Annotated in this window: 99 protein-coding genes, 1 other RNA gene and 3 pseudogenes (2 of these 103 cut by a window edge); 58 read left to right on the forward strand and 45 right to left on the reverse strand. The window is 64.6% G+C overall.

Annotated elements, in window-relative coordinates; all coding sequences use genetic code 11:
- Together NLM33_RS39015 and NLM33_RS39020 are read left to right on the forward strand one after the other, a co-directional pair.
- Positions 1-1,187: the 3' portion of an ABC transporter permease gene (locus NLM33_RS39015; RefSeq protein WP_254103693.1), read on the forward strand. The gene continues 55 nt to the left of window position 1, outside the view; the window shows 1,187 of its 1,242 coding nt (coding positions 56-1,242); its start codon lies off the left edge, out of view; its stop codon occupies positions 1,185-1,187.
- A 65-nt stretch (positions 1,188-1,252) separates the two neighbouring features.
- Positions 1,253-1,559, forward strand: a pseudogene (locus NLM33_RS39020) (HU family DNA-binding protein).
- Positions 1,560-1,736: 177 nt separating this feature from the next.
- On the opposite strand, the gene NLM33_RS39025 reads toward NLM33_RS39020, so the two are convergent.
- Positions 1,737-2,387, reverse strand: a complete 651-nt coding sequence (locus tag NLM33_RS39025) for a cupin domain-containing protein (protein WP_254103695.1) — start codon at positions 2,385-2,387, stop codon at positions 1,737-1,739.
- A gap of 200 nt (positions 2,388-2,587) precedes the next feature.
- On the opposite strand from NLM33_RS39025, the gene NLM33_RS39030 reads away from it, so the two are divergent.
- Genes NLM33_RS39030 through NLM33_RS39045 form a run of 4 tightly spaced genes read left to right on the forward strand, consistent with a single transcriptional unit; the run spans position 2,588 to position 6,034 of the window.
- A complete protein-coding gene (locus NLM33_RS39030) occupies positions 2,588-3,340 on the forward strand; it encodes an ABC transporter substrate-binding protein (protein WP_254103696.1) in 753 nt (250 codons plus the stop codon).
- Between the two features lie 6 nt (positions 3,341-3,346).
- The gene (locus NLM33_RS39035) at positions 3,347-4,000 is read left to right on the forward strand and encodes an amino acid ABC transporter permease (protein ID WP_254103697.1); all 654 of its coding nucleotides are present in this window, start codon (positions 3,347-3,349) and stop codon (positions 3,998-4,000) included.
- On the forward strand, positions 3,997-4,728 hold the full coding sequence (locus tag NLM33_RS39040; RefSeq protein WP_254103698.1) for an amino acid ABC transporter ATP-binding protein: 732 nt from the start codon (positions 3,997-3,999) through the stop codon (positions 4,726-4,728). The genes NLM33_RS39035 and NLM33_RS39040 overlap by 4 nt, the downstream gene beginning before the upstream one ends.
- Before the next feature lie 13 nt (positions 4,729-4,741).
- The gene (locus tag NLM33_RS39045; protein WP_254103699.1) at positions 4,742-6,034 is read left to right on the forward strand and encodes an FAD-binding oxidoreductase; all 1,293 of its coding nucleotides are present in this window, start codon (positions 4,742-4,744) and stop codon (positions 6,032-6,034) included.
- 176 nt (positions 6,035-6,210) lie between these two features.
- On the opposite strand, the gene NLM33_RS39050 is transcribed toward NLM33_RS39045, so the two are convergent.
- The 4 genes from NLM33_RS39050 to NLM33_RS39065 all read right to left on the reverse strand — a co-directional run bounded on the left by NLM33_RS39050 (position 6,211) and on the right by NLM33_RS39065 (position 11,791).
- Positions 6,211-6,426: a hypothetical protein gene (locus NLM33_RS39050; RefSeq protein WP_254103700.1), complete on the reverse strand. Its 216-nt coding sequence runs from the start codon at positions 6,424-6,426 to the stop codon at positions 6,211-6,213.
- 95 nt (positions 6,427-6,521) lie between these two features.
- Positions 6,522-8,111, reverse strand: coding sequence for a gamma-glutamyltransferase family protein (locus tag NLM33_RS39055; protein ID WP_254103701.1), 1,590 nt, complete (start codon positions 8,109-8,111; stop codon positions 6,522-6,524).
- Positions 8,112-8,416: 305 nt separating this feature from the next.
- Complete coding sequence (locus NLM33_RS39060) at positions 8,417-9,694, reverse strand: multidrug effflux MFS transporter (protein WP_254103702.1); 1,278 nt, start codon at positions 9,692-9,694, stop codon at positions 8,417-8,419.
- A gap of 270 nt (positions 9,695-9,964) precedes the next feature.
- The gene (locus NLM33_RS39065) at positions 9,965-11,791 is read right to left on the reverse strand and encodes an aminopeptidase P family protein (protein WP_254103703.1); all 1,827 of its coding nucleotides are present in this window, start codon (positions 11,789-11,791) and stop codon (positions 9,965-9,967) included.
- Positions 11,792-11,977: 186 nt separating this feature from the next.
- Between NLM33_RS39065 and NLM33_RS39070 the strand changes: the two genes are divergently transcribed.
- Complete coding sequence (locus NLM33_RS39070) at positions 11,978-12,160, forward strand: hypothetical protein (protein ID WP_254103704.1); 183 nt, start codon at positions 11,978-11,980, stop codon at positions 12,158-12,160.
- 155 nt (positions 12,161-12,315) lie between these two features.
- Here the strand turns inward: NLM33_RS39070 and NLM33_RS39075 are convergent, their stop codons facing one another.
- Positions 12,316-13,203 (reverse strand): 50S ribosomal protein L11 methyltransferase, encoded by an 888-nt coding sequence (locus tag NLM33_RS39075; RefSeq protein ID WP_254103705.1) that lies wholly within the window; start codon positions 13,201-13,203, stop codon positions 12,316-12,318.
- A 171-nt stretch (positions 13,204-13,374) separates the two neighbouring features.
- Here NLM33_RS39075 and NLM33_RS39080 point away from each other — a divergent pair, with 171 nt between their 5' ends.
- On the forward strand, positions 13,375-13,530 hold the full coding sequence (locus NLM33_RS39080; protein ID WP_371930164.1) for a Flp family type IVb pilin: 156 nt from the start codon (positions 13,375-13,377) through the stop codon (positions 13,528-13,530).
- A gap of 294 nt (positions 13,531-13,824) precedes the next feature.
- Here NLM33_RS39080 and NLM33_RS39085 read toward each other — a convergent pair whose 3' ends face one another.
- Positions 13,825-15,435 (reverse strand): NAD(P)/FAD-dependent oxidoreductase, encoded by a 1,611-nt coding sequence (locus NLM33_RS39085; protein WP_254103707.1) that lies wholly within the window; start codon positions 15,433-15,435, stop codon positions 13,825-13,827.
- 202 nt (positions 15,436-15,637) lie between these two features.
- Between NLM33_RS39085 and NLM33_RS39090 the strand changes: the two genes are divergently transcribed.
- The gene (locus NLM33_RS39090; RefSeq protein WP_254103708.1) at positions 15,638-17,929 is read left to right on the forward strand and encodes a spermidine synthase; all 2,292 of its coding nucleotides are present in this window, start codon (positions 15,638-15,640) and stop codon (positions 17,927-17,929) included.
- Positions 17,930-18,110: 181 nt separating this feature from the next.
- Here the strand turns inward: NLM33_RS39090 and NLM33_RS39095 are convergent, their stop codons facing one another.
- Positions 18,111-19,046 carry a glycerophosphodiester phosphodiesterase gene (locus tag NLM33_RS39095; RefSeq protein WP_254103709.1) on the reverse strand — a complete coding sequence of 312 codons (936 nt, stop codon included), beginning with the start codon at positions 19,044-19,046 and terminating at the stop codon, positions 18,111-18,113.
- A gap of 276 nt (positions 19,047-19,322) precedes the next feature.
- On the opposite strand from NLM33_RS39095, the gene NLM33_RS39100 reads away from it, so the two are divergent.
- On the forward strand, positions 19,323-22,529 hold the full coding sequence (locus tag NLM33_RS39100; RefSeq protein ID WP_254103710.1) for a tetratricopeptide repeat protein: 3,207 nt from the start codon (positions 19,323-19,325) through the stop codon (positions 22,527-22,529).
- 29 nt (positions 22,530-22,558) lie between these two features.
- On the opposite strand, the gene NLM33_RS39105 is transcribed toward NLM33_RS39100, so the two are convergent.
- From NLM33_RS39105 to NLM33_RS39115, 3 genes are all read right to left on the reverse strand, one after another.
- The gene (locus NLM33_RS39105) at positions 22,559-23,371 is read right to left on the reverse strand and encodes a L,D-transpeptidase (protein ID WP_254103711.1); all 813 of its coding nucleotides are present in this window, start codon (positions 23,369-23,371) and stop codon (positions 22,559-22,561) included.
- A gap of 283 nt (positions 23,372-23,654) precedes the next feature.
- On the reverse strand, positions 23,655-24,416 hold the full coding sequence (locus NLM33_RS39110; RefSeq protein WP_254103712.1) for an ABC transporter permease: 762 nt from the start codon (positions 24,414-24,416) through the stop codon (positions 23,655-23,657).
- The gene (locus NLM33_RS39115) at positions 24,413-25,336 is read right to left on the reverse strand and encodes an ABC transporter ATP-binding protein (protein WP_254103713.1); all 924 of its coding nucleotides are present in this window, start codon (positions 25,334-25,336) and stop codon (positions 24,413-24,415) included. Before NLM33_RS39115 ends, NLM33_RS39110 begins: the two co-directional genes overlap by 4 nt.
- 277 nt (positions 25,337-25,613) lie before the next feature.
- Between NLM33_RS39115 and NLM33_RS39120 the strand changes: the two genes are divergently transcribed.
- On the forward strand, positions 25,614-26,333 hold the full coding sequence (locus NLM33_RS39120) for a hypothetical protein (protein ID WP_254103714.1): 720 nt from the start codon (positions 25,614-25,616) through the stop codon (positions 26,331-26,333).
- 38 nt (positions 26,334-26,371) lie between these two features.
- Here the strand turns inward: NLM33_RS39120 and NLM33_RS39125 are convergent, their stop codons facing one another.
- Entirely contained in the window at positions 26,372-27,499 is a 1,128-nt protein-coding gene (locus tag NLM33_RS39125) for a threonine synthase (RefSeq protein ID WP_254103715.1), read from the reverse strand.
- A gap of 176 nt (positions 27,500-27,675) precedes the next feature.
- Between NLM33_RS39125 and NLM33_RS39130 the strand changes: the two genes are divergently transcribed.
- From NLM33_RS39130 to NLM33_RS39140, 3 genes are all read left to right on the forward strand, one after another.
- The gene (locus NLM33_RS39130; RefSeq protein WP_254103716.1) at positions 27,676-27,951 is read left to right on the forward strand and encodes a hypothetical protein; all 276 of its coding nucleotides are present in this window, start codon (positions 27,676-27,678) and stop codon (positions 27,949-27,951) included.
- Complete coding sequence (locus NLM33_RS39135; protein ID WP_254106107.1) at positions 27,903-28,151, forward strand: DUF3016 domain-containing protein; 249 nt, start codon at positions 27,903-27,905, stop codon at positions 28,149-28,151. The genes NLM33_RS39130 and NLM33_RS39135 overlap by 49 nt, the downstream gene beginning before the upstream one ends.
- A 134-nt stretch (positions 28,152-28,285) precedes the next feature.
- Complete coding sequence (locus NLM33_RS39140; RefSeq protein ID WP_254103717.1) at positions 28,286-29,239, forward strand: LysM peptidoglycan-binding domain-containing protein; 954 nt, start codon at positions 28,286-28,288, stop codon at positions 29,237-29,239.
- Positions 29,240-29,292: 53 nt separating this feature from the next.
- On the opposite strand, the gene NLM33_RS39145 is transcribed toward NLM33_RS39140, so the two are convergent.
- From NLM33_RS39145 to NLM33_RS39170, 6 genes are all read right to left on the reverse strand, one after another.
- On the reverse strand, positions 29,293-29,919 hold the full coding sequence (locus tag NLM33_RS39145; protein ID WP_254103718.1) for an isoprenylcysteine carboxylmethyltransferase family protein: 627 nt from the start codon (positions 29,917-29,919) through the stop codon (positions 29,293-29,295).
- A 30-nt stretch (positions 29,920-29,949) separates the two neighbouring features.
- Positions 29,950-30,990, reverse strand: coding sequence for an NAD-dependent epimerase/dehydratase family protein (locus tag NLM33_RS39150; RefSeq protein WP_254103719.1), 1,041 nt, complete (start codon positions 30,988-30,990; stop codon positions 29,950-29,952).
- Positions 30,991-31,022: 32 nt separating this feature from the next.
- The gene (locus tag NLM33_RS39155) at positions 31,023-31,541 is read right to left on the reverse strand and encodes a DUF962 domain-containing protein (RefSeq protein ID WP_371930165.1); all 519 of its coding nucleotides are present in this window, start codon (positions 31,539-31,541) and stop codon (positions 31,023-31,025) included.
- A 170-nt stretch (positions 31,542-31,711) separates the two neighbouring features.
- A complete protein-coding gene (locus tag NLM33_RS39160) occupies positions 31,712-32,386 on the reverse strand; it encodes an OmpA family protein (RefSeq protein WP_254103721.1) in 675 nt (224 codons plus the stop codon).
- Positions 32,386-32,802, reverse strand: a complete 417-nt coding sequence (locus NLM33_RS39165; RefSeq protein WP_254103722.1) for a hypothetical protein — start codon at positions 32,800-32,802, stop codon at positions 32,386-32,388. Before NLM33_RS39165 ends, NLM33_RS39160 begins: the two co-directional genes overlap by 1 nt.
- Positions 32,803-32,892: 90 nt before the next feature.
- Positions 32,893-35,466: an ATP-dependent helicase gene (locus tag NLM33_RS39170; protein ID WP_254103723.1), complete on the reverse strand. Its 2,574-nt coding sequence runs from the start codon at positions 35,464-35,466 to the stop codon at positions 32,893-32,895.
- Between the two features lie 253 nt (positions 35,467-35,719).
- On the opposite strand from NLM33_RS39170, the gene NLM33_RS39175 reads away from it, so the two are divergent.
- A complete protein-coding gene (locus NLM33_RS39175; protein ID WP_254103724.1) occupies positions 35,720-35,893 on the forward strand; it encodes a DUF1328 domain-containing protein in 174 nt (57 codons plus the stop codon).
- 75 nt (positions 35,894-35,968) lie between these two features.
- Here the strand turns inward: NLM33_RS39175 and NLM33_RS39180 are convergent, their stop codons facing one another.
- On the reverse strand, positions 35,969-36,487 hold the full coding sequence (locus NLM33_RS39180) for a thioesterase family protein (RefSeq protein ID WP_254103725.1): 519 nt from the start codon (positions 36,485-36,487) through the stop codon (positions 35,969-35,971).
- A 198-nt stretch (positions 36,488-36,685) separates the two neighbouring features.
- Here NLM33_RS39180 and NLM33_RS39185 point away from each other — a divergent pair, with 198 nt between their 5' ends.
- The 3 genes from NLM33_RS39185 (at position 36,686) to NLM33_RS39195 (ending at position 40,056) form a co-directional block, all read left to right on the forward strand.
- Complete coding sequence (locus NLM33_RS39185; protein ID WP_254103726.1) at positions 36,686-38,104, forward strand: FAD-binding oxidoreductase; 1,419 nt, start codon at positions 36,686-36,688, stop codon at positions 38,102-38,104.
- 90 nt (positions 38,105-38,194) lie between these two features.
- Positions 38,195-39,538 carry a Spy/CpxP family protein refolding chaperone gene (locus NLM33_RS39190; RefSeq protein ID WP_254103727.1) on the forward strand — a complete coding sequence of 448 codons (1,344 nt, stop codon included), beginning with the start codon at positions 38,195-38,197 and terminating at the stop codon, positions 39,536-39,538.
- 122 nt (positions 39,539-39,660) lie between these two features.
- On the forward strand, positions 39,661-40,056 hold the full coding sequence (locus NLM33_RS39195; protein WP_254103728.1) for a hypothetical protein: 396 nt from the start codon (positions 39,661-39,663) through the stop codon (positions 40,054-40,056).
- A 6-nt stretch (positions 40,057-40,062) separates the two neighbouring features.
- On the opposite strand, the gene NLM33_RS39200 is transcribed toward NLM33_RS39195, so the two are convergent.
- The 3 genes from NLM33_RS39200 to NLM33_RS39210 all read right to left on the reverse strand — a co-directional run bounded on the left by NLM33_RS39200 (position 40,063) and on the right by NLM33_RS39210 (position 44,413).
- Positions 40,063-41,739 carry a SulP family inorganic anion transporter gene (locus NLM33_RS39200; protein ID WP_254103729.1) on the reverse strand — a complete coding sequence of 559 codons (1,677 nt, stop codon included), beginning with the start codon at positions 41,737-41,739 and terminating at the stop codon, positions 40,063-40,065.
- Positions 41,740-41,866: 127 nt separating this feature from the next.
- Complete coding sequence (locus NLM33_RS39205; RefSeq protein WP_254103730.1) at positions 41,867-43,348, reverse strand: caspase family protein; 1,482 nt, start codon at positions 43,346-43,348, stop codon at positions 41,867-41,869.
- A gap of 144 nt (positions 43,349-43,492) precedes the next feature.
- Positions 43,493-44,413 carry a LysR family transcriptional regulator gene (locus NLM33_RS39210; protein ID WP_254103731.1) on the reverse strand — a complete coding sequence of 307 codons (921 nt, stop codon included), beginning with the start codon at positions 44,411-44,413 and terminating at the stop codon, positions 43,493-43,495.
- Between the two features lie 96 nt (positions 44,414-44,509).
- On the opposite strand from NLM33_RS39210, the gene NLM33_RS39215 reads away from it, so the two are divergent.
- The 5 genes from NLM33_RS39215 to NLM33_RS39235 all read left to right on the forward strand — a co-directional run bounded on the left by NLM33_RS39215 (position 44,510) and on the right by NLM33_RS39235 (position 50,501).
- Entirely contained in the window at positions 44,510-44,950 is a 441-nt protein-coding gene (locus tag NLM33_RS39215; RefSeq protein WP_254103732.1) for a DoxX family protein, read from the forward strand.
- Positions 44,951-45,323: 373 nt separating this feature from the next.
- Positions 45,324-46,355: a TRAP transporter substrate-binding protein gene (locus NLM33_RS39220; RefSeq protein WP_254103733.1), complete on the forward strand. Its 1,032-nt coding sequence runs from the start codon at positions 45,324-45,326 to the stop codon at positions 46,353-46,355.
- Positions 46,356-46,362: 7 nt separating this feature from the next.
- A complete protein-coding gene (locus NLM33_RS39225) occupies positions 46,363-48,216 on the forward strand; it encodes a TRAP transporter large permease subunit (protein WP_254103734.1) in 1,854 nt (617 codons plus the stop codon).
- Between the two features lie 14 nt (positions 48,217-48,230).
- Complete coding sequence (locus NLM33_RS39230) at positions 48,231-49,208, forward strand: hydroxyacid dehydrogenase (RefSeq protein WP_254103735.1); 978 nt, start codon at positions 48,231-48,233, stop codon at positions 49,206-49,208.
- Positions 49,209-49,412: 204 nt separating this feature from the next.
- Positions 49,413-50,501, forward strand: a complete 1,089-nt coding sequence (locus tag NLM33_RS39235) for a C45 family peptidase (RefSeq protein ID WP_254103736.1) — start codon at positions 49,413-49,415, stop codon at positions 50,499-50,501.
- 31 nt (positions 50,502-50,532) lie between these two features.
- On the opposite strand, the gene NLM33_RS39240 is transcribed toward NLM33_RS39235, so the two are convergent.
- A complete protein-coding gene (locus NLM33_RS39240) occupies positions 50,533-51,693 on the reverse strand; it encodes an ABC transporter substrate-binding protein (protein ID WP_254103737.1) in 1,161 nt (386 codons plus the stop codon).
- 287 nt (positions 51,694-51,980) lie between these two features.
- Between NLM33_RS39240 and NLM33_RS39245 the strand changes: the two are divergent.
- Positions 51,981-52,241 (forward strand): annotated as a pseudogene (locus tag NLM33_RS39245) (histidine kinase); the annotation flags it as partial.
- A 146-nt stretch (positions 52,242-52,387) separates the two neighbouring features.
- On the opposite strand, the gene NLM33_RS39250 reads toward NLM33_RS39245, so the two are convergent.
- Positions 52,388-53,517 (reverse strand): IS3 family transposase gene (locus tag NLM33_RS39250; protein ID WP_254095161.1). Its coding sequence is split into 2 segments (ribosomal slippage): positions 52,388-53,265 and positions 53,265-53,517, totalling 1,131 coding nucleotides; the frame shifts between segments, so codons are not numbered across the junction.
- Positions 53,518-53,606: 89 nt separating this feature from the next.
- Between NLM33_RS39250 and NLM33_RS39255 the strand changes: the two are divergent.
- From NLM33_RS39255 to NLM33_RS39275, 5 genes and pseudogenes are all read left to right on the forward strand, one after another.
- Positions 53,607-55,778, forward strand: a pseudogene (locus tag NLM33_RS39255) (EAL domain-containing protein); the annotation flags it as partial.
- 118 nt (positions 55,779-55,896) lie between these two features.
- Positions 55,897-57,198, forward strand: a complete 1,302-nt coding sequence (locus tag NLM33_RS39260) for an MFS transporter (RefSeq protein WP_254103739.1) — start codon at positions 55,897-55,899, stop codon at positions 57,196-57,198.
- Positions 57,199-57,358: 160 nt separating this feature from the next.
- A complete protein-coding gene (locus NLM33_RS39265) occupies positions 57,359-59,935 on the forward strand; it encodes an EAL domain-containing protein (protein ID WP_254103740.1) in 2,577 nt (858 codons plus the stop codon).
- A gap of 271 nt (positions 59,936-60,206) precedes the next feature.
- Complete coding sequence (locus NLM33_RS39270; protein ID WP_254103741.1) at positions 60,207-61,895, forward strand: arylsulfatase; 1,689 nt, start codon at positions 60,207-60,209, stop codon at positions 61,893-61,895.
- A 253-nt stretch (positions 61,896-62,148) separates the two neighbouring features.
- Positions 62,149-63,438, forward strand: coding sequence for an ABC transporter substrate-binding protein (locus NLM33_RS39275; protein WP_254103742.1), 1,290 nt, complete (start codon positions 62,149-62,151; stop codon positions 63,436-63,438).
- A 49-nt stretch (positions 63,439-63,487) separates the two neighbouring features.
- Here NLM33_RS39275 and NLM33_RS39280 read toward each other — a convergent pair whose 3' ends face one another.
- The gene (locus NLM33_RS39280) at positions 63,488-65,386 is read right to left on the reverse strand and encodes an adenylate/guanylate cyclase domain-containing protein (RefSeq protein ID WP_254103743.1); all 1,899 of its coding nucleotides are present in this window, start codon (positions 65,384-65,386) and stop codon (positions 63,488-63,490) included.
- Between the two features lie 373 nt (positions 65,387-65,759).
- Positions 65,760-66,368 carry a TetR/AcrR family transcriptional regulator gene (locus NLM33_RS39285; protein WP_254103744.1) on the reverse strand — a complete coding sequence of 203 codons (609 nt, stop codon included), beginning with the start codon at positions 66,366-66,368 and terminating at the stop codon, positions 65,760-65,762.
- Between the two features lie 122 nt (positions 66,369-66,490).
- Between NLM33_RS39285 and NLM33_RS39290 the strand changes: the two genes are divergently transcribed.
- The 4 genes from NLM33_RS39290 to NLM33_RS39305 all read left to right on the forward strand — a co-directional run bounded on the left by NLM33_RS39290 (position 66,491) and on the right by NLM33_RS39305 (position 73,339).
- A complete protein-coding gene (locus tag NLM33_RS39290; RefSeq protein ID WP_254103745.1) occupies positions 66,491-67,729 on the forward strand; it encodes a cytochrome P450 in 1,239 nt (412 codons plus the stop codon).
- A gap of 137 nt (positions 67,730-67,866) precedes the next feature.
- Positions 67,867-71,562: an AsmA-like C-terminal region-containing protein gene (locus tag NLM33_RS39295; RefSeq protein ID WP_254103746.1), complete on the forward strand. Its 3,696-nt coding sequence runs from the start codon at positions 67,867-67,869 to the stop codon at positions 71,560-71,562.
- A 391-nt stretch (positions 71,563-71,953) separates the two neighbouring features.
- Positions 71,954-73,078 (forward strand): DUF2336 domain-containing protein, encoded by a 1,125-nt coding sequence (locus tag NLM33_RS39300; protein WP_254103747.1) that lies wholly within the window; start codon positions 71,954-71,956, stop codon positions 73,076-73,078.
- A gap of 21 nt (positions 73,079-73,099) precedes the next feature.
- The gene (locus tag NLM33_RS39305; protein ID WP_254103748.1) at positions 73,100-73,339 is read left to right on the forward strand and encodes a hypothetical protein; all 240 of its coding nucleotides are present in this window, start codon (positions 73,100-73,102) and stop codon (positions 73,337-73,339) included.
- Between the two features lie 127 nt (positions 73,340-73,466).
- On the opposite strand, the gene NLM33_RS39310 is transcribed toward NLM33_RS39305, so the two are convergent.
- On the reverse strand, positions 73,467-74,834 hold the full coding sequence (locus NLM33_RS39310) for a TAXI family TRAP transporter solute-binding subunit (RefSeq protein ID WP_254103749.1): 1,368 nt from the start codon (positions 74,832-74,834) through the stop codon (positions 73,467-73,469).
- 322 nt (positions 74,835-75,156) lie between these two features.
- On the opposite strand from NLM33_RS39310, the gene NLM33_RS39315 reads away from it, so the two are divergent.
- The gene (locus NLM33_RS39315) at positions 75,157-75,834 is read left to right on the forward strand and encodes a hypothetical protein (protein ID WP_254103750.1); all 678 of its coding nucleotides are present in this window, start codon (positions 75,157-75,159) and stop codon (positions 75,832-75,834) included.
- A gap of 17 nt (positions 75,835-75,851) precedes the next feature.
- Here the strand turns inward: NLM33_RS39315 and NLM33_RS39320 are convergent, their stop codons facing one another.
- The 4 genes from NLM33_RS39320 to NLM33_RS39335 form a co-directional block, all read right to left on the reverse strand.
- Positions 75,852-76,319, reverse strand: a complete 468-nt coding sequence (locus tag NLM33_RS39320) for a hypothetical protein (protein ID WP_254103751.1) — start codon at positions 76,317-76,319, stop codon at positions 75,852-75,854.
- A 269-nt stretch (positions 76,320-76,588) separates the two neighbouring features.
- On the reverse strand, positions 76,589-77,086 hold the full coding sequence (locus NLM33_RS39325) for a GNAT family N-acetyltransferase (protein WP_254106109.1): 498 nt from the start codon (positions 77,084-77,086) through the stop codon (positions 76,589-76,591).
- Positions 77,087-77,113: 27 nt separating this feature from the next.
- Complete coding sequence (locus tag NLM33_RS39330) at positions 77,114-77,491, reverse strand: nuclear transport factor 2 family protein (RefSeq protein WP_254103752.1); 378 nt, start codon at positions 77,489-77,491, stop codon at positions 77,114-77,116.
- 51 nt (positions 77,492-77,542) lie between these two features.
- Positions 77,543-78,754, reverse strand: a complete 1,212-nt coding sequence (locus NLM33_RS39335; RefSeq protein ID WP_254103753.1) for a sulfatase-like hydrolase/transferase — start codon at positions 78,752-78,754, stop codon at positions 77,543-77,545.
- On the opposite strand from NLM33_RS39335, the gene NLM33_RS39340 reads away from it, so the two are divergent.
- Positions 78,734-79,225, forward strand: a complete 492-nt coding sequence (locus tag NLM33_RS39340) for a hypothetical protein (protein ID WP_254103754.1) — start codon at positions 78,734-78,736, stop codon at positions 79,223-79,225. The genes NLM33_RS39335 and NLM33_RS39340 overlap by 21 nt on opposite strands.
- 132 nt (positions 79,226-79,357) lie before the next feature.
- On the opposite strand, the gene cax is transcribed toward NLM33_RS39340, so the two are convergent.
- The 8 genes from cax to ssrA form a co-directional block, all read right to left on the reverse strand.
- Complete coding sequence (cax, locus tag NLM33_RS39345) at positions 79,358-80,461, reverse strand: calcium/proton exchanger (RefSeq protein ID WP_254103755.1); 1,104 nt, start codon at positions 80,459-80,461, stop codon at positions 79,358-79,360.
- A gap of 378 nt (positions 80,462-80,839) precedes the next feature.
- Positions 80,840-82,711 carry a ferrous iron transporter B gene (locus NLM33_RS39350; protein ID WP_254103756.1) on the reverse strand — a complete coding sequence of 624 codons (1,872 nt, stop codon included), beginning with the start codon at positions 82,709-82,711 and terminating at the stop codon, positions 80,840-80,842.
- Positions 82,712-82,746: 35 nt separating this feature from the next.
- Positions 82,747-83,058 carry a FeoA family protein gene (locus tag NLM33_RS39355; protein ID WP_254103757.1) on the reverse strand — a complete coding sequence of 104 codons (312 nt, stop codon included), beginning with the start codon at positions 83,056-83,058 and terminating at the stop codon, positions 82,747-82,749.
- A 114-nt stretch (positions 83,059-83,172) separates the two neighbouring features.
- Entirely contained in the window at positions 83,173-83,427 is a 255-nt protein-coding gene (locus NLM33_RS39360) for a ribbon-helix-helix domain-containing protein (protein WP_254103758.1), read from the reverse strand.
- Complete coding sequence (locus tag NLM33_RS39365; protein WP_254103759.1) at positions 83,424-83,612, reverse strand: DUF4169 family protein; 189 nt, start codon at positions 83,610-83,612, stop codon at positions 83,424-83,426. Before NLM33_RS39365 ends, NLM33_RS39360 begins: the two co-directional genes overlap by 4 nt.
- Positions 83,613-83,888: 276 nt before the next feature.
- Entirely contained in the window at positions 83,889-85,319 is a 1,431-nt protein-coding gene (fumC, locus tag NLM33_RS39370) for a class II fumarate hydratase (protein WP_254103760.1), read from the reverse strand.
- An 86-nt stretch (positions 85,320-85,405) separates the two neighbouring features.
- Complete coding sequence (locus tag NLM33_RS39375; protein WP_254103761.1) at positions 85,406-85,924, reverse strand: SspB family protein; 519 nt, start codon at positions 85,922-85,924, stop codon at positions 85,406-85,408.
- A gap of 136 nt (positions 85,925-86,060) precedes the next feature.
- Positions 86,061-86,427, reverse strand: a transfer-messenger RNA (tmRNA) gene (gene ssrA, locus NLM33_RS39380).
- Positions 86,428-86,512: 85 nt separating this feature from the next.
- Here ssrA and NLM33_RS39385 point away from each other — a divergent pair.
- From NLM33_RS39385 to NLM33_RS39430, 10 genes are all read left to right on the forward strand, one after another.
- The gene (locus tag NLM33_RS39385; RefSeq protein WP_254103762.1) at positions 86,513-87,115 is read left to right on the forward strand and encodes a chromate transporter; all 603 of its coding nucleotides are present in this window, start codon (positions 86,513-86,515) and stop codon (positions 87,113-87,115) included.
- Positions 87,112-87,642: a chromate transporter gene (locus NLM33_RS39390; RefSeq protein ID WP_254103763.1), complete on the forward strand. Its 531-nt coding sequence runs from the start codon at positions 87,112-87,114 to the stop codon at positions 87,640-87,642. The genes NLM33_RS39385 and NLM33_RS39390 overlap by 4 nt, the downstream gene beginning before the upstream one ends.
- Positions 87,643-87,738: 96 nt before the next feature.
- Positions 87,739-88,503, forward strand: coding sequence for a tripartite tricarboxylate transporter TctB family protein (locus tag NLM33_RS39395; protein ID WP_254103764.1), 765 nt, complete (start codon positions 87,739-87,741; stop codon positions 88,501-88,503).
- 7 nt (positions 88,504-88,510) lie between these two features.
- Positions 88,511-90,076, forward strand: a complete 1,566-nt coding sequence (locus NLM33_RS39400; RefSeq protein ID WP_254103765.1) for a tripartite tricarboxylate transporter permease — start codon at positions 88,511-88,513, stop codon at positions 90,074-90,076.
- 199 nt (positions 90,077-90,275) lie between these two features.
- The gene (locus NLM33_RS39405; RefSeq protein WP_254103766.1) at positions 90,276-91,070 is read left to right on the forward strand and encodes a thymidylate synthase; all 795 of its coding nucleotides are present in this window, start codon (positions 90,276-90,278) and stop codon (positions 91,068-91,070) included.
- Positions 91,071-91,353: 283 nt separating this feature from the next.
- On the forward strand, positions 91,354-92,550 hold the full coding sequence (locus NLM33_RS39410) for a hypothetical protein (protein ID WP_254103767.1): 1,197 nt from the start codon (positions 91,354-91,356) through the stop codon (positions 92,548-92,550).
- Entirely contained in the window at positions 92,543-94,105 is a 1,563-nt protein-coding gene (locus NLM33_RS39415; protein WP_254103768.1) for a hypothetical protein, read from the forward strand. The genes NLM33_RS39410 and NLM33_RS39415 overlap by 8 nt, the downstream gene beginning before the upstream one ends.
- Positions 94,102-96,039, forward strand: coding sequence for a hypothetical protein (locus tag NLM33_RS39420; RefSeq protein WP_254103769.1), 1,938 nt, complete (start codon positions 94,102-94,104; stop codon positions 96,037-96,039). The genes NLM33_RS39415 and NLM33_RS39420 overlap by 4 nt, the downstream gene beginning before the upstream one ends.
- Positions 96,040-96,075: 36 nt before the next feature.
- Positions 96,076-96,537 (forward strand): hypothetical protein, encoded by a 462-nt coding sequence (locus NLM33_RS39425; protein ID WP_254103770.1) that lies wholly within the window; start codon positions 96,076-96,078, stop codon positions 96,535-96,537.
- Between the two features lie 8 nt (positions 96,538-96,545).
- Entirely contained in the window at positions 96,546-98,780 is a 2,235-nt protein-coding gene (locus NLM33_RS39430) for an AAA family ATPase (protein WP_254103771.1), read from the forward strand.
- 197 nt (positions 98,781-98,977) lie between these two features.
- Here NLM33_RS39430 and NLM33_RS39435 read toward each other — a convergent pair whose 3' ends face one another.
- From NLM33_RS39435 to NLM33_RS39460, 6 genes are all read right to left on the reverse strand, one after another.
- A complete protein-coding gene (locus tag NLM33_RS39435) occupies positions 98,978-99,427 on the reverse strand; it encodes a hypothetical protein (RefSeq protein WP_254103773.1) in 450 nt (149 codons plus the stop codon).
- A gap of 240 nt (positions 99,428-99,667) precedes the next feature.
- On the reverse strand, positions 99,668-99,934 hold the full coding sequence (locus tag NLM33_RS39440; protein WP_254103774.1) for a hypothetical protein: 267 nt from the start codon (positions 99,932-99,934) through the stop codon (positions 99,668-99,670).
- On the reverse strand, positions 99,922-100,704 hold the full coding sequence (locus tag NLM33_RS39445) for a hypothetical protein (protein ID WP_254103775.1): 783 nt from the start codon (positions 100,702-100,704) through the stop codon (positions 99,922-99,924). The genes NLM33_RS39440 and NLM33_RS39445 overlap by 13 nt, the downstream gene beginning before the upstream one ends.
- Entirely contained in the window at positions 100,701-101,291 is a 591-nt protein-coding gene (locus NLM33_RS39450) for a hypothetical protein (protein WP_254103776.1), read from the reverse strand. The genes NLM33_RS39445 and NLM33_RS39450 overlap by 4 nt, the downstream gene beginning before the upstream one ends.
- Before the next feature lie 80 nt (positions 101,292-101,371).
- Positions 101,372-102,178: a metallophosphoesterase gene (locus NLM33_RS39455; RefSeq protein ID WP_254103777.1), complete on the reverse strand. Its 807-nt coding sequence runs from the start codon at positions 102,176-102,178 to the stop codon at positions 101,372-101,374.
- A 19-nt stretch (positions 102,179-102,197) separates the two neighbouring features.
- Positions 102,198-102,740, reverse strand: a complete 543-nt coding sequence (locus NLM33_RS39460; RefSeq protein WP_254103778.1) for a hypothetical protein — start codon at positions 102,738-102,740, stop codon at positions 102,198-102,200.
- Between the two features lie 193 nt (positions 102,741-102,933).
- On the opposite strand from NLM33_RS39460, the gene NLM33_RS39465 reads away from it, so the two are divergent.
- The 13 genes from NLM33_RS39465 to NLM33_RS39525 form a co-directional block, all read left to right on the forward strand.
- Entirely contained in the window at positions 102,934-103,149 is a 216-nt protein-coding gene (locus tag NLM33_RS39465; RefSeq protein WP_254103779.1) for a hypothetical protein, read from the forward strand.
- A gap of 179 nt (positions 103,150-103,328) precedes the next feature.
- Positions 103,329-104,651, forward strand: coding sequence for a metallophosphoesterase (locus NLM33_RS39470; protein WP_254103780.1), 1,323 nt, complete (start codon positions 103,329-103,331; stop codon positions 104,649-104,651).
- A complete protein-coding gene (locus NLM33_RS39475; protein WP_254103781.1) occupies positions 104,651-105,730 on the forward strand; it encodes a GTPase-associated system all-helical protein GASH in 1,080 nt (359 codons plus the stop codon). Before NLM33_RS39470 ends, NLM33_RS39475 begins: the two co-directional genes overlap by 1 nt.
- Positions 105,730-106,737, forward strand: a complete 1,008-nt coding sequence (locus NLM33_RS39480) for a hypothetical protein (RefSeq protein WP_254103782.1) — start codon at positions 105,730-105,732, stop codon at positions 106,735-106,737. The genes NLM33_RS39475 and NLM33_RS39480 overlap by 1 nt, the downstream gene beginning before the upstream one ends.
- 17 nt (positions 106,738-106,754) lie before the next feature.
- The gene (locus NLM33_RS39485) at positions 106,755-107,606 is read left to right on the forward strand and encodes a hypothetical protein (protein WP_254103783.1); all 852 of its coding nucleotides are present in this window, start codon (positions 106,755-106,757) and stop codon (positions 107,604-107,606) included.
- Entirely contained in the window at positions 107,603-109,534 is a 1,932-nt protein-coding gene (locus tag NLM33_RS39490) for a hypothetical protein (RefSeq protein WP_254103784.1), read from the forward strand. The genes NLM33_RS39485 and NLM33_RS39490 overlap by 4 nt, the downstream gene beginning before the upstream one ends.
- A 116-nt stretch (positions 109,535-109,650) precedes the next feature.
- Positions 109,651-111,120 carry an HNH endonuclease gene (locus NLM33_RS39495; protein ID WP_254103785.1) on the forward strand — a complete coding sequence of 490 codons (1,470 nt, stop codon included), beginning with the start codon at positions 109,651-109,653 and terminating at the stop codon, positions 111,118-111,120.
- Between the two features lie 155 nt (positions 111,121-111,275).
- Positions 111,276-111,761 (forward strand): GNAT family N-acetyltransferase, encoded by a 486-nt coding sequence (locus NLM33_RS39500; RefSeq protein WP_254103786.1) that lies wholly within the window; start codon positions 111,276-111,278, stop codon positions 111,759-111,761.
- Positions 111,761-112,270 (forward strand): dihydrofolate reductase, encoded by a 510-nt coding sequence (locus NLM33_RS39505; RefSeq protein WP_254103787.1) that lies wholly within the window; start codon positions 111,761-111,763, stop codon positions 112,268-112,270. Before NLM33_RS39500 ends, NLM33_RS39505 begins: the two co-directional genes overlap by 1 nt.
- Positions 112,271-112,425: 155 nt before the next feature.
- The gene (hflK, locus tag NLM33_RS39510; protein ID WP_254103788.1) at positions 112,426-113,565 is read left to right on the forward strand and encodes an FtsH protease activity modulator HflK; all 1,140 of its coding nucleotides are present in this window, start codon (positions 112,426-112,428) and stop codon (positions 113,563-113,565) included.
- On the forward strand, positions 113,562-114,467 hold the full coding sequence (gene hflC, locus NLM33_RS39515) for a protease modulator HflC (RefSeq protein ID WP_254103789.1): 906 nt from the start codon (positions 113,562-113,564) through the stop codon (positions 114,465-114,467). The genes hflK and hflC overlap by 4 nt, the downstream gene beginning before the upstream one ends.
- 72 nt (positions 114,468-114,539) lie before the next feature.
- Positions 114,540-114,743 (forward strand): DUF2065 domain-containing protein, encoded by a 204-nt coding sequence (locus NLM33_RS39520; protein WP_254103790.1) that lies wholly within the window; start codon positions 114,540-114,542, stop codon positions 114,741-114,743.
- A gap of 158 nt (positions 114,744-114,901) precedes the next feature.
- A protein-coding gene (locus NLM33_RS39525; RefSeq protein ID WP_254103791.1) for a Do family serine endopeptidase crosses the window boundary here: on the forward strand, positions 114,902-115,343 show its 5' portion. It continues 1,073 nt past the right edge of the window; only the first 442 of its 1,515 coding nucleotides appear in the window; it begins with the start codon at positions 114,902-114,904; its stop codon lies beyond the right edge, outside the window.

The raw sequence follows: 115,343 nt of genomic DNA on the forward strand, positions 1-115,343 counted from the left end.
TGCGCAGCCTGCTCACGATGGGAGGACTCGCGGTCGGAGTGGCGTCGCTGATCGGGCTTGCCGGAATCGGCGACGGATTCACCTCCGCGGTATCGGACGAAATGGCCGCGCTCGGAACCCATTTGCTGGTGGTCGAACCCCGCTCGCCGGCTCAGGACCGCCGCGCCGACCGCAAACTTCCCGGCACCTTGATTGCCGACGATGCCCGCGTGATCGCGGCGATTCCGGGCGTCGCCAATGCCGCGCCCATTGTGCTTGGCGCGCTGGTCGCGCTGGGGCCGTCAGGCAACGGCAGCCTGTCGCTGATCGGCAGCGAGTCGTCCTTTGCGCAGGCGCTGCATTTGAAAGCGGCCAGCGGTCGCCTGCTTCTCGCCGCCGATGAAAGGGAAGCCGCCAAGAACGTCGTGCTCGGCGCGCGGATCGCGCGCGTCCTGCTTGGTGCCGAGGCCGTCGAGTTGGTCGCCCGGGACCGCGCCGAGATCACAATTGGCAAGGCGCTGTTTCACGTCATCGCCGTGCTTGAGCCTGTGGGCAGCGTTGCGGGCTGGAATATCGATGAAAGCGGGCTGATGCCATTCGCGACCGCGCGGTTGCGGCTGCTCGGCGCCGATCATCAGACCCCGCTCAGGGTGGATGCGCTGTTAATCGATCTGGTCGATCCCGCAGCGAAAACCGCGATCACCGCGGATGCACGCGCAGCGCTTCGCGAACGGCATCGCATCGTGGCGCGGGACTCCAGCGATTTTGCGGTAGTCGATCTCGCCGCCAGCGCCCGGGCCGAGGATGCAATTCTGCGCACCGTCCGTTTGTTCTTGTTGGTGACGGCGGTTGCAACGATTCTGGTCGGCGGCGTCGGCATCGCCAACATCATGCTGGTGGCAGTGGCGGAGCGACGGGGCGAAATCGGCCTGCTGCAGGCCTTGGGAGCGCGCCGTCAGGATATTCTCCTCCAGTTCCTGCTTGAGGCAACCATCCTGGCGGTCTGTGGCGGCCTGTGCGGCGCCGGCCTTGGCGTTGGCGGCGGTCAACTCGCGGCTGTAATGATGGGGCTACGTTTTCACGTCGCCGTCGGGTTTGTTGCCGCGGCCGTCGCCGGCGCCGGAATGGTTGGCGTTGCATCCGGATTGTTTCCCGCCCGGCAGGCGAGTCGGCTCAGTCCGCTGACGGCGCTGCGCGGGCCAGGCTGACGGCAACGACATCCGCTGGCAGCGGGTCTGGTATGTGAAATCGCTTCCAAGATGGAGCCCGTTCGATGACAACTGCCAATGAGATCGCCAAGAAGATTTGCAGCCGAGAACGACCTGACAAAGGCACAGGCGAAAGCCATCGTCGATGGCGTGTTCAAGGCGATCACCGATGCGGCCGTGAGCGGAGCCGAAACGAGGCTCCCTGGGTTCGGTAAGTTCAAGGTCAAGGATAGCCCGGCCCGGGAAGGCCGCAATCCGTCGACCGGCGCAACGATTGCGATCACAGCTTCCAGGAAGCTGACTTTTGCGGCTGCCAAAGCCATCAAGCATGTTCTCAACGGAGGAGCGGACCGTAACGACGGTGCATCGTAAGACGCAAGAGGAGGGGGCTTATGAACCTCCCCAACCCTCCCCCGCAAGCGACCGCCTGCGGGGGGAGAGGCCGACACGCGGAGCGTTGCGGGTGAGGGGGAGCTTCCGCGAGTCTCACTCGTACCGTTCTTGTGGAGAGAGCCCCTCTCGCCGTTAGAACGGGGAGAGGGAGAAGAGTCAGCTCGCCCCCGTCACGCAGTTCACCCACAACACCACGGCTTTGGCATCGTCGGCCGGATTGGAGAACCGGTGCGGCCGGCGGCTGGCAAAGCGAAAACTGTCGCCCGTCTTCAGTGACCACGTCTCGGTGTCGACCGTCAGCATCATCTCGCCTTCGAGCACGAGGCCGGCTTCCTCGCCGTCATGGGTGTAGAGCTCGTCGCCGGTCGAGCCGCCGGGCTCGAGATGCACCAGGAACAGGTTGAGCCGGTTCTCGGCGCCCGCGGCGCTGAGGAGCTGTTTCGAAATGCCGGTGCGCCAGAGCTTCAGTTCGGGGCGTTGCATCCCGCGCGTCACCACGGAATCGGACGCGCCATCCGTGCCTGGGCTCGCGCCGAACAGCGCGGCGATGCCGACGCCGAGCACGTCGGCCAGGGTCGCGAGCACACGCAGCGAGGGCGAGGACAGGCCGCGCTCGATCTGGCTGAGGAACCCGATCGACAGCGACGTGCGCTCAGCGACCGTCTCCAGCGAGAGTTGCCGTGTCTGCCTGAGATCGCGGATGCGGCGTCCGACCGCGACGTCCATCGCCGGCTCGGCCGGCTTGGTCACCGGTTTGGCGACGGCCTTTGCCTTCTTCACCGCCTTCGCGGCGGCCGGTTTGCGCATTCTTTTGCCACCGCTCACGTCAAACCGCTTCCTTCATGTGCATGAAAACCGCTTGCCAAGCCTGCCAAAGTGTGACCAGATTTTCATATTGGTGAAAGTAAGCCGAAACGGCCCGACCCGCAACATCTGCCGTCACAAGCTGCGCGGGGGCCGTCATCGGTCGAACCCAAGAGTCGGTCGAACCCAAGAGGGGGATTGCGATGAAGCGTTTCGTTCAGGCCGCGGTCGCGGCGCTCGCCCTTGCAGCCAGCGTGCCGGCATCCGCGCAGCAGGTGCTGAAGGTCGGCTCGACCCCGACCGGTATCCCTTTCACGTTCCTCGACACCAAGACCAATACCATCCAGGGCGTCATGGTCGATCTCATCACCGAGGTCGGCAAGGACGCCGGCCTCAACGTGCAGATCGAGCCGATGCAGTTCTCGGCGCTGATCCCCTCGCTGACCTCGAGCAAGATCGACATCATCGCGGCCGCAATGTTCATCACCGCGCCGCGCAAGGAGGTGATCGACTTCTCCGATCCGATCTACACCTATGGCGAAGGCCTTGTGGTGCCGAAGGGCGATACCAAGGCCTATGCCTCGCAGGAGGATCTGAAGGGTGAAGTTGTCGGTGCGCAGGTCGGCACCGCCTTCGTCGACGCGCTGAAGAAGTCGGGCCTCTTCAGCGACGTGAAGGCCTACGACACCATTCCCGACATCATGCGCGACGTGAACGCCGCGCGCCTCAAGGCCGGCTTCGCCGACTATCCGATCCTCGCCTACAACCTCAAGCAGGGCGGCTTCCCCGAGGTGCGCCTCGTTGCGAGCTACAAGCCCGCGACCGTCGGCTCGGTCGGCATCGGCGTGCGCAAGAGCGACACCGAGCTGCTCGGAAAGATCAACGCCTCGCTCGGCCGACTGAAGGCGAACGGCACCGTGGACAAGATCCTGGACAAATGGGGCCTTAAGGGCTGATCGCCGATGCAGGGCTTTTGGCGCGACACCGTCGAGTTCTTCCCGATCCTCCTGAACGGCGTCGCGCTCACGATCGTCGTCACCATCGGCTCGCTGATCCTCTCGACGCTGCTCGGGCTCGTCTGGGCCTTGATGCGGGTCTCCGGCGTCGGCTTCCTCGCAGGCCTGAGCGCCAGCGTGATCAACGTGATCCGCGGCATCCCGATCATCGTGCTGTTGTTCTATCTCTACTTCGTGATGCCCGATCTCGGTGTCACGCTCACCGCATTGCAGGCCGCGATCCTCGGGCTCGGCATCGCCTATTCGGCCTATCAGGCGGAAAACTTCCGCGCCGGCATCGAGGCGATCGACAAGGGACAGATCGAGGCGGCGCAGACCATCGGCATGGGCTGGTGGCTCACGATGCGCCGTGTGGTGCTGCCTCAGGCGGTGCGCATCGTGCTGCCGCCCTATGGCAACGTCATGATCATGATGCTGAAGGATTCGTCGCAGGCCTCGACCATCACGGTGGCCGAGCTTGCGCTCCAGGGCAAGTTGATCGCGTCCTCCACCTTCAAGAACACCAGCGTGTTCACGCTGGTGGCGCTGATGTATCTCACCATGAGCATCCCGCTGATCCTGCTGGTCCGTCACTTCGAGAAGCGGGCCGGCAAGCGATGATCGAGCTCGACGACATCCACAAGAGCTTTGGCAAGGTCGAGGTGCTCAAGGGCATCACCGCGTCCGTCGAGAAGGGCGAGGTGGTCTGCATCATCGGTCCGTCCGGCTCCGGCAAGTCGACCATCCTGCGCTGTATCAACGGGCTCGAAAGCTACGACCGCGGCGACATCAGCGTCGAGGGCACGCGCGTCGATCGCAGTGCGCCGTCGATCGTCTCGATCCGCACGCAGGTCTCGATGGTGTTCCAGCGCTTCAACCTGTTCCCGCATCGCACGGCGCTGGAGAACGTTGTCGAAGGGCCGCTCTACGTGAAGAAGCAGCCGCGCGCCGCGGCACTGGAGCGCGGCCGCGCGCTGCTCGCGCAGGTGGGGCTCGCCGAAAAGGCCGACATGCATCCGCCGCAGCTTTCCGGCGGTCAGCAGCAGCGCGTCGCGATCGCGCGTGCGCTCGCCATGCAGCCCAAGGCGATCCTGTTCGACGAACCGACCTCGGCGCTCGATCCCGAGCTCGTCGGCGAGGTGCTTTCCGTGATGCGCAAGCTCGCCGACGACGGCATGACCATGGTCGTCGTCACCCACGAGATGGGCTTTGCCCGCGACGTCGCGGATCGGGTTCTGTTCATCGACGGCGGCGTCATCGTCGAGCAGGGGCCCGCGAAAGCGGTGCTCAACCAACCGCAGCATGCGCGGACGCAGGACTTCTTGCGCCGCGTGCTGCATCCGCTCTGATCCGGTGTCCGACATGACCGCGCCTGCGCGCCTGCCTTTGCCGCCCTCGCTCTACGCCGACACCGCCGTTGCGGCGGTGGCCACGCCGCCGCTCGATGCGGACAAGACCGTCTCGGTCGCGATCGTCGGCGGTGGTTACACCGGCCTGTCCACTGCGCTGCATCTGGCCGAACAGGGTGTCGACGCGCTGGTGCTGGAGGCGCAGGAGCCGGGCTGGGGCGCGTCCGGCAACAATGGCGGGCATACCAACCCGGGATTGAAGCACGATCCCGATCAGATCGAGGCCGATTTCGGCGCTGATCTCGGTCGCCGCATGATCGAATTCTCCTACGGCACGACCAATTTTACCCACGACCTGATCCGCCGTTACCAGATTCCTTGCGAGGCGCGACAAAGCGGCACGCTGCGCGCGGCCTATAATGAGGCGAGCGCTGCGGCGATCGAAAGCACCGCAAGGCAATGCATTCGCCGCGGCATGCCGGTGACGCTGCTGGGTCCCGAGCAATTGCGCGAGATGACCGGCACCGACCGCTATCTCTGCGCCATGCTGGATGCGCGCGGCGGCGATCTGCATCCCCTCAGCTACGCCCGTGGCCTCGCACGCGCCGCGATCTCGGCCGGTGCGAGCGTGCACGGCGAAACCCCGGCGCTCTCCTTGCGCCGCGAGGGCACGCATTGGCGCATCGAGACGCCGCGCGCGGTCGTGCGCGCCGACAAGGTGCTGCTCGCCACCAACGGCTTTACGGATGATCTCTGGCCCCCGCTCCGCCGCACCATCGTTCCGGTGTTTTCGTCGATCGCCGCGACCGCGCCGCTCTCCGACGAGGTCGCCCGCTCGATCATGCCGACGCGTTCGGTGCTCTACGAAAGCGGCCACATCACGGTCTATTACCGCATCGATCAACAGAACCGCCTGCTGATGGGCGGCCGCGGCCCGATGCGCTGGATCAACGCGCCGTCCGATGTCGCCTATCTCATGCGCTATGCCGAGCGGCTGTGGCCGCAGCTCAAGGGCGTCGCCTGGACCCATGGCTGGAACAGCCGCCTTGCCATCACCAAGGATCATTATCCGCATGTGCACGAGCCGGCAGAAAATATCCTGATCTCGCTGGGCTGCAATGGCCGTGGCGTCGCGCTCTCCACCGCGATGGGCGCGCAGCTCGCGCGACGCCTGATCGGCGGCGCCAAGGCCGAGATCGACATGCCCGTCACCGGCATCAAGCCGATCCCGCTGCACGCGTTCTGGCCGGTCGGGGTGACGAGCGCGGTGATTGCCGGTCGCGTCCGGGACAGGCTGGGGATCTAGGGCATGATCCGGAAAAGTGTGAAGCGGTTTTCCCTCGCGACAAACGCGGAACGCGTTTGCGCGGAGATCATGCTCAAACAATAACTTAAAGCGCGATGACGATTCATCCCAATCTCATCGCGCTTTAGAAAAGCGCCGCCCGATTTCGAGCGGCGCCTGGCAGGTTGTCTCCGATTTCAGCAGCGGCCCTGCTTCCACAGGCCGGGCGGGCAGCCCCTGCCGCGCCAGCCGACTTTGCGCCCGTGATACCAGCCGGGCGGCGTGCCATGGTGATGTCCATGGAATCCGCCGTGGCCGTGTCCATGGCCATGACCGCCTTTGGCGGATGCCGCGTTTGGCATGGTGAGGCCAGCCGCGATGATCAATGTCGCGGCGAGCGCAAGCTTCTTCATCAAAATGATCTCCTCTTGGACGTACGCTTCTGTCCCGTTCGATGAACAGGCATCGGACGGTTAGCTCACCCACAAATGTGGAGGAGTCGTGACGCTCAGATCTCTGCCACCGCGTCGGCCCAGGGCTGGAAGATTTCGACCGCGCCGGAGTTGATGTCGCCCTCGCGCATCACGACGCTCGGGCAGGCGAATTTCATCGGCACGGACTGCACCTGCGTCTCCTCATAGTCGAAGCGCGCCGCGAGCGCCTTGCGCGCGTCCTCGGGCAACCGGCGGTCGCCGGTCACGACGGCGCCTTCGCTGGCGTCGATGCGCGGCTGGTGGATTGCGGCGTCCAGGTCCATGCCATAGTCCATCGCGAAGGAGAGGAGCTGCGTCACCGCGGGGAGGATGCGGCGGCCGCCGGAGGCGCCGACCGCGAGGCGCTTGCCGTCTTTGGTTTCGGCGATAACCGGCGTGATGTTGGTGAGGCAGCGTTTGCCGGGTGCGAGCGAGTTCGTCGTGCCGGGTGTCGGATCAAACCACATGATGCCGTTGTTCATGGGAATACCGGAGTGCGGCGTCACGTATTTCGAGCCGAAGCTCGACAGCAGCGTCTGCGTCACCGCGGCCATGTTGCCGTGACGGTCGACCACGGAGAAATGCGTGGTGCAGCCGGGCGCGAGATATTCCGCACCGAGCGAACGCTTGCCGTTGGCATCGCCCATGTCCTTGAGCCGCTCGCGATAGGCCGCTTGCAGGGCGGCGGCGTATTCGCTGTACGCGGCTGCATCGGGTGCGCCGTCCGGCGTCAGGTTCTGCTGCAACAGGCGCAGTGCATGCGCAAGCGTCGGGCCGGCGGTGAGCTCGGGCGTCGCAAACACATTGCCGCCGCGATAGGGAATGGCGAGCGGCTCGCGCAGATGCGCGCGGAAGGAGGCCAGATCCTCGACCGAGAGGGCGCCGCCGTCGGCCCTGATGTCCGATGCGATGCTCCTCGCGAGATCGCCCTGATAGAAGTCGCGCGGGCCGGCGGCGGCGAGGTGCGCCAGCGTCGCCTGCAGTTTCCGTTGCGGCAGCCGCGTCTCGGCCTTGATGCTCCAGGGCGCGTTCGGCGGCAGGCCGTCGGTGAGAAACGCTTCGGCGCTCGCGGGATAGCGCCGCAGGTCGGCCGCCGAGCTTGCGATCATCAGCGTCGTCCACCAGTCGACCAGCAGGCCTTCGCCGGCGAGCTTTGCGCTCGGCGCCACCAGATCCTGCCACGGCAGCTTGGCGTGGCGGCGATGGGCTTCCTCCATGCCGGCGACGACGCCGGGCACGGCGATCGCACCGGGGCCGTGGATGTTGCGGTCGTCCTTGACGCGCGCCCAGGGGAAGAGATCGGAGGCGGTGCCCTGGCCTGTGATTGGATAATCCTCGATGCGCAGGCTTTGCGGCGCGCGCATGTTGTAGTCGATCACTTCGTAGCGGTTGTCGGCCGCGCGGTAGAGCACCATGATGCCGCCGCCGCCGATGCCGCTCATCCAGGGCTCCAGCACGTTCAACGCGAAGGTCGTGGCGATCAGCGCATCGACGCAGTCGCCGCCCGCGGTCAGCACCTCCGCCCCAATCTCAGCCGCCCGGCGCGACTGCGCCGCGACGATGCCGCCCTTGGCGCGGCAGGCGGGTTTGCGGGGCTGCTGGGCATAGCTGAACAGGTGGGACATGGAGCCGATCTTGTTGCGTGGGATGGAATTTGCGCGGAAGCGGCGCAGGAGCGAACAATGGCACATCGCGGCCGACGATCCAGACCGAAGCGCAACATGGCAGCTGTGAAACAGGCGCGGGATGATGCTTCTTCCTTCTCCCCTTGTGGGAGAAGGTGGCGCGAAGCGCCGGATGAGGGGTCTTTCTCCCTGAATGTCAGCGTGAGAGATGCGCTCGTGGAGAGAGACCCCTCACCCGTCTCGCCGCTTCGCGGCGAGCCACCCTCTCCCACAAGGGGAGGGGGGACGGCGTCATCGTGCGCCTCTCACATCATCCCGCTTTCTTCTTCCTCCGCCTGCTCGATCAGCGCTTCGCTTACCACCACCTCGCGCCTTGGCACGACGAAGATCATCGTGGAGGCGCACAGCAGTGAGATGGCCAGGATCGCCGAGGTCAGCGGCAGTGTCGTGGTCGAATGTCCGCCGAGATAGGCGCCGAATTGCGACACCAGCGAGCCGATGCCCTGCTGCAGGAAGCCCATCGCGCCTGACGCGGTGCCGGCCGCCTCCGGGCGGACGCTGATCGCGCCGGCCGCCGAATTCGCCATCACGAAGGCATTGCCGATCATCACGACCATCTGCGTGCCGAACAGCCAGGCGGGAGCTTCGTTCCAACCCGCAAAACTCCAGGCCAGGTTCAGCAAGCTGCCGCTGAGTTGGAGCGCGAGCCCGAACCAGATCAGTTTCTCCAGCGAGTGCCGCGGCGAAAAGCGCACGCAGAGGAGATTGCCGACCAGATAGGCAAACGCCGTGGTCGCGAACCATGCGCCATATTCGGCGCTGCTGCGGCCCATCTGCGTCACCACGATATAGGGACCGCCGCCGGCGAAGGTGAAGATGATCTGCGAGGCCAGCACCTGGCACAGCACATAGCCGACGAAGGCGCGATTGCGGATGAGGCTGCCGACGTCGCCGCGAAAGCCGCTGCCGGCGGCGCGGGCGCGGTGCGTCTCGGGCAGCGCCAGCACGATGCCGACGGCGATCATGAGCGCGCCTGCCGTGATGGCGTAGAAGATCGCGCGCCAGCCGAACGCGGTCTCGATCAGGCCGCCGGTCAGGGGCGACAGCATTTGCGCGATCATCATGACGGCGATGACGAGGCTGATCATCGCGCCGACGCGCTCACGCTCGTAGAGATCGCGGATGATGGCGCGGCTCACCACCATGCCGGTGGCGCCGCCCAGCGCCTGGAAGAAGCGTGCGGCGATCAGTTGCGGCAGGTTATCCGCGAAGATGCAGGCGATGCTCGCCGCGACCATCAGCGCGAGCCCTGCGAGCAGCACCGGTCGCCGGCCGAACCGGTCCGACAGCGGTCCCATGATGATCTGCGAGCAGGCGATGCCGACCATGTAGAGCGACACCGTCATCTGCGCGACGGAGATGTCGCGACCGAACGTCGTCGCCAGGACGGGGAGCGCCGGAACCAGCATGTAGAGCGAGATCGGCGCGACGCCGGTCATGGCGACGAGCAACATCAGCATCACGCGCGAGGTCGCGAGATTCTGTTGCGCCGACAGCGTCGGTTTGCCCATCATGCCATGCATGAATCGACACTAGCCGCATCGCGAACGCCACGAATACGGATGTTTCGGCATGCGGCTATGCGCGAGGTTGCCACCGCAAATTTACTGTAACGACACGGCGCGGCCGCCACAAAGCAGGTGTCATCGCCCGGCTCGACCGGGCGATCCAGTACGCCGCGGCTTCTCCGCATTGCGACTGCTGTCTCTGGAATACTGGATTCCCCGCCTTCGCGGGGAATGACAGCGGAGGGTGGGGCGAGAGCGTTGCGCGAAATGCGACGGAGCTATGCGCTATTTCAGCTCCGCCGTCGCCTCATCGAGCCACGCCTTGGTCGCGTCATCGATCGCCGGGCACACCTCGGCCCTGACGCGCGCGTGGTAGGCGTTCAGCCAGTCGAGCTCATCCCTGCTGAGCATCGCCACCTCGATCAGCCGGCGGTCGATCGGCGCGAGCGTCAGCGTCTCGAACGCGTTCATCGGCTTCTCGGCGCCGGCGATATCGCTGGCAACCACCAGCTCGAGGTTCTCGATCCGGATGCCGAAACCGTCGGTCTTGTAGTAGCCGGGCTCGTTGGAAAGGATCATGCCGCGCTTCAGCGGCGTGGTGCCGAGCTTGGAAATGCGCGCCGGCCCTTCATGCACGGAGAGATAGCTGCCGACGCCGTGACCGGTGCCGTGCTCGAAATCGACACCGGCGGCCCAGAGATATTGCCGCGCCAGCGTGTCGAGCTGCGCGCCGGTGGTCCCGTCAGGGAATACGGCCCGCGCAATCGCAATGTGCCCGCGCAGTACGCGGGTGAAGCGGTCGCGCATCTCCGCGGTGGGCTCGCCGACGGTCATGGTGCGCGTGACGTCGGTGGTGCCGTCCTCATACTGCGCGCCGGAATCGATCAGCAGCAGATCGCCGCGCGCGATCCGGCGGTTGCTCTTGCGGGTGACACGGTAATGCACGATGGCGCCGTTCGGGCCCGTTCCGGAAATGGTCGGGAACGACACATCCTTCAGCGCGCCGGTGTCGCGCCGGAAGGTTTCCAGCGCTTCCACCGCGTCGATCTCGGTCAGCTTGCCCGAGGGCGCCTCGCGATCGATGAAGGCGAGGAAGCGCGCCAGCGCGACCGCGTCGCGGCGGTGCGCGGTCTTCGTCCCGGCGATCTCGGTGCCGTTCTTCACCGCCTTCAGCAGCGTCACCGGATCGGCGCCGCGCAGCGGCTTGCCGCCGCTGCTCGTGATCAGCCGGCTGAGCGCGTCGGCTGCGGTCGCATTGTCCAGCGCAATCGCGGCGCCGCTCTTGGCCAGCGCCATCAGCGTCGGCGTCAGCGCATCCGGCTCGCGCACGTCGGCGGACTGTTCGAGATGGTCGCGCGTCAGGTTGGAGAGTTTTCGGTGGTCGATGAACACGGTCGGCCGGCCGTCCTTTGGCACCAAGGCGTAGGACAGCGGCAAGGGCGTATGCGCAACGTCGCCGCCGCGGATGTTGAAGCTCCAGGCCACCGCATGGCTGTCGGACAGCACCAGCGCATCGGCGCCGAGCTTGCCGATCTCGCTACGGATATGCGCGAGCTTCTCCGCCACCGCGATCCCCGCATATTGCGTGGCGTGAATCACGACCGGCGCGATTGGCGCGGGTGGCCGGTCTTGCCAGACGGCGTCGACCGGGTTCGAGTCGACTGCCACCAATTCGGCACCGGCCTTGGCACAGGCCGCGGACAGGCGCTCGGCTGCCGCAAAAGTGTGCAGCCACGGGTCAAATCCTAGGCGATCGCCCGCCTTGAGATGCGCGGAGAGCCAGCTTTCCGGCGGCGGTTCGATCAGCGACTCGACGGCCCAGGCCTTTGCGTCGACCTGCTTGGCCGCTTGCAGCGTATAGCGGCCGTCGACGAACACCGCCGCCTCCTGCAGCAACACGACCGCCAGTCCCGCCGAACCGGTGAAGCCGGTGAGCCAGGCCAGCCGCTCCTCTGACGGTGCCACATATTCATTCTGCTGCTGGTCGGCGCGCGGAATGACGAAGCCCGTGAGCTTGCGACGGGCGAGTTCTTCGCGAAGTGCCGCAAGCCGCGCGCTCAATGCGACGCCGGCTTCAGGCTCCTCGAATGTCTGGAAGTGAGCTTCGAACATGCTGGGACTATCTTAGGGTGATGGGGATTGCTCCGCAATGTGGACGCAATCGTTAGGCATTGGCATAGCCTGTGCTTGCGAAGTTCCATTCGCGTCGAGTGGAGTAAAGGATGCGGCTTCCGCGCTTCGTCCGGATGACAGGGCAAAAAGAGCAAGTGGTTCATCTCAACGGCGAGGGGACACACGATGCCTGCGTTCACGTTTGAAAAGATCTCGCCTCCGGTCCGCCGCGGACCGTCCTCCCCCGAGCCAGAGAAGCCGCGCGGCGTCCTCTACCAGATGATCGACCGCTTCGCCGAGCGCCGCGCCAGGCGGATCTTGCGCGAGAAGCGCGTTCCGATCAGCCGCGACGACAAACAGGCGGAATAGCGCGGCGTTGATGAGTCTGTAGGGTGGGCAAAGCGACTTGTCCGCCGTAGCTCGAAGAGCGAAGGCGGAAGCGTGCCCACCACTTCTATCGCCAGGTGTGGATCGATGGTGGGCCCGGCGCGCGAAGAGCGCGCCTTTGCCCACCCTACAGCACCTCAACCCATCTTCCGCAGCAACAGGCTGCTCCAGCCCTCGATCCGCAAGTGCCGTACGGGCACGAGGCCGCGCGCGCGGTAGGCCGCAATCACGGCGGACGCCTGGGGCGTCAGGAGGCCCGATAGGATAACGTGCGCCCTCGGGGCAAGGTGTCGCGTCATGGGGCCCGCCAATTGCCGCAGAGGATTGGCGAGGATGTTGGCCAGCACCAGGTCGAACGGGGCCCACTTGGCAAAATCGGGCGCGGCAAAGCCGGTGGCGCGGATCGCATGCACGTGGTGACCGGCCTCGTTCAGCACTGCGTTCTCGCGGGCCACGCGCACCGAGGGCGGGTCGATGTCGCTCGCCAGCACTGCGCGATGCAGCGCCTTGGCCGCCGCGATTGCCAGCACGCCGGTCCCGGTGCCGAGGTCGAGGACGCGCTTGGGCCGGGAACGTTTCAAGACATGGTCAAGCAGAAGTAAACAGCCACGCGTCGTGCCGTGATGGCCGGTGCCGAAAGCCAGCGCCGCCTCGATCTCGATGGCCAGCTTGTTCGGCGGCACGCGGTCGCGGTCGTGGCTGCCGTGGACGATGAAGCGTCCGGCTGGAACGGGCACGAGGTCTTCGAGGCTCGCCTTGACCCAATCCTTGGCCTCGATGCTGTCGAACACCAGTGTGTCCGCGATCTGGCTACCTGCCGTTTCAGCGATGATTCCACTCAGGAAATCCTGATCCGGCGCAACCGCAAAGTGCAGCGTGACGTCCCAGCGCCCGTCGGGTTGCTCGAATGCGGCGACCGCCGCGTCGCCATCGAAAAAGATCTCGGTCAGGACGTCGACAACGCGCTTGGCGGCGGCCTCGTCGCCGATCGCAAAGCTCGCGCGGTGGGTGGGGGAGGGGGGCATATTATTCAGCTATACTCGCTCAGTTCGGTCCAATTTAATGAGTTATCGCCTCGCATCATTCTTAAAACTTGTGATTCCCGTGTTTATTCAACTTTAGGTTCCGCTCCGTAGATTTCCGGATGTTGGGTGCAGCCAACGCAACTGGAAATTGGAGGCAAAATCTTGAAGCGCATGGTTCAAAAGTTCTGGTCCGATGAATCCGGTGCCACCGCGATCGAATACGGTTTGATCGCAGCCGGCATCGCCCTGGCGATCATTACCGTGGTCAACAGCCTGGGCACCAGCCTGAATGACAAGTTCGGTTCAGTTAGCAGCTCCTTGAAGTAATTTCCGCCTCCCTTTTCTGCGCGGGGGCTATTTCATTGAAGACAACGATCAACGCCCGCGGGGGGAAAGCCCCTTGCGGGCGAAGTCGTTTTTGGCGGCGGCAGTGTCTTAGACACTGCCGGCGGCCCACAGGATTCCCCCGTCCTACGCCTGGGTTTATCCACTGGCTGGTCCACAGCGATATCCCGAATTTGTCCCCAGGGTATCCCCGGTCTGGTCCCCAGGTTTCCCCGCGATCCTCGCGCGACCTCTCCCCAAGTGCCGGATACGCCTGGGCACAGGCTATCCACACGTCTATCCACGGCCTGCGAACAGGGAGCGGTGATCCCTCAGGATCGCGCGCGCCGCATTGTGGCCGGGGGCGCCGGTGACGCCGCCGCCGGGATGGGCGCCTGAGCCGCAGTGATAAAGGCCCTTCAGCGGCCCGCGATAGTCGGCATGTCCCAGCATCGGGCGGGCCGAGAACAGCTGGTTCAGCGTCAGTGCGCCATGGAAGATGTCGCCGCCGAGCAGGCCGAATTGCCGTTCGAGATCGAGCGGGGAGAGGATCTGGCGGCCGAGCACGCTCGCGGCAAAGCCCGGCGCGTATTTGTCCACCGTCGCGATCATGAGGTCGGCGACCTCCTCGCGATGGTCGTCCCACGACTTGCCCTCAGGCAACTCCGGCGCGACGTGCTGGCAGAACAGGCTGGCGACGTGTTTTCCTTCGGGCGCGAGCGAGTCGTCGAGCGTCGAGGGGATCAGCATCTCCACGATGGGCGAGCTGCTCCAGCCCTGCGCGCGCGCATCCAGATAGGCGCGATCCATATAGCCAAGGCTCGGCGCGATGATGATGCCGGAGGTCAGATGATCGCCTTCCCCGGGGAGTGCCGTGAAGGACGGCAGGCGATCCAGCGCGACGTTCATGCGGAAGGTGCCCGAGCCGTTCTTCCAGTGCCGGATGCGGGCGAGGAAGTCGGCAGGGATGGCGTCCGCCGCGACGAGGCGCGTGTAGAGCAGCTTTGGATTGACGTTCGACGCGACGTATTTCGCGCGGATGCTCTCGCCGCTTTCGAGCACGACGCCGACAGCGCGATCACGCTCGACGATCACCTCGCGCACGCCGGCATCCGTTTGAATCGCAACGCCCTGGTCGCGCGCGGCGCGCGCCATCGCCTGCGTGATCGCGCCCATGCCGCCGATGGCGTGGCCCCAGACGCCCTTCTTTCCGTTCACCTCGCCGAAGGCGTGGTGCAGCATCACGTAGGCCGAGCCGGCCGCATAGGGGCTTGCGTAGTTGCCGACGATGGCATCGAAGCCGAACAGCGCCTTGACGAGATCGTGCTCGAAACGCTCGTCCAGCATCTCGCCGGCTGATCGCGTGAAGAGGTCGAGCAGGCTGCGGCTCTGCTCCAGGCTCAGGCGGCGCAGGATGTTGGCGCTTTGCAGCGCGTTGATGGTCTCGCGCATCGCGCCCGGACCGAAGCCGTCGAGCAGGTTCGGCGGTGCGCGCAGCACGAACTGGCGCAGCACGTCGGCGATGGCCTCGAGCTCGCGCGAAAAGCCGTCGAGCGCCTCGGCATCATGCGCGCTGAGCCGGGCCACGTGCTCTTTCGTTCGTCCCTCGCCGGTGAGGAGATAGCTGCCGTCGGGCGCGGGCAGAAAATTCTGCACACGGCGTTCGACGATGCGCAGGCCCTGCTCGGCGAGCTTGAGGTCGCTGATCACCTGCGGATTAAGCAGGCTCACCGTATAGGCCGCGACCGAATTCCTGAAACCGGGGTGGAACTCCTCGGTCACCGCGGCGCCGCCCACCACCTTGCGCCGCTCGACCACCGTCACTCGCAGCCCTGCCATCGCGAGATAGGCCGCGCAGGTGAGGCCGTTATGGCCAGCGCCGATGATGACGACGTCGGTTTCGGTCATGAAAGGTTCAACATTCTTTCCGCAGTCATTCCGGGGCTGGTCCTCGAGGGCCGGGCTTCGCGCGGTCCTGACGGACCATCCCGGAATGACGTTCTATATCAGGCATTCCGTGTCGCGACAGTCCCACCATTTATTGCTCGTTCATGCGCCGTGTGCTCCATTGCGCGCGTCCGGCGGCCGCCGGGGTTTTGCCGGAGCTTTCATGGATTCGATCGTGCCTCCCGCCGTCACCGAGCAGCCGTCCGCCTCGCGCAACCGGCTGGTGCTGACGGTCTACATCGCCGCGATCTTCGTCAGCGCGCTGCTGCTGTTCTCGGTGCAGCCGCTGTTCACGAAAATGGTGCTGCCGCGGCTCGGCGGCTCGCCCGCGGTGTGGTCGGTGGCGATGGTGTTCTTCCAGTCGCTGCTGCTGGCGGGCTACGCCTATGCGCATTTCCTGATGCAGATCAGGAACCGCGCGATTCCGGTCGCCATCCATCTCGTGCTGCTGGTGGTCGCGTTGCTGACACTGCCGCTCGGGATCGCGCATTCGTTCGGCGAGCCGCCGACCTCGGGCTATGCGTTCTGGCTGCTCGGCCTGTTCGCGGTGTCGATCGGGCTCCCGTTCTTCGCGCTCGCCGCCAACAATCCGCTGTTGCAGGCCTGGTTCGTCCGCACCGGCCACCCTGATGGACCCGATCCCTATTTCCTCTACTCCGCCTCCAACATCGGCAGTTTCCTCGCGCTGTTGTCCTATCCGGTGCTGCTGGAGCCGGTGTTCACGCTGCGCACCCAGAATTGGCTCTGGACCGGCGGTTACGGTCTTTTGATCCTGCTGATCGCGGCCTGCGGCGTGCTGCTGCTGCGCTCGCCGGCGCTGGCGGTGGCCGATGCGCGCACCGAAGACACGAGCTCGCCGGCGCCGAGCTGGCTCGTTCGCGCACGCTGGATCTTCCTTGCCGCGGTGCCCTCCGGCCTTCTGATCGCGGTGACCGCGCATATCTCGACCGACGTCGCCGCCGCGCCGCTTCTCTGGGTGGTGCCGCTGTCGCTCTACCTCTTGACGTGGGTGCTGGTGTTCCAGTCACGTCCATTGCTGCCGCACAAATGGATGCTGGTGCTCCAGCCGCTCGCGATCGCGGGCATCATCATTCTGCTTGCCTTTGGCGGCGAGCAGAACCTGCTGCTGACGCTGGGCGGCCACCAGCTCTGCTTCTTCGTCATCGCCATGGCCTGCCATGGCGAATTGGCGCGCACCCGGCCGGCCGCGAAATATCTCACCGGCTTTTATGTCGCGCTGTCGTTCGGCGGCATGGTCGGCGGCCTGTTCGCAGGCCTCGTCGCGCCTTTCACTTTCTCCTGGATCGCGGAATATCCGATCCTGATCGCGCTCGCCGCGCTATGCCGGCCATCGGCAGGCGAGCGGCTTGCCCCCGTCATGAAGTGGTACTGGCTCGTGCTCGCCGCGCTCGCGATCGCGCTGGTGGCGCCGTCCTATTCAACCGGCCAAATCCCAGAGCAGGTCACGACCTGGTTCGAGGATCACCGCGTCTGGATCGCCGGCGCCGTCGGCCTGCTCGCAGCGCTTCTGGCGCTCGCGCTCAATGCCAACCGCTGGAAGGTCTTTGCAACGATCGTGCTCGCGCTGGCGCTGACCCGCGTCTATCCGGCTGATGAAGGCCGCGTCGAGACGGTGCGCAGCTTCTTCGGCGTGCACAAGATCGTGGTGACGCCCGGCGGCTATTTCCACGTGCTGATGCACGGCACCACGATCCATGGGGCCGAGCGTTTCCTCAACAATGACGGCACGCCGGTCAACGGGCGACCCGAGCCGATCACCTACTACCACAAGGACGGCGGCATCGGTCAGGCCATCACCGCCTTGCGCGAGCGCAAGGGTGCGCCGCTCAAGGTCGCCGCGATCGGGGTCGGCTCCGGCACGCTCGCCTGCGCCGCCGCGCCGGGCGAAAGCTGGAAGTTCTTCGAGATCGACCAGACCATGGTCGATACCGCGAGCGATCCCAAATATTTCCGCTACATCTCGAGCTGCGCCCCGGGTCTGAAGCCGGTGATCGGGGATGCGCGGCTGACCTTTGCCAAGGAGCCCGACGGCATCTACGATCTCATCATCGTCGACGCCTACTCCTCGGACGCGATCCCGATTCATCTTGCGACCGAAGAAGCGATGAAGATCTACAAGGACAAGCTCGCCCCGCACGGCGCGGTCGTGATGCACATCTCCAACCGCCATCTCGACCTCGAGCCGGTCGTGGTCGGGATTGCCGATGCCAACGATCTCAAGAGCTGGGTCTACAACGAGGATACCGGGCGCGACGCCGACTACATCTTCTCGACCGACGTCGTCGTCTCCGCGCGCGAAGAAGCCGATGTCGGCAAGCTCGCCTCTTCCAAGCAGTGGGAGGAGACCGAGGCCGACGACAGGGTGCGGGTCTGGACCGACGACTACTCCAACATCATCGGCGCGCTGTATCGGCGTCTGCGGGACGGGGAGTAGCGCGGCCACCACTCGGACAGCCTCGTGCCCCGGACGCGGCGCAGCGCCACAAGCGCGTTCACGCGCGTCTTCGACGCGCTAGGCGATGCGCTGCAGAGCCGGGGCCCATATTTCCTGGGTCCCGGCTCTGCGTCGCGTCATTTCATGCCGCGCCGCGTCCGGGACACGAGATCATTGGAGACTATGGACTGACCGGCGTGCCCGGGGGCAGCGCGATGCCTTTGTCGCCGGCGACCTGCCGCAACAGGTCGGGGCGATCGGAGATGATGCCGTCGACGCCGAACTCGATCATCCGCGCCATGTCGTCCGCCTTGTTGACGGTCCAGACCACGACGCGCAGGCCGAGCTCGTGTGCTTCCGTGACCAGCGCGCCGTTCACGTCGCCGAAATAGGGTGACCAGACCGCGCCGCCGGCCGCCTTGATCGTGCGCGGCAGCGAGCCGCCGTGATCGGCCGGATTGAAGCCCGCCGTCCAGTCGGTGGCCCTGTCGAGTGCATTGGTCGGCGCCGAGCCGCGCTGCAGCGTCAGATAGACGGTCGGAATTTTCGGCGCCTGCTTTTGGACCAAAAGCAGCGTCCGCCAGTCGAAGGACTGGATCATGACGCGGCCTGAAAATCCCGCGGCGTCGATGACGCCGAGGAGCCGCGCGACGAAGGCCTGCGGATCGAGCGACTCGTCCGGGTGGTTCGGATCGATCTTGGTCTCGATGTTGAAGCGCACGCGCGTGTTGCCGGATTTTTCGACCAGCGCGAACACCTGCTTCAGCGTCGGAATCCGCGTCCCCTGCACCGCGCGCTGCTCGGAAAACTGCTTGGCGTAGGCGCTGTCGGGGCGGATCTGGCCGACGTCATACGCCCTGACCTCGTCGAGCCGCAGTTTGACGAACGGCGTGCCGGGCGCGGCGACATAGCTGCCTGCAGCGTCGCGCGCGAGATCCGGATTGAGGCCGCGCTCATGCGACACGACGACCTCGCCGTCCGCGGTGACGCCGACGTCGAGCTCCAGCGTGTCGACGCCCATCGACAGCGCGTTGGCGAAGGCGGGCAAGGTGTTTTCCGGCATCAGCGCGCGCCCGCCGCGATGCGCTTCGAGATCGAAGGTCGAATCGAGTGCCATGGCCGGTCCAGCGATGAGAACACAAAAGGCCGTCAGGATTGTCACAGCAGGGGATGGCATCGGCGTACACAGGGCAAGAGGGAAACGGAACGTTTGAACCGCTTTTCGGCGGCCGGGGCAAGTCCATGGTATTCGCCCTGTTGGCCCACCGGGGCGCTCGGGGTTGGGGAGCGCGGCTTGCGGGCGTCCGGCCGGCTCGCATGCTGTCGACAGCAGCGGCTGGGGCCTCTACTCTCGCGTCCATTGCCATTTGAAGCGTGTGACGGGGGCCTCGATATGCGCCGCGCTCGCATCTTCGCCGCCCTCCTGCTGGCGGCCTCGTTGTTCGCAGAGCCTGCTTTTGCCCAGCGCGGCGGCGATTTTGATTCGCTCCAGGCGCAAATGGGCGCGAGCATTCAGGCGGGCCGCATAGCAGAGGCTTTGGCGGCCGCCGAGAAGCTCGAGGTGCTGGTTCGGCGGCGGCAGGGCACCGACAACATGAACTATGCCGGGGTGCTGCACAACGAAGGCCTGTGCCTGCACAATCTCGGACGCTACGGCGAGGCCGTCGACAAGCTCAATGCCGCGCTTGCGATCAAGCTGCGCAACACCGATGTCGCCTCGACGCTGCGCACCTCGAACATCCTGGTCGCCTCCCTGGGCATGCTCGACCGACGCACCGAGGCGACGGCGATCGCCGAACGCGCGCTGGCGCTCGGCACATCCGCCTTCGGCGCCAATGACGTCAGGCTTGCCAGCACACTTGCGGCACTCGGCGGGCTTGCGCGTGACAAGGAGAATTTTAGCGAGGCCGCGCGCTATTTCGAAACGGCGCTGGCGAGCTGGCAAAATACCCCGAATGCGCCGCCCCACGAGATTGCCACGGCGACGGACGATCTTGGCGACATCTATGGCCTGCTCGGACGCTTCGACGAGGGCGAGCGGCTTTTGAGGCAGGCGCTCGACCTGCTCGACAAGGCCTATGGTCGGGATGCCGAGGCGGCTCCCAATTATGAGAAGACGCTCAACGATCTCGGCAATCTCTATCAGGCCGTCGGCCGCTTTGCCGATGCCGAGGCGATCTTCCGCCGCGCGCTCGCGGTCGGTCGCGCGCGGCGCGGCGAGGACCATCCGCTAGTTTCGGGGACGACGGGCAATCTGGCAATCGTGCTGGAGCGGCAGTCGCGCTTTGCCGAAGCGGAAAAACTCTATCAGCAGATGCTTCAGGCCTATGAGAAGCAATACGGCCCCAACCATCCAATCACGGCGATCGCGCTCGTCAACCTCGCCAACAACTATGCCGATCAGCGAAAGTTCGAGGCGGCTGCGGGCTTGCAGGAGCGCGCGCTTGCGATCGACGAGAAAGCGTTCGGCGCCGACAGCGCCGATGTCGGGCGCATCCTCACCAATCTCGCCAACAGCTATCGCAGCATCGGCCGCGCCGAACAGGCGGTTCCGCTCTACCGACGCTCCCTGCTGCTCATGGAGCGGAAGTTCGGCCAGGGCGCCGCCCAGACCGCCGTGGCGGCGAATTCGCTCGGCCAGGCCTTGATGGAGTCCGGACGCGCCGACGAGGCCAGGCAATATCTTGGCCGCGCGCTCGAGATCGATGAGCGCCTGCTGGGCAATGCGCATCCGCAGCTCATCGGTGATCTCCGCGGTATCGCCGTGCTCGATCTCAGGGCCGGTCAGCTCACTGAAGCGCGCGACCATTTGCGCCGCGCGCTCGCCATCGCACAGCAGAGGCTCGGCGCGAACCATCAGGACACCATTGCCACGATAGTCAATCTTGCCGACATCGACGCGCGCGACGACAAATGGGCCGATGCGCTCGCAATGCTGCGCCGGGCATCGGCGGCGTTGAACGCGCAACGCGACGCGCAGTTCACCCGCTTCACCGAGATCGATCCGGCTTTGATCGCGGCGATCTGGCGCGTGTCGGACGGCAGGCCCGACGATGCGGCAAGGGACGAGGCGTTCGGCGCGGCGCAGCGGGCCCACGAGACCAAGGCGGGCGCGGCGCTGTCGCAGATGGCGGCGCGGTTCGGAGCCGGCAATGACGCAATCGGGGTGCTGGTGCGGCGGCAGCAGGACCTGAAGATTGCGCTCGAGGCCCTCGACAAGCGCGTCACGACCGAGCTCGGCCAGCCGGACGGCAAGCGCAACGACGCGCTGATCGGCAATCTCCGCGCGGAGATCGTGCGAACGCAAAAATCCTATGACGACGTCTCGATGCAGCTCGACAAGGGCTTTCCCGCCTACGCCGAACTGTCGAATCCCCAGCCGCTACCGATCGCGCAGGCACAGGCCCTTTTGAGGCCCGATGAAGTGCTGGTTTCTTTTCTTTCGCTGAGCGCGACAACTTACGTCTTTGCCGTGACGCGCGAGATGAGCGTGCTGCGCCAGATTGCGCTCGGCAGCAAGGCGATCGGCGACCGGATCGCGCATCTGCGGCTCGGCCTTGCCAATTCCGAGGCGGCGCAGACCTCGTTCGATCTCGATGCGTCCTTCGAACTCTACACCGCGCTGCTTGGTCCGGTCGCAGCGGAGATCTCCGGCAAGCCGAAACTGCTGGTGGTCCCCGCGGGCGCGCTGACCAGCCTGCCGTTCCACGTGCTGGTGACGAAGAGACCCGATCCTGCGCTCGGCAAGGATGATCGCTACCGGCTGGCGGCCTGGCTGCTCAATGAGCGCGCGATCACCGTGCTGCCCTCGGTCACGAGCCTGCGCGCGCTGCGCAGCATTGCGAAGGACTCGCGCGCTTCAAAGCCGTTCATCGGGTTCGGCGATCCCGTGCTCCAGCGCGCTACCGGCGACAAGCGCGCGGGCACCGGGCGTAATGTACAGCCCTACCAGAGCTACTATGACGGCACGAGCGTCGATCTGGAGCGGCTGCGCACGGGCTTGCCGGCACTGCCGGAAACCGCGGGCGAGTTGCAGGCGGTGGCGCGCGCGCTCGGCGCCTCGCCGCAGGACGACGTCAAGCTCGGTCCGGCCGCGACCGTCACCAATGTCAGCACGCTGCCGCTCGATCAGTATCGCGTCGTCGATTTCGCGACGCACGGCCTCGTGGCCGGCGAAGTCAACGGTCTCACCGAGCCCGCCCTCGTGCTCACCTTGCCGGACCGGCCGACCCGCGAGGACGACGGCCTGCTCACTGCAAGCCGGGTCGCAAGGCTCAAGCTCGATGCCGACTGGGCGGTGCTGTCGGCGTGCAACACGGCGGCCGGCGACAGGCCCGGCGCAGAAGGCCTGTCGGGCCTGGCGCGCGCATTTTTCTACGCCGGTGCCCGCGCGCTGCTGGTGTCACACTGGCCGGTCGATTCTGAGGCGGCCGTGCGTGTGACGACCGGCGCGTTCTCCGCGCTCACCTCGCATCCCGGCATCGGCCGCGCCGAGGCGCTGCGCCGCTCCATGCAGGCGCTGATCGCCGACCGTACCTCGCCGCGCAACGCCGATCCCGCCGTGTGGGCGCCGTTCGTGCTGGTCGGCGAAGGAGGTTAGCGCGTTCAGATAGCCGGCCGCTTCAGCCGTCAGTTCTGGTAATTATAGTAGGTGCGCGGCTGATAATACTGGCGGGGCTGCTGATAGTAGTAGCCCTGCTGGCCGTAGCTCGGATCGTAAGTCTGGTACTGCCGCTGCGGCTGATAGACCTGTGGCTGATTGACTTGTGGCTGATAGACTTGGGCGTCATAGACCTGGCGCGAGCCGCGCGGCGCCGGATAGCGTGCGCCGGTGTCGCTGCCGTCGGCCGGATAGATGTAGCGGTCGTCCTGCGGCATTACCCGGCGGCCCGGCTGCGCCTGCGGCGTCAGGTCGACCGGTTCGCCGGCCGCGCTGTACTGGTCGCCGTAGGGCTGCGCCGCGCGCGCCACCGCGTTGGTGCCGCGGCCGCTCGGATTGCGCATCAAGGCCACCTGTGCCGAGCCGGTCAGCGTCACCGTGGTGTTGAGCACACCCTGCTCTTGCACCAGCGCGTAGAGCGTCGAGGCGTTCTCGCGCGACAGCCGCACACAGCCATGGGACGCCGGCGTGCCGAGCCGGCCGACCGAGTCGGTGCCGTGGATCGCATGCCCGATCTTGGTGAAGAAGATCGAGTGCGGCATCGGTGCGTCGTCGAATTCCTTGGAGTAGTGATCCTCTTCCATGCGGAAGGCGCGGAAGCTGCCGTTGGGCGTCTCGCGGGAAGGGATGCCGGTGGACACCGGCCAACGATAGCGCGCAACGCCGTCGACCGCGACGGTCATCCGCTGATTGTCCTTGTCGATGGTGATGTCGACCTTGGCCTGCGCGGTGCTCGCGCTGAAAAATATCAATGAGGTGATTGCAACAAATAAGGTACGCATTTTACTTCTGGCCTCCGGCCTGTTCGCGCAAGCGCCGCGGCTCTCCGTCCCCCTGCATGTACTATGCCCGCAATCAGGTTTCGGTTCCAGTGGCCTGCCCGAGCGATCGTTAACGTGGCGCCGGGCGTAAGCAAGCTGCGGCATGACGAATCCGAGCATCTGGCGCTGACATTTTCGCGAGCCGGTCGCTGCACCCAGTCGCCAACGGCCCTGCGCCAGGCAATCAAGATGAACGAGGTTCACATCGACGCGATGGTGGTTACCTTGCCCCCGGATGGTCTGGTCAATTCTTCAGACGATAGCCGGTGCGGAAGATCCAGCCGATCATGACAAGGCAGATCACCAGGAAGGCCGCGGTCATGCCGATGCTCAAGGCGACGCTGACATCGGCGATCTCGTAAAAACTCCAGCGGAAGCCGGAGATCAGATAGACCACGGGATTGAGCAGCGCGACCGTGCGCCAGCCCGACGGCAGCATGTTGACGGAATAGAAGCTGCCGCCGAGGAAGGTGAGTGGCGTCACCACCAGCATCGGAATCATCTGCAGCTTCTCGAAGCCGTCGGCCCAGATGCCGATGATGAAGCCGAACAGGCTGAAGGTCACCGCGGTCAGCACCAGGAAGGTCAGCATCCAGATCGGATGGTGGATATGCAGCGGAACGAAAAGCCCGGCGGTGGCGAGAATGATCAGGCCCAGAATGATCGACTTGGTCGCGGCCGCCCCGACATAGCCGAGCACGATTTCGAAATAGGAAATCGGCGCGGAAAGGATTTCGTAGATCGTGCCGACGAATTTCGGGAAGTAGATGCCGAAGGAGGCGTTGGCGATGCTCTGGGTCAAGACCGACAGCATCACGAGGCCCGGTACGATGAAGGTGCCGTAGCTCACGCCCTCGACATGGTCGATGCGCGATCCGATCGCGGCGCCGAACACCACGAAATACAGCGAGGTCGAGACCACCGGCGAGACGATGCTCTGCAGCAGCGTGCGCCAGGTGCGCGCCATTTCGAACAGGTAGATGGCGCGAACGGCGTGCAAATTCATGACGTCCTCACGAGGTCGACGAAGATGTCCTCGAGCGACGATTGCGTCGTGTCGAGGTCGGAGAAGCGGATGCCGGCGCTGCGGAGGTCGCCGAGCAGGCTGGTGATGCCGGTGCGCTCGCCCTTGGTGTCGTAGTCGTAGACCAGCGTCGCGCCGCCTTCGCAAAGCTCGAGCTCGTAGGGCGCCAGACTCTCCGGCAGCGCGTCGATCCTGTGCGCAAGGTGCACCGTCAGCCGCTTCTTGCCGAGCTTCTGCATCAAGGTAGCTTTGTCCTCGACCAGCACGATCTCGCCCTTGTTGATGACGCCGATGCGGTCGGCCATCTCCTCGGCTTCCTCGATGTAGTGGGTGGTGAGGATGATGGTGACGCCGGATTGCTGCAGGGTGCGCACCACCTCCCACATGCCCTTGCGCAGCTCGACGTCGACGCCGGCGGTGGGCTCGTCCAGGAACAGGATCTGCGGCTCGTGCGACAGCGCCTTGGCGATCATCACGCGGCGCTTCATGCCGCCCGAGAGCGTGATGATCTTGTTGTCCTTCTTGTCCCAGAGCGAGAGGTCCCTCAACACCTTCTCGATATGGGCCGGGTTCTTCGGCTTGCCGAACAGGCCGCGGGAAAAGCTCACCGTTGCCCATACGCTCTCGAATGCGTCGGTGTGCAGCTCCTGCGGCACCAAGCCGATCAGCGAGCGCGCCTTGCGCCACGAGCTGACGATGTCCTCGCCGCCGACCATCACCTTGCCTTCGCTCGGATTGGCGATGCCGCAGATGATCGAGATCAGCGTGGTCTTGCCGGCGCCGTTGGGGCCGAGTAGCGCAAAAATCTCGCCGCGCTTGATGTCGAGATTGACGTTTTTCAGCGCCTTGAAGCCGGACCCATAGGTCTTCGACAAATTGGCGACGGAGATGATGGAGGACATGATGGCCGGAGGGCTGGGGAGGGGAGGCTGGAACCCGCCCCCTGGAGGGCGGGTCAGCGGAGCCCTGAAATAGGAACGCCCTTGCCCGGTCGCAATTCCCTGGAGAAAAATGGCCTCAAAACCGACCGATCGGTGGCAGGTTGCGGGCAACTGTTGCGCAACAGTCACGGGCAGCGGCTAAGATTGTCGGTCACGAGGCTCTTTGTTGCGTCTGCGAGCAGGCCGTGGCTACGATTCCGTCCAATTGCGAAGCATATTGTCCCCAGGGAAGCGATCGATGAGACCGAACGGCCGTTACGCAGCCGGCGCCAGCCAGTTGTCCACCATCCGCGTGTGGGCGACGTGCCTGCTCCTGCTGTCAGCTGTTGCCATGAGCCCGACGAGCGCCAAGGCGGCGCCGAGCCAGGCTGCTGCGACCACGCATGTCTATCTGCTGCGCGGCGTGCTCAACATCTTTTCGCTCGGGCTCGACACCATCGGCTCGCGGCTCGAGGCGCAGGGCATCCCGGTGACGGTTGCGAACTTCGTCTCCTGGTCCTCGCTCGCGGATGAGGCGGCCGCCGCCTACAAGGCCGGCCGGATTAAGACCATCGTTCTGGTCGGGCATTCCTCGGGTGCGACCGCGCTGCCGGATATGATCGCCAAGCTCAATCACCTCGGCGTGCCCGTGAAGCTCGCGATCGGGCTCGACTCGGTGTTCAAGACGAAACTCTCGACCGGCGCCGAGCGCTACATCAACCTCTATATCGGCGACGGTCCCGGCGAGCCGGTGCGGGCCGCAGACGGCTTTCGTGGCAAGCTCGACAACGTTGACGTCCGCGGCTCCGGCGCTGGCCACATCACGATCGACAAGAACGAGTTGATCCAGCGCCGCGTGATCGCAGAGATCGATGCCGTGGTGATGCGCTCGCGCGCGCCCGCGGCCCCGACGGCGCAGCCGGGTGCGGCGAAGCCGGCCGCCCGTTCGGCCGCGGCCACGGCGCCCGCGCGGAACTAGTCGCGCGCCCGCCGCGCGTCGTCTTGATGTCCTCGGCGCTAACCGAGGATCTCGGTGATCAGCGACGCCGCCTTGATCCCGGTCCCCGTGATGACGACGACGGTGCGCTCGTTCGGGCGAATGGCGCCGCGCCGGGTAAGCTCGTCGAGCGCAGCGGCGGCGCTTGCCGATGTCGGCTCGGGAAACAGGCCCGTGATCGCGAGCTTCTTCAGCCCCGCGACGATGCCCTCTTCGGGGATGGCCACCGTGCCGCCGCCCGTTTCCTTCAGCGCCGCCACCATCTGACGCAGGCGCAGCGGGCTCTTGATCGCGGTGCCCTCGGCGATGGTCTTGCGGACCTCGCGCGCGACCGGCGTATCGACGCCCGCCGTGAAGCTCGCGTCGAGTGGCGAGCAGTTCAGCGGCTGCGTCGCGAACAGCTTTGGCATCCGCGCGATCTGCCCCGCCGCGAGCAGCTCCCTGAAGCCGAGATAGCAGCCGAGCAGGCTGCTGCCCGCACCGACGGGAACGACGACGTTGTCGGGGGCCGCATAGCCGAAATCCTCCCACATCTCGTAGGCGAGGGATTTCGTGCCTTCGAGGAAGAAGGGCTGCCAGTTGTGGCTCGAATAGAAGATGCTGCCGGACTGCCGGATCGCTTCCGCCTCCGACTCCTCGCGCGGCCCTTCCACCAGCTGGATGTCCGCTCCGTAAGCGCGCACCTGCGCGATCTTCATCGGAGAGGTCGAGGCGGGCGCCAGGATCTTGATCTTCATTCCGCCGGCCGCGCCATAGGCGGCGACCGATGCGCCGCCATTGCCTGAGCTGTCCTCGAGCACTGCGTTGATGCCGAGCTGGCGGATGAAAGACAGCATCACCGTGGTGCCGCGATCCTTGAAGCTGGCGGTCGGATTGAACCATTCGAGCTTGAAGTAGGGTCTCAACTCGCCCCACTCCTTCTGGACGAGGGGCGTGCAGCCTTCGCCCATGGAGATCGGGTTCGCGATATCGACCGGCAGCGCCGCGCGATAGCGCCACAGCGAGCGCACGCTGCGATCGACCTCGTCGCGCGAGATGCCGCGCAGCGGCGTCACCATCAGCGGCTTGCGGTCGTCGGAGCACCAGCGCGGCTGATCCAGCGGATAGAGCGTGCCGCTGAGCGGTTCGATGTAGGATGGCGTTGTCATGGGGCGATCTCGAATATGAGCATCAGGGCCGATCGCGCCGCCAGATCATCAGGCGAGAGGGAGTGAGCGGCCCGATTGAACGATTCTAAGTGCCGAAACGGAATATCGATGTCAATTCCGGCGTTCCCGAGTTCGCGGGAAGCTGTGACTGAACGCATTCGGAAAGCGAGGCTCACATGATCCGGAGATCGGTTGCCGCAGCCGTGCTTATGGCTGCGTTGCTCGGTCCGTCGCTCGGCGTTGCCGGCGTCAAGGTCCGCTTCATCAATCCCGAGCGGTACTCCGACGCGGATGCTTACGGTGGTGGATCGGAGGCCACGCTGGCCGAGTTTCGCGCCTATCTCGAAACCCTGGGCAGGCGGCTCCTGCGCCGGGGCAGAATCTCGGCATCGATGTTCTGGATATCGATCTCGCCGGCCAGGACGAGCCGCGGGGGCGTGGCACGGAGGTGAGGGTAATGCGCGACGTCACGCCGCCGCGTATCAGGCTGCGCTACACGCTGAGCGGCGGAGGCAGGCGCGCGACGAGCGGCGAGGACGATCTGAGCGACATGAACTATCTGATGAACCCCTCCGGCCGCCTGGGTGGCCGCTACGGCTACGAGAAGGCGCTTCTGGATGACTGGTTCAGGCGCGTCGCCGGTTCGCGATAAGTGAGCGACAGGCGGGCGCATTGGCGTTGGCGTGCAATTGGGCGGGCTTTGCGCCCCAAATTCTGCCAAATCGGTGGTCAGTAAGGCCGGAATAGGGAAGGCGCCCGCCTTCCCGCCGTGGGGTTGCAGGACGAATGGTTGTTTTGAGGCGAACGGTCCTGCTGGCGGTCGGCGTGCTGCTCGCCGTCTCGACGGCCGTAGCGGCCGCTTCGCCGGCAAAGCCCAAGAAGGCGACTGCGATCGTGGCACTGCCGTCACTGCCGCAACCGGCCCCGCTGCCCGCTGAGGCCGAACCTGGGCCGTCCCCGCGCGTCTATCTCTTCCGCGGCGCGCTCGGGCCGATCTTCTCGACCGGCATGGACCGCCTCGCGGAACGGTTGACGGAAGCCGGCTTCAAGGCCGACGTCTACGAATTCACGATCTGCCGGCTGATCGCCCAGCGTGCGATTTCCACCTACCGCGAACAGCCTGCCCCGGTCGTTCTGATCGGGCATTCCATGGGCGGGCTGTGCTCGATCATCTTCGCCGAGATGTTTGCCGAGGAGAAGATCCCGGTCAGCCTCGTGATCACCATCGATCCCGCGCATGCGACCGGAAATGTGCCGCTCAATGTCGAGCGCTTCATCAACATCTATCTGTCCGACAGCGTGCTCGGCGGCGGCGACGTGGTCGCGGAGCCCGGCTATCGCGGCCATTATGCGAGCTTCGACCTGAAGCAGAACAAGCGCGTCACGCACATCAACATCGAGAAGTCCGAAGACATCCACCGCCAGATCGTCGACATGGTCGGGCAATTGCCGCGCGTGCCGGCACAGGCGCAGGGCGAGCCGGTGCCGCTGCGCTATCTCGTTCCCGGCGATACGCTGGTGGAATTGTGGGACTCGGGCGTGAAGCTGCCGATGCGCGCCGGCGATACGCTCGAGCGGATCGCCGCGCAGTATCACGTGCCGGTCTGGTCGCTGGCGCAGGCCAATGGTTTGTCTGAAAGCGCGCCGCTCACCGCCGCTCAGGACGTCATCATCCCGCGCCATCTGCTGCCGGCCGTGCCGGCGCAGGCCGCCGCCGCCCCGTCCAAGTCAGTGCGCTGAAAGTCAGTACGCTGAAAGCCGGTACGCTGATCCTCGCCGGCGGTGCGTAGATGTCACCGCGGCGACAGGAACGGAATGATCATCGGGACGCGGCGGCAATAGGCGCCGTAGGCGTCTTCGCCGAGCTCCTTCGACAGGAAGACTTCTTCCATCCGGCCCTTCTGCCACATGCCGAGCGAGATCAGGATGGCGCCGAGGATCGCCGTCACCGTGCCGACCGCGATGCCGGTCGCGAGCATGCCGGCGATCAGGCCGGTGTAGATCGGATGACGCACGATGCCGTACGGGCCGGTGTCGATGACGCGGTGGTCTTCCTTGTGGGTGATGGTGTTCGACCAGAACTTGCCGAGATGAAGACGTCCCCACCAGGTGAAGGAGATTCCGGCGAGCACGACCAGCGCTGCAATGTAGATGCCGACCTCGCCGAACACCCACAACGGTTTCTCGTTCAGCACTTCCGCGGTCCATGGCGTGAACAGGATGCCGCCGATCAGGATCGGCAGGCGATAGCGTTGCGAATCTAGCGTCATCACCTGCTTCTTGGTGCGGCCCTGCCAGAACGAGGCTCCCACCCAGCTCGCGAGCCAGGCGAGCCAGATCAGCGCCAGGAGTTTGGTCGGCCAGGTCGTGGTCCAGCCACCCCAGGCGAAGGAGAGAAGCTTGCTGAAATCAAAGGACATGCGAAAAGGTTCTTGCTTTTGGGCTTGGGCTCAGCTCGCGCGCGAGCTGAGCGCGTGACGCTCGATGCCGGCCGGCGTTTGCAGGCCGTCGCGTGCGAGCAGATGGGTGATGGTTTCGCGCAGCACCGGCTCGATCGGGCGCGGCGCATAGCCGAGTTCGGTGCGCGCCTTGTCGATCGAGAGGTCGCTGGCGGCAAGCGCAATGCGCACGCCCTCGCCCGTGCCGTTGGGCGGCCGGTGCGTGACGTGGTCGGAGATGTATTCGAGCATGATCGCCGAAAGCTCGGCGAGCCTGCCGGGCACCGCGATGGGGTACTGCTTGCGGCCGCTGATCACCGACATCATGCGCAGGATCTGTCCGAGCCGGACGCAGTCGCCGCCGAGAATATAGCGCTGGCCGATGCGGCCGCGCTCCATCGCGAGCACGAGGCCCACGGCGACGTCGCGCACATCGACCAGGTTGACGAGGAAGTCGATGTGCGGCTGCACCTTCTTTTGCAGGAAGTACCACAGCATCGCGGTGGGCGGCGTGAGATTGTGATCGGCCGGCTCGACCGGCCCGATCGGCATGGTCGGCGTGCCGATGACGAGCGGGAAGCCCGCCGCCGCGGCCTTTGCCGCGCAATGTTCGGCATGCGATTTCGACCGCGTATAGGCGCCCGGCATCGCGTCGGCCGGCTGCAGCGCCTCTTCGGCGGGAACGCCGTCCAGCTGCGAATAGGGGAACAGGATCGATTCCGTCGAGCAGTGCAGGAAGCGCGACACGCCGCGCAGTTGCGCGGCCGTCAGCACGACCTCGGTGCCCCGGCAATTGACCTCGTGGAAATCCTGCTTGTTGGCGACCCACATGCCGGGCAGGCCGGCGAGGTGATAGACCTGATCGACGCCTGCGAGCGCGCGATCGACCGCGTCGCCGTCGAGCACCGAGCCCGCGACGTAGTCGACGTCAGCGCACGGCGCGGCCGGCGGCCGCACATCGAGAACGCGCACCCGCTGCCCCCTGCCGCGGAGCACTTCTACGAGATGATGTCCGATGAAGCCGCTGCCACCGGTAACCAGTACGAGAGCCATGAAGAAAGTTGCTGCTGTTCCGCTCTGGAAGCTTATCGGGTTGAAAGGGAGTTGGTCGGAAGAGGCGCGAGAATCGCGGCAAGGTCACGACGGAAACCCAATGCAATGAATAATTTTGCCATTACAAACATCGGTCCAAGCAAAAGATGAGACGGAAAGGTGAACAACGAGGCCTCGCGCCCCTCAAAAACCTTGTGGCCGATGGCCTGCGCGGCGAAGCCGAGAGCTACCAGCGTTGCGAAGATCGCCCACATCGTCACGGTGCTGACTTGTGCCGCAATGGTCGTCGCGATCGAGAACAGCACGATGGATACGGCCAGAATGCCGGTCCCGAGCGCCACGTCGAGCAGCAGCCAATAGATGAGGACCGGCAACGCCAGGATCAGCGCAAGGCTGAATTCGAATCCGAACAGCGGGACCGCCACTAGCGTCAGCGGCATCACCGCACCGGTGAATAGCAGGAGGATACCGATCACATGCATCGCCGTGTTCCGGGGATCGCGATGATACTCGACATAAACGGCAAGTTGGCGCTGAAAAAAGCCACCCATCTTGGTCTCACTGAGGATGCAGGTCGGAGGAAGCGACAAGCCTATAGCATCTGCTTGTCCCCCGCACAAACCGGCGCATTTGTCGCGCAGTGCAGCCATTTGAGGCGGCCTGTGCACAAAAAAACAGTCAGGGGTTCAAGGGGTTCCGGACACGGCCCAGAAGCGATCGTTTAGCGTTTTTTGGCCGGCTTCTTGGCCGGTGCCGCAGGTTTGGGCGCCGCCGGCTGATCGGCCTGTTCCTCGGGCAGTTTCGCGAGCGTCAGGATCTGCATCTGCCCGTTTGCGGCCGAGGTCGGCCGCGCGCGGTCGAGGAATTGCTCCTCGCCAAGGCCGATCGACTGGATGCGCTTGGCGGAGATCTTGAACGTGTTGACAAGCACGTCGCGGATCGCATCCGCGCGGCGCTGGCTCAGGATCGCATTGGCTTCCCGCGTCTTCGAATTCGATTCGACATGGCCGACGATCAGGAAGGTGTAGGGCAGCAGTGAGGCGTGAACCAGTGCATCCGCGGTGCGGCCGACGGTCTGGTAGGACGAGGGCTGGATGATCGGCGTGTCGGCGTCGAACTGGATCTGAGTGGTAAAGGTCGGCAGGTTGGCCAGATCGGGCGCGATCAGCGGCCGGTTCACTGGACCGGGATCGTTCTTGATCCTGGCCTTGGCGCGCTCCATCACCTGCTGCTTCAGCGCCGCGAGGTCGACATCGGGCGCTGATTCGAAATGGTTGAGCTTGGCGACGACGTCGTCGCGGGTCGGCGGTGCCGTCTGCGCGCCCACGTGGCCTGCCGCGAGCATCAGGGCGAGCACGAGGCCGATCGATTGCAGGGTGAACCCGGCCGCGCGCATCAGCGATACCCCGCGTCGTCCACCGCCTTGAGGCAGTTGTTGCTGATGCCCTTGGGCGTCGAGATCAGGCAGGGGATCGACTTGCTGGTCTCCTTGGTCGAGCCGCCGCAGACCTTGACGATCTCGCGCTGGCAGGCGTTCGCCACGGTCACGCGCGCGGCGACCCGCTTCTGGATCGCGTCGAAGGCCGCGAGGTAATCGGTCTGGCACTGCGGCGACAGCACGTCGCGGTTGCGCGACAAACATTCCTTCAGCCGCGTCGAATCCGGGTTCACGCCGCGGCAATTGGCCACGATCTCGGCGCCGCAGCTCTTGGCCAGCATGCCGATCGCATCGCCAAAGCTCATCGTCTCCGCCGCCGCCAGCGACGGCATGCCAAATGCAAGTACGGCGAGTGTGATGAAGCCCCGGGCCATGGCCGCATCTGATACGGGGAAGTTCGCCATGGTCAAGGGGCGGGGAGCAAGGAAAGCCGGCGGCGTAACGCCGCCGCAACAGGGGCGGCCTCACGCCCGCTGCACGAAACTGTCCACGACCTTCTTCTCGCCGGCCTTGTCGAAGGCGATGGTGAGCTTGTTGCCGTCGATCTTGGCGACGCGGCCGTAGCCGAATTTCTGGTGGAAGACGCGATCGCCAAGCGAGAATTCGGATGTCGTGCCGGTCGATTTGGCCACCAGCTCGCCCTCGATCGTCATCGGGCCGCGCCGGCGCGTCGAAAAACTGCCGCCGAAATCGGGCGCGGAGGAAAACGGCGAGGGCTCTTCCTCGAAGCCGCCGCGTCCGCCGCCGTTGCGGCCACCCTGGCCACGGTTGCGATTCGCCTGGGCGCGCTGCCAGCCCGGCGTTGAATAGCTGGAGCCGAAGGCTTCCATGTCGTCGAAACGCGAGGCGCCGTAGCCGCCGATGCCGCCCCAGGCCGAGCCACCCTTGGACTCCGTGATCTCGACATTGGCCGCCGGCAATTCGTCGAGGAAGCGCGACGGGATCGTGGTCGACCAGGTGCCATGGATGCGGCGGTTGGTCGCAAAATAGAGCTTTGCGCGGCGTCGGGCGCGGGTCAGGCCGACATGGCCGAGCCGGCGCTCTTCCTCAAGACCGGCGCGGCCCTGTTCGTCCAGCGTGCGCTGGCTCGGGAACAGGCCTTCCTCCCAGCCCGGCAGGAACACGTTGTCGAATTCGAGCCCCTTGGCCGAGTGCAACGTCATCAGCGACACCGCGTCTTCCTCGGCGCCGCCGTCGCGATCCATCACCAGCGAGATGTGCTCGAGGAACCCCTGCAGGTTCTCGAACTCTTCCATCGAGCGCACGAGCTCTTTCAGGTTCTCCAGCCGCCCCGCGGCATCCGCCGAGCGGTCCTTCTGCCACATTTCGGTATAGCCGCTCTCATCGAGCACGATTTGGGCGAGATCGGTATGCGTGGTCACCTCGCGCTGGGCGCGCCAGCGGTCGAAGTGCGTGACGAGGTCGCGCAACGAGCCACGCGCCTTCGGCTTCAACTCGTCGGTCTCGACCACGGCGCGCGCCGCCTCGAACAGCGGAATGCGGCGCTTGCGGGCATGATCGTGCAGCATCTGCACGGTGGCATCGCCGAGCCCCCGCTTGGGCGTGTTGACGATGCGCTCGAAGGCGAGGTCGTCGGCGGGCGAGTTGATGACGCGTAGGTAAGCCAGCGCATCGCGGATTTCGGCGCGCTCATAGAAGCGCGGGCCGCCGATCACGCGATAGGGCAGGCCGAGCGTGACGAAACGGTCTTCGAACTCGCGCATCTGGTAGGACGCGCGCACCAGGATCGCGATTTCGTTGAGCCTCTCGCCCTGGCGCTGGAGCTGTTCGATCTCCTCGCCGATGCCGCGGGCTTCCTCCTCCGAATCCCAGGCACCGGTGACCGTGACCTTCTCGCCGTCCTCGTCCTCGGTGCGCAGCGTCTTGCCGAGGCGGCCTTCGTTGTGCGCGATCAGATGCGAGGCAGCGGCGAGAATATGGCCGGTCGAGCGGTAATTGCGCTCCAGCCGGATGACCTTGGCACCGGGAAAATCGTGATCGAAGCGCAGGATGTTGTCGACCTCCGCGCCGCGCCAGCCATAGATCGACTGGTCGTCGTCGCCGACGCAGCAGATGTTCTTGGTCTTCTCCCTCTCCCCGTCCTTCACGGGGAGAGGGCTGGGGTGAGGGGCTGCTTCCACGAGTTCAGCTTGCGGAGAGTCCCCCTCACCCGGATCGCTGCGCGATCCGACCTCTCCCCGCAAGCGGGGAGAGGTGAAAGAAGAAGGCGCCTGCGACAACAATCGCAGCCACAGATACTGCGCGACGTTGGTGTCCTGATATTCGTCGACCAGGATGTATTTGAAGCGCTGCTGGTACTGCCGGAGGATGTCGGGGTGCTCGCGGAAGATGCGAATGTTCTCCAGCAGCAGGTCGCCGAAATCGGCGGCGTTCAGGATCTTCAGCCGCTCCTGGTAGCTCGCATAGAGCTTGCCGCCCTTGCCGTTGGCGAACATCGCGGCTTCGCCTGACGGCACCTGCGCCGGACCAAGCCCGCGGTTCTTCCAGCCGTCGATCAGGCCGGCCAGCATGCGCGCTGGCCAGCGCTTGTCGTCGATGTTTTCGGCTTGCAGGAGCTGCTTCAACAGCCGCACCTGGTCGTCGACATCGAGCACGGTGAAATTCGACTTGAGCTGCGCCAGTTCGGCGTGGGTGCGCAGGATGCGACCGCCGATGGAATGGAAGGTGCCAAGCCACGGCATGCCCTCGACCGCCTGTCCCAGCATCTGGCCAAGCCGGTGCTTCATCTCGCGCGCCGCCTTGTTGGTGAAGGTCACCGACAGGATCTCACCCGGGCGTGCGCGGCCCTGGCTCAGGATGTGGGCGATGCGCGTCGTCAAGACGCGCGTCTTGCCAGTGCCGGCGCCGGCGAGCACCAGCACGGGGCCGTCCAGCGTCTCCACGGCGTCGCGCTGCTCGGGATTGAGGCCGGTCAGATATTTCGGGCCCACCGAGGCGCGGGCGCGCGCGGCAATGCCGCCGGCCGCGGGCTGGTGGTCGGGAACGACGTGAGAGGTGATTTTGCTCGGCTCGGTCATGCGAATCAGTGGCCCCACGATGGCACCGCGGGGTGGCGGAAGGGAGCCTTCATAACAGGGATTAGCCCCTATATGGGGCGGCGGCGAGGGGTTTTCCACGTACGCCGAGGGCCGATTTGTTCCTGTCACCTCGGCGAATTTCCGCCCCTCTCAGCCTGGAACCTTCGTTTCGAGCTCGAGATTGTCTCTGCAAACGTGGCGTGGCGCGAGGCCGCGCCGATCGCAGACAAACATCGAGACAGAGGGTTTGACCATGCTTGGCTGGGTTGTGACGTTTCTGGTTATCGCACTGATCGCCGGTATCCTGGGCTTCGGCGGCATCGCCGGCGCTTCGATCGAAATCGCCAAGGTCATCTTCTTCATCGCGGTCGTGCTGTTCCTGATCTCGGCCGTGTTCGGATTGGCCCGCGGCCGCACCAGGGTCTAGCGGGCTTTCGGCGTCATAGATCCTCATGGTGAGGAGCGCGCAGCGCGTCAACTATGCCGCTGCGGGCTAACGCAGCTACCGCTTCGAGGGCATCGCGACGTTTCTCCCGACGCCCTCGGGCCACGGCACCGCGCTGTGGTCCTTGACCACGGAGGCGATGCGCTCGCGAATGTCGGCCGGGAAGGGCGCCACTTTTCGCGAGGTCATGTCCATGTGCAGCGACATGTTTTCCGAGGTGGCCGACAGCCAGCCGTCGGTCGCGTGGCGCAGCTCCTCGAAAGTATGCAGCCGCTTGTCGTCGGCTTCCAGCAGCCACACCGAGATTTGCGCGGGATCGCCGAGATGGATCTCGCGCAGATAGCGCACGTGACACTCGGCGGTGAAGGTCGAGCCGTGACGCTCCTTCATGTAGGTCGGCCCGATCCCGAGCTTCAGCCAGAGCTGGTCGATCGCCCGGTCGAACATCACGTTGTAATAGGCCATGTTGAGATGGCCGTTATAGTCGATCCACTGCGGCTCGATCTGCATGATCGAGGAACGGAACGGCTCGGCCTTGGTCTCGGCCTTGTGCGCGTGGGCGGCAGTCTCCGTCATCTGTCCTTCCTGCCAATTTCTTCCCGGCATGCGTCCGGTCGCTTGACTTGACCGGTTATATGTCCTTTGCAACGGTCCTTAGAGCATGATCCGGAAAAGTGTGCAGCGGTTTTCCGAAAAGATTATGCTCGAACAACAACCTAAAGCGCGATGAGGATTCATCCTAATTTCATCGCGCTTTAGTCGGGAGGAATGTCCGTGGGTATGACCATCACCAATAATCCGCCGCGGCCTGAGCCGAAAGCCCTGGCCAGCGCGCTGGAAGCGCTCACCGCACGCTTCGGCAATCGCTTGATCACCTCGCAGGCCGTGCGCGAGCAGCACGGTCACACCACGACCTGGCTCGCCAACCAGCCGCCGGATGGCGTGGTGATGGCGCAGGAGACCAAAGACATCCAGGACGTGGTGAGGATCTGCGCTGGGAACGGCGTGCCCGTGATCGCGTTCGGCACCGGCACCTCGCTCGAGGGCCAGGTCAATGCGCCGGCGGGGGGCATCTGCATCGACCTGCGCGACATGAACAAGGTGCTCGCGGTGCATGCCGAGGACCTCGACTGCGTGATCGAGCCCGGCGTGACGCGCAAGGCGCTCAACGAGCATCTGCGCGACCAGGGCCTGTTCTTCCCGATCGATCCCGGTGCCGACGCCTCGCTCGGCGGCATGGCCTCGACGCGCGCCTCCGGCACCAATGCGGTGCGCTACGGCACCATCCGCGAGAGCGTGCTGGCGCTGAAAGTCGTGCGCGGCGACGGCGAGATCATCACGACCGGCACGCGCGCGAAGAAATCCTCCGCCGGCTACGACCTGACGCATCTGTTCATCGGCGCCGAAGGCACGCTCGGTATCATCTCGGAGCTCACCATCCGCCTGCGCGGCATCCCCGAGATGATCGCGGCGGGCGCGGTCTCCTTCGAAACGGTGCATGGCGCCTGCCAGGCGGTGATCCTCGCGATCCAGACCGGCATTCCCGTGGCGCGCATCGAGTTGCTCAATGCTGCGCAAGTGAGGGCCTGCAACGCCTATTCCAAGCTGACGCTGCCGGAGACGCCGCTGTTGTTGCTCGAATTCCACGGCAGCGAGATCGAGGTTGCCGAGCAGTCCAAGGCCTTCGGCGAGATCGCCAAGGACTGCGGCGGCGGCGATTTCTCCTGGACAACCAAGCCCGAGGACCGCACGAAACTGTGGCAGGCGCGGCATGATGCCTATTGGTCGGTCAAGGCGCTGCGGCCCGGCGCCGGCGTGGTCGCAACCGACGTCTGCGTGCCGATCTCGCGCCTTGCCGACTGCGTCACCGAGACCGAGGAAGATCTGAAGCGGCTCAACCTGCTGTCGCCGATCGTCGGCCATGTCGGCGATGGCAATTTCCACTGCTCGCTGCTCTGCGACGTCGACAATGCCGACGAGATGGCGCGCAGCGAGGAGTTCATGCACCGCCTTGTCGAGCGCGCGCAGGCGATGGACGGCACCTGCACCGGCGAGCACGGCATCGGGCAGGGCAAGCAGAAATACCTCGAGGCCGAACTCGGTCCCGAAGCGCTCGACGCGATGCGGGCGCTGAAGAAGGCGCTCGACCCGCAAAACATCCTCAATCCCGGCAAGATCGTGCCGGCGGCCTAGCTCCGTCGCGGGAACTTTCGGCAAGCCGGCTGGTTCCAATTCCCGACACGTTCCGATGCCTCAATGGCGCGGCACTCTCGGGAGGATGCGATGTTGCGACCGGTCATTGGAATTGCCGCGATGGTGCTGGCCTGCATGGTGGCAGGTGCAGCTCTGGCGAAGGGCGGCGGCGGTGGCCATGGTGGTGGCCATGGTGGTGGTCATGGCGGCGGGCACGGTGGTGGACATCGCGGCGGCGGGCATGGCGGTGGTCATCATGGTGGCGGCCATTTCGGCGGTCATGGCTTCGGTCACGCGCATTTCGGCGGCGGGCATCATGGCGGCGCGAGGTTCGGAGCCGTTGCGCGACATGCCGGCCCGAGCTTCGGTCAGATCCGCAATGCGGCCGTGCGCCCTGCAGGCTTCCGCAATGCGCTGAACGTCCACGCCAGTGCCTTCCGCAACGGCCGGCTGATCGGCAATCCGGCGGCACGGGCCCAGATTGCAGCCGCGGCCGCACTCGCCGGCTGGCATGGCGCAAGCAGCGGATGGTGGCAGCATCCCGGCGGCTTCTATGGCTGGGTGGGACCGTTGTTCTGGCCGTTCGCCTATAACGACCTCTACGACTACACCATCTGGGGCGATGGTCTCGGTTTCTGGGGCTACGGCTACCCGGACATCTACGCCGGCATCTTCGGCCCCTACGGCTATGACGGCCTTGCAACCTATTTGCCGCAACGCTCGTATGGACGACGGCAGGCGCGCGGCGTTGGGCTCGATCAGCTCTGCGGCAGCGACCGCCGCGAGATCGTCGGTCTGCCGATCGACCAGATCGCGGATGCGGTGCAGCCGACGGACGCGCAAGGCGCCGATCTCGATGCGCTCGGCAATGCCTCGATCCAGGCGGCCGAGCTGATCCGCGCGTCCTGTCCAACGCAGGTCGCGGCGACGGCGCCCGGCCGGCTCGCGGCCATGCAGCAGCGCGTCGAGGCGATGGCAAAGGCCGTCGGGCTGGTGCAACCGGCGCTCGACAGATTCTACGGCTCGCTCACCGACGAGCAGAAGGCGCGCTTCAATGCGCTGGCCGAGAACCAGCGCCGCGCGACGGCGTCCGGCAACGCCAATGCATCGCTCGTGCAGAATTGCGGTTCGCCTGTTGGGCTTGATTGGCCAGGCGCCGAAATCGAAGCGAGGCTTCACCCGGACGACACCCAGCGCGCTGCGCTGCAAGTGCTCCAGGATACCAGCGCCAAGGTCAGCGCGTCGCTCAAGGCGGCCTGCCAGCCCAGCGACGTGATGACGCCGCCGGCGCGCATGGCTGCGATCCGCAAGCGGCTCGAAATGTTGCTCGACGGCGTCAAGTCGGTGCGCGCGGCGCTCGAGGATTTCTATGCGACGCTCAATGACGAGCAGAAGGCGCAATTCGAGGCGATTGGCCCGCGCCGGACGTCCTGAGCGCGCCGCAATCCAAAGGCGTGGCGGGAAAAACCGCCTCGCCGGGCGCGACGGGGTTCTCTATGCTGGGCGGAGCTGAGGCTCGACAATGCGGTGGCCGGAAGACCACGGGTGGCGGGGCGATGAAGTGGTTCGCAAGGCAAAAGGGGGCCGACGTCTGGGATGAGCCGATCCAATGGCCGATCGGCGACATCGAGGCAGCCGATCGCATCCGCAACATCTGCCAGTCCGCATCCGCAAGCGCAGAACTGATCGGCGGCTCTGCCGACCACGGCCGAAAATCGCCCGAGAAACAGCGCAAGCGCGAAAGCGAGCGTTATGAACGCGCGGCGCGCGCCGCGATGGAGATCGCGATGAAGATATCGGACGACCTGATGCGCGACGACGCCGTCCGCCGGATCGTCGATCTCTGCATGAAGGCGGGCGACACGAAGACGGCGCAGATCCTCTATCGCGCGATCCAGGCGAGCTGGATTCGGCAGGCCACGCAAAAGGACTACCCCGCGCTCGGCCGGTGATGGGCCCTATTTCGCGAGCGCGACGACGGCCTCATGCACGCTGTGAAAGACGTGGTCCCTCGGCAGGATGTCGAACAGCGCAAAGCGCTCGAACGCGTTCTGCGCGCGCACCGATTCAAGTCGCGCCACCGCGACGGTGACGCCCTGTTCGCGGCAGGCCCGCAAAATGTCCAGCAGGACCTGGGCCGCCGTGAAGTCGATCTCGACCATGCCGCTCGCTTCGAGCACCATCAGCTTCGGCGTCGCGGCCTTCAGCAGATTGGCGACGTCGTTGCGGAAACCGGGCGCGTTGAGGAACGACAGCGGCGCCTGCAATCCGACCACGACGACGCCGGGGAGCCGCTCACCTGCGATATGAGGATGCGCCGGCCACCAGATCGTGGTGCCCGGCACGCGATCGAACTCGATGAGCTTGGCGCGCGTCGTGCTCCAGATGCCGTGCAGGAGCGACAGCACGATGCCGAGGAACGCACCCTGCTGGATCGGCAGCACGATGATCAGCGCCGCGGTCGCAAGGATCAGCAGGAATTCGCTGAAGGACTGGCGATAGATCGTGGCGATCTGCTTCACGCGGATGATCCGCAGGGCCACGAACAGCAGGATGCCGCCGAGTGCCGCGTCCGGCACGTGCTGCAACAGTCCGGTACCGAAGGCGAGCAGCGCCAGCACGATCAGCGCAGCAGCAAGGCCTGACAGTTGCGACTGTCCGCCGGTCTCGACCACGATGCCCGTGCGCGGCGGGCTGGCATTGACCGGAAACGCGCCGAACACGCCCGCAAGCAGGCTGCCGGCACCGGCGCCGAGAAAATCGCGGTCGACGTCGGCAGGCTTGTCGGGATCGGAGGGGAACGATCGCGTGGTCGCTGCGGTCTGGACCATCACGACGACGGTGATCACGAAGGCCAGCGGAACGAGGCGCACCCACGCCTCGGGCGCAAGCTCCGGCAAGGTCGGCATCGGCAGCGTGCCCGGGACAGTGCCGACCACCTTGACGCCCTTGGCTTCGAGCCCGGCCCCGATCACCGCCAGCGTTGCCGCGACCAGTCCGATCAGCGCGCCGGGAATCTTGGGGCTGATCGTCTCGGCGAGGAAGACGACGGCGAGCACGCCGAAGCCGATGAAAATCGTGTAGGGATTGGACCGGCCGAGCTCGTGCGCCAGCGTGCCGATGCGATCGAGCGTCGGACCGCTTGGCGCCTCCACGCCGAGCACGCCCGGCAGTTGCGAGACGATGATGTGTACGGAGATGCCGGCGAGGAAACCGACCATCACCGGCACTGACAACAGATTGGCGATGCCGCCAAGGCGGAAGATGCCGCTCGCGACCAGCATCGCGCCGACCATCAGCGCGAGCGCGATCGCAAGCGATTGATACTCCGGCGAGCCGGTCGCGGCGGCCGCCGCGAGGCCGCCGGCGAAGATCGGCGTGATGGTGGAATCGGCACCGCAGGACAGGAAGCGGTTGCTGCCGAGCAGCGAAAAACCGAGCGAGCCCGCCATGAAGGCGAAGAAGCCGATCTGCGGCGCGAAGCCGCCGAGCCGCGATGTCGCCATCTGCTCGGGGATGGCGATCGCCGCCAGCGTCAGGCCCGCCATCAGGTCTCCAGGCAGCAGGCCAACCTGGTAGGACGAGAGCGACCGGAACAGCGGCCAGGATGGCTTGGCGTCAGCGTCTTGCGGCATCGATACGAATCCCCGGGCGATAATGCGGGGAACAGACTAACAGGAATCCGGCGATGTCAGGCGCCCGTGAAGATGCCCGCGAGATGCTGTATGCATCTGCGGGCGCCTTCTTGATTCTCAGCGAAAGCTACCTGCGATAATCGCCGTGGTTCATCTCGCCGCCGCGGCCGCCGCCCATTCCCATGCCGAGGCCAATTCCGACGCCGATGCCGATGCCCTCCATGATGGCGCCGGGCGGCGGGCCGCGATCCGGCGGCGGCGGACGGCGATCGACCACGACTTCGTCCGTCGGCGGCTTGCGCTTGGGCGTGTCGACGACCTTCCTCTTCGGCGGCGTATCGTCGACGCGCTTCTTGATGATCGGCGCGACGGTCGGATTGATCGGCGTTGCCGGTGTTGACGGCGTCGAGCACGGGCAGGTCGGCGCCATCGCGACGGCGACCGGGACTGCGGCGGCCGCAGCCGTCGGCCCGTAGTTGCGGTTCTGCACGCGGAGCAGCAGTCGGCGCGCGGTTGCGGCAAGGTCGCTGCCGCCCCAGTTGGTGAGATACGTCTCGTACGAGGTGCGGGTGTTGATCGCGACTGCCAGCTCCCAGGCCAGCATCTGGCGCCGGCGCTCCAGGATCGTGCGCAGGCGCGGGGTGTAGGAGGCCTGCGCGTACAGCTCGACATAGGCCTGGTACGCAGGCACGGTGTCGTCGGCGATCACGAGATCATAGGCGACCTTGGGCTCCTTGCCGCGCAGCTCCTGACGCCAGTCCTCGACGGTGCGGCTCGCGCTGGCCAGCGCCGGCGAATCCGCGCCGGGAGTGGTGGGCTGGTGCCCGCTGCCGTCGCCGAAGAACTTGAAGTCGGCCGTCAGCGACGAGCTTTCCCACGGGATCTGCCGGCCGTCCGTCGACTGGGCGACGGCGACGCGGATGCGCTTGAAGACTTCCTCGATCGGCAGGTTCGGCTGCTTGGCGATCGCTAGCGCGGCCGTGGTGTAGGGACTGTCGATCCCGGAACCGTCCTCGGCTTCCGCGCCGGGCGATGTCGAGTAGGAAATGAAGGAGCCGGGGGCACCGGCCCTGGTGTCGACGATCGCAAGCCCGTGGCCCGCGCCACTGAGCGCCGGGAAGGGATTGTTGCGGCAGGCATCGAGCATGAAGATGCGCGCGCGCGTCGGCAGTGCACCGAGCGTGTTGAGCAAATCGTTCAGGCGGACGCCCTGCAAGGGAATGTCAGCCTCGCGCTTCGGATCGAGATCGACCGGCACCAGATAGTTCTCGCCGTCGATCTGCAAGCCGTGGCCGGCATAGAACACCAGCGCGACGGTGTCGGCGCCGCTGGCGCTGACCTTACCGGCGAAATCGCTGATCGCCTGGCGCATTTCGTTCTGCGCCAGGTTGGGGGCAGTGGTGACGCTGAAGCCGGCATTGCCGAGCAGCTCCGTCATGCCCTTGGCGTCGTTGGCGGCGTTGGGCAGTTCGGGCACTGCGCGATAGGCGGACTGGCCGATGACGAGCGCGAGCCGCGTTTCGGCGGACGCATCCGCCAGCGTGATGAGCTGCGAAAGAACGAGAAGGCTGGATGCAAGAAGCAAATTGCAAAGGGCCGGACGGCGCATGGTGTCACCTCCATCGGCAATGCGCGCGAGGATGACAGCCTTTCTAGTCGTGTGCGATGACGGCGTCTGTGCGCTAGCTCACGCCGGCACGTGCGACAAATTAGGCCGTTTTGCTGCCGGAGATGCCACCTTGGGTGGTGGCGGTCAGTACAAGCCACGATCCCAGGGCGGCTCCGGCGAAAAGCGCGCCGCCAGGAAATCGATGAAGGCGCGGACCTTCGCCGGTGGACGCCGGTCCGGCAGATAGACCGCATGCACCGCCGACGACTGCATTTCCGGCTGGTCGAGCTTCAGTGCCACCAGGGTCCCGGCGCGCAGATCGTCGGCGACGATGAAGGTCGGCTGCCGCGCGAGGCCAAGGCCGGCGAGGCTCGCCGCGCGCAGCGCATCGCCATTGTTGGCGCGGAGGTTGCCGTTGACCTGCACGCGGATCTCGCCGTCCGCGCCGAACAGCCACTCGGCGGCGCTCGCCTGCTGTGACAGCGTGTAGCCGAGGCAGTTGTGGGTGGCGAGGTCCGCGACGGTGCGCGGGGTTCCGTGCTTGGTGAGATAGGACGGCGCGGCGCAAACCACGAGGCGGTTCGGTGCCAGCCGCCGCGCCATCATGCTGGAGTCGCGCAAGCGCCCGATGCGGATCGCGAGGTCCCAGCCTTCCTCGGCGAGATCGACCAGCCGGTCGTTGAGGCCGAGCTCGGTCGTGACCTTCGGATGGCGCTCGGCAAATTCGCCGAGCAGCGGCGCGATCTGCCGGGTGCCGAACACCACCGGCACGTTGACGCGGAGCAGGCCGCGCGGCTCGACCCGTTCGGCGGCGACCGCGGCGTCGGCGGTCTCCATGTCGGCCAGGATACGCTCGGAGGATTCGAGATAGCTGCGCCCGGCCTCGGTGATGGACAGCCGGCGCGTGGTGCGATGGAACAGCTTGATGCCGAGGCGGCCTTCAAGCGACGCAACGTGTTTGGTGACCATGGTCTGCGACAGGCCCATCGCCCGCGCGGCGCCGGACAGGCTGCCGACCGCCGCCACCTTGGCGAAGACTTCCAGGCTGGTCAGGCGGTCGAGCAATAATCTCACTCTCCAGGTGTGAACTATTCTTCCGAAATAGCAGATTATCACTGAATTGAGAATAGATCATAAGGTCGGCAATCAAAGGAGACCACTATGATCGATTCCCGTACCGCGCCCTATGCGGCGCTGGTGTTGCGCGTGACGCTGGGTGCGCTTTTTCTCGCCCATGCCAGCTTGAAGTTTTTCGTCTTTACCCCCGCCGGGACCGCAAAGTTCTTCGGCAGCCTCGGCTTTCCACCCGAGCTCGCCTATCTCGTGATGACGGTTGAGGTGCTGAGCGGCGTCGCCCTGATCCTCGGCGTGTGGACCCGCTACGCCGCGCTCGCCGGCATTCCGATCCTGCTCGGCGCCATCTTCACCGTGCACGGCGCGGCCGGCTTCTTCTTCACCAATCCGAAGGGCGGCTGGGAATTCCCCGCCTTCTGGACCATCGCGCTGCTTGCGCAGGCCCTGCTCGGCGATGGCGCCTTTGCGCTGCGCCCCTCGCGTCAGGACGATGCGGTCGGCCAGTTGAGCGGCGCGCATTCGCGCTAAGTTCGTTCGCAAGGACAGATCGAGAGACAAGGCTGCGGGATCGCGTCCCGCAGCCTTGTCGCGTTTGGTTGAGTGACAAGCGAACGCCGAGTGCAATCAATATGACTTCTGCATCGATCCATACCTGAATTGGATCGATCGGTTTTGGGCCTGGCGGAGCGCGGCATCATTCACCGCGCGCCGCGCGGCTTGCTGGAAACAGCGCAAACATAGGCCAATCGCGCGTCTCTTCGCCGAAACATCCACGCTTGCCGCCCTCCGGGTGCCACGAGCCGCTACCCTTGCCTGCCTTGTCGCTTTGGCCCTACAGTCAACGAAACGGCTGCGGCAACGACTGCGGCACAAAATAAAAAAGACTTGGGGAGAGAGCACAATGACGTCAGTGCCAGTGAGCCGTCGCGCGTTCATCAAATCCTCGACGGCGGTAACCGCCGGCCTCGTATTCTCTCCCGCCATCATCGGCCGCGCCGAAGCCGCGACATTGAAGCTGAAATGCTCTTCGTCGCTGCCGAACGATCCCAAATTCGCCAACGGCCGCGTCTACTACGACAATCTCGTCAAGAACCTGAAGGCGAACGGCCTCGGTGAGCAGGTCGAGGTCGCCTTCTTCCCCGACAACCAGCTAGGCCAGGAAATCGACGTCATCAATTCGGTGAAGCTCGGCGTCATCGACCTGATGGTGTCGGGCTCGTCGATCTCGGCCAATCTGGTGCCGCTCGTCGGTACCTTCGACCTCGGCTATCTCTTTGCGAGCTTCCCGCAGCAGACCAAGGCGTTCGATGCCGGCGCCGCCAAGCCGATCGAGGATGCGCTGCTCAAGGGCGCCAACATCCGCATCATCGCCTGGGCCTACAATTTCGGCTCGCGCAGCGTGCTGGCGAAGAAGCCGGTAAAAACGCCCGAGGACCTCGCGGGTCTGAAGATCAGGACGCTGCCAAATCCCGTCATCACGGAATGCCTGCGGTTGATGGGCGCCGCCGCGACGCCGCTGGCGTTCGGCGAAATCTACACCGCGCTGCAGGCCGGCGTGCTCGACGGTCTGGAGCACGATCCGCCGACCATCCTCGCCAGCAAGTTCTTCGAAACGGCAAAGTTCTATGCGCTGACGCAGCACAACTTCTCACCGCTCGCGATCTACTTCAGTGACATGACCTACAATCGCATGGATCCGAAGCTGCGCGACGGCTTCATCGATGCCGCGAAGAAGGCGGCGGCCGATACGCGCACGCATGGGCTTGCGGTCGAGAAGGAAGCTCTGGCAGCGCTGACCGAGAAGGGCGTGACGGTTGCCGAATGCGACCGCGAGGCGTTCAGGAAGCGCGTCATGCCGCAGACTGACAACTTCATCAAGACCCGGCCCGAATCCAAGCCCGTCATCGACATGATCCGCGCGACCCAGGCCTGAGATGACGATGACAGCCGCCGCGTCTCTCTCAGGCGGACGCCGCGGGAGCATTGCCCTCTTGCTGCGCCTGAGCGACGCGATCGCCGCCTTCCTGCTGGCCGCCGACCTCCTGGTGGTATGCGTCTCGGTGCTGCTGCGCTTCCTGTTCAACGCACCGGTCGAATGGTCCGACGACGTCGCGCGCGGTCTGATGGTCGGATCGGCCTTCTTTGGTGCAGCGAGCGCGCTCGCGCGAGGCGAGAATGTCGGCGTGTCTTTTTTTCGTGACCTGCTGGCTCCGCGGCTGCGGGCGCTGGTCGATGCCGCGAGCGCGCTGCTGATCGTGCTGATCTCGGCCTACGTCGCGTTCAACGCGATCAAGCTGGGGACGCTGACCTCAGGCCAGACCACCGGCTCCGGGCTGCCGCTCGAACTGACGTTCTATCCGATGGGCGTCGGCGCGTTGTTCATGACGGTGTTTGCGATCGATCAGCTTTGCGCAAGGCCGCTGTCCGAGATCGCCAAGGGCCTCGTCGCGATCGTCGTGGTCACCGGTCTCTATCTCGCCTGGGACGCCCTGCTGCCGTCGTCGGTGCCGTCATCCGGCACGGTGATGCTGATCGGCTTCTTCGTCACGCTGTTCGGCGGCCTGCCGATCGGCTTCGCGCTGGCGCTCGCGGCGTTGATCTTCATCTGGGTGGAGGGCGCGCTGCCCGGCGTCATCTTCGCCCAGCAGATGGCGCGCGGCATCGACAATTTCGTGTTGCTCGCGATCCCCTTCTTCATCCTGGTCGGCTATCTCATGGAAGCCAACGGCATGTCGGTGCGGCTGATCGAGCTGCTGCAGCGTGCGGTCGGCCGCATGCGCGGCGGCCTCAATGTCGTGATGGTCACCTCGATGGTGCTGTTTTCCGGCATCTCCGGCTCCAAGATGGCCGATGTCGCCGCCGTCGGCTCGGTGCTGATCCCGGCGGCGCGCCGCTCCCGGCAGAATCCGGGCAGCGCCGTGGCACTGCTCGCGGCCTCCGCGGTGATGGCGGAAACCATTCCGCCCTGCATCAATCTGATCATCCTCGGCTTCGTCGCGAACCTCTCGATCGGCGGGTTGTTCATGGCGGGACTGCTGCCGGCGGCCCTCATGGCGCTAGTGCTGATCGCCGTGTCCATCATCTTCGGCAAGCCGCCGGCGGCGACCGAGGACGCCGAGCCGCAGATTCCAGTTTCTGGTCTCTGGAGCGGTGCGATCGCATCCTTCGGCCTCATCTTCATGATCTTTGCCGGCTTCAAGACCGGCTTTGCGACCGCGACCGAGATCTCCGCCTTCGCCGCGGCCTATGCCATCCTGGTCGGCAGCCTCGTGTTCCGGGAGCTCACGCTGAAAGCCGCCGCGCACAGCTTCGTTCAGGCGGCGACGCGCGCGGGGCTCGTGCTCTTTATCGTCGCGGCCGCGCAATCGCTGGCGTTCACGCTGACCTTGCAGCAGGTCCCGCACGCGGTCGGTGACTTCATGCTGGCCTTGTCCAAGACCTCTGGCGTCTGGCTGTTCATGCTGCTCGCGATCCTCGTGCTGATCGTGATGGGCTCGGTGCTTGAGGGCGCGGCCGCGCTGATCATCTTCGGGCCGCTGCTGCTCCCTGTCGCAGTCCAGCTCGGCATCGATCCCCTGCATTTCGGCGTGGTGCTGGTCATCGCGATGGGCATCGGCCTGTTCGCGCCGCCACTCGGGCTCGGCCTTTACGGCGCCTGCCTGATCGGCAATGTGCCGATCGAGCGGACGGTGAAGCCGATCATGGGCTATTTGGGGCTGTTGATGCTCTGCCTGCTCGTGATCGCCTTCGTGCCGTCGATCTCGACCGCGTTGCCGCGCGCATTCGGCTATTAGAGGGAGTTGTCACCGTGAAGGTTCTGCTGGCCCACACGCCGGAGATGCGCAAAAATTATTACGGCGAGCGCAGCCTGAAAGGCTTGCAGGCGTTGGCCGAGGTGATCCTGCATGAGGGCGACCAGCCGCTCGATGCCGCCGGCCTCGTCCGTGCCGCCGAGAACGCCGACATCATCGTCGCCGACCGCATGACCGAAGGGCGCGGCGAGATCTTTGCGCAACTGCCGCGCCTCCGTGCCTTCGTCCGCTGCGCCGTCGACATCCGCAACGTCAATGTCGAGGCCGCATCAGAGGCTGGCGTGCTGGTGACGCGCGCTGGTCCCGGCTTCGTGCAGGCGGTGGCCGAGCTCGCGCTTGGCTTCATGGTCGATCTCTCGCGCGGCGTGTCGCGAGCCACGGCGGATTATCAGGCGGGCCGCAAGGTAGAGGCGCGGATGGGCCGGCAGCTCGCCGGCAGCAGGCTCGGCATCATCGGCTTTGGCAGCATCGGCCGCTATCTTGCCGAGGTCGCAAAGGTGCTGCGCATGGAGGTGCTGGTCGCCGATCCCTTCGTGGCGATCGAAGATGCCGCGATCAGGCACGTCCCGCTCGACGACCTCCTGGCGGCATCCGATTATGTCGTCTGCCTTGCGATTGCCAACGAGCAGACGGAGAATCTGATCGGCGCGGCAGCGCTCGCGCGCATGCAGAAGCACGCCGTCTTCATCAATCTCTCGCGCGGTAATCTCGTCGATGAGGCGGCGCTTGCGGCGGCACTGCGGGAGAGGCGCATCGCCGGCGCCGCGATGGATGTCGGCCGCGCGCCGGACCAGATGCCGTCGCCGGAGCTGGCGCGGCTGCCGAACGTCGTCGCCACGCCGCATGTCGGCGGCCTGACGCCGCAGGCGATCGAATATCAGTCGCTGGAAACCGTGCGGCAGGTGGAGGCGATCATCAAGGGCGAGGTCCCGCCGGGCGCAGTCAATGCCGAACGCTGGGCACGCCGTCCGTGAAGCGTACTCATAAAGACGTTGATGTCAGCTTCCTGGCGGTCAAGCGGAAATCCTTCGGCTGACGCTTTTGACCCGAACACACATGCGGTCGGCAGCTGTGAAATCAGATGTGCTACGCCCGCAGGCCGACTTGCGACTGCTGGGTGGTAGGTTATAGAGGCAGTAATCCACGCGTTCGAAATTCGACTCACCTAAGGCACCACGATGGCGTCCGCTGCCAAGACGCTGCGCGTCAGCTTTGTGCAATGTCGCGGCACGCCTTACGAGGTCGGCCGCGCGCAGGCTGATGCCTTTGCGGCGACGCGCAAGGGCAAGGCGTTTCTCCGCCGCAAGAATGTACGTCTGCCGTGGTGGCTCAATATTCGTACCGAGGAGCGCGCATTCAGGACTTATGCGCCGGCGCTGTGGGAGGAGATCGGCGGGATCGCCGAGGGGCTCAACATCCCGATGGAGCAAGCGGTCACCTATTTCGGCAATGACGGTTTGCGGATGCCGACCGGCGGCTGCTCGGCTGTCATGAGCGGTGGCGTATATGGCCGCAACTATGATTTTCGGCCACGAGGCTACGAGGCACGCTTCGCGCTCGTCCAAGTGCGCGGCAGCTACGCGAGCATCGGCGGCAGCCACCAATTGACTGGCCGGCTGGACGGCATGAACGAGCACGGGCTCGCCATCGGCCTGCATCTCGTGAAGGCGCGACCGCGATCGCCCGGCCTCACCAGCGTGCTGCTGGTCAGGCGGGTGCTCGATAGCTGCGCGACGACGGCGGAGGCAATCGCCCTTCTGCGTCGCACGCCCCACGCCATGCAGTACAACTACTCGCTGCTCGATGCCGGCGGCGTGGCCGCAGTGGTCGAAGCTGGGGCCGGGGCGGTCGCGGTACGCGGTGGCGACTGGCTCGCTTGCACCAATCATTTCCAGACGCCGCAACTGAGGCGCTTGAACCGCCGCGTTGCGCACTCGATTGACCGGCTGCCGCCGCTCGAAGGCTGGGCCGCGCGAGAGCTCAGTGCCGAACAGACATTCACAGCGCTGAACCTTTCCGCCTCGCCGGCCTTCCACAACTACGGCAACGCCCAGACGCTGCACACCCTCGTCGCCGAGCCGGCCAACCGACGGCTCCTGATCGGCATCGGCGGCAATGCCGCCGCGCTCGATGAGGATATGCTGGACGTTGATTTCAAACTGTGGGTCGCCGGTGAAGATCTGCCGACCAAGCAGCTCAAGGGGCAGCTCGGCTTGGGTCGGCTATCGCCCCGGCGAACGAGAGCGAGGCTATGGCGCAAGGTCTGAGCCGGAAGCGGATGGATTTGCGAGTACAAGCCTAGTGGATCGGCCTGAACGTCCCGTCCTTCTGGATCATCGTCAGAAACACTTTTGGTGGCGTGTCGATCATCCGTACGCCCACGGTGATGCTGCTGCCGCTGATCTCGAAGCGGCCGACGTCGTTGACGACGCGCAACAGCCGCGCACGCGTCGGGTTCGGTCCGGCCTTCTCCAGCGCGGCGGCCGCAAGGCGCGCGGAGATATAACCTTCGAGCGACACGAAGTCCGGCGTCAGCGTCGGGTCGAACGCCGTCTGCGCTGCCTGGTAGTCGGCAACGAGCTTTTGCGACGCGTCCCAGGGAAACGGCACGACCTGCGAGACGATGACGCCTTCGCCCTCGGGCCCGAGCTCCTTGGCGAGCGCATTGGCGCCGACGAAGGAGATGTTGACGAAGGTCGGATTGAAGCCGCTGCGGTGCACGAGCTTGATGAACTCCGCGCACGGCCCATAAGTCCCGACCATGACGATGGCTTCGGGCTCGGCGCGCCTGAGCATCCGCCAGGCCGAGGCGACGGCCTTGGTGTTGCGCTCGAAAGTGCCTTCGGCGGCAAGCTCGAGGCCGCGCTTGGCGAGCGCGCGTTTCACGCCCACGAGACCGTCGCGGCCGAAGGCGTCATCCTGGTAGAAGATGCCGATGCGGCTGAACTTGCGATCCTCAGTGAGATGCCTGATCCAGGCCTCGGCCTCCGCGCCATAGGAGGCGCGGATGTTGACGACGTTGGAAAGCTCCAGGTCGCGCAAGAATTCCGCGCCGGTGAACGGGCCGATGAAGGGAACGTTCCTGAGGCTGGTGATCGGGATGGTCGCCATCGCGGTCGGCGTGCCCACTGCGCCGATCAGTGCGAACACCTTGTCCTCGTCGATCAGCCGCAGCGTCTGCGCCACCGATCGGTCGGGATCATAGCCGTCGTCGCGGCTGATCAATTGCAGCTTGCGGCCATGGACGCCACCTTTGGCGTTGATCTCGGTGAAGGCGGCGACGATGCCTTGCCGCATGCGCTGGCCGAGCGCGGAGGAGGGCCCTTCGAGCGCCGCGGCCTGGCCGAACAGGATCGCATCGGTGCTGACGCCGGACTCCTCGCTTGCCGCCGCCGTCGCACCGAATGCGGCCAGCACAATGGCCAGAACGATGCATGTCGCGGAACGGACTCGTGTCATGACGGCGTTGATGCGGGATTTTGCGGGATTTACGGGAGAAAGATAGTGCCGCCGTCTGAACAGCTCGCTAATCGCAAGGCTGATCGCGCCCCGTATTACTCCGGTGAATCCGCGCAGATTGTTTCCATGATGCAACGACTTGCGGGTGAAACGTTAACTAAGCCCCGCAGTCGCGGCGGGCGCCGCAGTGAAATTGTGCAGTTCTTAACCGAGCCCCATGTCCGATCGTCGTCCTGACGGCTCAACCAGAAGTTCGATCCGTCACGCCAGAGGGACGGCTGAGAGAGATGGGCGATCGCGATCAGAATGATCAGGATCGGAAACGCGTGATCGGGCGATGGCGTCCTGCGCCGCTGTCCGGGCTCTATCGTCCTGCGCTCGTCGCAGCAAGCCTCGGCATCTTGTTCTCGGTGGTGGGTGCGGCCGCGGTCGCGCGCTGGGAGGACCGCGTCAGCAAGGTCGAGTTCGAGAGCGCGGCCGAAACCGAAGCCATCGTCATGCAGAACGGCATGAACGAATATATCAGCCGGCTGGTGGCGCTGCGCACAGAGCTGGCCCCGGTTGTTTGGACAGCGCCCCGCGAAAATTAAGTGGATTCCTGCCGGGTTATGCTGAAGGCGGGGCTTTACGATTTTGCTGTGGCGTCGGGAGGGCGTAAGCCCGACCAGAGCCGCAGCAAAATCGTTGGCGACGATCATGCGGCCGTCACCATCGTTTGCGCGCCGAAGTAAGCCTCGTCGGGCGTGCGTTCGTCAAGGCTCGAGTGAGGACGTCCTCGGTTGTAGAACGCCAGATATTTGGAAATCGATGCTCGCGCCTCGAGCACGCTGTCGTAAGCACGCAGATAGACTTCCTCGTATTTGACAGTGCGCCACAGCCGCTCGACGAACACGTTGTCGCGCCAGGCACCCTTGCCGTCCATGCTGATGGCGATGTTCGCGTCCAGCAGCACGCCGGTGAAGTCGAGGCTGGTGAACTGGCTACCCTGATCCGTGTTGAAGATCTCGGGCCTGCCGTGCTTCGCCAACGCCTCCTGGAGCGCTTCGACGCAGAATATCGTCTCCATCGTGATCGATACGCGATGGACCAACACCCGTCGGCTGAACACATCGACGACCGCCGCGAGGTAGACGAATCCACGTCGCATCGGAATGTAGCTGATGTCCATTGCCCAGACCTGGTTCGGCCGCTCGATCTTCAATCCGCGCAATAGGTACGGGTAGATCTTGTGGCCCGGTGCGGGCTTGCTCGTGTTCGGACGGCGATAGATCGCCTCGATCCCCATGCGCTTCATCAGCGTCGCGACGTGGCGGCGGCCAATCTGCATGCCCTCACGCTGCAACAGCGATCGCAGCATGCGCGCCCCTGCGAAGGGATAATCGAGGTGCAGCTCATCGAGCCGGCGCATCAAGACAAGGTCCTCGGCCGAAACCGGCCGAGGTTCATAGTAAACCGTACTGCGGGCAAGGTTCAGGACCTTCGCCTGGCGCACGACAGACAGATCATGGTCGCGGTCGATCATCGCTTTGCGCTCAGCAGGCCCGCCTTGGTGAGCGCGCCGGACAAAAAATCGTTCTCCAACGCAAGCTCGCCGATCTTGGCATGTAACGCCTTCAAATCGACCGGCGCCTCGGCCGGTCCGTTGTCCTGCCCAAACACTCCGGCGGCGCCTTCCAGGAGTTGGGTCTTCCAGGTCGTGATCTGGTTCGGATGGACATCAAACAATTGCGCCAGCTCGGCCAACGTCTTCTCCCCCTTCACGGCCGCCAAAGCCACCTTTGCCTTGAATGCCGGAGAATGCGTCCGGCGACTCCTCTTCGTCATCTTCGCTCCTGATTCGCGGCAAGAAGCCTCGCCGCTCTCAGGCAGAAAATCCACTCAAGCTACTGTCCGAATTTGCGGAGCCAGCTCTCACCCTGTTCGAATCGGCCAACGATGAAGTCACCCGCAGCGAGTTCGAGACGTTCGCGGGCCGGCTGTTCGAGCATCACCCGGGCATGCTCCGCGTCGCCTGGCTGCCGCGGATCAACCGCAAGGAGCGCGGCGAATACGAGGCCGCCGCGATCGCGGACGGCGTGTCCGGCTATCGTATCAAATCGCTTCAGGACGACGGCTTTGCGACCGCGCCGCAGGGCGATGAGTATTTCCCGGTGTTCTATTCCACGCAGCCGAAGACCTCGTCGGTCTACGGTATGGATTACGCGACCATTCCGGATCGCTATGCCGCGATCGAGCGCGCGCGCGACGGTGACCGGATCGCGGCGCTGCGCACGCGACTCTACGAGCCGCGGGAAGGCGGCCAGTCGCCGAACGTTCTCGCCGTCGTCCCCGTCTACGCCAAGGGCACCTCGCGCGACACGGTTGCTGATCGCCGCCGCAACCAGGCGGGAGTCCTCGGCGCCGTGTTCGATTTGCCGCTGCTGCTGCGCGCCATCCGCACGACGACGGCGGCAAGTCCCGCGATCAGCGTCAACGTCTATCCGCCTTTCACGGGTCAGATCGTCAGCCTCGAGCAGTTGCTGCCGGATTTCTCGTCCTCCGCCACCGCGCCGCAATCGATGAGCGACGTGTCGAAGGGCGTGCACTGGTCGGGCAACTTGCGGATCGGCGACACCGATTGGCAGGTGCGCGCCGTGCCGACTGCCGGCGGTCCGCTGGAAACCGCCTATGACCGCGCGCTCACCGTGCTGGTCGTCGGCATGCTTCTGACGCTGTCGCTGGCGAGCTACCTCGTGCTGGCGAGCCGCAATTCGCGGCGGCTGTCGCTGGCCAACCGCCGGGTGCTCGAGCTCGCCCAGACCGACATCCTGACCGGCCTGCCGAACCGCGCCTTCTTCCTCGCGCGGCTGGACGAGATCAACCGGCAGATGCGCGAGGACGGGCTGACCTTCTCGATCCTGATGCTTGATCTCGATCGCTTCAAGAACGTCAACGACTCGCTCGGTCACGGCGCCGGCGACCTCTTGCTGCGCCAGGTGGCGCAGCGCCTGAAATCCGCACTGCGCCAGAGCGACGTGCTGGCGCGGCTCGGCGGCGACGAGTTCGCGATCATCCAGGAAGGCTGCGACGATCAGCGGGTATGCTCGACCGAGCTCGCGAGCCGGATCGCCAAGCTCGTCGCCGAGCCGTTCTTCCTGCCCGGCCATCGCGTCGAGATCGGCACCAGCATCGGCATTGCGATCGCGCCGGAGCATGGCAGCAACCAGGAACAGCTCCTGAAGAAGGCAGACCTTGCGCTCTACCGCTCGAAAGCGGCGGGGCGCAACTGCTTCACCATCTATGACGAGGCGATGTCGGCCGAGCTCGAGGCGCGCAATATGCTCGAGGGCGATTTGCGCGACGGCATCGCGCGCTGCCAGTTCGAGCTGCACTACCAGCCCTTCATCGATGTTGCCAGCGGCGAGCGCCGCGGCTTCGAGGCGCTGGTGCGCTGGCGTCATCCGACACGCGGGCTGATCCCGCCGGACCAGTTCATCCCGCTCGCGGAAGAGACCGGGTTGATCGTGGCGCTCGGCGAATGGGTGCTGCGGCGCGCCTGCGAGGACGCGGCGTCATGGCCCTCGGACGCGCGGGTTGCCGTCAACCTGTCGCCGGTGCAGTTCAAGGAAGCCGAGCTGTTCGACGTGATCTGCGCGGCGCTGGAGGATTCCGGCCTGCCACCGGAGCGCCTCGAGATCGAGATCACCGAGTCCGTTCTCCTGGAGCGCGGTATCGAGAACCACGCCTTCATCGAGCGGCTCAAGAGCATCGGCATCGAGCTGGCGCTCGACGATTTCGGCACCGGCTATTCGTCGCTCAGCTACCTGACGGCGTTTCCGTTCGACAAGATCAAGATCGACAAGTCCTTCATCAGCAATCTCAGCCATCGGCCGCGCAGCTCGGCCATCATCTCCTCGATCGTGACGCTGGCGCGCGGCCTCGACATGTCGGTGACCGCCGAGGGCGTCGAGACCAGCGAACAGTTCGAGCGGCTGAAGGGGCTTGGCGTGAATTTCGCGCAAGGCTACCTCCTGGGACGGCCGCAGCCGATCGAACGGATCGCGCCGGAGCCGCCGGTCTCCGGCTCGCGGCTCGACGCGGCCTGAGACCCGTCGCCGCGCAAAGGCCCGTCGCACGCAAGCGTGGCCCGGGCATGCGCGAAAAGCGCTTGACCCGGACATCCCCGGATGATCGGAAAGATCGTCCAGGGATGAAACCAACAAAATGCGGCTTCCGTTTTTCTATGGCTGGGTCGTGGTCGCGGTGACCTTCGTCACCATGGCCATCGGGGTCAATGCGCGCACCGCCTTTTCATTGTTCTTTCCTCCCATTATCTCCGAGTTCGGCTGGGAGCGCGGCGTCACCGCGGGCGCCTTCTCGTTCGGCTTCGTGATCTCGGGCGTGGTCAGCCCGCTGATCGGCCGGCTGATGGATCGCGCAGGTCCCCGCGCGGTGATGGAGGTCGGCGTCGCGCTGATGAGTGGCGGATTGCTGTTTGCGCCGCTGACGAGCCAGCCCTGGCATCTCTATGTCACCATCGGCGTCATGGTCGGCGCCGGCAGCGTCTGTCTCGGCTATTCCGGCCAGTCGCTGTTCCTGCCGAACTGGTTCATCCGCAAGCGCGGCTTCGCCATCGGCATTGCCTTTGCCGGCGTTGGCATCGGCTCGGTGACGTTGCTGCCCTGGGTGCAGCACATGATCGAGCGGAGCGGCTGGCGCACCGCCTGCACCGCGATGGGGCTCTTGCTGCTGATCGCGCTGGCGCCGATCAACCTGCTCTTGCGCAAGCGGCCCGAGGATCTCGGTTTGCGGCCCGACGGCGATGCCGCGCCGTCGGCAAGCGCGGCAAAGCCCGTTTCCAACATCGTCGATCCCGTCTGGGCCGGGACCGACTGGACGCTGAAGAGTGCGCTGCGCACGGCGCGGTTCTGGTGGATCGCGCTCGGCTATTTCTGCGGCCTGTACATCTGGTACGCGGTGCAGGTGCATCAGACCAAATTCCTGCTCGATATCGGCTTCAGCCCGAGCGTCGCAGTGTGGTCGCTGGGCGCAGTCAGCCTGCTCGGCATTCCCGGCCAGATCCTGCTCGGCCATGTCTCCGACCGGATCGGCCGGGAATGGGTCTGGGTGGCAAGCTGCGCTGGCTTTGCGATCTGCTTTGCGGCGCTGATCGCGCTGCGATACCAGCCATCGTTGTGGCTCGTCTACGTCATGGTTTTCGCGCAAGGCGCGCTCGGCTACGGGCTGACCTCGATCATGGGCGCTGTGGTGTTCGAGATCTTCCAGGGCAGGCACCAGGGCAGCATCTTCGGCGCCATCATGTTGATGGCGTTGGCGGGCGGTGCGGCCGGTCCCTGGCTCACCGGCGTTCTCTACGATCTCGCCGGCAACTACACGCTCGCCTTTGCCATCGCGATGCTCGTCAGCGGATTGTCGGCGCTGTCGATCTGGCAGGCTGCGCCTCGCAAGGTGAGGGCGGTCGCTGGCCGGCTGCACAAACTCCAGCCCGAAACCGGCGCCGGATAGGTTCGCTTTGCTTGGCAATTCCGCGGCTCTCCTTTGCGGAATCTTAAGCATGTCTCTTCTTGGCAAGCCGACGCCAGGTAGAGCGAACCTCTTGGACACCATCGGACCGCTAGGCTCGCCGCCCTTGTCGCACGCAGATGCGACGCGCCTGGGTCCAACGATGTCCGCCGACGATTGCCCCGCGATCGGAACTCCGGAAGTCCTGCTGGCTGCGCTGGAGCTGGCCGAGGACGGCGTTGTCATCGTCGATGCCGACCGCAGGATCACGCATTTCAACGCAGCCGCGGAGCGGATCTGGACGCTCCCGCGTGCAGACGTGATCGGACGCGACGCAGCCGTGCTCGCGCTCAAATGTCTGGACGACCCGACTGCAGCGGGGTTTCGCGACGAGATCAGCCTCGTGCGCTGCGACGGCACGCGGATCAGGGTTGCGATATCGCTTTCGTCGATCGGTACAACCCATTACGCGGTCTTCGCGCGCGACGTTACCGAGGAGGCCGAACGCCGCGTGCGAATCGGACTGCTCAACGCGGTGTCCGACCAGACCAATCGCGCGGTGATCATCACCGATATCGAGTTGAAGATCCGCTACACCAACGCGGCCTTCGCCACCGTGTTCGGCTATGCCTCCGATGAGGCCGAGGGGCGCCGCGTGAGCGAGCTCCTGGCCGGCCGCCACACCAACCGCAGGGCGCTGGTAAAACTCGGCAGGCGGTTGATGGCGGGTGGCCGGGGCGGCGAAGCCGAGGTGATGCTCTACAGCAAGGATGGCGAGGAGATCTGGGTTGCGGCCAGGATCGATGCCTTCCGAGATCGCAAGGGCCGCGTCAAGCATATCTTCGCCCTGCTCGAGGATATCACCGAAACCAAGCAGCTGCGATCGCTCCAGCAATTGATCACGTGCGCGCTCGCCGACGAGGTGCCGATCACCGAGATCGCCGACCGGCTGTGCCGGCGCGTCGAGGAGATCGCGCCCGACGTCGTCTGCTCGCTGCTTCACGTCGATGCCGCCGGCTCCGTGCATCCGCTCGGCGGTCCCAGCCTTCCCGAGGAATATTCGCGCGCGCTGGACGGCGTCGCGATCGGACCCGATGTCGGCTCCTGCGGAACGGCGGCCTATTACGGCAAGCCGGTGCTCGCCGTTGATATCGACAAGGATCCGCGCTGGCAGCCCTACAAGGCGATGCCGCTGTCGATCGGCTTGCGCGCCTGCTGGTCGACGCCGCTCAAGTCCAAAGACGGAAGGGTCATCGCCACCTTCGCCTTCTACTATCGCGAGCCGCGCGCGCCGAGCCGCTGGCACCGACGCATCGTCGATGCCTGCGTCAATCTCGGTGCGCTCGCGATCGAGCGCAAGGAAGCGCGCGCGGAGATCGCGCGGCTTGCCTATCACGATATCCTCACGGGCCTGCCGAACCGCGTGCAACTGCGCCACCTGATCACGGCGGCGATCGACGGTTGTCGCCCGGGCAGCCATGTCGCGCTGGCGTTTCTCGATCTCGACCATTTCAAGGACGTCAACGACACGCTCGGCCACGCCGCGGGCGACGAGCTCCTGGTCGAGCTGGCGCATCGCCTGCGCGCGCAGATCGAGCCCAGCGACATGCTCGGCCGGCTTGGCGGCGACGAATTCGTCATCCTGCTGCCGAACCGCGACGCCGAAGGTGCCGCGCGCGTCGCGAGCCGGATCACCGAGGCGCTGGCCGAGCCGCTCCGGGTCGGTGCGCGGCAGATGCAGATGTCCGCCAGCATCGGCATCAGCCTCTATCCCGATCACGCCACCGATATCGACACGCTGATGCAGCAGGCCGATGCGGCGATGTACAAGGCCAAGCAGGCGGGACGATCCACCCATCGCTTCTTCAGCGTCGACATGAATGGACATGCCGAGCAGCGGCTCGTCCTGACCGCGGCGCTGCGCCGCGCCATCGCCGAGGGTAAGCTCAGCCTGCGCTACCAGCCGCAGATCCGCACCGCCGACGGCGCCGTCCATGGCGTCGAGGCACTGGCGCGCTGGCACGACGCCGACCTCGGCGACGTTTCGCCGGCCAGGTTCATTCCGCTCGCAGAGGAATGCGGCCTGATCGAGCAGATCGGGCTGTGGTCGATCCGCGAGGCCTGCCGGCAGATGGCGAGCTGGCGCCGTTCCGGGCTCGACATCCCCTGCGTGTCGGTCAACCTCTCGCCGATCAACTTCCGCAATGTCGTGCTGGCAAAGCATGTGGGAAGCGTCCTCGCCGCGCATGATCTGCCGCCGGGCGCGTTGATGCTCGAGATCACCGAGGGCGCGTTCATGCAGGAGCGGGCGGTTGCGCTCGAGACCATGAAGGCGATCCGCGAGCTCGGCGTCGGGCTTTCGCTGGACGATTTCGGCACCGGCTATTCCAGCCTGAGCCGGTTGGCGCATTTGCCGATCCGCGAGCTGAAGATCGATCGCAGTTTTATGCGCGATATCGAAGCCGATGCCGGTGCGCTCGCGATCGCGACCGCGGTCGTGCGCGTCGGCCAGGGCCTCGGCATGACCGTGGTCGCCGAAGGCGTCGAGACCGAGGCGCAGCGCAAGGTGCTGGCCGAGCTCGGCTGCGACGTCGTGCAGGGCTTTCTCTACGCGCCGGCGCTGATACCCGTCGCGTTCGAGCGCTGGCTGATCGAGCACAGCGCCGAGCAGGCGAGGGCGATGCGCGACCATCTCGATCGCGCGTCGGCCGATGCAGCGCTGGTCAAGCGCACGGCCTGACGGCAACAACGCTGGGGTGCGTGCTCATGAAGGCGATGTCGCCTTCCGGGGTCCGCGGAAAGTCTCTGCTCGGGTTGAGCTTTGCCGGCTTTGATCCGAACCGGACCTGCCTTGATCTAGATCAATAGGAACGGCGGGCCGCTTCTGTTTCCTCTGTGCCCGATGTCCCCCAAAGCTGACACCGCGCTCGCTGAGTAGGACATCGATCCAATCGATTGCTACGGCGGCGTGCGTTCGCCGCGAGAGGATTTGTGCGTCCCTGGAGCAAGTGATGCAACAGTCTGATGACACGACTCATGTCGTTCGGCCCAGCCGCCGCAATCTTCTGCTCGGCACGTCGACGCTGGTCGCAGCGGCGACATTGAGTTCCGGTGCGTTGGCGCAGGCGCAGAAGGCCGCGCCCGCCACGGCGCCAGCGACAGCTGCGCCGTCCACTCGCAAACCGAACATCCTGGTGATCTTCGGAGACGACATCGGCTACTGGAACATCAGCGCCTACAGCCGTGGCATGATGGGCTACCGCACGCCCAATATCGACCGCATTGCCAAGGAAGGGGCGATGTTTACCGACCTCTACGCCCACCAGTCCTGCACGGCAGGCCGTGCCGCGTTCATCACCGGACAAAGCTGCTTCCGGACGGGCTTGCTCAAGGTTGGCCTCCCGGCTGCAAAGGAAGGACTGTCGGAGAAAGACCCGACACTAGCCGACCTGCTCAAACCGCTCGGCTACGCCACAGGTCAATTCGGCAAGAACCATCTCGGCGACCGCAACGAGTTTCTGCCGACCGTGCATGGCTTCGACGAGTTCTTTGGCAATCTGTACCACCTCAACGCGGAAGAAGAGCCGGAGAACCCGGATTATCCGAAGGCCTCCGAGTATCCCAATTTCCTGAACAGATACGGCCCCCGCGGTGTCCTTCACACGTTCGCGACTGAAGCGGATGATCCGACCGAGGATCCAAGGTTCGGCCGTGTGGGTCGGCAGAAAATCGAAGATACCGGCCATCTCACCAAAAAGCGTATGGAGACGGTGGACGAAGAGTTCCTCGGCGCGGCCATGGCCTTCGTCGACAAGAACAGCCGCGCCAATAAGCCCTTCTTCTGCTGGTTCAACGCGACACGCATGCACATCTACACCCACCTCAAGGCGTCTTCGCAGGGCAAGACCGGTCTCGGATCGGAGGCCGATGGCATGGTTGAGCACGATGGCATGGTCGGCCAGCTGCTCAAACAGCTTGACGACCTCGGCATCGCCGACAACACCATCGTCATCTACACCACGGATAACGGTGCCGAAGAGTTCTCGTGGCCCGATGGCGGCACCACGCCGTTTCATGGCGAAAAGAACGCGAGTTGGGAAGGCGGCTACCGCGTCCCCGGCATGATCCTCTGGCCCGGTCTCGTCAAACCCGGCACCGAAGTCAACGACATCTTCTCACATGAAGATTGGGTACCGACGCTGGTGGCCGCCGCGGGCGAACCGGACGTCACGCAGAAGCTGCTCACCGGCTATCAGGCAGGACCGAAGACCTTCAAGGTCCATCTCGACGGCTACGATCAGCGCGGCTTGTTGGCCGGCACCGGTCCAAGCAAGCGCAAAGAATATTTCTACTGGACCGATGACGGCAATCTCGCTGCCCTGCGCTATGATCGCTGGAAGATATTATTCCTGGAGCAACGCGCGAAAGGTCTCGACGTTTGGCAGGACCCGCTTATTCCGCTTCGCCTCCCAAAGCTCATGGACTTGCGCGCTGATCCCTTCGAGCGGGCCCAGTTCGAGGCGGGAGAATACGCCAAGTGGCGCGTCGAGCGTGCATTCGTTCTCGTTCCAGCGCAGGACATAGTGGGCCAACATCTGCAAACCTATGTCGAGTACCCGCCGCGGCAGAAGCCCGGCAGCTTCTCGCTCGACCAGGTGCTGGCGAAGTTGCAGGAAGGTGGCGGCAGCGGCAAGCACTGACGCGGCTGCCCCATGCAAGCCACGGCATTGCGCTGGCCGGCGAAATCCGGTCGGCGCTGCCTTTCGATCAAACGATATTGCCTTGCTGGACTGCCCGAATTCCGGACCCGGCTCGCTTTGGCGCGGATTTCCGAGTCTGACCTAACTCGGACATTGCGAAGGCTTTGATCTGATCCTTTGGATTTTCGTGCGAAACCGGTCCGATAACGAACGAGCGGTCGGACGCGAATCGTCCTTCATGGAGGGAGGATATATGCCGAAGGTGTCGGCCTGGCTCTGCCTCTCGCTTTGCGCCGGATTGCTGGCCGCGACCGCGGATGCCACCCAAACCGAGCGTCTGGTCTTTCTGTCGACCCAACTGCGGCCGATCGGGGAGGCACAGAAGATGCGCAACTTCGTCCTCAAGGAGTTCCCGCAGGAGGTCGACTACGTCACCGATCTGCCACAGCGATTTGCAATGCGAGTAGAGGCAGAGCGACAGGCCGGCATGCACACGATAGATGTTGTTGGCGCGCTGCACGGCGAACTGCAAGCGCTGGTGCCGCTTGACGCAATGGTCCCGCTCGATGACCTCTCCAAGAGGCTGGCCGGACGCGGCATCCCGGATCCGCTGCTGACGCTCGGAAAATTCGGCACCGCGCATCAGCTCTATATCCCATGGATGCAAGCGAGCTACATCATGGTCGCCAACAAACAGGCGCTGCCTTATCTGCCCAGTGGGGCGGACATTAATGCGCTCAGCTACGACCAACTCGCGACGTGGGCCAGCACACTCCAGCAGAAGACAGGCAAGCGCCTGCTCGGCTTTCCGGCAGGCCCGCATGGGCTGATGCATCGCTTTTTCGAGGGTTTCCTTTATCCGTCCCATACCGGCGGGGTCGTGGTTCCGTTCCGCTCGGAGGCGGCCGAAGCGATGTGGATGCAGTTCGCGTCGCTATGGAAAAGCGTCAATCCGAACTCAACCAGCTACGATTTCATGGCGCAGCCCTTGCTGTCTGGCGAGGTCTGGATCGGCTTCGACCACATTGCCCGCGTGCTCGACGCCCTGCGCCAGAAACCGAACGAATTTGTCGCATTCCCTGCTCCCGCTGGACCCAAGGGGCGCGGCTACATGCCGATTCTGGTCGGCCTGGCGGTGGTGAAGGGCACACCCGGCATGGCCGAAGCGATGGCACTGATCGACTACCTGACCCAGCCTGAAACGCAGATCACCTTGGCCCGTACCGTCGGCTTTTTCCCGGTGGTGAAGGCAAAGTTGCCAGCGGATCTTGATCCCGGCCTGAGGATGGGCGCCGATGCGATTGCCAAAATGCAGTCGGCGAAGGACGCGCTGCCCGCGCTGCCGCCGATCGGCTTCGGCCAACGCGACGCCGAGTTCGACAGGGTGTTCCTTGAGACATTCCAGCTAATCGTTCTGCGCGGTCAGAAGGCGCGCCCGGTGCTCGAACGTGAAGCCGAGACGCTGCAGCGCCTGATGAACGAAAGCGGTGTGCCGTGCTGGCAGCCCGATCCCCCCGGTCGCGGCGCGTGCCAGGTCCAATAGCGGGAGGCTCGTCATCACGTGCACGGCGAGCCGCAACCAAAGGGCGTATTTACGCGACTGCTTCGATCAACTCGTAGACGCGCGTTTCCGTCGTCATCCCCTTGGCGGTTACCGAGGCGATGAGCTCAAAACGAAAGCGCTGCTCGACCCGCGTGTACACGGCCTCGCTGACAAGGATCGTCGTCCCATACCCCTTGTTGAGCCCTTCGAGGCGAGCAGCAAGATTCACGCTGTTGCCCAGTACCGTATAGTTCATGCGTTCCGTTGAACCGACATTTCCCACCACGGCATCCCCGAAATGGATTCCAAGGCGAACGACGAACGGGGGCAGCCCCTCGGCCTCGAATTGAGCATTGAGCGCGTCGCTCGCCGCCTTGGCCGAAAGGGCGGCCCGGCAAGCCCGCTCGACATGATCGGGCTGCAATTGGGGAGCGTTCCAAAATACCATCACCGAGTCCCCGATGAACTTGTCCACGGTCCCGCCTTGGGCAAGAAACGCTTCCGTCAACGCGGCGAAATGGCGCGACGTTTGGCGCATCAAACTGTCAGGGTCGGCCGCTTCGGCGATCCCGGTAAAATTCGTGACGTCGGTAAACAGGATGGTCACCTCCCGCCTCATTCCGCCGAGCTCGGTGGAAATCGAGCCATCAACGATTCCTCTGACGATATCCTTCGGGACAAAACGAGCGAATGACGAGATGCTGCGCCGGGCAACCGCCATCGTCCTGCCGAGTTCGTTGATCTCTGCGATGTTCGATGTGACAGGAGCATCGCGGGGCGCCGCTAACGTTTGGAGTCTGCTTGCCTGGGCGGTTATCCGTTTCAGCGAAGCCGACATTTGGCCGCCGAAGACCCAGGCCGCGGGCACGAAGCAGCCACCTACGATCAAGGCAATGACTATTCCTCTAATCTGCAGCTTTCGTACGTTCTGCGCAAAATCGTCTTCAGCCGCAAACAACAGAGAGTAGCCGCTGTATCCGCCTCCTTGAGAAAATTTCTGCAAGCGAAAGAGGTAATCTCGTCCATCTTCGCCCCGCATGCTGCCTTCCAACTGCCCGCGGCCGTCCCATGTCCGCATGACCGCGCCGACCAGTCCGGTCCGGATTTCCCAAATTTCGGGGAGCTGCGGACGCGAGGGATGCTTCCTCGCATCCTCCACGAGCCGGGCGAAGTCCGGGTGGGCGATAAGTACGCCGAACGAGTCGAAGATGATGGCTGTTCCGTGCTCCCCGGGGCGTTGCCCGTGGACCAACTCGCTGAACTTATCAAGCTTGAGGTCGGCGGCAATGACACCGCGGACGTGCCCACGCAGAGGGGCGCTCAAGGTGATCATCGCTGTGCCAATGCTGAACGAAGCATACGGCGCCGAGACAACAGCGCTACCCGCCTGCATCGTATCACGATACCAGACTCGCTTCCGTGGGTCGTAACCATAGTCCCGCAAATCGAGCTGGCCGGTCTTGTTGCCTTCCTCGTCTTCGAAGATTCGGCGCATCGGTAGTGCTCCGTCGGAGGTCGGCCGGACCAAGTTGACATTGTAGACGGCCTCGGGGGGTGCCCCTAACTTTTCACGCTCCACCGGGCTTAGGACGTCAACGCGCCGGACTTGAAGCCAGCAACCGTTTTCGTACCCGACATAGAAGCTATCCGCCTGTGGCAGCTTGTGTAGAGCGGCTCTGAAGAGAACGATCGCACTATCTTCCTCACCCCTGTCATCGGAGTCGGCGAAAGAGGGATTTGATGACAGCACGTCAACGACGGCACTCAGTCCCGAGACCTCTGCCTCGAGGCGGCTAAGGGTGTTGGCACTGGCGGCGTCCATTGCGGCGGACGCCGCTGCTCTTGCTACCGCATGAAAAGTCGCGAGTTCGGTGAATACCAGAGATGCGGTCAGAGCTGCGATGAAGGCTATCACGGCCGCTGTGATTGCGATCCTGAACGTGAACATCTCAATTGGTCCCCTCGCTTCACTACCGGAAACCAGTTTGAACTCATTGTTACCTCCCTTTCGCACCTCCCTGGTTTGTCGCGACTGTCGGCGGCAGCGTGCGCTGCTCCGGTTACAAGGAATGGCGCGTCAGGGATGCTATCGCGGAATATGTGGCCTCACCATGTCGGCATGACTTGTCTGCTCTCGCACCGCGCCCGGGCCGGTGCCATGCCACCACGAAATCAATCAGAAGGCTCGCCTCGAGGCTGCTCTTGTACCGCCGCTGTTGGCCCTCAGCAGCGGTTGGGGAACGTCCGCTATTCCGCCGCTATCAGGGCCACAGCGGACGTCCGCGCGTCGATCTGCGGCAAAGCGTTCATGAGTATGCGCCCTAGACTGACGAAAGCCCCATCGCGCGGCGAAGATCGCTGATGGCGCGCAGGAAACTGTCGGCCGGCGTGGTCTCGGGATCGATCAGCCGGTGCAGGCGGAAACCGTCTTCTAGCGCCAGCACTACGGCGGCGGCCCAGGACGGGTCCTGCACCTTGTTCGTGCCGCGGACTTGCGCGCCCTGCACGATATCGGCGACCAGCTTGCGCCGCGCGCGCAGGCGCTTGGCAAGCTCGGGCCTGCGCTTCTCGGCGCGCGCCACGTAGAGGATCATCTCCATGTGCAGGAGCGGGGAGCGGCCGAGCGGATCGCGCCGGTTGCGCTCCATCGACCTCAGCGCCGCAATGAAATCGTCGAGATCGGTATGCTGCGCGAGCAGGTCGAGATTGCGCCGGATCGACTGCTCGACATGGTCCTCGAGCATGGCGATGATCAGTTCGTCCTTGCTGTTGAAGTTCGAATAGAACGCGCCGCGCGTGAAGCCGGCAGCAGTGGCGATCGCATCGATGCTGGCGCCGCCGATGCCCTGGTCCTCGAACACGTGCGCGGCCGCCTCGAACAGCTTGTCGCGGGTGTCGTCCCTGGTCGGCCTGGTCCTCACTCTTGACATCCCTGCATTTTAGTTGAGAATGCAACTCAATACAATAATGTATCGAGTTTCATTGGGGATGGTCACGCCGCATATCTCTTGGGCACCGGCGTGGTCGATGCGGCGAACGATTTGAGGTCACCATGAACGAGCATACGCAGCCGGCGGCAAGCGATCCGCTGTTCAATCCGCTGGCCCCCGACTTCATCAGGGATCCCTATCCCCATTACGAGCGGCTGCGCGCGGTCGATCCGATGCATGTGACCCCGTTCGGTTCCTTTTTGGCGAGCCGACATGCCGAGGTGAGCCTCGTGATGCGCGACAAGCGCTTCGGCAAGGATTTCGTCGAGCGCAGCAAGCGCCGCTACGGTCCGAAGATCATGGAGGAGCCAGTCTTCCGCAGCATGAGCCACTGGATGCTGCAGGCCGATCCGCCCGACCACACCCGCCTGCGCGGTCTGGTCGTGAAAGCTTTCACCGCGCGCCGGGTCGAGGACATGCGGCCGCGGATCCAGGAGATCGTCGACCAGACGCTCGACGAGGTGATCGATCGCGGGCAGATGGACCTGATCGAGGATTTTGCCTTCCGCCTGCCGGTCACGATCATCTGCGACATGCTTGGCATTCCCGAAGACCATCGCGAGGTCTTCTACAAGGGCTCGCGCGACGGCGGACGGCTGCTGGATCCCGTGCCCCTCTCTCCGGAAGAGATCCGCCAGGGCAACGCCGGCAACCTGATGGCGCAGATGTACTTCCAGCAGCTCTTCGAGCTGCGCCGCCGCAATCCGGGCGAGGACCTCACCACCCAGCTCGTGCAGGCCGAGGAAGACGGCCACAAGCTGACCAATGAGGAACTGACAGCCAACATCATCCTGCTGTTCGGCGCCGGCCACGAGACCACCGTCAATCTGATCGGCAACGGCTTGTTGGCCCTGCACCGCAATCCGGACCAGCTCGCGCTGCTCAAGGCCCGACCGGAGCTGATCGGCAACGCGATCGAGGAGTTCTTGCGCTACGATTCCTCGGTGCAGATGACCGGGCGCGTCACGCTGGAGGATATCGACGATCTCGGCGGCAAGCGGATCCCCAAGGGCGAGACCGTGCTGTGCCTGCTGGGCTCGGCCAACCGCGATCCGGCCGTCTACCCTGATCGCCCCGACCGCCTGGACATCGTCAGGGAGAACGTCAGGCCGGTGTCGTTCGGCGGCGGCATCCATTTCTGCCTGGGCGCCCAATTGGCGCGCATCGAGGCCGAGATCGCCATCAACACCCTGCTCAGGCGGCTGCCGGACTTGCGGATCGACGACGTCGAGACCCCCGAATGGCGGCCGACCTTCGTCCTGCGCGGCCTGAAGCGGCTGCCGGCGAGCTGGCAGCGTTAACCTCCGCGCGCAACAGTCGCTGTGACTTCGCCATACTTGCCCCTATATAAGGGGCAGTTCCGGCGCGGCTTAGGCTTCGATTTGGCTTAGACGTAGGCTTGGGTTTGGCCCGGGTGCCGGTGGCCGAGGGGAGACCCGTGCAGACGACGCTGCTCGGATTGGCGATTGCCTTCATCATTGCGCTGCTGGCCGCGCTGATCGGGCCTTACTTCATCGACTGGAACCAGTTCCGGCCCCAGTTCGAGGCGGAGGCGACCCGGATCATCGGTGTCCCGGTGCGGGTTGCCGGCCAGCTCGACGCGCGGCTGCTGCCGGCGCCGACATTGCGGCTGCGCTCGGTCACCTTCGGCGGCAACAACGACCTCGGCAAGCTCCGCGCCGACAAGCTCGACGTCGAGTTCAGCCTCTCTTCGCTGATGCGCGGCGAATGGCGCGCCACCGAGCTGACCGTCAACGGCATGGCCGCCGATCTCGGCCTCGACGCCAAGGGCCGGGTCGACCTGCCGTCCACGGCGAGCGGCAGCTTCAACCTCGCTTCGCTCGCGATCGAACGGCTGAACCTCACCGGCCGCATCGCGCTCCATGATGCCGGCAGCCGCGCGACGCTGGAGCTGAGTGACATCGCGTTCGCCGGCGACGTCCGCTCGCTTGCAGGCTCGGTACGGGGCGACGGCAACGTCACCGTCTCCGGCACGCGCTATCCGTTCCGCGTCTCCTCCGGCCCGAGCCCCGACGGCACCGCCACCCGTCTCCACATCAATATCGATCCCGGCGAACGCGCGATCCTGGCCGATCTCGAAGGCGTGCTCGCTTTTGACGGCCGGCTGCCGAAATTCGACGGCGCGCTCACGCTCGCTGTGCCTCCGCCTAAGGACACGTCAAAGGACACGTCAAAGGACAAGCAGGGAGCGCCCGCGCCGACGCCCTGGAAGCTCACCACGAAGCTCAAGGCCGATCCGTCGCTTGCGAAGTTCGACCAGATCGAGGCGAGTTTTGGCCCCGAAGACACCGCGCTCAAGGTCGCCGGCGTCGGCGACCTCAAGTTCGGCGCCGCGCCCCTGCTGCGCGCGAATTTGGCGGCGCGGCAGCTCGATGCCGACAAGCTCGCGGCCAAGGACAATACCGAGCCGCTGCGCATCCTGCCGGCGCTGCGCGCAGGGCTTGCCGCCATCCCGCAGGCGCCGATCCCGGCGCAGATCTCGTTCAGTTCCGAGCAGATCATGCTCGGCGGCCGGCCGTTGCAAAACATCGCCGCGGAGTTGCAGACCGACGGCAGGTCCTGGACCTTCCAGCGGCTCGATCTGCGCGCGCCGGGCATGACCCAGGTCGCGCTCAACGGCGCCAGCCCCGGCGTCGACAGCTTTAGCGGCCGGCTCAGCATCGAATCGTCCGACCCCGATACGCTGGTGGGCTGGCTTCAGGGCCGCAGCGAGATCAATCGCCGCAGCACCAAACCGTTGCGCCTGAGCGGCGACGTGACGGTCGCCGCCAACCATCTCGCGATCGACAAGCTGAAGGCCGAGATCGAGGGCGGCGCGGTCGAGGGCCGCATCGCCTTCGTGCAGACCGCCGCCAACAAGGGGTCGCGGTTTGATGCCGAGCTGAAGGCCGACCGGCTCGACCTCGACGCCGCGGCAAGCTTCGTGCGCGGCCTCGCCGGGCCGCAAGGCGAATGGCCGGACGAGGCAAGACTGTCGCTCGATGTCGGCCGCGCAGTCTCGGCCGGGCAGGAGCTGCGGCCATTCGCCGCCAAATTCGGTTACAGCCCGACCACGCTGTCGCTGGAGCAGTTGCAGTTCGGCCAGGCGAGCGGCGTGACGACGGATGCGAACGGCAGCTTCGATCGCGCGCATGCCACCGGCAAGCTGACGCTGAAATCGGCGGCCAATTCGCTGTCTCAGCTCACGGCCCTGATCAACCCGATCGCGCCGGCGCTCGGTGCACGCTTCGATCGCCTCGACGCGCTGCCGGGGCAGGCGCGCCTCAAGCTCGATCTGAGCCTGGACAAGAACGCCGAGCATGCCGACCGCACTAATGCGCGCGCCGCGCTCGATCTCGATGCGCCGCAGTTGAAGGGGACGGCGACGCTGTCGGCGCAAGCATTGGCGACGGCGATCAACGGCCTCGATCTCGACCAGCTGCGCAACAGCGACTTCACGCTGGAGTCAAAACTCTCCGCACCGCAGGCGAGCTCGCTGCTGACGCTGTTCGGCCTCGACCGCGTGGTCGCGGCAGGCGAGGGGGCTTCGCAAGCCGAAGCCAAGGTAAGCGGCACCTGGGGCCGGCCGCTTCAGCTCAACGCGAAGGTCGCGGGCGGCGGACTGGATGCAGACGCGCAGGGAGCCTTCGAATTGTCCTCGCCTGATCCGAAGGCCAGCGTGAATGTGCGCGTGCGCAACGCCAACCTCGCGCCGCTGTTCGGGATCGGTGCCGGCGAGAAGCCGGCGCAAGCCGTCAACCTGTCCTCGCGCCTGACCTTGTCCGGCAACAGGCTGACCTTCGATGATCTCGACAGCTCCGCCTCGGGCTCGCATCTGCGCGGGCGTCTTGCGATGACGCTGGACCCGGAAAAGAGCGTCGACGGCGAGGTCGGGCTCGATACGCTCGATCTCGTGCCGGCGCTGGCGGTCGCTATCGGCGCGGCCGGGCGCGACGCAGAGCAGCCGCTCACGGCGGGGCTTGTCAACGGCTGGCGCGGTCGCATCACCTTCCAGGCCCTGCGTGGCGCATTGCCCGGCGGCATCGAGATGCGGCCTATTAGCGGCACGATCCGCAATGACGGTCAGTCGCTGGCGCTGGATTCCCTGAAGGGCGGCATCGGCGGCGGGGAGATGACCGCAAGCATCGATGCACGCGACAGTCCCAACGGCCTGTCGCTGAACGCGCGCATCCAGCTCGCCAATGTCGATGCGACGGTGTTGCGTTATCGCAATCTCGCCGTGCCCAAGGGCCGCGCCTCGGTGCAGATGGCGCTGTCGGCCCAGGGCCGCAGCATTGCGGCGCTGACCGGCGCGCTCGCCGGCAACGGCACCGTGACGCTGGAATCGGCCGAGTTCGCCGGGCTCGATCCGCGCGCTTTCGAGCTCGCGATCCGGGCCAGCGATGGCGGCCAGGTCGCCGACGACTCAAGGCTCAGGCAGCTCGTCGAGCCGGCGCTGTCGGCAGGACCGCTGGCGATCGGCTCGGCGCAGATCCCGTTCACGATCCGCGACGGCCGCCTGCGCGTCGGGGCGACCACGCTGGAAGCAAAGAACGCCCGCGCCATCGTCTCCGGCGGCTATGACTTTCCCGCCGACCAAGCCGACATCCGCGCCAGCCTGACGCCGATCATGACCGGCCTCTCCGGCGCGCCTCCGGAAATCCAGCTGTTCGCGGCAGGCCCGCCGGACAAGCTCAACCGCACCGTCGATCTCACGCCGCTGTCTTCTTGGCTGGCGGTGCGGACGATCGACCGCGAGACGCGGCGCCTCGATGCCATCGAGCGCGGCGAGCCGCCGCCGGCGACCGCGGCACTGCCGCGACTCGTGTCACCTGACGCTGCGCCCGAGCTGCCGCTGCCGACCGACGTGCCGCTGCCCGGCCGCGATCCCCGCCGCGCCCAGCCCAAAGCCAAAGTCGAGCCCAAAGCGCCGCCGACGCAGCGGCCGCCGCTGGCTGCACCGGCTGCGCCAAGTCCCTCGGTCTCAAGTCCGTCGGTTTCAGGCCCGCCGATAGCGAGCCAGCAGGTGGCGCCGCTTCCGCCGCCGATCGAGGTCAGGCCGGCGCCCGGTCCTCCGCCGCCAAGGCCCAAGCCGAAACCGCCACTGGTCCTCGTGCCGCAGTCCAATCCGTAAGGACGGCGCCCTTCCTTCTCCCTTGTGGGAGAAGGTGGCGCGAAGCGCCGGATGAGGTGTTCTATCCGCGAATTCACTGCGAGAAATGTGTGCGCGGAGAGAACCCCTCACCCGAATGAGTACGCGTCTGTCTGCGGAACTGCCCTCTCCCGCAAGGGGAGAGGGCACAGCAATGCGCAGCACGCTTGTTGCGTTTGACCTTTATCCGACAGCCCTGCGCCGTTGCGCGGGCGTAAAGCCATTCGCGCAAATTTTAGGGAATTTTGCTCGGAAAAACTGATTTGCCGATTTTACCGAATTCTCGCGTTTGACGGCTAGCGTGGTTCCCAGAGGAATTCGCCGTCCTGCCAAGTGGACAGGAACGGCCCGCCAAGAACTGGGGACATTCGCCATGAACGAAGCGAAATCGCTTCTGCAGGATCTGGATGACGCGATTGCGCGCGGCACCGACGAAAGCCGTGCACGTGCGTTGTGGCATGCGACCGACCTGTTGATCACCGGCCGCTACAGCACCGACGAGATCAGCATGTTCGGCGAGGTGATCGGCAAGCTCGCCGACGAGATCGAGGTGGCGGCGCGCGCGCAGCTCTCCGACCTGATGGTCGCCTGCGACCACGCCCCGCTCAACGTGCTGCATCAGCTTGCTTTCGACGACGAGATCGCGGTCGCCGGCCCGGTGTTGCGCCAGTCCGACCGGCTCGACGAGAAGACGCTGATCGAGAACGCCCTGAGCAAGGGGCAGGACCATCTCCTCGCGATCTCGCAGCGCAAGTCGATCGGCGAGGCCGTGACCGACGTGCTGGTCAAGCGCGGCAACCAGGAGGTCGTGACCTCCGTTGCCAGGAATGAGGGCGCGCGCTTCTCGGGCTCCAGCCTGCTGCATATGGTGAGGCGCGCCGACGGCGATTCGATCCTCGCCGAACAGCTTGGCCTGCGCAAGGACGTGCCGCGCCACATCTTCCAGCAGCTCATTGCGAAAGCGTCGGAAGACGTCCGCCATCGGCTCGAGAGCGAGCGGCCGGAGATGATGTCGCAGATCCAGAGCTCGGTGACCGACGTCACCGGCGACCTCCAGTCGAAGTTCGGACCGTCGTCGCGAACCTATTTCGTCGCCAAGCGCGTGGTGACGACGCAGCATCGCCATGGCAACCTCAACCAGGATTCGATCTCGAACTATGCGCGCCAGCACCGTTTCGACGAGGTGCAGATCGGCCTGTCGCTGCTCTCGGCGCTGCCGGTCGATGTGATCGAGCGCGCGCTGATGGACCGCAATCGCGAGATGCTGCTGGTGCTGTGCAAGGCGCTGAATTTCTCGTGGGAGACGACCATGTCGCTGCTGTTCCTCGGCGCCAAGGATCATCTGATCACCGGGCGCGACCTCAAGGACAATGAGCGCGACTTCGGCCGGCTCAAGATCGAGACGTCGCGCAGCATCCTGAAGTTCTACCAGTCGCGCAAGAACAGCACCGCCGCCGATCCGGCCGCAGGCCGCGGCGCCGAACTCCAGATGCACTGAGCGCGAGAGGGAGTATTTGCCATGTTGCCTCAATTCGGCACCGCAGCCCGCAAGAACCTGAACAAGCCGCTCGGCGCCGACGTCGGCGGAGCGAAGCCGGACAAGGCCTCGGTCGACGCAGCCTGGCTGGTGCTCGAGGCCGCCAACGATCTTGGCGACCACGCCGCCGTGGAAGCCTGCCGTCGGGTGATCGACGCCGATCTCAACGGCACCGCCGCCGGCCGGCCGGATCTCGACCTTGTGCTGGATTATTTTCGGTAGCGCATGGGCGTCAAACGCGGAACGCGTTTGCGCGGAGATCATGCTCAAACAACAACCAAAAGCGCGATGACGCTTCATCCCGATCTCATCGCGCTTTAGGCGTGCAGGACCGCCTGGCGCCTCGCGGCTACTCTGGCGTCCCGCCTCGGATCGTTGGCGCTGGCTCGGCACTCGATACAGTCAGCTTTACCCGTCGGTCGTGAATGAGATTTTCAAGACGGTGCGCCGCCACATTCAGTGTAGCTGCATCCAGTGTGTTTTCATCCTCGTCGCCTCTGGCGCGTTGCGCGCGTAACAGCTCGTCGATCTGGTTCTCGATCTCCAAGAGATCCGTTTCGTTTTCCGCCTGTCGTATCTGGCGTCCAAGCGCATAGAGCCCGTCGAGCGCCGGCTCGCGCGGCTTGCGCTCGCCTGACCTGAGAAACTGCCAGAGCGCGGCCGCGATCGATGCCAGCGCACCCAGGGCCATCGGTGCGAGGAAGATGACGTTGCTCCACTTGTCCAGGAAGGTTTGCTGGCTGCCGTTGTAGAACTCCGCAGCGCCGGCATGAACGGGCAGATAGGCGCCGGCGTCGGTGTCCGGCGCCTTGAATTGCGCAAGGATCGGCCACTCGGCCAAAATATCCCTGTGCGCGCTCGTGATCGCCTGCGTGAAGTCGGCGATCGTATCGTTATCGAGGCTCTTCTTGCCGACCAGGTAGAAGGAAACGCGCAGGGTGGTCACGTCGTCTTCGGGGACGGGCGGGGATCCCCGCAACGTTCCCTTGGGGATGTCGAAGCTTTCGTAGGCGCGCTCCTTTTCCGCAATCGCTCCCGCGTTTTCGATCGGAATCAGGACCGGTGCGGTCTTGGCGTTCTGCGGAAACAGTCCCCGCACCAGTGACAGATATTTGTCGCTCAGCGGCACGACGAAAAGCACTGCGCGCACCTCCTTGGTATCGAGCGCGCGGCGGACGTCGTCCGGCGCAAGGTTCTTGAAGGCGACGTTGGCGCGGCCAAGGTCATACGCCTTGGTCAGGACGCCGACGATCTTCTGATTGGTCTCGCCTCCCACGACGCCCACGGTCGTCCGCTTCAGGCCGGCGATATCGGTGATGGCCGACCCCGGCGGCGCAACCAGCAGTGCCACGGCCTCGGCCAGGACGACGATGGCTTGCGCCTGCGAAAGGTCGCCGACATCCCCGCGAACGACGGCGAGGTCGGTCTTGCCGGACGAGAACGCGGCGGCGGATTCGATTGGGCCGGTGGTCTCGACGATCTTGAGGCGCACCGGCGCGTTGTTGACGACGAGCCGGCTCGCAAGCGCCGACAGGATCTTGGGGGCGTCGCCATCCAGCGAACCGACCGCGATCGACAGCGTCGCCGGCCGGACGTACCAGCGGTAGGCATACAGGCCCGCGGCAGTCGCCAGCCCCACCAGCACAAGGACCACGATGAGGCGGAGCCACATCGGCAGCTTGGCGGCATCGATGCCAATTCTCGACAAGTCGTCCATGGGACCCGCGACGCTGACCGCCCGGCGCTGCTCAGCCTCTGCCTCACTGCTTCCTGGGCATCTCCGACTGACCCCGGAAGGGCTGCGGCAACATTGATCTTGATCAATGGTTTATGGGCGAGAACCACATGCAATGACCTGCTTCCGTCCGCCGACAGTTGGATCATGGCGATTCCCGGCCTCGTTTCGGTGCCTCACAGGCCGCTCCCGGTGCTCGGCTGGATACCGGGCTATCGGCGCGAGCGCTTGGTGCCCGGCGCACTTGTGGACGTCACGCTCTGGGCGGTGATGGTGCCCCATCTTCTTGGAAGGGAGCTCTGCTATGCGCGATTCCGCTGACCGGACAGGCGTGATGCACGCCCGTTTGCGAACCCCGAGAGCCGCCGCCATCGCCGGGGTCGTGTTCTCGATCCTGCTCCTTGCCGTGTTTGTGCTGATGCGGCATTCGGTGCCACGGGATCCCCTGGAAACGGGCGCCTGGCTGCACACCGGAGCGACCAACGTTGTGATCGCATTGAATCTGGTGCCTTTTGCAGGAATAGCCTTTCTCTGGTTCGCCGGTGCGCTCCGCGACAGGCTTGGGCAGCGCGAGGACCAGTTCTTCGCAACCGTATTTCTCGGCAGCGGTCTTCTGCTCCTGGCGATGCTGTTTGCAGCCGCCGCCGTCGTCGGGGCGATCATATTGGCGTTTCACGCCGCTCCGGAGGTCCCGGTCGATTCAACGACGTTCCATTTCGGACGCGCGCTGGCCTACGGAATGATCAACATCTACGTGGTGAAAACAGCATCCGTTTTCATGATCACGACGTCGACGATCGGCGTCTACACCGGCCTCACGCCGCGCTGGCTGGCGTTTGGCGGATACGTGATCGCAGCGATCCTTCTGATCGGCAGCTACTATTTCGACTGGAGCATCCTGGTGTTTCCGGTTTGGGTTCTCCTGATCAGCATCAGCATTTTGATGGAGAAGAACGCCGCGACGACCGGGGCAACCCTGTAGTTTCGTGAGCTAATCCCCTAACCCGCCGCGTAGGAAGCCACGAGAAGCACGACACCCAGGATGCCAAATCCGACCAGGCCATGGGTGATTGTCCATGCCAGGCTGTCACGCGCAAGCTTGATCCCGAACCACGGCAGCACGCGCCGGACGACCGTTGTCGAGATGGCCGTGAGCACGGCACATCCGACGGCCACACCAATAATCGTAGACCAGGGCGGATCGACGAGACCGAGCGGCACCAGCCAGGCCGGCGCGGCCGCCTTCCAATGCGTGAGCAGGATCGATGCGCCGGTCATCCACACGAAGAAATGTACAAACGTCTCGCCGAGCGAATCGGGAACGAGCCGTATCCCGACCTTGCGCAACGCCCAGTCGGTCATCCCCTCGTTGGTGAAGAAGATGAGCAGGCCGAGATCGAGCGGAAACCGCGTCCGCAACAAGCCCGCGATGAGGCCGAAGAACAGAACGTGAAAGATGAGCGACACGAAATATTCCAGGACACCCCATTCCGAGCGGGTTGACTGTGCCGATGCTTTCGCGGGGCCGGCGGCCGGGACGCGTGGGGGCGGAGGCGCCGGCGGCGTCCATTGGCGTGGCTCTCTGCGTGGCTCCATTAACTTTACCCCTGCGGAAGGACGGACATCCCGGCATGCCCCCGTCTGGACGACCACGTCATGCGCTGTAGTGGGATTAGTCGTCGAAAGCACAGGACCGGTTCAGAGGCGGTCCGACCGGTGCGATTAGCCTGCGGCGCTCACCGTCGGGCCCGGTAAATCACGACGTTTTCGCCGCGATAAATCGTGCTCCGCTCCAGGATAAAATCTGATTTCTCCAGCACGCGACGGGATGCGCCGTTCTCGACGAAGACCAGGCCGATGAGCGACGGCAGCTCGGGCCGGGCCAGTCCGATGCGCGTCAGCGCGTTCGCGATCTCGCTCGCCAGTCCCCGGCCCCAAAGACTGCGCTTGAAAGTGTAGGCGATCTCGATCTCGTCGACGTCATCCACGAGAATGTGCCGAATTCCGGCCCTCCCGGCGAACTCCCCCGTTGGCGTCCTTAGCGCCCAGAGCCCAAAGCCATGGCGATCCCAGTGGGCCATGTTGACCGCGAGGTACGTCCTCGTTGTTTCGGGCGAGCGCACGCCGCCGAGATATCGGGACACTTCGGGATCGAGATGCAGCGCAACCAGATCCGTTAAGTGACCTTCGTGCAGCCTCTCGGCAGTCAGTCTCTCGGTGGTGAAGTGGTCCATGGAGGCCGATAGCCGCGCGCCGTCCATTCAGACGCGCTCGACGAGATGTGCCCGCGAGGGCGAGGGCTCAAATCGATCGGCGAAATATTGCGTTTCGTGCGCCACCAGTCCTTCGCGGAATTCCATGATGCTCACCGCATAGGACGGTATGTCGTCATAGCTGAGCGTGAATTCAGTCACCCAGAGATCGCCGCCGCCAACAATTCGCCGGACCGCAAAGCGCTTCCTGTTGGGCTGGACGAACCGGCTCTCCCTGATTTTGTGCCGGCCGCGGATCCGCTCGCCCGATTGCGGATAATCGAGCATCGCATCCTCACGGTAGATATCATGCTCGGCATCGAAATCACCGGCATCCGACGCATTCCAGTGACGCTCCAGCGCAAGCCGCACGGTTCGGTCATCCATGTGAACCTCCTGCAGGGTGGCGCCGAGCAAAGCACGGAAGAATGAGCCGCGCTAGCGGGCGTGCCGAAGGCGCGGCTTCAAGTCTATCAAGCCGCGATCCACAAGCGTGCGGTGGAATCGGCGTTTTCGCTCGGATCTAGATGCAAAGTAGGTTTCTCCGCAATCGTCCAGCAAGCTCGCGCGCGTGGCAAATATTGGATCAAGCGGGAGGCCTGTCCGTTGCAAAGCGACGGTTCCAAGAAAAGCGATATCGAGGTCTGCGCCCCGTCCGCGATCAAAGTGAGGGATACTCAAAGCCTCGATCGCGTAGAATGTACGAAACGGACGCCGGCTATCTCCCGGACCTTCCAGGTGGCGATCGATCCGTCTCGTCAATACGGGTTGGTGGTCCCCATAGTGCATCACGAGAACAGGGCGTCCCGGAAAACTGTTTGCCAGCTTCTCTCTGAGCTTTTGCCAGGTGGAGGCGGTCTCCACGAGTCGCGCGTAATATTCAGCATATCCGGCATCGGGAAGGCTCGCCATCGCAAAGGCGCGCTCTTTCTCGAAGTGCCCGGGCGGCACCAGCCGCCGATCATGCGGGCCGTGATTGAAGTTGGTCAGCACATAGAGAAATCTGGGTGACGGGTCATCGGCGATCCTCTTGGCATGAGCATCGATCACCGCTTCCAGAAACGTCGCATCCGAATTCGTCTTCTCGAAACCTCTGACATCAAAGGGCGGCGGAAAATCGTCGATGAAGATGCGCTGGTCGATGCCGATCGAGCTGTAAAACTCATCATAGTCGAGAAAGTCGCGACGACAGCTCGATGTGAGGGTCGTCTTGTAGCCGAGCGAGGCCAACGAGCGCGGTAGGCTGCTGTGGAACCGGCCGGCGCCTTTCCTGAAGAGGTAGTAGGCGCTTGAACCGAAGCTGGCGCTTGAAAGACCGGTCAACAGGCTGAATTCCGACTGCCACGAGCCGCCACCGTAGATGTCCACGTTGAGGCGCCCGAATTGCCCCTCCGCCGGAGACAGGAACGCTTCGACGACCGGCTCGATCGGCAGGCCAAAGATGCGCGGGTCGAAGATCGATTCGTGCTGGATGACGATAATGTCCGGACGGTCGCTCGAGCGCGCTGGCACCGCCTCCTTCAACGGCAACGGTTCGTTTGCGATATCGCTCAGAGCCAGCCCATTGAACTGCCGCCAGGACGCGGGGTCGATGAGCGAGGCCACGAAAGTGGAATAAAAGCACCGCCCTTGCGTCAGCGTCAGCCGCAAGGACGAGGCGCCCTTGATGGCGGAAGCCTTCGCAAAGCCGATGAGTGCAAGGCAGAACAATGGAATTCGAAAGCCGACGGAAATCGGAGATCCGGCGCCGTAGACCAGAACCGCGATCGAAGCGAAAGCGAGCAGGATGCCTGCGACCAGAACACCCAGCATCATGCGTGGATATTGCAGCACGAAGAACGGGACTGTGCCTGCAAACGCAAGCGGCACATCGGATACGATCAGCTTGAGTGCGCTGTGTTTGAATTTGACGATCGATACACCGGCGATTGCGACTGCCAGCACGCCGGACAGCAGGATCGCCCTCTCGAAATCGGCAACGAAAACCAGCAGCAGAGCCGCGTTGAGGAAGAGCGCCGCGATCGCAAACACCAGGTGTTCAACGCTGCGTTCCGTCAGCGCGACAGCGCAGATGGTCGTCACAAGGGCCAGGGTCAAAGTCATGGGAGCAGGATGCCCTGAGCAATCGCTTTCTTCAATTCGGCTCTCGGGCTCTGATCGCCGGCCTTTTGTGGACCATCGCCGGCCACAGCTGATTCGTGCGGCGCAGCAAACGTCGCAGCCTATGCGGTGCGCTCCGTCCGCGCCAGTGTCCTAGACCGGGCCGTGCGAGCCGGGCGGGACCATGTAGAGCGTCATTGCGAAGATCGCGTAGATGAAAAGCAGGAGAGCGCCGATGAACCAGGCCGACCGTCCGCTATTGGTGATGAAACTCGTCACCACGGTGGAAATCATGACCATGGTCACGGCTCCAGGCCAGAATTGAAGGTCCATCGGCTGCGGCCCGACGACATAGCTGAGCAGCACGAGAACGGGGGCGACGAACAAGGCGATCTGGGCCGCGCTTCCGAGCGCGATGCTCACGCTCATATCGAGCCGGTTGCGGCGTGCCGCGCCGAATGCCACCGCCATCTCGGCCGCGGCGCCGACCAGGGCGACCACGATGAAGCCGACGAACGCCGGGCTCATGCCCAGCGCTTCCGCCGCCTTCTGCACGGACTCGACGAAAATCTCGCTGACCAGCGCGACCAGCACGGTCACGATTCCCAGCGTCGGAATTGCCACCGCGATCGGCAGCATCGGTCCGGCCGCCTCGCCCTGGTCGCTGCTGGCGAACAGCTCCTTATGCGTCTTCAGCGAGAACAGCATGCTGAGGCCGTAGGCCGCGATCAGCAGGATCGCCAGCGCGGCACTCAAGCGGTGCACCGCCGTCTCGCTTCCGGGGAAGTTGAGGTCGGCCACGGCGGAGGGCGACAACAGGGCAATCGTGGCCATCAGCAGCAGCGCGGAATAGAGCCTGCCGCCGGCGCGGTTGTACTCCTGCACGCGGTGCCTCAGCCCGCCCAGAAGCAGGGAAGCTCCCAGCATGAACAGCGAATTGGTGACGATGGCGCCCGCGATCGAGGCCTTGACCAGCATGTATTCACCGGCATGCAGCGCCGTGACCGCGATGATGAGCTCCGTCAGATTGCCGAGTGTGGCGTTCAGCAACCCGCCGACCGCATCGCCGGTCTTCTCGGCCACGGCCTCCGTCGCGTGGCTGAGCAGGCTCGCGAGCGGAACGATGGCAATCACGGCCAGCACGAACAGCAGCGTATGCGCATCCGGCATGACGCGCGCGAGCGCGATCACCACGGGTACGAAGATCAGCAACCACAGCAGCGGGCTATGCCGGATTTCCTTGAGCAGCGCGTCCATGGCCCGTCCTTCGTGGTCGGACCTCGACGCTGATGCCGCGAAGCGGACCAGCATTGATCTAGCTCAATGGCTTTTGAGGGCGCTCGTCGGAGAGGAGGTGTCGGCAGGCAATTTGATAAGGAAGAAACGACGAGGCTCGTGGCTACCATGAGAAAACGTGGCATGCCGTGAGCCCCACCATTGACCGAAATCAACGCAAGAGCGCCGCAGAATTGACAGCACGGATGGCACTGAAGCCGTATCCTGCCAACTCTTCGATGATGGCATCGTGCTCCTGATTTGCCCGACGTATCAACGGATTTTCCGAATTTTCAAGGACGGCGCCAGCAAGCACCGGCTACTTTGCATGGGGTTGTTTTCGAGATTTATGTGGAAAGGCTAACCGGCGCCGAGCGCGACCGCGACATTGTAGGTCGCAAGGCTTGCGGCATAGGCGAGCGCCAGCATGTAGGCGAAGGTGGTCACCATCCACTTCCAGCTCCCGGTCTCGCGCCGGATCACGGCGAGCGTCGAGGCGCATTGCGGGGCGAAGATGTACCAGGCGAGCAGTGACAGGGCGGTCGCCAGCGACCATTTCGTCGCCAGCACCTGGCCGATCTGCTCGGCCGCTTCCTTGCCGCCCTCGATCGCATAGACCGTGCCGAGGGCTGCCACCGCGACCTCGCGCGCCGCCATGCCCGGGATGAGCGCCACCGCGATCTGCCAGTTGAAGCCGACGGGCGCGAGCAGCGGCGCGATCGCCTTGCCGAGGATCGCGGCGAGGCTGTAGTTGATGGCGGGGTCCGCGGCGCCAGCCGGTGCTTGCGGGAATGAGGCCAGGAACCAGATCAAGACCATCATCGAGAAGATCGTGGTGCCGGCGCGCTGCAAAAACATCTTTGCGCGGGTGAAGATGCCGATCGCGATCGATTTCAGGCGCGGCATCTTGTAGTCGGGCAGCTCCAGCATGAAGGGCGCCGGCGCATAGTCGCGCAGCATGAAGAACTTGATCAGGAACGAGACCAGAAGCGCGCTGCCGATGCCGGCGGCGTAAAGGCCGAACATCACGAGGCCCTGGAGGTTGACGAAGCCCCAGACCTGTTTTGCCGGAATGAAGGCGGAGATGATCAGCGTATAGACGGGAATGCGCGCCGAGCAGGTCATCAGCGGCGCGATCAGGATCGTGGTCAGCCGGTCGCGCCGGTTGTCGATCACGCGCGTCGCCATGATGCCGGGAATGGCACAGGCAAAGCTCGACAGCAGCGGAATGAACGCGCGGCCGTGCAGGCCGGCGCCGCCCATGATGCGGTCCATCAGGAAGGCCGCCCGCGCCATGTAGCCGAAATCTTCCAGGAGCAGGATGAACAGGAAGATGATGATGATCTGCGGCAGGAACACGATGACGCTGCCGACGCCGGAGATCACGCCGTTCTGAAGGAAGCTCTGCAACAGCCCAGTTGGCAGGGTGTCGTGCACGAACTGCCCGAGCGCGTCGAACGAGGAGGACAAGAGCTCCATCAGCGGCTGCGCCCAGGCGAACACGGCCTGGAACATCACGAACAGGATCAAAGCGAGCACGATGAGGCCGCCGACGGGATGCAGCACCACGGCGTCGATCCGCGCGGTCCAGGTGTCGGGCCGGCTCGGCAGGCTGACGCTGGAGGCGATGATCCGGTCGGCCTCGCGCTGCGTGGCGCGCAGCTCGGCGACGCTGAGCGGCCGCCAGCCGTTCTCCTGGGGCTGCGGCTGCACCTGCGCCGAGATCTCGTCGGTCAGCCTGAGCAGGTCGGCAGTGCCGCCCTTGCGGACCGCGATCGAGGTGACCACGGGCACGCCGAGCGCGTTGGCCATTTGCGCCACGTCCACCGTGATGCCGCGGCGGGTTGCGATGTCGAACATGTTGAGCACCAGCACGATCGGTCGTCCGGTGCGCTTGAGCTCGAGCAGGAGGCGGATGGTCAGGCGCAGATTGGTGGAATCGGCCACGCACAGCACGAGATCGGGCCTCGTCTCGCCCGAGGCCTTGCCGAGCACGATGTCGCGAGTGATCTCCTCATCCGGGCTGCGGCCGCGCAGCGAATAGGTGCCGGGCAGGTCGACCACCGAGACCTGGCGCCCCAAGGGAGTGACGAAAAAGCCTTCCTTGCGCTCGACGGTGACGCCGGGATAGTTCGCGACCTTCTGCCGGCTGCCGGTCAGCGCATTGAATAGCGAGGTCTTGCCGCTGTTCGGCGTGCCCACCAGGGCCAGATGCAGCAGTGGAGCTTCCATGGGATCAATGGCCCGGGTCAGAGGTCCGGTCGCCGTTAGGCGACGATGATGGCCATGGCTTCGCGACGGCGCACCGCGATGGTGACGTTGTCGACGCGCACCGCGATCGGGTCACGGCCGACGATGCCTTCGTGCAGGATCTCGACCTTGGCGCCTTCGACGAAGCCGAGCTCGATCAGGCGGCTCTCCAGCTCGACGTCCGACAGGGCCGAGCCCGCACCGCCGGCGGAAAGATGCTGGATGACGCCCGAATAGCCGCGTTCGGCCAGCCCCAAAGGCGAACCCGAGGGCGAACCCGAGGTCAGGTGCGTGGAGGTTTGCAGGAGCGTGATCTTGTCGTCGGTCATGCCCTGTATTTTCAACGGCAGCGAGACAGGTCAAGCGCCCTCACGCAGCCGGGACCGCACCTTAGAGTGATTATAAGGTGCAGCCTCGCGGATGCGTTACCTGGCGGCTCCGGCCTACTGGGCCGGCACTTTCTGCTCGGGCAGGACCGCCGCGGCGCGGTTCTTGAAGTAATCGAGCACGAACAGCCGGATCGCGGACGACAGGTTGCCCTGCTGGCGATTGCCGTCGATCTCTCCGACCAGCTCCGACAGCGTCATGTTGCGCAGGCCGGAGATCTCCTTCATGCCGTTCCAGAAGGCCTCTTCCAGGCTGACGCTTGTCTTGTGGCCGGCGACGACAATCGATCGCTTGACGACGGGCGATTTCATGGCTGTTCCTCGCGCTCGATCCGATGCTGATCCAGGCGCTCCTTCGCTTGGGCTTCGCGCTTCTCCTCCTCCGAGCGCTCGGCCTTGGTGCGCCCGAACTTCGCCCGGTTGACCTCCGCCTGCTTCGCCGAGGCTTCCCGCTCGGCGCGCTTCCGGAAGCGGTTCAAGTTGATGACGTTCCCCATGCCGTGTCTCCATCAGCCAATCCTCGGCAGGCAGGACGAAATCTTTGAAAATGACGCGCCGCGGCGCGCCCCGTGAGACTTGATCGCCATTTGGTCCTCGTCAATCGGCCTCTGATACCGTCAAACAATCAATTTCGCCCGGTCAGGGGCAAATACCCGCCTAGCATGCGCCAGGGCCAGAACATTGACGGTAATCAAAGCCCGTTGCCCGGACCTTATATTTCTTGCCGTTTTTTCCTCCGTATCTTTACGGAGGTCTAGCAAAATTCGGCAATTTCAGCCGGGATGGGTCATCCTCTCGGGCTGGACCAGCCGTTCGAACTCGTCGGCCGACACGAAGCCGAGTCGGAGCGCCTCTTCCTTTAGCGTGGTACCGTTGGCATGCGCCGTTTTGGCCACCTTGGCCGCGTTGTCGTAGCCGATCTTCGGCGCCAGCGCCGTCACCAGCATCAGCGAGCGCTCCATCAGCTCGCGGATCCGCTTCTCGTCGGCGCGGATGCCCGCAACGCAATGCTCGGTGAACGAGCGCGCGGCGTCGGCCATCAGCCGGATCGAATGCAGCATGTTGTAGGCCAGCACGGGCTTGAAGACGTTGAGCTCGAAATGCCCCTGGCTGCCGGCGACCGTAATGGCGGTGTGATTGCCGAACACCTGGCAGCACACCATGGTCATCGCCTCGCATTGGGTCGGGTTGACCTTGCCGGGCATGATCGAGGAGCCGGGTTCGTTCTCGGGCAGGATCAGTTCGCCCAGCCCCGAGCGCGGGCCCGATCCCAGCAGGCGGATGTCGTTGGCGATCTTGAACAGCCCCGTCGCCACCGAATTGATGGCGCCGTGCACGAGCACATAGGCATCGTTCGATGCCAGCGCCTCGAACTTGTTGGCGGCGCTGGTGAAGGGCAGTTTCGTGATCCCGGCGACATGCTTGGCGAACAGCCTTGCAAAGCGCGGCTTTGAGTTGAGACCGGTGCCGACCGCGGTGCCGCCCTGCGCCAGCGGATAGAGATCCTTGACCGCGACCTTCAATCGCGCGATGCCGCTTTCGACCTGTGCGGCGTAGCCGGAAAATTCCTGGCCGAGCGTCAGCGGCGTCGCATCCTGGGTATGGGTGCGGCCGATCTTGACGATCTCCGCGAACGCCTTCTCTTTCTTGCGCAGCGCGCCGAGCAGCTCGGACAGCGCGGGAATGAGATCGGCCGTGATCCGGCCCGCGGCCGCGATATGCATCGCGGTGGGAAACGAGTCGTTCGACGACTGGCTCATATTGACGTGGTCGTTGGGATGAACCGGCTTCTTGGTGCCGAGCTCGCCGCCCAGAAGCTCATTGGCGCGGTTGGCGATCACCTCGTTGAGGTTCATGTTGCTCTGGGTGCCCGAGCCGGTCTGCCACACCACCAGCGGAAAGTGGTCGTCGAGCTTGCCCTCGACCACCTCGCGCGCGGCGCGGATGATCGCATTCGCCCGGCGCTGGTCGATGAGGCCGAGCTCGCGATTGGTCTGGGCGGCGGCCAGCTTGACGATGCCGAGCGCATGCACGAGCGAAATCGGCATGCGATCTTCCCCGATGCGGAAATTCTGCCGCGAGCGTTCGGTCTGCGCGCCCCAATAGCGGTCGGTGGGGACCTCGATCGGACCAAAACTGTCGGTTTCGATCCGGGTGGAAGAGCGGCGCGAGGGGCGGGTCGTCTTGTCCATGAGCACATCCATTCTGCCGCGTGGTATGCGCGGCTTCTCGATGCTCATCTATATAGGTGGTTTGGCCGCGCTTTGGCTCTCGCGCGCCACGACCTCGATCATTTCTTGCGGAAGCGATCCAGCCGCACGACCTCGGCGCCGCCTTGGTTGGGTGCAGTGGGCTCGTCCTCGGCCTCAGCCTTCTCGGCAGCCGGTGCGGGGACCGAGACGGCCGCCGGAGCAGGGGCCGCGGGGAGTGCCGCGGGCGGCACTTCCGCCACATCGGAGGTATCGAACTGGAGGCCGAATTTGACCGACGGGTCGAGGAAGCTCTTGATTGCGCTGAACGGCACCACCAGCCGCTCCGGGATGCCGCCGAACGACAGCCCGACCTCGAAGCGGTCCTCGAGCACGGTGAGATCCCAGAACTGGTGTTGGAGGATGATGGTCATCTCGTCGGGGTATTGCGCGAGCAGCCGCGGCGACAGCTTTGCGCCCTCCGCCTTCGACATGAAGGTGATGAAGAAGTGATGCTCGCCCGGCAATCCGTGCGCTGCTGCATCGCTCAGCACCTTCCGCAGCACACCGCGCAATGCGTCGCGTGCCAGCACGTCGTATCGGATATGATCGGTCGCCATTATGGATCCTGACTATCGGTCCTGTCGCATGTCCCGAGCCGTTGCCGCGCCGACTCGCCAAGCAGCAATGGTACCGCGCCCGACCGGCCAGCAGGAGTCCCCGCCCGCGAGAAAAATGGACGGGAGATAAAGTGGAAGTGGAGGCTTCTGTTGCCAGGTGCCTCCGAACCCCGCCTAGCGGAGCTTAACCCGCTAGGACTTTAAAGTGGTCTTTCAAACTGCGTTACGCAGCCTGAGCAACCGGAGCAAAGTTGTCGTTGGCAACTATTGCATTAGCCCGATAACGGCGGAACAATACCGGGAAAAAGTACGCCCTTTACGCCCTCGTCGATCCTATTTCGCCCCCGCCAAAGCCCGCTTCTCGGGTAGCCCGCTGGTGGGCTTTGGTGGAGGCGCCGGGTACCGCCCCCGGGTCCGAATGGTTTATTGCGACGACCGTTTATTTCCATAGCCGGCAAGCCGGCACTCCTAATATAGGGGGCAAAGGTCGGGAAAGACAGGGGTTTGGCGAGAGTTCCTTTGGATAGATACTGGCAGCCCACAAGGCCGGTCTTGGCGCGGGGATAGCAGCCCCCTTAAGCTGCCGCGATGTCCTCGGATTCCGGACCGGCCGTTCAAGAGCCGGATATCCCCGCCAAGACCGTTCCCCCGGGCCTCTTCGCCCTGTTCATGGCCTTCGCCAGGATGTCGCTGGCCGGGTTTGGCGGGGTTTTGGTGTTCGCGCGGCGGGCGATCGTGGACGATCACCGCTGGATGACGGCGGACGAGTTCAACGAGACCTTTGCGCTCTGCCACTTCCTGCCGGGACCCAACATCGTCAACCTGTCGATGGTGTTCGGCTCGCACCTGCGTGGGCTTGCCGGCGGCGTTGCCGCCTTCGCCGGGCTGTTGGTGCCGCCGACGCTGATCATGACGGCTCTCGCTGCGCTCTATGCCCATTTCGGCGAGCTCGAGGTTTTGCGGCGGACCCTTGCCGGGGTGTCCTGCGCGGCGGTCGGGCTCTTGATCGCGGTGGTCTTTCGCATGATGACGCCGCTCTTGAAGCGTGCCGACGCCATCGCCCTCGTCCTGATGGCCGCCGTGTTCGTCGCGATCGGTGTGCTGCGGCTGCCGCTGCAAGCCGTGCTGCTGGTCGCGATCCCCGCCAGCATCGCCGTCACGGTTGCTCTGCGACGGAAGGTAGCAGCATGAACAGCGAGAACCCGATCTGGGCGCTGATCTCGACTTTCGGCCTGATGTCGCTGTTCGCGGTCGGCGGCGCGGCTGCCGCGGTGCCGGAGATGCACCGCATCGCCGTGGACGTGCACCACTGGATGACCGACAAGCAGTTCGCCGATGCCTTTGCGATCTCGCAGCTCTCGCCCGGCCCGAACGTCCTGATCGTCACGTTGATCGGCTATGCGGTTGCCGGCATTCCCGGCGCGCTCGCGGCAACGCTTGCGATGTGCCTGCCGACGGCTCTGCTTGCCTACTATGTGAGCCGCCTCCTCAACCGCCCCAGCCAATCACGCTGGCCCGCCATGATCCAGGCTGCACTGGTTCCGCTGTCGATCGGCCTGATGGCGGCGAGCGCCCTGATCCTGGCCCAATCCACCACTCACACCGTGATTGCTGCGCTACTGGTGGCGGGCGTTGCGGTGCTTGCCTCGGTGTCGCGCGTCAATCCGCTCTGGCTGTTGCTCGCCGGGGGCGTCTTGGGTTTTGCTGGTGTTGTGTGATGAAAGTCGCTAGGCAATGATGCTGGTGGTGGGGATCCAATTCCATCCAATAGAACAACAAGGCTCGTGACTTAAGGAGTCGCGGAGGAGACATGCATGGCCGACACAATGGGCCACTCGGCGACAACGACGCGAAACACATCGGTCGCAATCGGCATCGTCCTTTTGGCGCTCGCGCCGCAGATATTCGAATTCATCTGGTCGATCGGCACGATCTTCGGATGGGGCAGCGGGCGCGGCCCGGCGACCGTCCTGATCAGCCATGCGACCGCGCTTCTGGCGGGGGCGCCCGGCGCGGTGTTCGGGTCGTTCGGCGCTGATGCCAAGAAGGCGCTGTCTTCGGACGTTCTGCTGGCGCTGATCTATTCCTATCCGCTGTTTGCGGTCGCGATCCTCACGCTCTTCATGACCATCCGCGCGCCGCAGGACTATATCGGCGGCATCGTGTTGATGGCGGTGGCGCTGTTCGCGCTCTGGGCGTCCAGCGACCTGCACGGCATGCAGGGCTTCAAGTTCGGTGCCGGCACCGCGCCGCGCATGTTCGGCGGGCTGCTGGTCGCGTTGGCCGCGGCCATCGCACTGACGGGACTTCTGACCGAAGGAGCGGGGTTCTCGCATTATTCCTGGCGCGGGCCGTTGTTCGTGATGGCCGCGATTGTCTTCTTCGCCTTGGCGATACGCCCGCTGGGCCTGATCGTCTGCGCGTTCGCCAGCTTCCTGATCGCGGCGATGGGCTCGCACGAGACGCGCTGGATCGAGGCCGTGATTGTCGGCGCCTGCCTGACGCTCGGCTGCGCCCTGCTATTCCCTTACGTGCTGGGATTGCCGATGCCGATGTTCCCGCGATTCCTGGTCCAGTGAGGGCGTGATGGTCGATCTCTTTCACAATCTGGGCCTCGGCTTCGGCGTCGTGTTTCAAGTCAGCTGGTGGTCGCCCTGGTGGCTCTTCGGTCTGTCGCTTCCGATCTCGATCAATATCCTGATGTGCCTGATCGGGGCTCTCGTCGGCACGCTGGTCGGTGTGCTGCCGGGCATCGGAACCGTCGCAACGGTCGCGATGTTGCTGCCGATCACTTTCGGGCTGCCGCCGGTCGGCGCGCTGATCATGCTCGCGGGCATCTATTACGGCGCCCAATATGGCGGCTCGACCACCTCGATCCTGGTCAATATCCCCGGTGAAGCGACCTCCGTCGTCACGGCCATCGACGGCCATCAGATGGCCAGGCAGGGCCGCGCCGGCCCGGCGCTGGCGATCGCGGCGATCGGCTCGTTCTTCGCCGGCTGCGTGGCGACCGTTTTGATCGCGGTCCTCGGCGCGCCGCTCACGAAACTCGCGCTGGCCTTCGGTCCGGCCGAATACTTCTCGCTGATGGTGCTCGGCCTGATCTTCGCAGTGGTGCTGGCGAAAGGTTCGGTGCTCAAGGCGATTGCCATGATCGTGCTCGGCCTGCTGCTGTCGATGGTCGGCTCCGACATCGAGACCGGCGCCTCGCGCATGGCGTTCAATATCCCGGAACTCGCTGACGGCCTCGGCTTCGCGACGGTGGCGATGGGTGTGTTCGGCTTCGCCGAGATCATCCGCAATCTCGACGCAGGCGCGGAGATGAATCGCGATCTCGTGCAGCAGAAGATCACGGGCTTGATGCCGACCAGGAAGGACCTGATCGACTCGACGCCCGCGATCCTGCGCGGCACGGTGCTCGGATCGATCCTCGGCATCCTCCCCGGCGGCGGCGCGGTCATCGCTTCCTTCGCCGCCTATACGCTGGAGAAGAAGATCGCGAAGAACCCCTCGCGGTTCGGCCGCGGCGCGATCGAAGGCGTAGCTTCGCCGGAGAGCGCCAACAACGCTGCGGCGCAGACCTCCTTCATCCCCTTGCTCACGCTCGGCATCCCGCCGAACGCGGTGATGGCGCTGATGGTCGGCGCGATGACCATTCACGGCATCGTGCCGGGCCCGCAGGTGATGCAGAAGCAGCCGGACCTCGTCTGGGGCATGATCGCCTCGATGTGGATCGGCAACCTCATGCTGATCATCATCAACCTGCCGCTGGTCGGAATCTGGGTGCGCCTGTTGCGCGTGCCCTACCGGCTGATGTTCCCCTCGATCGTGATCTTCTGCGCGATCGGCATCTACTCGGTGAACAACGCGCCGGTCGACGTCATTCTCGCGGGCGTGTTCGGCCTCGTCGGCTACTGGCTCATCAAGCACGATTTCGAGCCGGCGCCGCTCTTGCTCGGCATGGTGCTCGGACCGCTGATGGAGGAGAACCTGCGTCGCGCGCTGCTGATCTCGCGCGGCGACTGGAGCGTGTTCGTGACGCGTCCGCTCTCCGCGGTGCTGCTCGCGGTCGCAGCCGGCCTCCTGGTGCTCACTGTTTTGCCGGTGTTGCGCGCCAAGCGCGACGAGGTGTTCACCGAATCGGAGAACTGAGGCCGGCGTTTGCCAACTTGGCCAGTACTATCAAGAGGGTAGGGCAGGGGCGGGACTCAAGTTCCGCCCCTTGTCGTTTGTCGGCGGAACGCTCACTTTTCCGGGTATAATCTGCGCGAGGCAGCGAATCGCTGCTGTCGCGGGACGGGGGCCGGCCGCTAAGTTCGCCGACCTCCCAAAAGGCCCATAGCGCACGCATATGCACCAGTATCAGGACCTGCTCGAGCGGATTCTCTCAGACGGCGTCGAGAAGCGCGACCGGACCGGCACCGGCACGCTCTCGGTGTTCGGCCATCAGATGCGCTTCAACCTTGCGGCCGGCTTTCCGATGCTGACCACCAAGCGGTTGCCGCTGAAGGCGATCGTGCACGAGCTGCTGTGGTTCCTCAAAGGCGACACCAACATCAAATATCTGCGCGATAACGGCGTCACCATCTGGGACGAGTGGGCTGACGCCGACGGCGATCTCGGGCCGGTCTACGGCCATCAATGGCGCTCCTGGCCTACGGCGGACGGGCGCAGCATCGACCAGATCGCCAATGTCATCGAGATGATCAAGCGCAACCCGGACTCGCGCCGGCTGATCGTCACCGCCTGGAATCCGGCTGACGTCGAGAAGATGGCGCTGCCGCCCTGCCACCTGCTGTTCCAGTTCTATGTCGCGAACGGCAAACTGTCGTGCCAGCTCTATCAGCGTTCGGCCGACGTCTTCCTCGGCGTGCCCTTCAATATTGCGTCCTATGCGCTGCTCACGATCATGGTCGCGCAGGTCACGGGATTGAAGCCCGGCGACTTCGTGCACTCGCTCGGCGACACGCATCTCTATTCCAATCACCTGGAACAGGCGCGGCTGCAACTGACGCGGACGCCGCGACCGCTGCCGGTGATGCGGATCAATCCGGACGTGAAGGACATCTTCTCCTTCCGCTACGAGGATTTCGAGCTTGTCGGCTACGACCCGCATCCGCACATCAAGGCGGAAGTCGCCGTATAGAATGCTAGTTTTACCTTCCTTCGGGTTTTGTCACCGAGATTGACGAAAGCCCGCGATTTCCTTGAGGAAGTCGCGGGCTTTCGTTTTACTTCATCGAGGAAAGTGTCATCCAAATCCAGCCTAGGCGTTCTAGTTTTGGATTTTGTCACCCAAAACGCGAGAAGTGCCTGTCCTGCAGGCGCTTTTGAGATTTTGAAGGCCGTCGCCATGGCGTCGAAATGCAGCTGGCGGAGCCGCCCTTACAGCTGACAGGTTCAAACCGGGAACAACCCGGAAACGGACCTTGCTCGAGCCGACGCCATTCCGCACCGAACAATTGCGCCTGGAGACCGGCGAGCGGTTCGTGCTGACGGTCGATGCTGACGGCATGCCGGCTTGGTGGCCGAACCTGTACTGCCAGATCAGGATCCGCGAACGCGGCATCAGCTACTCGGCGATGCGGGCCTACATGAGCGCCGTCTGCGCCTTTCACAACATCTGCGCCGAACTCATCATCGACGTCGACGCAAGGATCGAGAGCCTCGAGCTCTTCCGTGAAGAGGAGATCGCGACCCTGCGCGATGAGCTGCGCGAGAAACGGCGCAACCCGACGGAGAGCGTCAAGAACGCGCACTGGAAGAGCCGTCTGATTGCCGTCGCCGAGTACATCGTCTGGCGCTGCGACCCCGTCATCGACCGCATGGTGCTCGACGACAAGCGGCTGCCGGAGGCTCGACGCCGGCTGGAGGCCCTACCGAAGCGGCTCGTCGGCAAGATCGTGGTGAAGAAGAACACCTCCAAGGAGGGCATGGACGAGAAGACCGAACAGGCGTTCCTGGACGCCATCACGCCGGGTCATCCGACCAATCCCTTCAACAAGCGCAGTCAGGTCCGCAACCAGGCGCTCTGGCGGCTCTACCATGCCGGCTTGCGTCGGTCGGCTCCGCTCATCCTTACCGGCGGCCATCTGCACCTCAACGGCGACGATCCCTACGTCTTCGTGCCGCGTAGCCCGGACGATCCCAACGACCCCCGTGCCGACGAGCCGCGCAACAAGACGCTGGCGCATTCGGTGTCGCTGCGGCCTGACTCGGCGGCGATCCTTCACGACTACATGGTGAAGGATCGGCTGACCTATCCGGGCGCGAAGAAGTCCAAGTACATCTTTCTCTCGCAGGAAAGCAGCGAGAAGAGTCCCAAGCCCCTTTCGATCGGCGCGGTCGTCGGCATGTACGAGCGCCTCCGCGAGAAGGTGCCCGGCATCCCGGCTGACTTCGCACCGCACATGGTCCGCCGCACGAACAAGGATCGTATGGGCGACGCCGCGGAGGAGGCCGGCCTCAGCCCGTCGACCGAGCAATCCGTGATCAACCAGCAGAGCGGGTGGACGCCCACCTCCGAGACCAGCCTGCAATACCAGCGCCGACGTTTGCGTCGGAAGGGCAATCAGCTCGCCATTGTCATGCAGGACAAGGCCACGGGAGGACGCGCGAATGGCTAAGCCCGCCATCCGATCCGCAGCGCCATCGACCGCCTTCCCGGGCCAGGGGACGGTCATCGATCGCGCCGGCTTCGCGGTTGATGCGACCGGCTGGACGTGGAAGCTCAACCACGCGGTGCTGCGCGTCAATCTGAAGTTCGAAAGCCTCAGAATCCGCTCCCACTCTCTGCTCGCCTCCATCGCTCGCTTCATTGCCGACTTGATCAAGGTCTCGTCGGTCGACAACGTGCGGAACACGTTCGAAGCGCTCTGCTATCTCCATCGGTCGAAACACTTCCGCGATGTCGATGTCGGCGGCGGGATTGTTGAAGAGCGCCTGATCAGCGACCTCCGCCGTGTCAAGAACTTCGCGGAGTACCGGCTTTGCTACGTCCGTTCCTGGTACTGCTGGAGTGCCGATCAGGGCATGACGCAGTTCCCGGAAGAGGTCGCGCAGCGGATCCGGGAATTGAATATTCCAGGCAACGAGACCGGCCATGCCGTTCGGACGCAGGATCCCGTCAAAGGGGCCTTCGACGAGATCGAGTTCATCGCGCTTACCACGAAGCTGCGCACGCTCGGTCCCAAGCGCTTGACGACCCTGGAAAACACCGTTTGCTGGCTGGCGATCGCGTTGGGAGCCAATCCGCTGGCCTACGCCTTGGCGCGCGAGGAGGACTACAAGCCATTGAAGGAGGATGACAGCGACCGCATTCACGCGCGCTTCGATCTGCCCAGGATCAAGAAGGGACACGCCTTCTTCCGGGAGGAGTTCCATCCGAAAATGCTCAACGACGAGATCGCCGCTTGGGTCACGCGGCTCGTCAGAGAGAACCGTGCTCATCGCGATGAGCATGGCTGGCCGGAGAGGTGCGCGTATCCGCTGTTCAGGCGCCTCGAGCCCGATGCGGAGCGGATGGATGGTCCCCTTCGCGGGTTCGCCATGCACATGAGCCCAAAGGAGATCAGCCTCCTCGTCAAGCAGGCGATCGCCAAGTTGGAGATCATCTCGCATCGGACCGGCGAGCCGTTGGTCGTCAATATGCGGCGGTTCCGACGGACGTACGGAACGCGTGCGGTCGAGGAGGGCGCCACGCCCAGCGAGCTGGCGGTCATGCTCGATCACTCCGACCTCGGCACGGTGCAGGCTTATTTCGAGACCCGGGCCAGCCAGGTGCTCCGTCTCGACGCCGCGACGGCGCTGCGGTTGGGGCCGATCGCCGACGCCTTCATGGGCCGGATCGTGCGGTCCGAACGCGAGGCGGTCAACGGCGACAATCCGGCCAAGCGCATTCCCTTCTACAACCGGCATCCCGACCGAATGCCGGAAAAGGCCGGAGATGTCGGCACGTGCGGGGCCGGCCCGTGCGGACTGTTCGCGCCACTAAGCTGTTACACATGCCACCAATTCCAGCCTTGGAAGGACGCCCCGCATCGCGAGGTCCTGGATTGGCTCTGCGCCGACCGGGCACGCAAGGAAAAGGACGGCTTGGACCGGCAGATCGTTGCTCTGCACGACGCCACCATCCTCGCCGTGGCCGAGGTGGTGAAAGCCTGCGAGGCGCTGCCGACATGAACGTCCATGTCCTTCCGGATCGCAGACTGCTCGATGCGAAAACGTCCCTAGCCGCGCTCGTCGAGCGCGCCCGAGCGTTGCAGGTGTTCGGCCCTACCGTCGATTTCGACGCGCCGGTCTGGGATCTTTCGCCCGTCAAGATCACCAGGCCATCGGCCGGCACGGTCTTCAGGCTGATCTTCTCGCGTGAAGGCGCCGCCAAAACCAAGAGCATGAAAGGGCGCGTGCCCTTGAACGAAGCCTTTGGGGAAATGATCAAGACGATTATCGCTCTTCGGGAGTTCGCGCGCCCCGCGAAAGATCCCTGTGTTCACGGCGACGTACTGCAGGCCGGCCGCCTGCTGTACGAAACGCTGCAGAACCGGGGCTTCGATCCGGTGCGGCTGACTAGCGACGATTTCTTCGCGGCGGCCTTCGCGGTCGAGGGGAAGCCCAGCTACAAGTACAAGGTGGGCGGCAGTCTCGAGATCGTTGCCGAGTTCGTGAACAAACATGCCCTCGCGAAGGCTCGGATCGCCTACTCCAACCCGCATCCTCGGCCGGGCCATACCCAGCGGACCGACGAGAAGTCCAAAAAGGACCGTGCGGGCAGGATGCCTTCCGAAGAGCTGATCGATGCCGTCATCGCCATGAGCGACATCGTTCGCGAGAAGGGCGACGACCGCGACATTATCCGCGCAGCGGCGGTCGAGCTGCTCATGTGCGCGCCGTGGCGCATCAACGAGGCTTTGATGCTCCGGGCGAAGTGCCTCCGGAAGAAGTCTGCCATCGACCCCAAGACGGGCCATCCGTACGAAGCTTTCGGCTTCGCCTACGGGGCATCGAAAGGCGCCAACGACACCATCAAGTGGGTGCCGCCGAAGATGGTGGAAGTCGCCGAGCGCGCGATGGCTGACATCCTGCGGATCACGGAGCCGATCCGCAGGATCGCGCGCTGGATGGAGCGCCATCCCGGGCGCGCCTACGTGGCCGAGCCTTTCCGTCTCGCCGATCCGTCCACGCTGCTTACGATCAACGAGGTGGCCGTTGCCATCGGAGTAACCAGTCGGACGCCGGCCGACCTCTGGCTGAGATACAACGGCGTGCCACGCGAAAAGCATGACGGGCTCCTTCGGTGCACCTTGGCCGACGTGGAGGCCGCCATGCTGCGGCTTCAGCCGAGGCTGCCGCCGGATATGCCGCAGAAGCTGTCGGACTACCTCTTCCTGATACCTCAGCACTTCTTTCGGGAGGGTAACAACAACCAGTATGGGGTCGTCACCTTCCTGAGCGACTTCCAGATCGGCTCCTTTCTGACTTCGCATGAAGGGCACAAGTCGGTCTTCGAAAGGTTGGAGATCCGCGATGCCGACCACAAGCCGTACAAGATCACCAGCCACGCTTTCCGGCACTATCTCAACACGATCGCTAAGGATGGCGAACTTCCCGAACTCGACATCGCCCGCTGGAGCGGCCGCAAACGCGTCGGTCAGAACGCCGCCTACGATCACACCGACGGGCGGCAACTGAAGAAGCGCATGCGCGAGATGCTCAACACCAGAGCGATGCGCGGCCCGTTGCCCCAAGCCGTCGCCAAGCTGCCGCCGGTGGAGCGGGAGGCGTTCGTCAATGCCCGGATCAACAGCGCCCACATGACTGACATCGGCGCCTGCGTCCAGGACTGGTCGCTCGCGCCCTGTCCCAAGCACGGCTCCTGCGCCGGCTGCGGCGATCACCTCGTCATCAAAGGCAATCCCGCTCACAAGGCCCGCGCGGAGCGGCTGCTGACCGAACACGAAAGCATGCTTGCGCAGGCCAGGACCGAGATGGGAGAGGGCACCTACGGCGCCAGCGAGTGGGTGAAGCACAACGAAAAGATGGTCGAAGGCCTGAAGAGGACCGTCGCGGTCCATGCCGATCCGGAGATCCCCGACGGGACCGCGGTCCAAGTCTGAAGCTGCCCTTCGCCGTCTGATCCGCAGGATGTCGCCATGACCAAGTCGATCCTTCCAGAGCTGCTCGAAGATCTCGAACGATACCTCGACGACCGCGCCAGCGCGTGGCTCTCGCAGGAAGGCGAAGCCCTGCCGACCCTTCCGTCGACGGTGGACGGCAAGGTCAACGTCCGGGCGATCACCGCCGCGTTGGGCCGTCCGCAGTCGCAGGAGCAGCACCTCTTCAAGAAACCGGAGCTGCGCGCGGCGATCAACGCCGTCGCGATCGAGCAGAAGCTGAAGCCGATCGGCGAGCGCCATCAGTCGGAAGAGGTCGACAAGGCGGTGGCGGCGCGGATCCGGCGGTCGGACATGCGGGCAAGCGAGGCGTCGAAGCTCGCCGCGGAGCAAGCGGCCGTCATCGAGAAGCAGCGACGCATCATCGAAAGTCTGCGCGAGCAGGTCAGGATGTTCGAGGAAACCGGCCAGGTGCTCCGGACGGGCGTGGTGCGTCCGTGAGGATCGCGGTGGAAGGCATCATCTCTGAGAAGCCGTACGGCTGCATCTTCGCCGGCATCCTCGTCGAGGGCGGCGGCCGCTGCAGCGTGCGCGCCCGTTTCGATCGGCTGCTGGGGATGCCCGCGCCTGGCGACGTCTGGGAGATTGAGGGAGAGATCCGGCAGGCGCGCTTCGGGCCTCAGATCGCCGCCGCAGCCGGCCGCCGCATCCTGCCCTCAGGAGATCTGATCAAGCGCTTCCTCGCCAACCACGTCCCCGGGATCGGGCCTGCCCGCGCCGGCCGGCTGTGGGAAGCCTTCGGAGAGAACCTGCCGGAAGTCCTGTCCAGTCAAGACCAGTTGGACGAGATCGCCGCCGCGATGTCGCCAGAGAAGCCCGTCCTCGCGCGCCGTCTCGCCGTGCTCGTCACGTCGGCTTGGCAAGCCGCCGAGGGCGAGGCGGCGCTCGTTTCGTGGCTGAATCGCCAGGGCGTTAGCGACATGAAGATCGTCCGGCGCATCCACCGGGTGCTCGGACCGGCCGCCGTCGAGACCTTGGCCTTGAACCCGTTCGTCATGGTCCCGCTGCTGCCGTGGAAGCAGATGGACGAACTGGGCCGCCGGCTGCTGCGGGAGGACGGCGCCGATCCCGTCCTCGACGTCCGGCGCCACGTCGGCGCGGCCGACGAGACCGTCAAGCGCATGCTCCGCCGCGGCGACACCGCGATGCCCGCCGGCGAATTCGCCGGCGAGCTCGAAGCGCTGCTGGGCAGAGCTCCGGACCGCTCCGTCGTCCACGGCGCCTTGGTCGCCGCGGTGAAGAACGGCGCCGTGCTGCGCGCGGGCGACCTGATGAGGGCTCCGGGCGCCGCCGCGCTCGAAGACGATCTCGTCGCCAGGCTGGCGGCCTTGGCCAAAGCACCGCGCGACGCCCGCGTCCCTCTCCTCAGTCCCAGCGGCTGGTCCGAACTGCTGGCCGAACTGACCGGTCCTGGCAGGACCTTGACCGACGAGCAGCGCGCCGCCGCCGTCGCCATGATGACGCGTTCGCTGGCGTGCCTGGTCGGCGGCGCCGGCACCGGCAAGACCTACACGTGCAAGCTCGTCTGCGATCTGTGGGCAAGGTTCGGAGGGCACGTCCTGCTCTGCGCATTGGCAGGCAAAGCGGCGCTGCGGCTGTCGCGTTCGACGGGGCGGCTGGCCAAGACGCTGGCCCGAACGCTGGCCGAGTTGGTCGAGCGCGACGAACTGGAGGAGGCGCTCGCCGATCCCGACGTCTCGGAAGGCGAAGCCGCGAAGATGAGAACGAAGCTCGAGAGCCTGAGTCGGATCACCGACAGGACCCTGGTCGTCGTCGACGAGGCGTCGATGACCGATCTGCCGACGATACACGCGATCACCAAGCGCCTCGCTCCCGGCAGCCGCTTGCTGCTCGTCGGCGACGAGGCCCAGTTGCCGCCCATCGGCTTCGGCAAGGTCTTTCATGAACTGGTCGAAGATGCCGGCGTCACGCTGCGGCTGACCCAAGTCCATCGACAGGCCGCCGCGAGCGGAATCCCGGCGGCGGCGGCCGCGGTCCGCTGCGGGGGAATTCCCTTGTTCTCGGAATTCGCTGGGCCGGCGGCCGGCATCTCCTTCGTCGATGCCGATCACGCCGGCATTGCGGCGGCTCTCGACGGGGTGATCGACCGGCTCGGCGATGCCGGCGAGGTGCTCGTCGTCACGGCTACGATCGCCGGCGCGGCCGGCGTCGACAGCGTCAACGGACGCTTCCACGGCCGCTTCGCGTCCGCTGGCCGGGCTGAATTCGCGGGCTTCTTCGGCCGTCGGTTCTCGGTCGGCGAGCCGACCATCTTCCTGCGCAACGACTACCGCGCCGGGTTGTTCAACGGTCTGTTCGGACGCGTCGTCGCGATCGATCCCGAAGAACGGGTCGTCGACGTGCTGTTCGACGGCGACCTCGAGCCCAAGAGGCTGGACGACGAGCACCTGGTCGATCTCGACCTCGCGTACGCCGTCACTTGCCACAAGTGCCAGGGGTCGAGCGCCAAGCGCGTGGTCATCCCGGTCTATGACAATCGGCTGCTCGACCGTTCGTGGCTCTACACGGCGATCACCCGGGCCGAGGAGCAGGTGGTGCTGGTGGGCGACCGCCGAGCCTTTTCTGCCGCCGTGGCGAAGCCTCCCACCGCCGACGTCCGGACGACGGGTCTGCAATGGCCGCCATTCGCGAAGCCTCCTGGGCTCCCGATTACTTCTGCTTGATCCCCGGAGCCGCCCTCACGCGACCCGCCAGGCGACGGCGCGCGCAGCGCGCAAGGGAGGGTCCGCGCCGCAGGCGTGGATGCCCTTGCGCGTGAGCACGACGGTGCAATGGTCGGGCGCGGGAGAGGGGTTCCGGGGCCAGGCATTGATCCCTGGTGAGCCTGAACAGGTTTTCGCTTCGTCGGCTCGCGCGGGTGCTATTCGTCGGCCTGCCCGCGATCGATGCGGCGATGGGGGCGCTCCAACTGCTGCAGGGTCATGCCGGCTCCGATGGCATTCCGCTGCCACCGAACGAACTGCTGTTTCAGACGGGTATTTTCCGTCTCCAGCTCGCGCACGCGGGTTTCGAGAAACGCGACCCGATTCCGCAGATATTCGTCCGTGCCCGCCTTCGGCCGGCCAGGCTTGGCCGGTTTACCTTCGGCCGCCCGTTCTTTGGCGGACTTCTGCTCCCGCTCCAGGAGCAGCCGGCGCTTCGTGTCGTAGAATGCGGACTGTAGTTCTTCGTACTTCGCGAGCGTCTGGCGTTTCGCCTCCGCCTCCGGATGCTTTTTCCGGACCTCGGCCCGCACGGCCTCCCACGTGATGGTGGAATGGGGCCAGGCCAGGATCTTGGTGCGGATCCACTTCCGAATGCTTCGCGTCATGCGAAAGCGCGTATCCGCCGAACCTGCGGTCGGCCTCGGTCCGGGCTCCGGCGCCGTTCGGCCGCTACGCTTTGCGGACGGGGGAGAACCGGGAGCGCGTTTGGCCATCAATTCCGCGGGTGAAGGATTCGGAATTGTTGGATAAGCCGATTCTATCGGCTCGCCGAAGCTCAAACTCGATCGCTTCAAATCGAACTCACAAGGCAGAGCGCATGAACCGGGCTGGAGGGGCAACAGGGTCTACAGATCGGTCCAGTCGGCCGCCATCGCCTCCTCGCAGGCACGTTGAAGAAGTGCCCAGACACGCTGCTGGCGCGCATGGGCCAGGACGGAAAACTTTGCGATGCCGGGCGGCGTGCCGGTCAAAGGATTGGCTGTCTCCATGGCGATGATCCTGTAATCGCTCAGATCCGCCAGGTCGCTCACGTTTCCGATGTGCATCGTGCCGAGCGGCCGCCGGAGCGCGCCGATGCCTCCCGGCCAAAGTTCGACTGTCACGACGAGCACGTGTGGGCCTCCTTGAGATCGGTGATCGCCCGAAGGGCCGCGGCCGCGGCGGCGAGCCGCTGCGCGATGCGTTGCGCGCCCGTTCCGGGTCGGAAGGCAGCGACAAGGTCGTCGAGATCGAGTTCGGCGAGGACGGCATCGTCCAGTTCGATGGATGCCCGCCCGGCGAAGCGGCCGATCGCGGCCTTCACCACCGCCCCGGTCGGAGGCCCGAGCCGAATCGTGAGGTCGGCGGCACCGACCAGGGCGCGGGGGAGCAGGCTGACGTCGGCGGAAATGCCCACCACGGACTGGCCGCCGGCCAAGGCGCCCGACACCGCGCTTGAGCCGGAGGAGCATCCCAGGCCCCGCTGGTTAGGCCCGCTCCTGGTGTGCTGCAGCCAGCGATCGCCGAACGAGCGGCGGAAGTGGTCCGCGACCGGTAGGACCCAGGCATCCGTCGGCACCAGGATGACGACGCACAGCGCCTGGCCGTGGCGCAACTTGCGGCGCAGCTCCGGCGGGGCGGCGGCCTCGAAGGCGGCGCCGACGAGCGCCGTCATCGCATCGGGCCGGCCATCCGGAGCAAGGCCATCGGTGTCCTCCTCAGCTTCCAGGTAGAAGTTGCCCTCAATCTGGGGCTCATCGGGATCCTCGAAGCGGCCGCGGTCCCGGTCGAAGATACGGTCGATCAGAACAGTGCCGGGCGCCAGACAATGCTGGTCGACAAGGCGTTTTGGCGCCATCCGGACCGCGATCCGGGGCGAGCTGCGGCGTTTGGTCTTCTTCATGTGCGGGACCTCACCAGGGTGGACGGCCCGAGCGGCTCGGACGTCAGGTCGAGTTCGAGGAGGTTCGAGCAGGCCAGCGACATCACTGCCGGAGAGGGATCCCGGTCGCTGCTGACCATCTCGAGCAGGCGGCCGAGCTCCATCGGCCCCTCGTCGGCGAGAACCTTGAGGATCCGGAGGCGCAGAGGCACTGGGACCGGCCGGTCCCGGTAGGACCAGACCAAGCGGACGTTGGACCGGCGTGGCTCGGTCTTCAGGTCCTCGGCTGTGACGATGAGCTGCTGCAGACCCAGTTCGCGCAGCGCGATCTGGACCAGACCCTCTTCGTCGAGCGAGCGGATCCGGCGGGCGGCGACGACGTCAAGAACGAAGCGCCCGTCGTCCTTCCCGATAATGACGGCGTCGACGTCTACTTGCGCGGACCCAGCATTCGCCGCCGCAACGTGTGAGATCGCGCGGATCGCCGGATCGAGCGATGCGATCGCGAGCGCCTCTCTGAGCGCAGAGTGTCGCGCGGGGATCGGGGCAGCGGTTTTGGCGGACGAGAAGAGGTCGGGGCGGCCGCGGCGGGCCTTGGGGGAGTGCATGAGAAGGTATCCGAAACCATGGAAAGGGCGGGGCGGGTGGTCTCGGTGTGTTTGTGGTCGGCGTCGGTCATGGTCGGCCCTCAGATCTCGATGATGAGCTGCTCGTTGAAGTTCGGGTTGTCCCAGGTGGGCTCGCGGTCGCCCCACGGGCCGTAGCCTTTGGCGTTGCTCACGACCCTCGTCTCGCCGATCACGGCGTCGAAGGACTCATGGGTATGCCCATAGATCCACAGGTCCGCGGGCCGCAGCGCGCCGCGACCCTCGTCGGGCGCCGTCACCATCAGGTCGGTGAGATCGCTATAAAATGCCGCGGTCAGAAGCTCGTCCGGCTTGGGCGGCTCCGACAGGCGCGGCTCCGGGCGCCGGCAGGCATGGTGGGTCACGATCACAAGGGGACCAGGTCGATCCTTGCGGAGCTCGGCTTCGAGGAAGGCTCGGGACCGCCTGTGCCTGGCCAGCGCGTGCGAAGGACGAAAGCGCTGGGCGTAGCGGTCGGTCCTGATTTTCTTGAAGTCGTTCATGCGCTCCGCCGCGATCGCCATCTCCCGGCGCTGATCTCCGAACAGCGCGAAGTCGGTCCAGAGAGTGCAGACGACGAACGTCACGTTGCCGATGCGGACGGTCTCATTTTCCAGAGGGTTCACGTTCGTGCCGGCCGCGGCCGCCTTGGCCTTCTCGAGCGTGCGGTCGATGTCCTCGCCGTAGGCTTCGTGATTACCCATGCAGTAGATCACCGGTCGGTCGGGCACTCTATCCAGCAACCACTTCACGCCGCGCTCGGCACGCGGCGTTAGGTCGCCGGCGACGATCATGACCTCGAATTCCGGTCCCGCCTCTCCGGCCGGCAAGTCCCAGCCCCGGGTGAGTTCGAGGTGGAGGTCGGACATGGGCCAAAGCTTCACGGCGCTACTCCTCGACCGGAAGGGAGGCCGGATCGACCTCCGTGAAGGTGTCGGTGTCGCGGTCGTAGCGGCGGCAGGTGATCTGGCTCCGGTCGTCGCCGGCGACGTAGCTGACGATGTAGATGTTCTCGAGCCCCGGCCGGCTCTCGACGGGCGCCCGACCCTCCGCGTGCACCGTGCAGCGGGTGGTCAACCAGGCGCCGCCGTGTAGACGACCAGGCTCGCCGCACACCTCGCAGCAAGTCGCGCTGCGGGCTTCGGCCAGCGCGATGGCTTCCTCGACCTGGATGGTCGCCTCCGGAGACAGCCTGCCGTCCCAGTAGACCCGCAGGGTCCCGTATTTTTCCTTGATCTGGCTGAACCTGAAGTCGCCGCCGGCGTGGGTCGCCTTCCGGATCCGGACGCACAGCCGGTCGAGCAAGTCATGCCAGCCGGGGCCGCATTCGGGGGCGCCTCGGGCCGCAAAAGCGGCGTCGCAGGGCGGGGCGAAGAGGTCGCGGTGAACCTCGACGAGCTCGACCCTCCAGTTTCCGACGCTGCCCGACATGACTGACCTTGAACGCCACCGTGAACGAAACAAGAACATTCAGACAGGAAGATCAGCTGGAGTCAAGGGCTTAGCGCGGCATTCTTATATAAGAAGCGGATGCCTTCTTATATAAGATCTCGCTGGCGGCGCTGGTGCCGGGGCCGCTGCGGCCGTATGGTTAACGAAAGGTAGTCGCGCAACGGACGGATGAATGACCGGTAAAAAGAAGACGCCGAAACGGGGAAAGCGAACCCCGATAGGGGACAGGATTCAGTTCCTGACGATGATGCATCCGGACGTCATCGCGGACATCAAGCAGGTCGGCATCGACGAGCATCGGGCTGCGTGGGACGTGATGGAGCAGGCTGCGCGGGAGTTCCTGAAGCGGTGGAAAGGTCGGAAAGCGTCGGCCGGTTCGCAGCAATAAATCTCATGAAGTCAACGAAGTAGCTACCACAAAGCGGTGGAAACGCGGCTCGGGACCCTTGATTGAGCTTGCCGCCGAGCACAACGCATGGGACGTTCCCAAGGTAGCCTAAAACGAGAACGCTTGTGCGCGGCGGCGACCGCCGCCACGATCTCGCCCGAACTGGAAGCCCTACCTAAATGCTCTTTGTGCACCTCTCTGACATTCATTTCAAAAAGACCGAGATCGGGCAACCGGACGATCCGAATCTAGCGTTGCGCAGCGATATCATTCGCGACGTGCGGCGAATGCGGAAAGAGATTGGTAGGCCAGCGGACGGCATCCTGCTGACGGGAGACGTCGCCTTCGCCGGTCGTGCGGAGGAGTATGCCTTCGCCTACGCATGGCTCGAAGAGAAGCTTTGCCCGGAGGCGGGATGTAAGATCGACGACGTGTTCGTGATCCCCGGCAATCACGATGTTGATCGAAACGCCGAGAAGGACATCGCGCAGAGCATGGCTCGCGAAGCCCTCCGTGCAACGCCGGTCAAGGACGTGAACGGTTACCTGAGGCAATGGTTGCGCAGCAAGCTCGCCTCAGGCGTGATCTTTGGGCCGATCCAGGAGTACAACAGGTTCGCGGCCAAGTTCTTGTGCCTGCTGAAGCCCTATATCGACAACGACGGAACGGAAGACCTTGCCGCACGGCCATTCGCCCGACGCGATCTCCCCCTGAACGATGGTTCGACGCTGCGCCTTTGGGGGTTCAACACCGTCCTGGTGTCCGACATCACGGACGCAAAGGAACGCATGCTGATTGATCCGGCCGCCGGTCAGATCGAGGAAGAGGACGGCGTCTGCCATATGGTGATGGCGCATCACCCGTTCGAGTGGCTCAAGAACGGCCGGGACTTTCAGGATCGGTGCGAGAAGATCGCGCAGATACAACTGTTCGGCCACGAACACACGCGGCGCGTTGACGAGGGAAAACATTTCCTGAGGATCCGCGCCGGCGCGATGCACCCGGACCGGGACGAGCGTGACTGGAAGCCGGGCTATAACTGGATCGACGTGTCGGTCGATGGGGCCGACGATAAGCGTAAGCTTGTCGTCAAGGTGTGGGTGCGTCAATTCGAGACGAACGACTTCCTCGGCGTCCCCGACCGGAAGGGAAATCCGGTCTGGGAGAATGCCTACGATTTGCCGGATTGGACGGCGCCGAAAACCCCCGCCGCTGAAACCGCAAAAACGGAAGTGAGTGCGCCAGTGCTGGAGTCCCCGACCATGACGACGTCAGCCCCGCAGCCGCCGCCGACCATCAGGAGCGTGACGATCAAGCTGTTCAAGCTGAAGGAGCACGAACAGCGTCGCGTGATCACGTTGCTTGGCCTCGACAGGCCGAATGATCGGGAGATGAAAGATTACGAACTCGTCGTCGCCGCGGTGAAGAGAAGCGACGCGCTGGGGGTGCTTCCCGAAATGGAGCGCCTCATCGATAGGACGTTGGCAGGGGAGCCGCTCTGATGACCGCTGAATTCGACTTCATTCAATCTTACAGAGATCTTGACGAAGGTGCTTCCCGCAACGTCGTTGAGGCGAGGCAGAAGAGTTTCGAGAAGCTGTCGTCGTCGATCGACAACATGGGGCAGATCTACGATCTTTGCCGTCTCGCGTATCAGGTTGAACCCTTCCCCGAACGCCCATGGTTCGAGGACGCCGTTCGGGAATTTGATCCGCATTTCGTCGCCAGCAAGGATAAGGTCGACGCTGGGCGGATCGCCGCTTTGCTTCTTCGGCAGCGGATGGCGTCATCGGGATCCTATGCGCCGCTGGCGATCCTTACGACGTCGTACTGCGGTCGAAGGCATTCCGCCGACGGAGATGTTCTGACGACGCAGGCGAACGAAGCATTCGTCGCCGCGGTCCGCAATCACAGGGTCTCGAGCGGAGCAAAGCTGGGGCCGGCGCCGAAGCTGAAAGCGATTACGACGGAAGTCGACGCGGTGAACAGCCACAACCCGCTGCCCGGCAACATTGCCAAGGCCGCGATCGACGCTGCCATGGCGTCGACCGACGCCGCGGTCAAAGCGCTATCTGATAGCGTCCGGGGCCCCATGGACTCTGCGCGTGGCGACATCGTGCGGCTCGCCGAAGAAGTAGACATGTTGTGGTGGTGCATCGGCGACTGGCACGAACTGCTGGACAAGCCGCGCACGGAAACTGCGGTCGGATTGAAGATGGTGGTATCTGGCATCGAACTCGGGACGATGGTCCGCCAATTGCCGGGCCCCTACGGCGCCCACGGAATCCTGAGGAGGATTTCGGGGGCTGAAGCAGACGGCAAGTCTAGCCTGAAGGCCGCGATCAAATCGCTGTCCCAGGAGGATGCGTCCAAGCTTTCCAAGGACGTTCCGCAGGCGTCTAAGGCCCTGTTTCCCGTCCACGCGGCGATCCAGTTCGTCGCGCAGCTCGGCCCGGCCGCCTGGGAAGCGGAATTCGCGAAGGTCGCGCCTGACGTCGCGGCCGCGAAGATGTCGCCTTTCGAACTCGGGATTCAGGCATTCCGCGAGCGTGCGCTGCTCGGACATGGCGGACTCAACTGATGAATGCGGCAGCGCCGATCTGCAATTACACCGGTTGCAAGGTCCAGATCGATGGCAAGTGTGCGCTCGGCCGGGATCCGGTCGAGAGCTGCGAGAACTATGCAGCCGATGTCGAAGTGACCGAAGCACTGGACGAGCCGGAAGAATCGAGGACCGTGCCGCCGGTCCAGATTTGGGCCAGTGACAAGTTGCTTCTTGCGGATTACTCCGCTCTATCGAGGCGACGCCGACTTAGGACGGTGGCTCTCGTGGGAGAGGAGAAGGTCGGCAAGACTACCTTGCTTTGCTCGATTTATGCGATGTTCTGCAAGGGTGCGTTCGCCGACCTGACGTTCGCCGGCAGCGAGACATTGCTCGGATTCGCCAAGCTTCAAGCGTTCACGCTGCTGAGTTCCGGACGTTCCTCGCCAACGGTGCCGCGAACGAGCAGGCGTGATCCGCTGGCGTTCTTCCATCTCGCCCTTGCTCGCAGCCGCGGAGATGTCGTCGATCTGGTGATCGCTGATCGGTCCGGAGAGGCATACGCGGCCGCTCGGACCTCCACCGACCTCATCGGGACGCTTGACGAATTCCGCCTGGCTGACCGGGTCTGCTTCCTGCTCGACGGCGAGCGGCTCGCATCGAAGGACGATCGGACGGCCTATACCCGGAATTTCCGGCAAATGATCAACGCGCTTCATGACAACGGCGCTCTTGTCCGCGCCAATGCCGTCGAGATACTTTCGACGAAGCTGGACATCACGCGCCGTAGCGATGCCGCGGACGTTGGCTTCTTAAGCGATTTCGAGGCCCGTGTGGTATCCGACTTCACTAAAAAGGGCCTCGCTATATCTTCGCACGAAATCTGCGCTCTGCCGAAGGCGGACCGAACGGTGGGCATCATCGGGCTCGACGATCTGGTCCGGCGCTGGACGCAGCCCCTGCCGCTTCCCGACGTGGCGCCGTGGCCCGTTGTCGACGCGCCCCGTCAGATCGATCGGTTGCTGTCGAAGATTGCGGGAGGTTAGTGATGGATAGGCGCTGCATGGTCTTCGGCATTCAGGAATCGGGCAAGACCACCTTCGCGGCCGCTCTATGGCACCTGGTGGATAGTGAAGAGATTCCCACGGCCCTGATCAAAGGGAAACACGTCGGCGATTTCAGCTACCTGCAGGAGATCTCCGGATCGTGGGCCGAAGGCTACGAAGTCGAACGCACGAAGTTGCAACAGCTCGAGCCCATCCGCGTGAACCTGCTGCACGCGGCGTCGAACAACGAGATGACGTTGGAGTTCGACGATCTGTCGGGCGAGACGCTAGAGCAGGCCTTTGCGACGAGATATTGTCCAGAGACATTTGTCGAGATAGTCAAAAGCGCCGAAGGCATGCTGCTGTTCCTCAGCGCGAACCGGAAGAACGACGACGCGGTCACGATTCTGGACGTATTCGATGCGGAAGAAGATGCGGCGCAACCAGTGGCGGATCCCAACCATTGGGAGCCGAAGAAGGCTCCGTTGCAGGTCCAATTGGTGGATCTCCTCCAGTGTCTGCAGCGTCCGCCTTTCGAGGCGAGGCCGATGAAGGTAGCTCTGGTGGTCTCGGCCTGGGATCTGGTGCCGGAGGGAACCACGGACGCTGAGAAGTGGTTGCAGGACCGCTATCCTCTCCTCTCGCAGTACCTTAATAATGCTGAGAGCATCCTAGATCTGAGGGTCTACGGCGTATCGGCACAAGGGGGGCGGCTGTCTAAGAAGAAGGATGGGCCGGGGCCCGATCGCGAGGAGCTGCTGGCGATCGTGCCGGCAAGTAAGCGAATTCGCATTGTCGGCCCAGAGGTCGCCGAGCACGACATTACCCGCCCCTTGCTTTGGCTGGCGGATTTGGAGTCTCCTGTTTGAACGCCGCCTCGCGCGATACCATTGACCAAGCTCTGTTCGGCTATGCCGAGGGCCATCGACAAATCGCGTCGTCGGTTCGCTTGCCTCCGAAGGATCTCTATCTTCTCAGCGCTGCGAGCGATCTCGCCAGCGGAGCTCGCCTCGGCGAACGAGACAGCTACCTGTCCGGACTGCCGTTGCCTGAATCGCGAAGATACGCCCTGTTCCGGACCTGGGCTGCCCCAGAGATGCCGCGCCCCGGCTGCGTGTGGAGCCATGTGCTTTTGCTTGGCCCAAAAATATCTGCTTCCATTCCGGCGCTCTCGGAAGTCCTGCCGTTCTTCCGTCGGCCGACCGCGAACGATACGTCGTCTTACGGAGACCCGCTGGACATTTCGTTCTCACAGTTCGCCGAGCCAGCCAGCGGCCATCTGATCTTGGAGATCATATCCAGTTACTATACTGTTGGACGAGCGACCCTTTCGCCCGATAGCGGCGACGATATCGAAAATGCTGTCTTGGCCGTGTGGTCCCAACAATGGCCGCGCCTCAGATCGTCGTTCTCATTCTGCACGGCATCGTTGAACGAAAATCGCCGAACGGAGCAGAGCGATTACAACGTTCAAGTCGCTCCGCTTGACGAGGCGACCTCGATCAGCCGCGAAAGATGGGTTTCTTACGCGGCTGCCGACGCGGCCCTCAACAAGGTGACGCCGCTACGGCGCTTCTTGTGGCGCTACGGTCGCGATATCTCGGCCCCTCGGCGTCAGTATCAAATGATCGTAGATCTGTACCTGCGTTCCGATGGCGCCGACGTCCTCTCGTCGGATGCGGCCTTTGAGGTATTTCGGGCTCTCCCGGATCCGTCGGACGGCGCGGTGCTAAAGCGAGACATCCTCGGGATCGGCCCGAGCTCGCCGCGCCTCGTCGCCGCGATTTCCGCTGTCGATCTGCTGCAGCTCCTGACTTCGGAGGCGCTTCCAGAAATCCCTACGCCTGTTCAGGTTGGAGCCAGGCTCGAGGAATTGTCTTCGCGGCAGATCGGCTCCGTCGCCTGCTACTACGCGGCGAACAAGGAAGCTCTGTCGGCATGGAAGGAGAAAATCCTCGGAGCTATTGTGGCGCTGGCCGACAAGTCGTCCATCACGACGGAATACCCGAACGACATGATCGCTGACGTCCTGCTCGCGCGTGAAGATCTCGTCGATGCCGACACTCTCCCACTCGTCTCAAATGAAATTCTGCTGCAGCTTATCAAGGAAGATTCGTCCGTCTCCTTGGCTCAGGCCGTGACGAAAGAGATGGTCCGGCGCGACATGGGTGATCTCGAAGACGCCATGATCTCCTCGCGTCCCGAGCTCGTCTTCCGGTCCGCAGTCGAGGCCTACTGCGGGAACCAGCTCCATAGATCGTGGCTGGGTCGCCTGTCTAATCGCGTTGGTACGATCCTTGCTGCGGACTGGCTGTCGCAATTGAAGTCGACAAAGGAATTCGCAGCGGCGCTTTCGATTCTCCGCTACCCACGTTACCTCGCGAAAGGCAGTACAGAGATCGCGCAACGTCTGTCAGATATGGCCGACGACGCGCAGGGCGACGAGCGTACGACCATGCAGGCTGCCTTGCTCAGGAGCGCGATCGATGAAGGATCCATACAAAGCTGGAACCTGATTTCAATCGTGCTGCCCGAGCTCCGCGTGGTTATTATCAACGCGGGCCTCTCGCGGACCGCGGAGTCGATGCTCGTCAACGACCTGCCGCATTTCTATTCGGCAGGGTATTGGGACCTCAATAAACGAATCCTTTTGAGCTTGTCGAAACTGTATGCCGTCGCAGCAAATCGCGAGGTGCTGGACCGGTTGGCCCTCACTTCCAACGAGATGGAGCTCGTCTTGTTCGGCGAAGAACGCAACTCCAAGAACCCCTTCTCGAAAATCTTTCCTTGGCTGTAGGAAGGACTTGCCTTGAGATTCAATCGGGCCGGTCTGGCCTACGACTTGACCGGAGAGTAGAGCGCTGCTCAATCAGGCAAACGGCCCGGACTCGGGCTCCGTCGGAGGGGACGCCCGTGGCGTTTAAGACCTTAATCGAAGCCGCCATGCATCTCGGCCTAAGGGTCGAGACCGTGGAGCACCTGACGAAGTCCTGCCCCAAACCGGGAGAGGATCGCAAGCTGAAGTGTATGGCTACCGAGACGGGCCCCTTGTTCGATGAGGCCGAACTCGCGGCCTACATGGGGTACCTTGCACAGCCTTGGCCTAAGCCGAAGGGCGGCGGACGTCCCCACATTCCAAAAGTGATCAGTGACGACGTCAAAGATGAAGCGCACTATGGGTGCGCGATATGCGGCTCGATGGACAATGGAGAGGTGGCGCATATCGAAGCTGTCGCCCAGACGCTGAATAACGCGCCGGCCAACCTGATCTATCTGTGCCCGAACCACCATGCCAAGTACGACCTTGGGTTCAAGCCATCATCCAACATCTCGATAGAGGTCGTGCGTGCGGCGAAGCTTCTGAAGAGGTCGTCCCGGTGCAGGATTCTGAAGTTTGAGGCCAACGCTGCACAGCTGCTGAATTCGATGCTGCATTTCTTGAAGGATGCGGAGAAGAAGATGGGGGCGGCGGCGGACGAAGATCATCGCTCGATCTATGTGGCGGAAATTAAGGGGTTGATGGCCTCCATACCCGACTTGACCAAAGCGGCCGAAGAGGCTGCGAAGAAGGATCTTCTGACTACGGAGCCTGAAAAGGTACTCGCCAAGGCGGCGCCCAAGCTGGCGCTGCTTGCGGCGGCCCTCACGCAGGGCGCGACGGAAAGCGACATCCGCTCGCAAGCCAAGAGCCTCGTTGATGAAGTCGACGAGATACTCATCGAAATCGACGAGGTCGATTGTCCCCACTGCGGAGGAAGAGGCCAGACAGGACTGGTAGGGGATCTGTGCAGCTATTGTGGGGGCTCCTGCGTGGTCACGCAGGACAAGCACGACGCCTACGATCGTGCGGAGCTCGATGAGGTCGATTGCCCGCGTTGCGGCGGTCGAGGGCAGACGGGCTTGGTAGGAGACCTGTGCGGCTACTGTGGAGGCTCTTGCGTTGTTTCGCGGCAGATGGCCGAAGACTATGATCCGACCGCAATAGACGAGGTCGATTGTCCTCGTTGTGGCGGCCGGGGGCAGACGGGCCTGGTCGGTGACACCTGCGGATACTGCAAGGGGTCGTGTTCGGTATCTCGGGACGCCGCAGAGAAGTACGATCCGGACGAGATCGACGAAGTCGATTGTCCCCATTGCAATGGCAGAGGACAGACCGGACTGGCCGGCGACTTTTGCGCATACTGCGGAGGCTCATGCGTAGTGAGTCACGCAAAGCGAAAAACCTACGATCCCTCCTCGATCGACGAGCAGGAGTGCCCCCACTGCCAAGGCCGAGGAACGACTGGGCTCGTCGGGGACACCTGCGCTCTGTGTGGGGGTTCCCAGGTGGTGACGGCAGCGAGAGCCGACGCCTACGCCAAGAAGCGACCTCGATCCTGGTGACCGAAAGGCGTTTTGTCCCTACTTCACGCGACAGTTTCTTCGCGATAGGAATATTAAGAGCTTTCGGTGACGCCTTTGGGTCGCGACCAAAATTCCTCATACATATCAGGGAGATGTCGGTGAGTTACATACATACTGATATACTTTCGGTCTAAATGTCATTCAACATCCGCCGCGCGCGGCCCGGCGAAGCCGGGCTCGTTCTCTCCTTCATCCGCGAGCTCGCCGAGTACGAGAAGCTCACGCACGAGGTGGAAGCCACGGAGGCGATGATTGCGGAGGCGCTGTTCGGCGCGAACCCGCGGCTGTACTGCGCGATCACCGAATGGGACGGCGAGGCGGTCGGCTTCGCGGTGTGGTTCGTGAATTTCTCCACCTTCAGCGGCCGCCACGGCATCTATCTCGAAGACCTCTACGTGCGGCCGTCGCATCGCGGCAAGGGCATCGGCAAGGCGCTGCTCACTTATCTCGCGAAGGAATGCGTCGAGAACGGCTGGTCACGGCTGCAATGGGCGGTGCTGGATTGGAACGCGCCGTCGATTGCGTTCTACAAGTCGCTCGGCGCCGTCATGATGAACGACTGGACGCTCTGCCGCGTCACCGGTGATGCATTGACGCGGCTTGCAGGAAAGGCGCCCTGATGGAGATCGTCTTCGTCGTCGCCATCGCGGAGAACGGCGTCATCGGCGCCGGCAACGCGATCCCGTGGCGGCTGAAATCCGACATGCAGCGCTTCAAGGCGCTCACCATCGGCAAGCCTGTGGTGATGGGCCGCAAGACCTTCGAGTCGCTGCGCCGGCCGTTGCCGGGCCGCACCAACATCGTCATCACCCGCGATGCGGGTTTCCGTGCGGCTGGCGCCATCGTGACCACGTCCTCGGCGGATGCCTATGCGATCGCGCGCGGCGATGCCCTGCGGCGCTCGGTCGCCGATATCGCCGTGATCGGCGGCGCTGAAATCTATCGCCAATGGCTCGATCGCGCCGACCGCCTCGAAGTCACGGAGGTGCATGCGCGGCCCGAGGGCGACACCGTTTTTGAGATCAGCAAGGCGGAGTGGGAGGAGGCGGCGCGTATCCGACATCCGGCCGGAGGCGACGACAGCGCCGATTTCTCCTATGTGACATATCGTCGGCGGCGGCAACATTAACTGCTTTTACCAATGTTTACATTGACATTTCCTCAGCGCGGCATAGCTCGGAGACGGTCAGGCGTGCGTTGTAAGGGGGCAAGGCGTCCCCTATAAAGCCGGACCGGACAAAGCGGGCGGGGGCAATTTTCAGACCCTGCCGAGGAGACTGTCGAATGCCGTGGAAGAATCAGGGCGGTGGCCCTTGGGGCTCGGGCTCGAAAGGGCCATGGGGCACAGGTCCGCAACCGGTCGGGCCGAGGCCGCCGGATCTGGAAGACCTTCTGCGCCGCGGTCAGGACCGGCTCCAGCAGCTTCTGCCCGGCGGTTATTTCAGTGGCGTCGGCATCACCGTCATCGTGCTGTTCATCGTCGCGATCTGGCTGGCCTCGGGCTTCTTCCGCGTGCAGTCGGAAGAGCTCGGCGTCGTCCTGCGCTTCGGCAAGCATGTGCGAACCGTGCAGCCCGGCCTGAACTACCATCTGCCCTATCCGATCGAGACGGTGCAACTGCCCAAGGCGCTGCGTGTCTCGACCATTTCCATCGGCATGACGCTGATCGACGATCCCTCCAGGCGCGGCCGTACCATCCGCGACGTGCCGGAAGAGAGCCTGATGCTGACCGGTGACGAGAACATCGTCGACGTCGACTTCACGGTGCTCTGGCGGATCAAGCCCGACGGCGTCGGCGACTTCCTGTTCAACATCCAGAATCCCGAGGGCACCGTGAAGGCGGTCGCCGAAAGCGCCATGCGCGAGGTGATCGGCCGCTCGCAGATCCAGCCGATCCTGACCGGCGCCCGCAACACCACCGAGCAGGGCGTGCAGGAATTGATGCAGAGGACGCTCGATGGCTACGGCTCCGGCATTCTGATCACCCAGGTGCAGATGCAGAAGGTCGACCCGCCGGCGCAGGTCATCGACGCCTTCCGCGACGTGCAGGCGGCGCGCGCCGACCTCGAGCGGTTGCAGAACGAGGCCCAGACCTATGCCAACCGTGTCGTGCCGGAATCGCGAGGCCGCGCCGCGCAGATCATCCAGGCCGCAGAGGGCTACAGGGAACAAGTGATCGCCGAGGCCAAGGGCCAGAGCGCGCGCTTTTTGAAAGTGTACGAAGAATACAAGAAGGCCCCCGACGTGACGCGTGAACGGATCTATCTGGAGACGATGGAGCGCGTGCTCGGCGGCTCGGAAAAGCTCGTCTATGACGGCGCGGCGACGGGACAAGGCGGTGTCGTGCCCTATCTCCCGCTCAACGAGCTGACGCCGAAGCGGCCAGCGGCCACCTCCGGCCAGCAGAGCGGAGGCACCCGATGAGGTCTCCGGTTACAGGCATCGTCTCGCTGATCGTCCTGCTGCTCATCCTGATCGTGGCCTACAGCTCGGTCTTCACGGTGCAGCAGACCGAGCAGGCGCTCGTGGTCCGTCTCGGCGAGCCGGTCAAGGTCGTGACCGAGCCCGGGTTGAACTTCAAGGCGCCGTTCATCGACAGCGTGATCAGCATCGACAAGCGCATCCTCGATCTGGAAAACCCGTCGCAGGAAGTGATCGCCTCCGACCAGAAGCGGCTCGTTGTCGACGCCTTTGCGCGCTATCGGATCAAGAACGCGCTGCGCTTCTATCAGAGCGTCGGCTCGATCCAGGCGGCCAACCTCCAGCTCACGACGCTGCTCAATGCGGCGCTGCGCCGCGTGCTCGGCGAGGTCACCTTCATCACGGTCGTGCGCGACGAGCGCGAGAAGCTGATGGGCCGCATCCGCGAGCAGCTCGACCGCGAGGCCGACGGCTATGGTATCTCGGTCGTCGACGTCCGCATTCGCCGCGCCGACCTGCCCGAGCAGAACAGCCAGGCCGTCTACGACCGGATGAAGACCGAGCGCCAGCGCGAAGCGGCTGAGTTCCGTGCACAGGGCGGCCAGAAGGCGCAAGAGATCCGCTCCAAGGCCGATCGCGAGGCGACCGTTATCATCGCGGAAGCCAACTCGCAGGCCGAGCAGACCCGCGGCGCGGGCGATGCGGAGCGCACCCGGCTGTTCGCGGAAGCGTACGGCAAGGATCAGGACTTCTTCGCCTTCTTCCGTTCGATGGCAGCCTATGAGACCGGGCTGCGATCGAGCGACACCCGCTATCTGCTGCGGCCGAATTCGGATTTCTTCCGGTACTTCGGTAGCCCAAGCGGCAAGGCGGGTGCCGAAGCGCAGGCGGCGCCGAAACAATAAGACGAAACTAGGGGCGGCGCCGGCGCCGCCCCTTCGCGGAACAAGAACGGCACAAGGGGAGGTTCCAGTCCGATGAGGTCCATAGCGTTTGCCGACTTCCTCATCGGCTTGGGCATTCTGTTTGTGCTGGAAGGCTTGATGTTCGCGGCAAGTCCCGCCTGGATGCGCAAGGCGATGAAGAGCGCGCTTGCAACTCCCGATCACATCCTGCGCGGCGTGGGCATCGGCTCGGCCGTGGCCGGCCTGATCCTGATATGGTGGATCCGGCACCACTAACCCCGGCACCTCCAACGCGAACGCTAAAGTGAAGCGAAGCGGCCGGTTTTTCGCCTTATTATCCGGGTCTTGAGGCCCGTTAACCTCCGTGCTTGCGCCGCCACCCTGTTCGAGCGCAGTCTGGAGATCGAATCCTTAATTCTCTTTCGGAGATCACAATGACCGCTGCCACCATTGCCACGACCCGTTTGCGCCATTGCGTGCGACTTGGGCTGGCTGCGATCGCAATCGGCGCGTTCAGCGCGTTCGGCTCGCCGGCTTACGCGCGCGGACCGGAGGGCATCGCTGACGTCGCCGAGAAGGTGATCGACGCGGTCGTCAACATCTCGACCTCGCAGACCGTCGAAGCCAAGGGCGGCGGCACCAACACCATGCCGCAACTGCCGCCCGGCTCGCCCTTCGAGGAATTCTTCGACGACTTCTTCAAGAACCGCCGCGGTCCCGGCGGCGGCAGCAAGGGCGGCGACAGAGGCGACAACGGTCCGCCGCGCAAGACCAACTCTCTGGGCTCCGGCTTCATCATCGACACCTCCGGCATCGTCGTGACCAACAATCACGTCATCGCGGATGCCGATGAGATCAACGTCATTCTCAACGATG

The sequence above is a fragment of the Bradyrhizobium sp. CCGUVB1N3 genome, from assembly GCF_024199925.1.
Classification (GTDB): Bacteria; Pseudomonadota; Alphaproteobacteria; order Rhizobiales; family Xanthobacteraceae; genus Bradyrhizobium.

Coding starts and splice junctions, on each gene's coding strand:
- NLM33_RS39125 (WP_254103715.1), bottom strand. CDS start 27,499: ATGACAACGCCATCCTACATCGAACCGCTCAGCGGCACGCTCTATCCG.
- NLM33_RS39260 (WP_254103739.1), top strand. CDS start 55,897: ATGCGGCTTCCGTTTTTCTATGGCTGGGTCGTGGTCGCGGTGACCTTC.
- NLM33_RS39480 (WP_254103782.1), top strand. CDS start 105,730: ATGAATGCGGCAGCGCCGATCTGCAATTACACCGGTTGCAAGGTCCAG.
- NLM33_RS39450 (WP_254103776.1), bottom strand. CDS start 101,291: ATGCACTCCCCCAAGGCCCGCCGCGGCCGCCCCGACCTCTTCTCGTCC.
- NLM33_RS39050 (WP_254103700.1), bottom strand. CDS start 6,426: ATGAAGAAGCTTGCGCTCGCCGCGACATTGATCATCGCGGCTGGCCTC.
- cax (WP_254103755.1), bottom strand. CDS start 80,461: ATGGACGCGCTGCTCAAGGAAATCCGGCATAGCCCGCTGCTGTGGTTG.
- NLM33_RS39330 (WP_254103752.1), bottom strand. CDS start 77,491: ATGGATGACCGAACCGTGCGGCTTGCGCTGGAGCGTCACTGGAATGCG.
- NLM33_RS39365 (WP_254103759.1), bottom strand. CDS start 83,612: ATGGGGAACGTCATCAACTTGAACCGCTTCCGGAAGCGCGCCGAGCGG.
- NLM33_RS39475 (WP_254103781.1), top strand. CDS start 104,651: ATGACCGCTGAATTCGACTTCATTCAATCTTACAGAGATCTTGACGAA.
- NLM33_RS39265 (WP_254103740.1), top strand. CDS start 57,359: ATGTCCGCCGACGATTGCCCCGCGATCGGAACTCCGGAAGTCCTGCTG.
- NLM33_RS39445 (WP_254103775.1), bottom strand. CDS start 100,704: ATGAAGAAGACCAAACGCCGCAGCTCGCCCCGGATCGCGGTCCGGATG.
- NLM33_RS39360 (WP_254103758.1), bottom strand. CDS start 83,427: ATGAAATCGCCCGTCGTCAAGCGATCGATTGTCGTCGCCGGCCACAAG.
- NLM33_RS39055 (WP_254103701.1), bottom strand. CDS start 8,111: ATGTCCCACCTGTTCAGCTATGCCCAGCAGCCCCGCAAACCCGCCTGC.
- NLM33_RS39355 (WP_254103757.1), bottom strand. CDS start 83,058: ATGACCGACGACAAGATCACGCTCCTGCAAACCTCCACGCACCTGACC.
- NLM33_RS39110 (WP_254103712.1), bottom strand. CDS start 24,416: ATGAATTTGCACGCCGTTCGCGCCATCTACCTGTTCGAAATGGCGCGC.
- NLM33_RS39285 (WP_254103744.1), bottom strand. CDS start 66,368: ATGTCAAGAGTGAGGACCAGGCCGACCAGGGACGACACCCGCGACAAG.
- NLM33_RS39385 (WP_254103762.1), top strand. CDS start 86,513: ATGTCCTCGGATTCCGGACCGGCCGTTCAAGAGCCGGATATCCCCGCC.
- NLM33_RS39240 (WP_254103737.1), bottom strand. CDS start 51,693: ATGACACGAGTCCGTTCCGCGACATGCATCGTTCTGGCCATTGTGCTG.
- NLM33_RS39200 (WP_254103729.1), bottom strand. CDS start 41,739: ATGCCGCAAGACGCTGACGCCAAGCCATCCTGGCCGCTGTTCCGGTCG.
- NLM33_RS39470 (WP_254103780.1), top strand. CDS start 103,329: ATGCTCTTTGTGCACCTCTCTGACATTCATTTCAAAAAGACCGAGATC.
- NLM33_RS39065 (WP_254103703.1), bottom strand. CDS start 11,791: ATGTTCGAAGCTCACTTCCAGACATTCGAGGAGCCTGAAGCCGGCGTC.
- NLM33_RS39045 (WP_254103699.1), top strand. CDS start 4,742: ATGACCGCGCCTGCGCGCCTGCCTTTGCCGCCCTCGCTCTACGCCGAC.
- NLM33_RS39375 (WP_254103761.1), bottom strand. CDS start 85,924: ATGGCGACCGATCATATCCGATACGACGTGCTGGCACGCGACGCATTG.
- NLM33_RS39270 (WP_254103741.1), top strand. CDS start 60,207: ATGCAACAGTCTGATGACACGACTCATGTCGTTCGGCCCAGCCGCCGC.
- NLM33_RS39325 (WP_254106109.1), bottom strand. CDS start 77,086: ATGGACCACTTCACCACCGAGAGACTGACTGCCGAGAGGCTGCACGAA.
- fumC (WP_254103760.1), bottom strand. CDS start 85,319: ATGGATGTGCTCATGGACAAGACGACCCGCCCCTCGCGCCGCTCTTCC.
- NLM33_RS39485 (WP_254103783.1), top strand. CDS start 106,755: ATGGTCTTCGGCATTCAGGAATCGGGCAAGACCACCTTCGCGGCCGCT.
- NLM33_RS39405 (WP_254103766.1), top strand. CDS start 90,276: ATGCACCAGTATCAGGACCTGCTCGAGCGGATTCTCTCAGACGGCGTC.
- NLM33_RS39195 (WP_254103728.1), top strand. CDS start 39,661: ATGAAGTGGTTCGCAAGGCAAAAGGGGGCCGACGTCTGGGATGAGCCG.
- hflK (WP_254103788.1), top strand. CDS start 112,426: ATGCCGTGGAAGAATCAGGGCGGTGGCCCTTGGGGCTCGGGCTCGAAA.
- NLM33_RS39215 (WP_254103732.1), top strand. CDS start 44,510: ATGATCGATTCCCGTACCGCGCCCTATGCGGCGCTGGTGTTGCGCGTG.
- NLM33_RS39140 (WP_254103717.1), top strand. CDS start 28,286: ATGGTTGTTTTGAGGCGAACGGTCCTGCTGGCGGTCGGCGTGCTGCTC.
- NLM33_RS39300 (WP_254103747.1), top strand. CDS start 71,954: ATGAACGAAGCGAAATCGCTTCTGCAGGATCTGGATGACGCGATTGCG.
- NLM33_RS39190 (WP_254103727.1), top strand. CDS start 38,195: ATGTTGCGACCGGTCATTGGAATTGCCGCGATGGTGCTGGCCTGCATG.
- NLM33_RS39220 (WP_254103733.1), top strand. CDS start 45,324: ATGACGTCAGTGCCAGTGAGCCGTCGCGCGTTCATCAAATCCTCGACG.
- NLM33_RS39090 (WP_254103708.1), top strand. CDS start 15,638: ATGGATTCGATCGTGCCTCCCGCCGTCACCGAGCAGCCGTCCGCCTCG.
- NLM33_RS39415 (WP_254103768.1), top strand. CDS start 92,543: ATGGCTAAGCCCGCCATCCGATCCGCAGCGCCATCGACCGCCTTCCCG.
- NLM33_RS39235 (WP_254103736.1), top strand. CDS start 49,413: ATGGCGTCCGCTGCCAAGACGCTGCGCGTCAGCTTTGTGCAATGTCGC.
- NLM33_RS39280 (WP_254103743.1), bottom strand. CDS start 65,386: ATGTTCACGTTCAGGATCGCAATCACAGCGGCCGTGATAGCCTTCATC.
- NLM33_RS39390 (WP_254103763.1), top strand. CDS start 87,112: ATGAACAGCGAGAACCCGATCTGGGCGCTGATCTCGACTTTCGGCCTG.
- NLM33_RS39455 (WP_254103777.1), bottom strand. CDS start 102,178: ATGTCCGACCTCCACCTCGAACTCACCCGGGGCTGGGACTTGCCGGCC.
- NLM33_RS39080 (WP_371930164.1), top strand. CDS start 13,375: ATGGTTCAAAAGTTCTGGTCCGATGAATCCGGTGCCACCGCGATCGAA.
- NLM33_RS39115 (WP_254103713.1), bottom strand. CDS start 25,336: ATGTCCTCCATCATCTCCGTCGCCAATTTGTCGAAGACCTATGGGTCC.
- NLM33_RS39100 (WP_254103710.1), top strand. CDS start 19,323: ATGCGCCGCGCTCGCATCTTCGCCGCCCTCCTGCTGGCGGCCTCGTTG.
- NLM33_RS39145 (WP_254103718.1), bottom strand. CDS start 29,919: ATGTCCTTTGATTTCAGCAAGCTTCTCTCCTTCGCCTGGGGTGGCTGG.
- NLM33_RS39505 (WP_254103787.1), top strand. CDS start 111,761: ATGGAGATCGTCTTCGTCGTCGCCATCGCGGAGAACGGCGTCATCGGC.
- NLM33_RS39290 (WP_254103745.1), top strand. CDS start 66,491: ATGAACGAGCATACGCAGCCGGCGGCAAGCGATCCGCTGTTCAATCCG.
- NLM33_RS39400 (WP_254103765.1), top strand. CDS start 88,511: ATGGTCGATCTCTTTCACAATCTGGGCCTCGGCTTCGGCGTCGTGTTT.
- NLM33_RS39130 (WP_254103716.1), top strand. CDS start 27,676: ATGATCCGGAGATCGGTTGCCGCAGCCGTGCTTATGGCTGCGTTGCTC.
- NLM33_RS39305 (WP_254103748.1), top strand. CDS start 73,100: ATGTTGCCTCAATTCGGCACCGCAGCCCGCAAGAACCTGAACAAGCCG.
- NLM33_RS39095 (WP_254103709.1), bottom strand. CDS start 19,046: ATGGCACTCGATTCGACCTTCGATCTCGAAGCGCATCGCGGCGGGCGC.
- NLM33_RS39225 (WP_254103734.1), top strand. CDS start 46,363: ATGACAGCCGCCGCGTCTCTCTCAGGCGGACGCCGCGGGAGCATTGCC.
- NLM33_RS39350 (WP_254103756.1), bottom strand. CDS start 82,711: ATGGAAGCTCCACTGCTGCATCTGGCCCTGGTGGGCACGCCGAACAGC.
- NLM33_RS39060 (WP_254103702.1), bottom strand. CDS start 9,694: ATGCATGGCATGATGGGCAAACCGACGCTGTCGGCGCAACAGAATCTC.
- NLM33_RS39500 (WP_254103786.1), top strand. CDS start 111,276: ATGTCATTCAACATCCGCCGCGCGCGGCCCGGCGAAGCCGGGCTCGTT.
- NLM33_RS39030 (WP_254103696.1), top strand. CDS start 2,588: ATGAAGCGTTTCGTTCAGGCCGCGGTCGCGGCGCTCGCCCTTGCAGCC.
- NLM33_RS39435 (WP_254103773.1), bottom strand. CDS start 99,427: ATGACGCGAAGCATTCGGAAGTGGATCCGCACCAAGATCCTGGCCTGG.
- NLM33_RS39070 (WP_254103704.1), top strand. CDS start 11,978: ATGCCTGCGTTCACGTTTGAAAAGATCTCGCCTCCGGTCCGCCGCGGA.
- NLM33_RS39520 (WP_254103790.1), top strand. CDS start 114,540: ATGAGGTCCATAGCGTTTGCCGACTTCCTCATCGGCTTGGGCATTCTG.
- NLM33_RS39150 (WP_254103719.1), bottom strand. CDS start 30,990: ATGGCTCTCGTACTGGTTACCGGTGGCAGCGGCTTCATCGGACATCAT.
- NLM33_RS39420 (WP_254103769.1), top strand. CDS start 94,102: ATGAACGTCCATGTCCTTCCGGATCGCAGACTGCTCGATGCGAAAACG.
- NLM33_RS39315 (WP_254103750.1), top strand. CDS start 75,157: ATGCGCGATTCCGCTGACCGGACAGGCGTGATGCACGCCCGTTTGCGA.
- NLM33_RS39180 (WP_254103725.1), bottom strand. CDS start 36,487: ATGACGGAGACTGCCGCCCACGCGCACAAGGCCGAGACCAAGGCCGAG.
- NLM33_RS39205 (WP_254103730.1), bottom strand. CDS start 43,348: ATGCGCCGTCCGGCCCTTTGCAATTTGCTTCTTGCATCCAGCCTTCTC.
- NLM33_RS39170 (WP_254103723.1), bottom strand. CDS start 35,466: ATGACCGAGCCGAGCAAAATCACCTCTCACGTCGTTCCCGACCACCAG.
- NLM33_RS39395 (WP_254103764.1), top strand. CDS start 87,739: ATGGCCGACACAATGGGCCACTCGGCGACAACGACGCGAAACACATCG.
- NLM33_RS39025 (WP_254103695.1), bottom strand. CDS start 2,387: ATGCGCAAACCGGCCGCCGCGAAGGCGGTGAAGAAGGCAAAGGCCGTC.
- NLM33_RS39465 (WP_254103779.1), top strand. CDS start 102,934: ATGACCGGTAAAAAGAAGACGCCGAAACGGGGAAAGCGAACCCCGATA.
- NLM33_RS39155 (WP_371930165.1), bottom strand. CDS start 31,541: ATGGGTGGCTTTTTTCAGCGCCAACTTGCCGTTTATGTCGAGTATCAT.
- NLM33_RS39425 (WP_254103770.1), top strand. CDS start 96,076: ATGACCAAGTCGATCCTTCCAGAGCTGCTCGAAGATCTCGAACGATAC.
- NLM33_RS39160 (WP_254103721.1), bottom strand. CDS start 32,386: ATGCGCGCGGCCGGGTTCACCCTGCAATCGATCGGCCTCGTGCTCGCC.
- NLM33_RS39085 (WP_254103707.1), bottom strand. CDS start 15,435: ATGACCGAAACCGACGTCGTCATCATCGGCGCTGGCCATAACGGCCTC.
- NLM33_RS39275 (WP_254103742.1), top strand. CDS start 62,149: ATGCCGAAGGTGTCGGCCTGGCTCTGCCTCTCGCTTTGCGCCGGATTG.
- NLM33_RS39105 (WP_254103711.1), bottom strand. CDS start 23,371: ATGCGTACCTTATTTGTTGCAATCACCTCATTGATATTTTTCAGCGCG.
- NLM33_RS39460 (WP_254103778.1), bottom strand. CDS start 102,740: ATGTCGGGCAGCGTCGGAAACTGGAGGGTCGAGCTCGTCGAGGTTCAC.
- NLM33_RS39035 (WP_254103697.1), top strand. CDS start 3,347: ATGCAGGGCTTTTGGCGCGACACCGTCGAGTTCTTCCCGATCCTCCTG.
- NLM33_RS39040 (WP_254103698.1), top strand. CDS start 3,997: ATGATCGAGCTCGACGACATCCACAAGAGCTTTGGCAAGGTCGAGGTG.
- NLM33_RS39165 (WP_254103722.1), bottom strand. CDS start 32,802: ATGGCCCGGGGCTTCATCACACTCGCCGTACTTGCATTTGGCATGCCG.
- NLM33_RS39075 (WP_254103705.1), bottom strand. CDS start 13,203: ATGCCCCCCTCCCCCACCCACCGCGCGAGCTTTGCGATCGGCGACGAG.
- hflC (WP_254103789.1), top strand. CDS start 113,562: ATGAGGTCTCCGGTTACAGGCATCGTCTCGCTGATCGTCCTGCTGCTC.
- NLM33_RS39310 (WP_254103749.1), bottom strand. CDS start 74,834: ATGGACGACTTGTCGAGAATTGGCATCGATGCCGCCAAGCTGCCGATG.
- NLM33_RS39120 (WP_254103714.1), top strand. CDS start 25,614: ATGAGACCGAACGGCCGTTACGCAGCCGGCGCCAGCCAGTTGTCCACC.
- NLM33_RS39175 (WP_254103724.1), top strand. CDS start 35,720: ATGCTTGGCTGGGTTGTGACGTTTCTGGTTATCGCACTGATCGCCGGT.